General features: G+C 43.6%; 74 protein-coding genes, 7 tRNA genes and 1 rRNA gene. 59 read left to right on the forward strand and 23 right to left on the reverse strand.

Annotated features, from left to right (window positions below; translation table 11 throughout):
* The 17 genes from CVP04_RS12300 to CVP04_RS00085 form a co-directional block, all read left to right on the forward strand.
* Positions 1-1619 (forward strand): VENN motif pre-toxin domain-containing protein (locus CVP04_RS12300; RefSeq protein ID WP_207761596.1); only part of this gene is annotated, 1619 nt, incomplete at its 5' end.
* A 2-nt stretch (positions 1620-1621) separates the two neighbouring features.
* Positions 1622-2317: a hypothetical protein gene (locus CVP04_RS00010; RefSeq protein WP_100295483.1), complete on the forward strand. Its 696-nt coding sequence runs from the start codon at positions 1622-1624 to the stop codon at positions 2315-2317.
* Between the two features lie 47 nt (positions 2318-2364).
* The gene (locus CVP04_RS00015; RefSeq protein WP_100295484.1) at positions 2365-3396 is read left to right on the forward strand and encodes a hemagglutinin repeat-containing protein; all 1032 of its coding nucleotides are present in this window, start codon (positions 2365-2367) and stop codon (positions 3394-3396) included.
* 298 nt (positions 3397-3694) lie between these two features.
* Positions 3695-4867, forward strand: coding sequence for a lipid-A-disaccharide synthase (gene lpxB, locus CVP04_RS00020; RefSeq protein ID WP_100295485.1), 1173 nt, complete (start codon positions 3695-3697; stop codon positions 4865-4867).
* Complete coding sequence (rnhB, locus tag CVP04_RS00025; protein WP_100295486.1) at positions 4864-5457, forward strand: ribonuclease HII; 594 nt, start codon at positions 4864-4866, stop codon at positions 5455-5457. Before lpxB ends, rnhB begins: the two co-directional genes overlap by 4 nt.
* Before the next feature lie 42 nt (positions 5458-5499).
* Positions 5500-7365, forward strand: a complete 1866-nt coding sequence (locus tag CVP04_RS00030) for an SLC13 family permease (RefSeq protein WP_423738284.1) — start codon at positions 5500-5502, stop codon at positions 7363-7365.
* Between the two features lie 51 nt (positions 7366-7416).
* Positions 7417-7995, forward strand: coding sequence for a molybdopterin adenylyltransferase (gene mog / locus CVP04_RS00035; protein ID WP_100295487.1), 579 nt, complete (start codon positions 7417-7419; stop codon positions 7993-7995).
* A gap of 30 nt (positions 7996-8025) precedes the next feature.
* Entirely contained in the window at positions 8026-8364 is a 339-nt protein-coding gene (glnB, locus tag CVP04_RS00040) for a nitrogen regulatory protein P-II (protein ID WP_100295488.1), read from the forward strand.
* A 3-nt stretch (positions 8365-8367) separates the two neighbouring features.
* Positions 8368-9435 carry an AI-2E family transporter gene (locus CVP04_RS00045; protein WP_100295489.1) on the forward strand — a complete coding sequence of 356 codons (1068 nt, stop codon included), beginning with the start codon at positions 8368-8370 and terminating at the stop codon, positions 9433-9435.
* 173 nt (positions 9436-9608) lie between these two features.
* Positions 9609-10724, forward strand: coding sequence for a dual-specificity RNA methyltransferase RlmN (gene rlmN, locus CVP04_RS00050; protein WP_100295490.1), 1116 nt, complete (start codon positions 9609-9611; stop codon positions 10722-10724).
* 38 nt (positions 10725-10762) lie between these two features.
* Complete coding sequence (gene pilW / locus CVP04_RS00055; RefSeq protein WP_100295491.1) at positions 10763-11317, forward strand: type IV pilus biogenesis/stability protein PilW; 555 nt, start codon at positions 10763-10765, stop codon at positions 11315-11317.
* Positions 11318-11451: 134 nt separating this feature from the next.
* On the forward strand, positions 11452-12426 hold the full coding sequence (locus CVP04_RS00060) for a RodZ domain-containing protein (protein ID WP_100295492.1): 975 nt from the start codon (positions 11452-11454) through the stop codon (positions 12424-12426).
* A 5-nt stretch (positions 12427-12431) separates the two neighbouring features.
* A complete protein-coding gene (gene ispG, locus CVP04_RS00065) occupies positions 12432-13538 on the forward strand; it encodes a flavodoxin-dependent (E)-4-hydroxy-3-methylbut-2-enyl-diphosphate synthase (RefSeq protein WP_100295493.1) in 1107 nt (368 codons plus the stop codon).
* A 10-nt stretch (positions 13539-13548) separates the two neighbouring features.
* A complete protein-coding gene (hisS, locus tag CVP04_RS00070) occupies positions 13549-14829 on the forward strand; it encodes a histidine--tRNA ligase (protein ID WP_100295494.1) in 1281 nt (426 codons plus the stop codon).
* Positions 14830-14839: 10 nt separating this feature from the next.
* Entirely contained in the window at positions 14840-15454 is a 615-nt protein-coding gene (locus CVP04_RS00075) for a YfgM family protein (protein ID WP_100295495.1), read from the forward strand.
* 68 nt (positions 15455-15522) lie between these two features.
* Positions 15523-16968, forward strand: a complete 1446-nt coding sequence (locus CVP04_RS00080) for an NAD-dependent succinate-semialdehyde dehydrogenase (RefSeq protein ID WP_100295496.1) — start codon at positions 15523-15525, stop codon at positions 16966-16968.
* Positions 16953-17405: a methyltransferase family protein gene (locus CVP04_RS00085; RefSeq protein WP_100295497.1), complete on the forward strand. Its 453-nt coding sequence runs from the start codon at positions 16953-16955 to the stop codon at positions 17403-17405. The genes CVP04_RS00080 and CVP04_RS00085 overlap by 16 nt, the downstream gene beginning before the upstream one ends.
* Here the strand turns inward: CVP04_RS00085 and CVP04_RS00090 are convergent.
* The 6 genes from CVP04_RS00090 to CVP04_RS00115 all read right to left on the reverse strand — a co-directional run bounded on the left by CVP04_RS00090 (position 17402) and on the right by CVP04_RS00115 (position 24845).
* The gene (locus tag CVP04_RS00090) at positions 17402-18283 is read right to left on the reverse strand and encodes a DMT family transporter (protein WP_100295498.1); all 882 of its coding nucleotides are present in this window, start codon (positions 18281-18283) and stop codon (positions 17402-17404) included. The genes CVP04_RS00085 and CVP04_RS00090 overlap by 4 nt on opposite strands.
* Positions 18284-18341: 58 nt before the next feature.
* Positions 18342-19526, reverse strand: coding sequence for a mannonate dehydratase (gene uxuA / locus CVP04_RS00095; RefSeq protein ID WP_100295499.1), 1185 nt, complete (start codon positions 19524-19526; stop codon positions 18342-18344).
* Positions 19527-19871: 345 nt separating this feature from the next.
* Entirely contained in the window at positions 19872-20624 is a 753-nt protein-coding gene (locus CVP04_RS00100) for an FCD domain-containing protein (RefSeq protein ID WP_100295500.1), read from the reverse strand.
* Entirely contained in the window at positions 20621-23020 is a 2400-nt protein-coding gene (locus tag CVP04_RS00105) for a glycoside hydrolase family 31 protein (protein WP_100295501.1), read from the reverse strand. Before CVP04_RS00105 ends, CVP04_RS00100 begins: the two co-directional genes overlap by 4 nt.
* A gap of 18 nt (positions 23021-23038) precedes the next feature.
* Positions 23039-24340 (reverse strand): TRAP transporter large permease, encoded by a 1302-nt coding sequence (locus tag CVP04_RS00110; RefSeq protein WP_100295502.1) that lies wholly within the window; start codon positions 24338-24340, stop codon positions 23039-23041.
* A gap of 13 nt (positions 24341-24353) precedes the next feature.
* Complete coding sequence (locus tag CVP04_RS00115) at positions 24354-24845, reverse strand: TRAP transporter small permease (protein ID WP_100295503.1); 492 nt, start codon at positions 24843-24845, stop codon at positions 24354-24356.
* A gap of 288 nt (positions 24846-25133) precedes the next feature.
* Between CVP04_RS00115 and CVP04_RS00120 the strand changes: the two genes are divergently transcribed.
* The 5 genes from CVP04_RS00120 (at position 25134) to CVP04_RS00140 (ending at position 29986) form a co-directional block, all read left to right on the forward strand.
* Positions 25134-26066, forward strand: coding sequence for a TRAP transporter substrate-binding protein (locus tag CVP04_RS00120; protein ID WP_423738286.1), 933 nt, complete (start codon positions 25134-25136; stop codon positions 26064-26066).
* A gap of 62 nt (positions 26067-26128) precedes the next feature.
* On the forward strand, positions 26129-26974 hold the full coding sequence (locus CVP04_RS00125; RefSeq protein ID WP_100295505.1) for an SDR family oxidoreductase: 846 nt from the start codon (positions 26129-26131) through the stop codon (positions 26972-26974).
* 9 nt (positions 26975-26983) lie between these two features.
* A complete protein-coding gene (gene uxaC / locus CVP04_RS00130; RefSeq protein WP_100295506.1) occupies positions 26984-28387 on the forward strand; it encodes a glucuronate isomerase in 1404 nt (467 codons plus the stop codon).
* A gap of 9 nt (positions 28388-28396) precedes the next feature.
* Positions 28397-29335, forward strand: a complete 939-nt coding sequence (locus CVP04_RS00135) for a sugar kinase (RefSeq protein ID WP_100295507.1) — start codon at positions 28397-28399, stop codon at positions 29333-29335.
* A gap of 9 nt (positions 29336-29344) precedes the next feature.
* The gene (locus CVP04_RS00140) at positions 29345-29986 is read left to right on the forward strand and encodes a bifunctional 4-hydroxy-2-oxoglutarate aldolase/2-dehydro-3-deoxy-phosphogluconate aldolase (RefSeq protein ID WP_100295508.1); all 642 of its coding nucleotides are present in this window, start codon (positions 29345-29347) and stop codon (positions 29984-29986) included.
* Positions 29987-30052: 66 nt separating this feature from the next.
* On the opposite strand, the gene rimI is transcribed toward CVP04_RS00140, so the two are convergent.
* Positions 30053-30493, reverse strand: a complete 441-nt coding sequence (gene rimI, locus CVP04_RS00145; protein WP_100295509.1) for a ribosomal protein S18-alanine N-acetyltransferase — start codon at positions 30491-30493, stop codon at positions 30053-30055.
* 11 nt (positions 30494-30504) lie between these two features.
* A complete protein-coding gene (locus tag CVP04_RS00150) occupies positions 30505-30909 on the reverse strand; it encodes a DNA polymerase III subunit psi (protein ID WP_100295510.1) in 405 nt (134 codons plus the stop codon).
* Positions 30910-30972: 63 nt separating this feature from the next.
* On the opposite strand from CVP04_RS00150, the gene rsmC reads away from it, so the two are divergent.
* On the forward strand, positions 30973-31968 hold the full coding sequence (gene rsmC, locus CVP04_RS00155) for a 16S rRNA (guanine(1207)-N(2))-methyltransferase RsmC (protein ID WP_100295555.1): 996 nt from the start codon (positions 30973-30975) through the stop codon (positions 31966-31968).
* Between the two features lie 38 nt (positions 31969-32006).
* Here rsmC and fbpC read toward each other — a convergent pair whose 3' ends face one another.
* The 3 genes from fbpC to CVP04_RS00170 all read right to left on the reverse strand — a co-directional run bounded on the left by fbpC (position 32007) and on the right by CVP04_RS00170 (position 36304).
* A complete protein-coding gene (gene fbpC, locus CVP04_RS00160; protein WP_100295511.1) occupies positions 32007-33056 on the reverse strand; it encodes a ferric ABC transporter ATP-binding protein in 1050 nt (349 codons plus the stop codon).
* 92 nt (positions 33057-33148) lie between these two features.
* Positions 33149-35206: an ABC transporter permease gene (locus CVP04_RS00165; RefSeq protein ID WP_100295512.1), complete on the reverse strand. Its 2058-nt coding sequence runs from the start codon at positions 35204-35206 to the stop codon at positions 33149-33151.
* A gap of 57 nt (positions 35207-35263) precedes the next feature.
* Positions 35264-36304: an ABC transporter substrate-binding protein gene (locus CVP04_RS00170; protein WP_100295513.1), complete on the reverse strand. Its 1041-nt coding sequence runs from the start codon at positions 36302-36304 to the stop codon at positions 35264-35266.
* A 239-nt stretch (positions 36305-36543) separates the two neighbouring features.
* Here CVP04_RS00170 and udk point away from each other — a divergent pair, with 239 nt between their 5' ends.
* Genes udk through CVP04_RS00190 form a run of 4 tightly spaced genes read left to right on the forward strand, consistent with a single transcriptional unit; the run spans position 36544 to position 40363 of the window.
* The gene (gene udk, locus CVP04_RS00175) at positions 36544-37185 is read left to right on the forward strand and encodes a uridine kinase (RefSeq protein WP_100295514.1); all 642 of its coding nucleotides are present in this window, start codon (positions 36544-36546) and stop codon (positions 37183-37185) included.
* 9 nt (positions 37186-37194) lie between these two features.
* Complete coding sequence (dcd, locus tag CVP04_RS00180) at positions 37195-37779, forward strand: dCTP deaminase (protein WP_100295515.1); 585 nt, start codon at positions 37195-37197, stop codon at positions 37777-37779.
* A 1-nt stretch (position 37780) separates the two neighbouring features.
* The gene (locus tag CVP04_RS00185) at positions 37781-39112 is read left to right on the forward strand and encodes a hypothetical protein (RefSeq protein ID WP_100295516.1); all 1332 of its coding nucleotides are present in this window, start codon (positions 37781-37783) and stop codon (positions 39110-39112) included.
* Between the two features lie 60 nt (positions 39113-39172).
* Positions 39173-40363, forward strand: a complete 1191-nt coding sequence (locus CVP04_RS00190; RefSeq protein ID WP_100295517.1) for a sugar transporter — start codon at positions 39173-39175, stop codon at positions 40361-40363.
* 311 nt (positions 40364-40674) lie between these two features.
* On the opposite strand, the gene CVP04_RS00195 is transcribed toward CVP04_RS00190, so the two are convergent.
* Positions 40675-41988 (reverse strand): NCS2 family permease, encoded by a 1314-nt coding sequence (locus CVP04_RS00195; protein ID WP_100295518.1) that lies wholly within the window; start codon positions 41986-41988, stop codon positions 40675-40677.
* A gap of 226 nt (positions 41989-42214) precedes the next feature.
* Positions 42215-42400 carry a glycine zipper 2TM domain-containing protein gene (locus tag CVP04_RS00200; RefSeq protein WP_423738287.1) on the reverse strand — a complete coding sequence of 62 codons (186 nt, stop codon included), beginning with the start codon at positions 42398-42400 and terminating at the stop codon, positions 42215-42217.
* Between the two features lie 263 nt (positions 42401-42663).
* Between CVP04_RS00200 and galE the strand changes: the two genes are divergently transcribed.
* The 4 genes from galE (at position 42664) to adk (ending at position 46950) form a co-directional block, all read left to right on the forward strand.
* Entirely contained in the window at positions 42664-43680 is a 1017-nt protein-coding gene (galE, locus tag CVP04_RS00205) for a UDP-glucose 4-epimerase GalE (protein ID WP_100295520.1), read from the forward strand.
* A gap of 79 nt (positions 43681-43759) precedes the next feature.
* On the forward strand, positions 43760-45028 hold the full coding sequence (locus CVP04_RS00210) for an AmpG family muropeptide MFS transporter (RefSeq protein WP_100295521.1): 1269 nt from the start codon (positions 43760-43762) through the stop codon (positions 45026-45028).
* Positions 45029-45200: 172 nt separating this feature from the next.
* Positions 45201-46196: a bile acid:sodium symporter family protein gene (locus CVP04_RS00215; RefSeq protein ID WP_100295522.1), complete on the forward strand. Its 996-nt coding sequence runs from the start codon at positions 45201-45203 to the stop codon at positions 46194-46196.
* A gap of 109 nt (positions 46197-46305) precedes the next feature.
* Positions 46306-46950 (forward strand): adenylate kinase, encoded by a 645-nt coding sequence (adk, locus tag CVP04_RS00220; protein ID WP_100295523.1) that lies wholly within the window; start codon positions 46306-46308, stop codon positions 46948-46950.
* A gap of 71 nt (positions 46951-47021) precedes the next feature.
* Here the strand turns inward: adk and CVP04_RS00225 are convergent, their stop codons facing one another.
* Positions 47022-47840 (reverse strand): DNA ligase, encoded by an 819-nt coding sequence (locus tag CVP04_RS00225; protein WP_100295524.1) that lies wholly within the window; start codon positions 47838-47840, stop codon positions 47022-47024.
* Positions 47810-47989 carry a hypothetical protein gene (locus CVP04_RS12180; RefSeq protein WP_100295525.1) on the reverse strand — a complete coding sequence of 60 codons (180 nt, stop codon included), beginning with the start codon at positions 47987-47989 and terminating at the stop codon, positions 47810-47812. The genes CVP04_RS00225 and CVP04_RS12180 overlap by 31 nt, the downstream gene beginning before the upstream one ends.
* 66 nt (positions 47990-48055) lie before the next feature.
* Here CVP04_RS12180 and codB point away from each other — a divergent pair, with 66 nt between their 5' ends.
* The 3 genes from codB to CVP04_RS00245 all read left to right on the forward strand — a co-directional run bounded on the left by codB (position 48056) and on the right by CVP04_RS00245 (position 51841).
* Positions 48056-49273, forward strand: a complete 1218-nt coding sequence (gene codB / locus CVP04_RS00235) for a cytosine permease (RefSeq protein ID WP_100295526.1) — start codon at positions 48056-48058, stop codon at positions 49271-49273.
* Between the two features lie 9 nt (positions 49274-49282).
* A complete protein-coding gene (locus CVP04_RS00240; RefSeq protein ID WP_100295527.1) occupies positions 49283-50545 on the forward strand; it encodes a cytosine deaminase in 1263 nt (420 codons plus the stop codon).
* A 150-nt stretch (positions 50546-50695) separates the two neighbouring features.
* Complete coding sequence (locus CVP04_RS00245; RefSeq protein ID WP_100295528.1) at positions 50696-51841, forward strand: 5-methyltetrahydropteroyltriglutamate--homocysteine S-methyltransferase; 1146 nt, start codon at positions 50696-50698, stop codon at positions 51839-51841.
* Between the two features lie 49 nt (positions 51842-51890).
* Here CVP04_RS00245 and CVP04_RS00250 read toward each other — a convergent pair whose 3' ends face one another.
* From CVP04_RS00250 to cysT, 3 genes are read right to left on the reverse strand one after another with little or no spacing between them, the layout of a single operon-like run.
* A complete protein-coding gene (locus tag CVP04_RS00250) occupies positions 51891-52967 on the reverse strand; it encodes a sulfate/molybdate ABC transporter ATP-binding protein (RefSeq protein WP_100295529.1) in 1077 nt (358 codons plus the stop codon).
* A 12-nt stretch (positions 52968-52979) separates the two neighbouring features.
* Positions 52980-53837: a sulfate ABC transporter permease subunit CysW gene (gene cysW / locus CVP04_RS00255; RefSeq protein WP_100295530.1), complete on the reverse strand. Its 858-nt coding sequence runs from the start codon at positions 53835-53837 to the stop codon at positions 52980-52982.
* 10 nt (positions 53838-53847) lie between these two features.
* The gene (gene cysT, locus CVP04_RS00260) at positions 53848-54669 is read right to left on the reverse strand and encodes a sulfate ABC transporter permease subunit CysT (protein WP_100295531.1); all 822 of its coding nucleotides are present in this window, start codon (positions 54667-54669) and stop codon (positions 53848-53850) included.
* 255 nt (positions 54670-54924) lie between these two features.
* On the opposite strand from cysT, the gene CVP04_RS00265 reads away from it, so the two are divergent.
* From CVP04_RS00265 to CVP04_RS00335, 15 genes are all read left to right on the forward strand, one after another.
* Complete coding sequence (locus tag CVP04_RS00265; protein ID WP_100295532.1) at positions 54925-55950, forward strand: sulfate ABC transporter substrate-binding protein; 1026 nt, start codon at positions 54925-54927, stop codon at positions 55948-55950.
* Positions 55951-55971: 21 nt separating this feature from the next.
* The gene (gene cysG / locus CVP04_RS00270) at positions 55972-57405 is read left to right on the forward strand and encodes a siroheme synthase CysG (protein WP_100295533.1); all 1434 of its coding nucleotides are present in this window, start codon (positions 55972-55974) and stop codon (positions 57403-57405) included.
* A 48-nt stretch (positions 57406-57453) separates the two neighbouring features.
* Complete coding sequence (locus tag CVP04_RS00275; protein WP_100295534.1) at positions 57454-58185, forward strand: phosphoadenylyl-sulfate reductase; 732 nt, start codon at positions 57454-57456, stop codon at positions 58183-58185.
* 39 nt (positions 58186-58224) lie between these two features.
* A complete protein-coding gene (gene cysD / locus CVP04_RS00280; protein ID WP_100295535.1) occupies positions 58225-59151 on the forward strand; it encodes a sulfate adenylyltransferase subunit CysD in 927 nt (308 codons plus the stop codon).
* Between the two features lie 59 nt (positions 59152-59210).
* Entirely contained in the window at positions 59211-60503 is a 1293-nt protein-coding gene (locus CVP04_RS00285) for a sulfate adenylyltransferase subunit 1 (RefSeq protein WP_100295536.1), read from the forward strand.
* A 51-nt stretch (positions 60504-60554) separates the two neighbouring features.
* Entirely contained in the window at positions 60555-62351 is a 1797-nt protein-coding gene (locus CVP04_RS00290; protein WP_100295537.1) for an assimilatory sulfite reductase (NADPH) flavoprotein subunit, read from the forward strand.
* A gap of 87 nt (positions 62352-62438) precedes the next feature.
* Complete coding sequence (gene cysI, locus CVP04_RS00295) at positions 62439-64208, forward strand: assimilatory sulfite reductase (NADPH) hemoprotein subunit (RefSeq protein ID WP_100295538.1); 1770 nt, start codon at positions 62439-62441, stop codon at positions 64206-64208.
* Positions 64209-64466: 258 nt separating this feature from the next.
* Positions 64467-65270 (forward strand): glucosamine-6-phosphate deaminase, encoded by an 804-nt coding sequence (gene nagB, locus CVP04_RS00300; protein WP_100295539.1) that lies wholly within the window; start codon positions 64467-64469, stop codon positions 65268-65270.
* Between the two features lie 24 nt (positions 65271-65294).
* Positions 65295-66434: an N-acetylglucosamine-6-phosphate deacetylase gene (nagA, locus tag CVP04_RS00305; protein ID WP_100295540.1), complete on the forward strand. Its 1140-nt coding sequence runs from the start codon at positions 65295-65297 to the stop codon at positions 66432-66434.
* A gap of 120 nt (positions 66435-66554) precedes the next feature.
* Positions 66555-67778, forward strand: coding sequence for an ROK family transcriptional regulator (locus tag CVP04_RS00310; RefSeq protein ID WP_100295541.1), 1224 nt, complete (start codon positions 66555-66557; stop codon positions 67776-67778).
* 158 nt (positions 67779-67936) lie between these two features.
* Positions 67937-68013: transfer RNA gene (locus tag CVP04_RS00315), tRNA-Met, on the forward strand.
* A gap of 5 nt (positions 68014-68018) precedes the next feature.
* Positions 68019-68103, forward strand: a tRNA-Leu gene (locus CVP04_RS00320).
* 29 nt (positions 68104-68132) lie between these two features.
* Positions 68133-68207, forward strand: a tRNA-Gln gene (locus CVP04_RS00325).
* 47 nt (positions 68208-68254) lie between these two features.
* Positions 68255-68329 (forward strand) — tRNA-Gln (locus CVP04_RS00330).
* A gap of 293 nt (positions 68330-68622) precedes the next feature.
* Positions 68623-69888 (forward strand): NRAMP family divalent metal transporter, encoded by a 1266-nt coding sequence (locus CVP04_RS00335; protein WP_100295542.1) that lies wholly within the window; start codon positions 68623-68625, stop codon positions 69886-69888.
* A 69-nt stretch (positions 69889-69957) separates the two neighbouring features.
* On the opposite strand, the gene prlC is transcribed toward CVP04_RS00335, so the two are convergent.
* Positions 69958-71997 carry an oligopeptidase A gene (gene prlC, locus CVP04_RS00340; protein ID WP_100295543.1) on the reverse strand — a complete coding sequence of 680 codons (2040 nt, stop codon included), beginning with the start codon at positions 71995-71997 and terminating at the stop codon, positions 69958-69960.
* Between the two features lie 122 nt (positions 71998-72119).
* Between prlC and CVP04_RS00345 the strand changes: the two genes are divergently transcribed.
* The gene (locus CVP04_RS00345; RefSeq protein ID WP_100295544.1) at positions 72120-72482 is read left to right on the forward strand and encodes a YbaN family protein; all 363 of its coding nucleotides are present in this window, start codon (positions 72120-72122) and stop codon (positions 72480-72482) included.
* 140 nt (positions 72483-72622) lie between these two features.
* The gene (locus CVP04_RS00350; RefSeq protein WP_100295545.1) at positions 72623-74206 is read left to right on the forward strand and encodes a peptide ABC transporter substrate-binding protein; all 1584 of its coding nucleotides are present in this window, start codon (positions 72623-72625) and stop codon (positions 74204-74206) included.
* A gap of 20 nt (positions 74207-74226) precedes the next feature.
* On the opposite strand, the gene mrcB is transcribed toward CVP04_RS00350, so the two are convergent.
* The 3 genes from mrcB to erpA are packed head-to-tail and all read right to left on the reverse strand — an operon-like array spanning position 74227 to position 77345.
* Positions 74227-76608, reverse strand: coding sequence for a penicillin-binding protein 1B (gene mrcB / locus CVP04_RS00355; RefSeq protein ID WP_100295546.1), 2382 nt, complete (start codon positions 76606-76608; stop codon positions 74227-74229).
* Between the two features lie 15 nt (positions 76609-76623).
* A complete protein-coding gene (locus CVP04_RS00360; RefSeq protein ID WP_100295547.1) occupies positions 76624-76986 on the reverse strand; it encodes a YacL family protein in 363 nt (120 codons plus the stop codon).
* Positions 76987-77003: 17 nt separating this feature from the next.
* Positions 77004-77345 carry an iron-sulfur cluster insertion protein ErpA gene (gene erpA, locus CVP04_RS00365; protein ID WP_100295548.1) on the reverse strand — a complete coding sequence of 114 codons (342 nt, stop codon included), beginning with the start codon at positions 77343-77345 and terminating at the stop codon, positions 77004-77006.
* Between the two features lie 143 nt (positions 77346-77488).
* Between erpA and map the strand changes: the two genes are divergently transcribed.
* Both map and glnD read left to right on the forward strand, forming a co-directional pair.
* Positions 77489-78292, forward strand: a complete 804-nt coding sequence (gene map, locus CVP04_RS00370; protein ID WP_100295549.1) for a type I methionyl aminopeptidase — start codon at positions 77489-77491, stop codon at positions 78290-78292.
* A 78-nt stretch (positions 78293-78370) separates the two neighbouring features.
* A complete protein-coding gene (glnD, locus tag CVP04_RS00375; protein WP_100295550.1) occupies positions 78371-80956 on the forward strand; it encodes a bifunctional uridylyltransferase/uridylyl-removing protein GlnD in 2586 nt (861 codons plus the stop codon).
* Positions 80957-81046: 90 nt separating this feature from the next.
* Here glnD and hemL read toward each other — a convergent pair whose 3' ends face one another.
* Complete coding sequence (gene hemL / locus CVP04_RS00380) at positions 81047-82330, reverse strand: glutamate-1-semialdehyde 2,1-aminomutase (RefSeq protein ID WP_100295551.1); 1284 nt, start codon at positions 82328-82330, stop codon at positions 81047-81049.
* Between the two features lie 142 nt (positions 82331-82472).
* Between hemL and wecA the strand changes: the two genes are divergently transcribed.
* The 6 genes from wecA to CVP04_RS00410 all read left to right on the forward strand — a co-directional run bounded on the left by wecA (position 82473) and on the right by CVP04_RS00410 (position 86532).
* Positions 82473-83543 (forward strand): UDP-N-acetylglucosamine--undecaprenyl-phosphate N-acetylglucosaminephosphotransferase, encoded by a 1071-nt coding sequence (wecA, locus tag CVP04_RS00385; RefSeq protein ID WP_100295552.1) that lies wholly within the window; start codon positions 82473-82475, stop codon positions 83541-83543.
* Positions 83544-83559: 16 nt separating this feature from the next.
* On the forward strand, positions 83560-84351 hold the full coding sequence (locus tag CVP04_RS00390; RefSeq protein WP_100295553.1) for a chain-length determining protein: 792 nt from the start codon (positions 83560-83562) through the stop codon (positions 84349-84351).
* A gap of 176 nt (positions 84352-84527) precedes the next feature.
* A tRNA-Arg gene (locus CVP04_RS00395) sits at positions 84528-84604 on the forward strand.
* Between the two features lie 33 nt (positions 84605-84637).
* Positions 84638-84713 (forward strand) — tRNA-His (locus CVP04_RS00400).
* 24 nt (positions 84714-84737) lie between these two features.
* A tRNA-Pro gene (locus tag CVP04_RS00405) sits at positions 84738-84814 on the forward strand.
* 178 nt (positions 84815-84992) lie between these two features.
* Positions 84993-86532, forward strand: a 16S ribosomal RNA gene (locus CVP04_RS00410).
* Positions 86533-86597 lie beyond the last annotated feature (65 nt).

Raw genomic sequence — 86597 nt, forward strand, 5'->3', positions numbered from 1 at the left:
TTGATATTGATAAGATTAAGGAGCAACAAGAAACCGCAAAAATTGCCGGTGAGCTTGCTGCAACCTTTGCTGGCGATATTGCTAAACAACTCGAATGGGAAGACGGCAGTTCGAAGAAAATTGCCTTACATGCTGTCGCCGGCTTTTTAGCGGCTAAAGCGAGTGAGGGTAACGGCTTAGTCGGAGCGACTGCTGGTGCAACCTCGGAATGGATAAATACGGAAGTTGCAAATTATCTCACTCAACATTATCCGAATCTTTCGACAGAGGAACGTAATGCGATTCAACAAGCCAGTGCAATAGGCTTAGGGACATTGGTCGGTGCTGTTGTCGGTAAAAATAGCGATGACTTAAAACAGGGAGCATTGACGAGTTTTAATGCAGAGAAATTTAATCGGCAGTTGCATCCGACGGCAATCAGCTTAATCCGTGACAATGCCAAAGCGTTTGCACAAGAACAGGGGATAAGTGAAGAAGAGGCGAAACGCCTTTTAATGGAAGAAGCATTAAGAGGTGTATCTGATGATGCGGCACATCTGAATGAAAACCAAACGGCGCGAGCTTATCTCAACCAGCTGCAAAAAGAGGCGAATGACAGTAGTTTATTTGCGATTTTAGACCGCACTTCGGCAGAATATAAAAACAGTTTGATTTATGCAGACCATGTTAAATTGAATCAAGATATGTATAACTTGGTGAGTAAAAAAGGGAGTTATAATGCGGATACCACAGATTTAATTTTAAGGAGTGCCTTAGGCGAAGGTAAAAGTTATTACACGGCAGCGGGCAAATCGACGGCAACGCAGGTTTTTGCGGATGCGCAAGATAAAATGCGAGAGTATCAAGCGCAAGTGGAAAAACTGCTTAAGCAAGATGATGAAAAAGCCGATAAACAAGTGGTAGATTATATTAAACGAGCAAATGAGTTAAACAACAGCTTGTACAACAGCTACCCGAATGCGAATCACCTATATGATTTATCGGAAATATACGACATCAATCATCCTTATGGAAAAACTGCGATAGCAGGGATTGCGGAAGGGTATGGCGAAGGTGTTATCGGATTAGGCGCGAAGGGGCTTGTTGGGAAATATAATACGCCGATTGTGGGTGAAACGACTAACTATGGAAAAGCCAAATTCGTTTACCGATTTGATGATAATTTTGAATCAATAATAAATTCAAAAGGAAATCCGAAAGCACATCTTAATGAAAATGGAGATTTATTGCCGGCAAATATCAATGGTAAAGGGAGTATTGAAGCTCATATAAGAGGAGGAAATTCTAAATATTCGCCATATATTTCCTTTACGGATCCTGTGAATGCACAAGATCCTAAAAATTACGGAAAAAATAAAATAACCGTTGATATTAATCGATTAGAGAAAGATATTACTGACGGCAAACTTTCAGATACTGAGATCCTTCATCATGATTCATTAACTGAATATCTTAATAATAGATTAGAAGAGGCAAGGATTAGATATATAAGTAATCCGACACCTAATAATAAAGACAGATTAGAACGGTCCTGGCAAGATTTATCAAACTCCAAACGAGATGGTGAGTGTTTAATTAAAGGTTGCCTCCCTTCTAATTATATTATTAAGGAGAAATAAAAATGAATGTTAATGAAATTGATGACTTATTATATTCAATTCCTGAGCAAATAGACTACACTACAATTATTGATGAAGTCGATCTTGAAGATATTCCTAAGGAAAGAGTTAATAAATTAATAGATATTTTAAATAATTATTCTAACTATGAATTTTATCAGGTTTTTAAAGCTGGTGGATTATTATGTCATTGGGGGATTGAAGAAGGCTTTATATATATATCAAATTTATTACTTTCTTCAGGTCAAGAGTCAATAAGAAAGGAGTTTTTGGAAGGGTATGATTATAAATATATTTTAAGTGCTATTCAGGGGTATATTGTCTGTAAAATTCATACAGAAGAAGAATCTATAGCAAGAAATAAAATATATCCTTGTATTAAAGAGATAATTAATCTTGCTAAAACTAAATTTTTTAGTATTGCTGGATTTTATTACTTAATATTTGAACGATATAATGAATATGTTCCATTAATAGAAGATTACCTTGGTTATATTATTAAACACCCTCAGGAAAATTATTGGAATATCCATGATACTACAAAGTTATTGCTTAAAATGAAATCGAATGTTGTTGAAAAGATTTTTGAAGAAAATGGAAAGCAATTATCTGATTTTGGTTTAGAAGAGAATTCTAATTCTCCATCAAAAAAAGAAGAGAAAAAAGAAAAGGGATATTTTTGGTGGTTAAAATGGTAATTAGATATTGCAACAGAAAAAGATATTAAACGAAAGACAGAAATTGAATGTATACGACACAACACACCCGAATCGAGGCAAATGAAATCGACTTGATTGCGGGCAATCAGCTAGAAGCCGTCGGTATTGAAGCGGTGGCACAAGGCGATATGCGTTTAAGCGCCGATAACATCCATTTGAAAGCCGACACCAATGCCCGCCGTGAACATTATGTGGTCGAAACGAAAAAATCGGGTGTGTTCTCGGGCGGCGGATTGGGTATTACTATCGGTTCGCAACAAGGCAAACAAGCGCACCAACAAGCCGGTTGGACACAATCGGACGCACGGGCAACCTTGGGTAGTTTAAACGGCTCGGTGTCGATTGAGGCGAATAATCGCGTACAGCTTACCGGCACGGATGTGATTACGCCGAATAACTTGACGATTAAAGGGTACAGCATTGACATTGACGCCGGCAAAGACCGTATTGTGTCAACGGAAAGCCGTGAAGTTAAACAATCCGGTTTAACCCTTGCGCTGTCTTCACCGGTGACGGATATGGCACTTAAAGCGCAGCAAAGTTTAAAACGGGCGAATGAAGTAAAAAGCGACAAACTCAAATCCCTTTACCAACTAAAAGCTGCCCAAGAAGCGGCGCTTGCGGCACAATCCGTCGGACAAGTGGCGGAGACACTTTCGGCATTAACAAACAATACAATGCAACAAGGGGAAGTGCCGAACCCAAGCGTAAAATTGTCCCTCAGTGTCGGTGCGAGCAAATCCAGTCAACACAGCCACACGGAACAAGTGATTCATCGCGGCAGCGAGCTTACTGCTGGCAATTTGCAACTTAGCACCACGGAAGGGGATTTAACGGTAAAAGGCTCGAAACTGCAAGCCAATCACACCGCACTTTCCAGCGGCAATGATATTAACCTCCTTTCCGTCCAAAACGAATACCACAACCGCACGGACAGTAAAAACAGTGGCTGGAGTGCGGGTGTGTTTGTGGGTGCAAGCGGTATTGCCACAGTGGAAGAAAATGCTGGTTACATTATCTTGGGTTTGTTGGAATGCAATTTTATTTGCAGTGGATAAATTGAAATAGAGATCGTGAATGACGTGATTGAATTTTTGTGAGCAATGAGAAATTATATTTTCAGCGTATTGCAATCGGAGTATTTTTATTTGAAGTGATTTGCTAATATTAGCGAATTGGAGCAAATTCCTCACCATTATATTCGTTGTTATAATGAAAGGCGGATTCAACTGAGCTTAAAATTTGGGCTTTATAGATTATCGGTTTCAATATTCAAGTTAAATTATCTGTCCTGATTTTGGGAAGTAAAGCACTTTTTGGCAGATTAAGTGCGTTTTTTTTATAGAGAGAAATAATATGGAACAAATGGATTATTCACCGACCATCGCTATTGTCGCTGGTGAAGTTTCCGGCGATATTTTGGGTGCCGGTTTGATTCGCAGTTTGAAAATCAATTATCCGAATGCGCGTTTTATCGGCATCGCCGGTCAACAAATGTTGGCGGAAGGTTGCGAAACCTTGGTGGATATGGACGAAATTTCGGTAATGGGCTTGGCGGAAGTGGTGAAACATTTGCCGCGCTTATTGAAAATCCGTCGTTTGGTGATTAACCGAATGTTAGCGGAAAAACCGGATATCTTTATCGGTATCGACGCGCCGGATTTTAATCTGGATATTGAATTAAAATTGAAGCAAAACGGCATTAAAACGATTCATTATGTTAGTCCTTCCGTGTGGGCGTGGCGGCAAAAACGGATTCATAAAATCGCTGCGGCAACCGACTTGGTGTTAGCATTTTTGCCTTTCGAAAAAGCCTTTTATGATCGATTTAACGTGCCGTGCCGCTTTATCGGACACACAATGGCGGATGCGATTCCGTTAAAACCGAATCGCGTGGAAGCTTGTTCGGCACTGAATTTGGATCCGCAACAGCGTTATGTGGCGATTTTAGTCGGTAGCCGTGGTGCGGAAGTGGAATTTTTGACCGAACCGTTTTTACAAGCGGCAAAATTACTCAAAGAAAAGTATTCGGATGTGCAATTTTTAGTGCCGTTGATCAATGAAAAACGACGCCGACAATTCGAACATATTCGCGCCGAAGTGGCGCCCGATTTACCGCTAATCTTGTTAGACGGCAACGCACGGCAAGCAATGATCGCCGCGGATGCAACGCTTTTAGCCTCCGGCACGGCGGCATTGGAATGTATGTTGTGCAAATCGCCGATGGTGGTCGGTTATCGAATGAAACCGCTAACCTATTTCTTAGCCAAACGTTTAGTCAAAACCAAATATATTTCATTGCCGAATTTATTGGCGGACGAAATGCTCGTGCCGGAAATGATTCAAGAAGAATGTTCGGCGGAGAAATTGGCGGCGCAATTATCCCGTTATTTGGATCCGGAAAAAAGTGCGGTGCAATTTCGCCATAATTTAATTCAGTGCTTTACCGATTTGCATAAATCCATTCAATGCGATGCGGATAAACAAGCGGCATTGGCGGTGGTGGATTTATTGGAGAAAAAAGAATGACGACATTCGTTTACCCGAATTACGAACTAATTGCCGGCGTCGATGAAGTCGGGCGCGGACCTTTGGTCGGCGCGGTGGTGACGGCGGCGGTCATTCTCGATCCGAATAATCCCATCGAAGGCTTGGTGGACAGCAAAAAATTGTCGGAAAAAAAACGCCTCGCCTTGGCGCAAGAAATTAAGCAAAAAGCTTTAACGTGGAGTTTAGGACGCGCCGAGCCGGAAGAAATCGATCAATTAAATATTCTTCACGCTACAATGTTGGCAATGCAAAGAGCGGTCAAAAATTTAAAAATTTCACCGCACTTTGTGTTAATCGACGGCAATCGCATACCTGAGCTGCCGATGCCGGCGCAAGCGGTGGTGAAAGGCGATAGCCTTGTGGCGGAAATCAGCGCCGCGTCTATTCTCGCTAAAGTCGCCAGAGATCAGGAAATGGCGGAATTGGATCGCCTTTATCCGCAATACGGTTTTGCGCAACACAAGGGTTATCCGACCCAATTACATTTAGAACGTTTGGCGCAATTCGGCGTTTTGCCGCAGCATAGAAAGAGCTTTTCTCCTGTTAGAAATGCGCTAAAACAAGTATAATTAATATTCATTTGGAGTCGTCGCAACATAAAGGAGGTAAGCGTGAATTTATCGACATTTTGGCAACAAACAGTATTGGAAACCCCGTTATTTTGGGTGGTAACATTTCTGATTGTCGCGGTGATTTTATTCGTGCGCAATAAAATCCGGATGGATGTCGTGGCATTGTTGGTAATGCTTGCCTTTAGTTTGAGCGGTATTTTAACCGTCGATGAAGTGCTTGCCGGATTCAGTGATCCCAATATCGTTTTGATCGCGCTGTTATTCATTGTGGGAGAAGGATTGGTTCGCACCGGCGTGGCATATCAAGTCAGCGAATGGCTGATGAAAGTGGCGAAAAACAGCGAAACGCGCGTGTTGGTGCTGTTAATGTTAGCGGTCGCCGGATTGGGATCCTTTATGAGTTCGACCGGCGTGGTAGCGATTTTTATTCCGGTGGTGTTGGTGATTTGCCAACAAATGAATATTTCGCCGAAGCGCTTGATGATGCCGTTAAGTATCGCCGGATTAATCAGCGGGATGATGACCTTAATCGCCACTGCACCGAATCTTGTGGTGAATTCCGAATTGATTCGCACCACCGGCGAGCGCTTGAGTTTCTTCTCTTTTACGCCGATCGGCGTGGTAATTCTGGTGATGGGCATTTTATATATGCTGCTGACGCGTCGCTGGTTGGCGGTGTCGGATGATGAACAAAACCTACCGATAAACAAACATTCGATTCGTGATTTAATCGAAACTTATAAATTACAAGATCGCACCAAACGCTTTGTGGTGAAAGCCGGTTCGGATTTTATCGGTCAACCTTTGGAAGAATTGCATTTGCGTTCCAATTATGCCTTGAATGTATTGGCGATCGAACGTTGGAAACATTTCAGACCGATATTTCTCGCGTCCTCTTTAGGCAAAGCGGAAATTAAAGAAAAAGATATTTTATTGATTGATATTAGCAATCCGGAATTGGATCTCGCCGAATTTTGCCAAAAACACAATTTGGAACCGGCGGAATTGCGCGGTTATAACTTCAATCAGCAATCGAAATTAATGGGAATGGTGGAGGTCACGCCGATTCCCGACAGCGATTATCTCGGTCGCAGTGTCGCGGAAGTGCGTTTTCGCTCCCGCTACGGATTGAATGTGATCGGCATTAAGCGTAACAACGAAATTTTAACCGGCAATTTGGTAGAAGAACCGCTAAAAGCCGGGGATTTATTGTTGGTGATCGGCGCGTGGAAATTGATTCAAGATATGCGCAATAAAACCAAAAGTTTCTTTGTGTTGGATTATCCCGCCGAGATCGAACGTGCCGCACCGGCACAAAGCCAAGCACCGCACGCATTATTTTCTATTTTTACAATGGTTGCACTGATGGTGAGCGGAATCGTGCCGAATGTGGTCGCCGCCTTAATCGCTTGCTTATTATTGGCGAAATTCCGTTGTATCGACGCCAAAAGCGCTTACAGTTCGATCCATTGGTCAAGCCTGATTTTGATTATCGGAATGATGCCTTTTTCCATCGCATTACAAAAAACCGGCGGGATCGATTTAATCGTCAACTTTATGATTAGCACCGTCGGCGGAATGGGAAAACATTGGATTTTAATCAGCTTATTTATTTTATCCGCTGTGATCGGGCTGTTTATTTCCAACACGGCGACCGCGATTTTAATGGCACCTATTGCGATTTCAATGGCGCAGCACTTGAATTTATCCGCCGTGCCTTTTGCGATGACCGTTGCCGTCGCCGCCTCCGCTGCCTTTATGACGCCAATTTCTTCGCCGGTGAATACAATGGTGCTGGGACCGGCGAATTATAAATTCGGCGATTTCGTGAAAATCGGCGTGCCTTTCACGATTTTAGTGATGTTGGTGACAATATTTTTAGTGCCGGTACTTTTCCCGTTTTAAATAACATTGTAAAGTGAACCCTCATTCAACAAGGAACGGAGTAAAGCGTTTATGCAAACAAATTTAAAAATCGGCTTGGTCTCGGTGTCGGATCGCGCCTCACAGGGCGTGTATCAAGATCAAGGCATTCCCGAATTGCAGCAATGGTTGGCGCGCGCGTTAGCGGAGCCTTTTGAACTGGAGACGCGTTTAATTCCCGATGAACAATCTTTAATCGAACAAACCCTTTGCGAATTGGTGGATGTACATCATTGTCATTTGGTGTTAACCACCGGAGGAACCGGCCCGGCAAAACGCGATGTGACACCGGATGCGACTTTGGCGGTGGCGGATCGCGAAATGCCCGGTTTCGGCGAACAAATGCGCCAAGTCAGCTTGCATTTCGTGCCGACGGCGATTTTGTCCCGTCAAGTTGGTGTTATTCGCAAAAACAGTTTGATTTTAAACCTGCCCGGTCAACCGAAAGCGATTAAAGAAACCTTGGAAGGTGTGAAAGACGAAAACGGAAACGTGTTGGTGAAAGGTATTTTTGCCGCCGTGCCTTATTGTTTACAGCTGATTGACGGCATTTATATCGATACGCATCCCGATGTTATCGAAAGTTTCAGACCTAAATCCGCCAGACGATAAAAGTGCGGTCAAAATTGAAGGAAGATTAAAATGAAAAAAATCGAAGCGGTGATCAAACCCTTTAAATTGGATGATGTTAGAGAAAGTTTGTCCGACATCGGTATTACCGGAATGACCGTTACCGAAGTGCGCGGTTTCGGGCGCCAAAAAGGGCACACTGAACTTTATCGCGGCGCGGAATATATGGTGGATTTTTTACCGAAAGTTAAAATGGAAATTGTGATTCCCGATGAATTGTTAGATCAATGCATCGACGCCATTGTCGAAACCGCACAAACCGGCAAAATCGGCGACGGTAAAATCTTCGTGTATGATGTTGAACGCGTTATCCGCATTCGCACCGGCGAAGAAAACGAAGAAGCGATTTAGTTAATGGAAAAACATTCGACCTTAATCCGACTATTGGTCGGCATTGCGGCATTGGTGATTATTCTTGCCGGCATCAAATCGGCGAGCGAAATCGTCGTGCCGTTTTTGCTTTCCTTATTTATCGCGATTATTTGCTCGCCGATTATTAACTTTATGACCAAACGAAAAGTGCCGCATTGGCTGGCGATCACTTTGCTTTTCGTAATGATTCTAGTGATATTTTTCTTCTTGGCGGGCTTGATCAATAGCACGGCGAGAGAATTCACCCAATCCATCCCGCAATATAAAGTGCTGCTTTCTCAGCGCTTAAGCGATATTTTGGCGTTAGCGGCGAAATATAATCTGCCGTTTTCCGTATCGCGCGAGCAAATTATGGAACATTTTGATCCGAGCGTCTTGATGAATTTCGTTAGTCGTTTCGTGTTCAGTTTCTCCGGCGTAGTCACCAATGTTTTCGTGCTGTTTTTAGTGGTGATTTTTATGCTGTTGGAAGCGCCGAATGCAAAATATAAATTATCTTTAGCACTAAGCGCGGATAATCGCCTCGCGCAACACGAAATTTACATTGATCGCATTTTGCAAGGCGTGATCAGTTATTTAGGCGTGAAAACGATCATTAGCTTAATCACCGGTATTTTAATTTTTATTTTGCTCAAAATCGCCGCGGTGCAATATGCGATTTTATGGGCGACCTTGGTGTTTTTGTTTAATTACATTCCCAATATCGGCTCGATTATCGCCGCCGTGCCGATTATCGTTCAAGCCTTTTTGTTAAACGGATTTGCCACCGGTTTCGCCGTTTCCCTCGGCGTTATCGGCGTGAATATGGTGATGGGCAATATTGTCGAACCGAAAATGATGGGGCGTAAATTAGGGCTTTCCACCTTAGTGGTCTTTTTATCTTTGTTGTTTTGGGGCTGGCTGTTGGGAACGGTGGGAATGTTTCTTTCCGTGCCTTTGACAATGGTATTGAAAATCGCTTTGGAAGCGGATCCGCACACGATGAAATACGCCGTTTTATTGGGCGAAGTGGAACGATCTCACCAACAAACCGTCGCCGATAAAAAATAATCTCAAAAATCACCGCACTTTTTTGAGTTTTGCGATCAAAATCACAAAAAAGTGCGGTGGTTTTTTCTTTTGTTTTGCGGATTAACGCAAAATTGCTAGATTAATTGGCGTGAAATCAGTACAATCGCTGCCTATTTTTCAGCTTGCCGCAAGGTGTAATAACGAGGCACATTATGTCAAACAAAATTAATTTAATGAATTTAACCCGCCAACAAATGCGCGAATTTTTCAAAGAGTTGGGGGAAAAACCGTTTCGCGCCGATCAGTTGGTGAAATGGATCTATCATTTCGGCGAAGATAATTTCGACAATATGACCAATATTAACAAGCAGTTAAGAGAAAAACTCAAAGCGGTCGCCGAAATTAAAGCGCCGGAAGTGGCGGTGGAACAACGTTCGTCGGACGGCACGATCAAATGGGCGATGCAAGTGGGCGATCAACAAGTGGAGACCGTGTATATTCCCGAAGCGGATCGCGCCACGCTTTGCGTTTCGTCACAAGTGGGCTGCGCATTGGCGTGTACTTTTTGTTCTACCGCGCAACAAGGTTTTAATCGCAATTTAACCGTATCGGAGATTATCGGACAAGTTTGGCGCGCCTCGAAAATTATCGGCAATTTCGGTGTTACCGGCGTGCGCCCGATTACTAACGTGGTAATGATGGGAATGGGCGAACCTTTGCTGAATGTCGCTAACGTGGTACCGGCAATGGAAATTATGTTGGACGATTTTGCTTACGGCTTATCAAAACGCCGCGTGACCTTATCCACTTCGGGCGTGGTGCCTGCGTTGGATAAATTACACGAAATGATCGATGTTGCCTTGGCGATTTCACTGCACGCGCCGAATGACGAATTACGCGACGAAATCGTGCCGATCAATAAAAAATACAATATCAAAATGCTGATCGATTCGGTTAATCGTTATCTTAGCGTTTCTAATGCCAATCACGGCAAAGTGACGATCGAATATGTAATGTTGGATCATATTAACGACGGCATCGAACACGCGCATCAATTAGCGGAAGTGCTTAAAAATACGCCCTGTAAAATTAATTTGATTCCGTGGAACCCGTTCCCGCAAGCGCTTTATGCGAAAAGTTCGAACAGTCGAATCGATCGTTTCCAGAAAACGTTGATGGAATATGGTTTTACCGTGATTGTACGCAAAACGCGCGGTGACGATATTGATGCCGCCTGCGGGCAATTAGCCGGCGATGTGATTGATCGAACCAAGCGTACCGCGCAGAAAAAACGTTTTGGCGATGAGATCAGCACGGTGAAAATGTAACCTTTCAATCTTAACCGTTCAATAAAAGGAGAGTAAAAATGCAGCAATTAATCGGCAAAATATTATTGATTAGCGGAATAATTTTTTTCCTCTCCGCTTGCGTTTCCGGTTCTTCGACGAATTCGACGGATTTTGATCGCCGGCAAGCAGCGAAAGCGCGCGTCGAATTAGGCTTAGGTTATTTAAATCAAGGCGATACGGCGTTGGCGAAACTCAATTTGGATAAAGCCCTAAGTTATGCGCCCGATTATTATTTGGTGCATTCCGCGCTTGCGTATTTCTATCAGCGTCAAGGGGATACTCAACGGGCGCAAGAAGCATATTTGAGCGCAATTAAGGCAGATTCGCAACAAGGTGACGTATTGAATAATTACGGGGCATTTCTTTGCGCTCAAGGCGAATATTCCCAAGCTTATCAACAATTCCGGCAGGCACTGGACACGCCGAATTATTATAATCAAGCGGATACTTACGAAAATATGGCGCTTTGTGCTTCAGCAGAAAAAAACACCGCACTTTATCGCCAATATCTTGATTTATTAAGCAAACAAGCGCCGGAACGAGCGAGAGCGTTGGCAAAAATCGCCGAATAATTTTTTCCGGTTATCTTATTGTTTTTTTATCGGCTTTTTTGTTTTGCTGTTTTATAATAATGCCTTGCAAAACAAGCCTGACGACTTTAAACTTTAGCATTTACATTAACCTAAAATAAGAAACCCAAATCTCTATGACAACGCCAACAACTCACCAAGAACAAACCGAATTAAGCCTCGGCGAGCAATTTCGTCGAGCGCGCGAAGCGTTAAATCTTTCTTTGGAGGATGTGTCCGAACGTATTAATTTACGTCCTTCCATTTTACAACACCTTGAAAATAATGAATTTACGCACAAATCCATTCCGTCAACTTTTATGAAAGGTTATGTGCGTAATTATGCGAAATTTTTACGTTTGCCGGAAAGTGCGTGGGCGGGCGTAATTGCGTCGGTCAATGAAACCACGCATAACGATTTGGGTAAAAATGCGCGCGCGACTAAAGCGGTGAATCAATATTCTTCGCATAATCGCTGGGTCGGTTCTATTACCGCGCTTGTACTGTTGATTGTGGCGGGAATGACGGCGTTATGGTGGTGGGAAAATTACCAACAATCGAATGCCGAGCGTGACAGTTTAGTGCAAAGTTATGTGGAAAATACGGAAAACAATGTCTCGCCGGCAGTGGTGGAAACCATTGAAACGCCGGCTGTAGCCAATGATAATGCGCAAACGAGCGAAGTTGCACCGTTAACGGCGGAAAATGCCGTTAATTCGCCGATGCCTGAGACGGAAAATAATGCCGTACAAGAAGAAAACACGCCGTTAACATCCGCGCAAACCTTGCAAACGGAAATGGATAAAATTAACGGTACCAATACGGCGGAAGTCGCGCCGGATCAACAGGCGAGCGAAACTGCAGCAACATCTGCGGTTAGTGGGGATTTGCAAATTGAGATTACCGGCACGAATTGTTGGATCAGCGTAAAAGACGCCAATCGAAAAGTATTGGCACAAAAAGAATACAAACAAGGTGAAACCTTGAGTTTTAACCAAGGTGCGCCTTATTCCTTAATTATCGGTGCGCCGGGCAACGTCAAAATCACCTATAAAGGTGAAGTTTATCCGTTAAAAGTTGACGGGCGTGTTGCGAAATTTAAATTACAATAGAAATTATGTCAGCATTTAAACCAACGATTAAACGTCGCGAATCGACGAAAATTTATGTGGGAAACGTACCGATCGGCGGTGATGCGCCGATTGCCGTGCAATCAATGACCAATACGCGCACAACGGATGTTGAGGCGACGGTGGCGCAAATTAAAGCCTTAGAGCGCGTCGGTGCGGATATCGTGCGAGTTTCCGTGCCGACAATGGACGCGGCGGAGGCGTTTAAATTAATCAAACAACAGGTGAACGTGCCCTTGGTGGCGGATATTCACTTCGATTATCGAATCGCGCTTAAAGTGGCGGAATACGGTGTGGATTGTTTGCGTATTAACCCCGGTAATATCGGTCGGGAAGATCGCATTCGCGCCGTTGTGGATTGCGCAAAAGATAAAAATATTCCGATTCGTATCGGAGTTAACGCGGGTTCTTTAGAAAAAGATATTCAAGAAAAATTCGGCGAACCGACACCGAAGGCGTTATTGGAAAGCGCATTGCGTCACGTTGAAATTTTAGATCGTTTGAACTTCGATCAATTTAAAGTCAGCGTCAAAGCTTCGGATGTATTTTTAGCGGTAGAAAGCTATCGTTTACTTGCTAAAGCCATTAAACAACCTTTGCATTTGGGTATTACCGAAGCGGGAGGCGCCAGAGCGGGCGCAGTAAAATCGGCGATCGGCTTGGGAATGTTGCTTGCCGAAGGGATCGGCGATACTTTACGCGTTTCTTTGGCGGCGGATCCGGTGGAAGAAATCAAAGTGGGATTCGATATTTTAAAATCCCTGCGTATTCGTTCGCGCGGCATTAATTTTATCGCCTGCCCAACCTGTTCGCGCCAAGAATTTGACGTTATCGGCACGGTTAATGCCTTGGAGCAACGTTTAGAAGATATTATTACCCCGATGGACGTGTCGATTATCGGCTGCGTGGTAAACGGGCCGGGCGAAGCCTTGGTTTCCGATCTCGGCGTCACCGGCGGAAATAAAAAGAGCGGCTATTATTTAGACGGCGAAAGACAAAAAGAACGTTTTGATAATGATGATTTAGTCAATCAGTTAGAAGCGAAAATTCGGGCGAAAGTAGCACAACAAGACCCGAAAAACAGAATTATTTAAGGAAAATATCGTGGCAAAAACAATTCAAGCAATTCGCGGAATGAATGACTGTTTACCGACGGAAACTCCATTATGGCAATGGGTTGAAACGAAAGTGCGGTCGGTTTTGGCAAGTTATGGCTATGCGGAAATTCGTATGCCGGTGGTGGAAAGCACACCGTTATTTGCGCGCGCTATCGGTGAAGTGACCGATGTGGTGTCAAAAGAAATGTTTACTTTTGACGATCGCGATAACGAAAGTTTAACCTTGCGTCCGGAAGGCACGGCGGGTTGTGTGCGTGCAGGGATCGAGCACGGCTTGCTATATAACCAAGAACAGCGTTTATGGTATATGGGCCCGATGTTCCGCTATGAACGTCCGCAAAAAGGGCGTTATCGCCAGTTTCATCAAGTGGGCGTGGAAATTTTCGGCATTCCGAATCCGGAAATCGATGCGGAATTGATTATGCTAACCGCACGCTTATGGAAAGATTTAGGCATTTTCGAGCACGTTACTTTGCAGTTAAATTCAATCGGCTCCTTAGAGGCACGCCAAAATTATCGCACGGCGTTGGTGACATTCCTCGAACAGCACATTGATTTGATGAATGATGAAGAAAAAGAACGCTTGGTTAAAAATCCGTTACGCATTTTGGATACTAAAAATGAAGCGTTGCAACAAGTATTGAATGACGCACCGAAATTGTTGGATTATCTGGATGAAGAAAGTCGTCAACATTTTGCACAACTTTGCGGTTTGTTGGATGCCGTTGGTATTCGTTATGAAGTGAATCCGAAATTGGTTCGCGGCTTGGATTATTACAATAAAACGGTTTTCGAATGGGTCACTTCCGCATTGGGCGCACAAGGTACGGTTTGCGGCGGCGGACGTTACGACGGTTTGGTCGAGCAATTAGGCGGTCACGCAGCGTGCGGCGTCGGGTTTGCTATGGGCTTGGAACGTTTGGTATTATTAGTGCAAGAGGTTAATCGGCAGATTGTGTTGCCAAGAGCGGTGGATATTTATGTGGTTTACGCCGGTGAAAATACAACCTTGCCGGCATTCCGCCTTGCGGAAAAACTGCGCTCGGAACTACCGCACTTACGCACAATGACCCATTGCAGTGGCGGGAATTTCAAAAAACAATTTAAACGCGCGGATAAAAGCGGTGCCAAATTCGCCCTTGTTATCGGCGAAAGCGAAGCACAAAACCAACAAGTGGTGGTGAAAGATTTATTGGGCGGTAGCGAGCAACAAATCGTTGCATTAAACGAGGTTGTCGCTTACCTAACGCAAGCATTTAACGCATAAGGAAAATAAAATGGCTTATACCATTGAAGAAGAACAAGAACTGAACGAACTGAAAACTTGGTGGCAAGAAAATTACAAATCGATTATTGTGATTTTTATTCTTACCTTCGGCGGCGTGTTCGGCTGGCGTTATTGGCAAGATTATCAAGTAAGCAAAATGCAGCAAATCTCGGCGCAATATGATCAAGTGATTTATGCGGAGCAAAAAGATAGCGCCGAACAAAGCGCAAAATTGGATCAATTTGTTAGCGAGAATAAAAAAACCAGCTACGCGGTTTTTGCATTGTTAGACGGAGCAAAAGCGGCGGTGGATAAACAAGATTTTCCGGCGGCGGAAAAATTGTTAAAACAAGCTGTTGCCGAATCAAGCGACGATCTTTTATTATCGGCAAGTGCTTTACGTTTGGCGACCGTTCAATTTCAGCAACAGCAATTTGATCAAGCCTTAGAAAGCCTAAAACAAGTGAAAGTAGCGAGTTGGGAAGGACGCAAAAATTTATTGCACGGCGACATTTTACTGGCGAAAGGCGATAAAGCCGGCGCGAAAGCCAGCTTTGAGCAAGCACTTAAATCCGCCGATGCCTTGGAGCAATCATTGATTCAAGTCAGACTGAATAACCTATAACGCCTTAACGCCTTAAAGCCTTGTGATGATTCCAAGGCTTTAATTTTATTCGATTCGGAGTGAATTTTATGGATTTTCATCATTTACTCAAAACTCAAGCCTATATCAACGGCGAATTTATTTCCGCAAAAAATGACCGCACTTTTCCCGTTTATAATCCGACGACGCAAGAACTAATTTGTCGCGTAGCTTGTTGCGGCGCGGAAGATACCGATTTTGCCATTCAAGCCGCCAAAACTGCGCAAGCAAAATGGAAAACATATACCGCAAAAGAGCGGTCGAAAATTTTGCAGAAATGGTATGCCTTGATTATGCAAAACCAAGAGGCGTTGGCGTATTTATTAAGCCTTGAACAAGGCAAACCCTTGGCGGAAAGTCGCGGTGAAATTGCTTACGGCGCCGCGTTTATCGAATGGTTTGCGGAAGAAGGTAAACGTGCTTACGGTGAAATTATTCCGCAAGATCGTGCGGATCGTCGTTTATTGGTGATTAAACAACCGGTCGGCGTGGTGGCCGCGATTACACCGTGGAATTTTCCCAATGCGATGATCACGCGTAAAGCCGCGCCGGCATTGGCAAGCGGTTGTAGTATTATCGTGAAACCGGCACCGGAAACCCCGCTTTCCGCCTTGGCGCTCGCTGAATTGGCACACCAAGCCGGTATTCCTGCTGGTGTGTTTAACGTTCTGCCGACTGCGCAGGCGGAAGAAGTGGGCGAAGTGTTAACGGCAAGTCAAGATGTGCGTAAGTTGACTTTCACCGGCTCAACCAAGGTGGGCAAAATTTTAATGGCAAAATGTGCCGATACGGTGAAAAAACTCAGCCTTGAACTCGGCGGCAATGCGCCTTCGTTGATTTTTAACGATGCGGATTTGGATAATGCCGTGGATGCCGTGATTGCGTCAAAATTTCGTAACTCCGGACAAACCTGCATTTGTACCAATCGCATTTATGTACAATCAGGCATTTATCGCGCGTTTGCCGATAAATTAAAAGAAAAAGTGCGGTCGTTTATTGTCGGAAATTTTGACCAAGAAAACGTGCAAATCGGACCGTTAATTACGGAAAATGCCGTGCAGAAAATGGAACGTCATATTGCGGACGCGCTTGCTAAAGGCGCAAAACTTACTCTCGGCGGAAAGCGCCACGCCTTAGGCGGAACCTTTTTCGAACCGACGATTTTGGAAGATGTCAGCCAAGAAATGTTAGTCTGCCACGAAGAAACTTTCGCCCCGTTAGCGCCGTTAATTCCTTTTGACACGGAAGAACAAGCGATCACAATGGCAAACGATAGCCCGTTCGGACTCGCCGCTTATGTTTATACCCAAGATATAAGCCGCATTTGGCGCGTGAGCGAAGCCTTGGAAACCGGCTTGGTCGGCATTAACGAAGGCGTGATTTCCAACGAAGTCGCACCTTTCGGCGGCGTAAAACAATCGGGATTAGGGCGCGAAGGTTCTCGCCACGGCTTAGAAGAATTTTTAGAAATCAAATACTTATGTATGAAAGTATAAAACAGCCGAAAATTCCACCGCCCTTTTGGTTTATTGCCTGCGCAGCACTCGTTTATGCTACGCCGGCAATTATCCCTTTTACCGCTCCTTTATGGATAATCGCACCGTTCATCCTTTCGGCTTGCGGAATTGCCGCAATCAGCTTGTGGCAATTCCACGTCGTTAAAACGACAGTTCATCCCTTGCAATTAGAAAAAACATCGGTTTTAGTCACCAACGGCATTTATCGAATCAGCCGTAACCCGATGTACCTGAGTTTATTACTATTGCTAATTTCGTGGTGCCTTTATTTAGGCAGCCTTGGCGGATTACTCGGCGTGATTTTATTTGTCTTCATTATCAATGAATTACACATCAAACCGGAGGAAAAAGTATTAACCGAATATTTCGGTAATCAATATCGGGAATATCAACGAAAAGTGCGGCGGTGGGTTTAGGCTTTTTTTCTTTTTTTCCAAATTGCAGGTAAACGATAAATGATTAATGCACCTAAAATTAATACGCAACCTAGCCCTTTAATTGGACTGACTTCTTCATCAAAAATTAAAATACTTAACCACATTGCCCAAACCGGTTCGAGCAGCATAATAAATGCGCCGGTAGAAACGTTACAATATTTTTGACCGATGGTTTGTAATAACACTCTCCCGTTGGTGGCAATTAATACACTTAACGCAAACCAGCCCCAAATATGGCTAGAAATAGGGAATTGCCAAGTTTCGAATATAACGGAATAAAAGGTGCAACAAATTCCTACAATGCCCACTTGAATTGTTGTTAAAGCAAGCGGCGGTACGTTTTGAGCAAAACGGTTGTTTAGAATAAAATAGATTGCCGCCGTTATGGTCGAACAAAGGAAAATCATATTTCCTAAAGAAAAATGAAATTTTCCTTTACCGGAAGAAAGAAAATAGAGCCCCAATATTGCAACCGGCAAACAAATCCAAAAGATTTTTATCGGACGGATTTTAAAGATCATCCAATTTAATAGAGGCACAATCAGCATTGCCAAACTGATGATAAATGCACCTTCACCAAGATATCGGCTATAACTTAGCCCCATTACCCATAACAGCATATTTGCGGTAAAGGCGAGTCCGACCAAACTGCTTTGATAAAATTGCGTACCGGTTAAAGTTCTTAATTGACGAAATGCTAAAGGAATAAAAAGTAGGCAAGCAAGCGAAAAACGTAATCCTACAAATCCGACGGGCGGTAATTCGGTCATCGCGAATTTAGAAAAAAACCATCCCCAAGACGCCATTAACGCGACGATGAAGATGATCACTTCGCCTTGATATTTCTTTATATTCATAGATAAATTCGGATAGAAAAGATAGGCTTATCAAATAAGCCTATCTTAGATCATCTTTTTATTTTTCAAAAAAGACTTTTTTCAATGCCATCTCTAAGCCGCGAAATTCTGCCAATCCTTTTAAGCGTCCGATAGCGGAATAGCCGGGGTTAGTTTTCTTACGCAGATCATCAAGCATTTGATGCCCGTGATCAGGACGCATCGGAATCAAACGCAAATCACCGTTGGCTTTACGACGGTATTCTTCCGTTAATAAGGTTTTTGCCACATTAAACATATCGACATCGCCTTCTAAATGAGCCGCTTCGTGGAAACTAAGCGGATTATCTTCTCGGCAAGTGGAACGTAAATGCGCGAAATAAATACGATCGGAAAATTTTTCCGTCATTTTGACTAAATCATTATCGGAACGAACACCATAAGAGCCTGTACACATTGTGAAACCGTTCGCAGGAAGCGGCTCGGTTTCGATAAACCACTGCATATCTTCAATAGTTGAAACAACGCGTGGTAAACCAAGAATCGGGCGAGGAGGATCGTCAGGATGCACCGCCATTTTAATGCCGACTTCTTGCGCGACAGGTATTACTTCATTCAGAAAATAAGCTAAATGCGAACGAAATTTTTCCGCCGGAATGTCTCTATAACGATCTAATTGTGCTTGAAATTCATCTAAAGTATAACCTTCTTCCGCACCGGGAAGCCCTGCAATAATATTACTGGTGAGCTGCTTGATATCTTCCTCGGTCATTTTTTCAAAATAAACTCTAGCTTGCTCGCACTCTTCGGGTGTGTAGGATTCTTCCGCCTGAGGGCGTTTTAAGATATAAAGCTCAAATGCGGCAAAAGCGATTTGGTCAAAACGTAATGCTTTTGAACCGTCCGGCATTTGGTATGCCAAATCCGTTCTTGTCCAGTCTAAAACCGGCATAAAATTGTAACAAACCGTATCAATACCGCACTTCGCTAAATTGCGTAAGGTTTGTTTATAGTTTTCAATCCATTGCTTGTAATTACCCGTTTGCGTCTTAATCTCTTCGTGAACCGGAACACTCTCCACAACAGACCAAGTAAGCCCTGATTGCTCAATAATATCTTTGCGTTTTTGTATCTCTTCTATACGCCAAATCTGCCCGTTCGGAATATGATGTAAAGCCGTAACAATACCGGTTGCCCCCGCTTGTCGAATATCAGATAGTGATACGGGATCATTCGGCCCGTACCAGCGCCAGGTTTGTTCCATAATTTTGCTCCTTTTTGATTTAATTCGTTCAGTATTTATTTTCCATAATTTACCAATAATTGGAATGCCAAAAATCAAGAAATGTGATATATATCACGTTTTTATTTTGATTGGAATGCCAATATTGATAGAGAGTTCATTATATATAAATTAGAAAGAAGAACTATGAAAGTATTTGGTTCTTGTAAAAAAATGGAAAAGGCGCGTTAAAGATCTCATTCAATGATTATTTTGTGGATCTACTTATTCGTAATGATGAGGTTTATGATAATATTTAATTTAATAAAAAAGATCAAACTAATCTATTTAAAAGTAAGTTTGATCTTTTATATTGAAAAAGTCTAATTATACACCGACAAAAACCGGATTTACGTTAAATAAGAAACCATCAAAATTAGGGTCTTCAATATTCGATAGTTCAAAAAGCTTTTGTTTGACGTTTTCTAAATGTTGCCACATTGCTTTTTTGGCTAATGCGGGATCTTTCCGTTGAATCGCATTAAGAATATTTTCGTGATCTTTCAGCCAAAAAGAGCGGTATTTTTGATCGGCAATGTGCGAATGTAGCCCTTGCCACATTGAATTATTGCGGTATTTCCATAAATCCTTTTGAATTTGGATAAGAACCTCATTTTGAGTGATTTCCGCAATAGTTCTATGAAATTCTTCATCGGCGGCGTAATCAAGGCTATCTTGTACCAAGTCCATACGTTCGCGTTGTAGAATATCCCTTAATCTTAGAATGTCATTGCGCGATGCTTGAATTGCAGCAAACTCTGCGACACTACTTTCAAATAACTGTCTTGCCTGTAATAATTCGAAAGGTCCCACATCTTCATAGTCAAGGTTATTATTACTTTGATCTTGGCTTGGTAGATTTATTATATAAACTCCGGAACCTTTTCTTACGGAGACGAGATTTTCTAATTCAAGCATAATAATTGCTTCGCGGATAACCGTTCGGCTCACATTCATTCTATCTGCAAGATAGCGTTCCGGAGGGAGTCTATCTCCGATTTGATAGACTCCGTCTATTAATTCTTGCCGTAAAATTGCGCCTACTTTTTTGTAGGAACGCAATTCTATGTTTTCGGTCATAATTGCTCCTTATATGGAATATCGTCAAGTAAAATACTATCTCCATTATTTCGTGGTAATCCATTAACGATTAACGTTCTATTTTTCGATTCAGGTAATTTAATAACGAGTTCCTTATAACTTGGTTGCCATTCACCCATTTTAGAAATCGTTAATTCAATGGAGGTTTGTGTACAAGTTAAATAACATTTTAGTTCTAAATATTGTTTATTCAGATAGTTAAAAGTTTCACCGTCATCATCAAAAATAGCGGTACTTATTGTAGCATTTTCTTGTAAAGGATATAGCTGTAATATGCGAATATTATCTTTTTCATTGCAAATATGTGCAGTTCTTTCCGACATCGGAATAATTGAACCGGCTTTGATAAATAGCGGAATTTTATTCAATGGAGCATCAACTGTTATGGTTTGTCCACCTTGGAAATATTGATTGGTGTAGAAATCAAACCAGCCTGCATTATTTTGCGGTAAATAAACCTCCCGTGTTCGTTGTTTATCTTCAACGACAGAGGCGACTAAAATATCTTTACCTAATAAATAATCGTCACATTCGGCATAAGTATGAAGATCATTTTCGTGATCTAAGAATGTCGGACGTAACATCGGTTCTAAATTTTTGTGCGACTGCCATAGAATATTATAGAAATAAGGCATTAATTTATAACGCAATTTAATAGTATCTCTAATAATATCCGTGACTTCGGGATACATCCAAGGTTCATTCACGGTTTTATCATCATTCCAAGAATGAATAGTAAAACGCGGGTGCATTATTCCGTTTTGTACCCAGCGTACAAATAATTCCGGTTCAGGTTTATTACCTGAAAAACCGCCTACATCGTGACCCAGATTATATAGCCCCGATAAACTCATCCCTAACCCCATACGAATATTATATCTTAAGGTATTCCAGCTGGTTCTATTATCACCGGACCAAGTTTGCACATATCTGTTCATCCCCGGACAGCCGGAGCGAGAGATTAAATAAGGACGTAAGTGCGGTGTAAATTCTCGTTGTGCTTCATAGGATGATTTCATCATTAATAATGAGTGAAGCGGTCGAATTAATTTAATCGGAATGGCTTCGCCAAAACCATAACAACGCGCATTGGCATCCCAAATTTCGTATTCGTTGTTATCATTCCAAGTGGAATCAATACCGTATTCCAACAGTTGTTTTTTAACGTTATTTTTCCACCAATTAATTGTTTCCGGATTGGTAAAATCTAAATGCGAACCTTCATCATCCCAAAATACGGAACGTTCCGGAACATCCTGTTCTGAGTCTTGAATAAACAATCCCAATTCTTTAACTTCATTATATCTAGGATGATCTTGCAATAAACAAGGTTTAATATTGGCGGCTAATTTCATCCCGGCATTATGAAAATGTTCTGTCATTTTCTTCGGTTCAGGCACTTTAGTGTAGTTCCAGTTAAAGACATAACGTTTATCATTGATTGATGTATAGCCAGAAGATAATTGGAATGAATCGCAAGGAATATCGTGTTCTTGGCAAAGATCAACGAATTTTTTTAACTGCTCCTGCGCATCCGGTGCATCGGTATAGCTCATTGTCGAGCCGCTGTAACCCAGACTCCATTTTGGTGAAAATAACATTCCACCGGTAAGTGCAGTATATTTTTTGGTAACCTCTAAAACGCTAGGTCCATAAATGATGTAATAATCAAGATCACCATCTTCGGCGCGATAGCTTTTATATGCAACGTGATAATTATCCAATTCATTGCCTAAATCAAACCAACAAGAGGCTAAATTGTCGTAATAAATTCCATAACTGACATCATCGGTTTTCGTTATATAGAAAGGAATATGTTTATACAATGGATCGGTTGTTTCGGCATTATAGCCCATTGCATCAAGATTTCTCATTTCAAAGCGATGACCTTTAAGGTTTAAATTACCGGCTTTTTCGCCTAATCCGTAATAATCTTCATTAGGTTTTCGAATTAAAAAATGACTGACTTTTGTATTATCAAGTGCAAATAAATAAGCCCCTGTTTTTCTGTCTTGTGCTAAAGGCAACCAGCGATCATCTTTTTTGTAAAACCATTCCAAATATAGCGGATTGTGAACAATTACTTTCAGTAAATCGGTTGTTACTTCAATTCGATCTTGGGTTTGCACTAAATGATAAGCAGGCAGGCTGAAACCTTCGGTAGAAAAACGTTCCCGACCTTGCCATTGAATATCGGTTTGATTTGGTGTAATTGCCCAAGTGCGGTCTAATTTAAATTGATTATTTTTACTGAAGGCAACTCGAATAATATCATCTTCCAATATAAATAAATGAAGTAGGTATCCGTGATCACATTCGATATCGATTCGATTATTTTCTTCTTTCAAATAATTAGCAGATTTTAATGTTTTCATAAATTATTCCTTTTCTTATTAATATCCGAGTAATAATTGTGGTAACAATAAGCTTAATTGCGGCACATAAGTGATTAATAATAATGTGCAAATCAAGATAAAGTAGAACGGAAGTAGCGGTTTAATGACTTGGTCGATTTTAACACCGCCGACTGAGCAACCGACAAATAATGTACTTCCGACCGGTGGCGTACAAATACCGATTGATAAGTTAAATGTCATTAAAATACCGAAATGCACCGGATCCATTCCTAATTCTAAAGCGATAGGTAAGAAAATCGGGGTAAAGATTAGTAATGCCGGTGTCATATCCATAAATGTACCAATGATCAATAAAATCACATTGATAATTAATAAAATAATGATAGGGTTTTCTGAAATTGTTAATAGAGCGTCACTAATCATATAAGGAATATCTGCGTTTGCCATTGCCCAAGACATACCCATTGAGGTGCCGATTAATAAAAGAACGATTGATGTCGTAATCATTGCTTCCAGAATAATAGATGGAAGCTGTTTAATCGGAATTTCGCGATAAATACCGACTGATAGGATTAATGTATAAACAACGGCAATCGCAGAAGCCTCTGTTGCCGTAAATATACCGGCAATAATACCGCCGATAATAACGATAACGAGTCCTAAACTTGGTAAAGCATCTAATGTTTTTGAGGTGACTTCTTTGAAACTTGGTTTTGGTGAAACCGGATAACCGCGTTTTTTGGCAATAAATCCGGCAACTAACATAATCCCTAAGCCCATTAAAATTCCGGGAATATAGCCGGCAAGAAATAATGCACCGATAGATGTACCGCCTGAAATTAAGGAATAGACGATAAATGTATTGCTTGGTGGAATTAATAGTCCGGTCGGTGAAGAAGTAATATTAACAGCCGCAGAGAAAGCAGGGTCATAACCTTCTTTCTTTTGTAATGGTGCCATTGTGCTACCTACAGCCGCAGTTGCCGCTACCGCAGATCCGGAAATAGATCCGAACATCATATTTGCCAGTACATTAACGTGCGCTAATGAACCCGGTAAGCGTCCGCCTAATACTTTGGCAAATTCAACTAAGCGTAAGGCAATCCCGCCTCGATTCATAATATTACCTGCAAGGATGAAGAAAGGTATTGCAAGTAAAGAGAAACTATCTAATCCTGATGCCATTTTTTGCGAGATAACTGCAATAGCGGCATCAAACGGAATCGACATCATAATAGTCAGTAAAGAGGCGATACCGATAGCGAAAGAAATTGGTGTACCAATGGCGAGAAGAAGAAAAAAACTACCGCATAAAACAAGAATTGTTGACCATTCCATAATAATATTCTCCTTATTTATGGTGAATGAGTTTTTGAGATTGTTCAATAAGATCTCTGCATAAGAAGATCAACATAAATAATCCGCTTAAAGGAATTGCTAGGTAGATTAGTCCCATTTCTATACCAAGGACGGGAGATATTTGCCCTGCGCTCATTGTCTTTAATACTAACTGACCGCCTCCGTAACACATAATAATTAAAGTGAACAATAAGCCTATTATGGTGATCACTATTTGTAATAAATTATGTTTTTCCGGCGTTTTTTCTAATTTTGTTAATAGCAAGTCAATAGCCAAGTGCTTTTTTTGCCCTAATCCGTAAGCTGCACCGATTAAACCTACCCAAATAAATAAAAAACGAGCTAGTTCGTCTGTTACTGTACTCGGATCATTCAATACATAACGAGAGAATACTTGCCATACTACGCAGAGAACTAACGATGAACAGAGCACTACACAAAATATGGCAAGTGCTTTATCAATAAGAGATATAAAACGGGTCATTTTAACTCCTTAAAAATTAGCATTATGTTTTTTTGGTGTACCAAATATAGCGTAACTCATCTATCTATTTCAGATTATTTTATTGAAATTGTGATTTTTATCACAAATTTAATTTAATTTATTAGGATTGATATGTAAATTGGTTTAATATCTTTTCTGGCGGGGTATTTGGAAACTTGTTCTAATCTAGTTGTATACCAGTTTATCTTAACCACTTATGGAGAGGCTATTATGTCTATGCAGAAAAAGACACTTTCATTAATTATCGGCGGATTACTTGCTGCAACAATGTCAGTAACAGTATCAGCAAAAACAGTTTTAAAATTAAGCCATAATAATGATAAAACGCATCCGGTTCATATGTCTATGCAATATATGTCCGATGAGGTGAAGAAATTAACTGATGGTGAAGTTGTAATCCGAATTTATCCGAATAGCCAATTAGGTACGCAACGCGAGTCGATGGAATTATTGCAATCCGGTTCTTTAGATATGGCTAAATCTAATGCTAGCGAATTAGAAGCTTTTGAGCCGACTTATGCGGCATTCAACGTGCCATATTTATTTAAAAATTCGGATCACTACTATAAAGTTTTACAAGATGCTGATGTCGGTCAAAAGATTTTATCTAACTCTGCCGGTAAAGGGTTTATCGGATTGACTTATTATGATGCAGGGTCTCGGAGTTTCTATGCACAAAAACCGATTCGTACACCGGAAGATTTAAAAGGAATGAAAATTCGTGTGCAACCTAGTCCAAGTGCTTTAGAAATGATGAAATTGCTTGGTGCATCACCAACGCCTTTAGCTTTCGGTGAACTTTATACCGCACTTCAACAAGGTGTAGTCGATGGTGCGGAAAATAATCCGACCGCTTTAACATTAATGCGCCACGGAGAGGTAGCGAAGTTTTATAGTGAAGATGAACACACTATTATTCCGGATGTATTAGTAATCAGTGAAAAAACTTGGGCAAAACTTTCTCCCGAACAGCAAAAAGCACTTAAAGAAGCTGCCGACAAATCTATGATGTATCATAAAGATTTATGGATTGAAATGACGGCAAAAGAAGTGAAAGAAGCAAAAGAAAAATTGGGTGTTGAATTTGTTAAAGTTGAAAAACAACCTTTTATTGATGCGGTTAAACCAATGCACGATAAAGCGAAAGCTGATGCTGTGATTGGTTCGTATATTGAAAAAATTGATGCCTTAGGTAATTAATAACTCATCAGGATATAGCGTATTTCGCTATATCCTCATCTTTTTTATGTGGGAGATAAAAAATGAATTTTGTAAAAAATCATAATTTTAAAGATAAAGTTGTTGTTATTACGGGGGCCGGCGGTGTGTTATGTGCTTTTTTTGCTAAAGAAATCGCTAAAACAGGGGCAAAAGTCGCTCTATTAGATATTAATTTAGAAGCTGCAAATAAATATGCGCAAGAAATTGTTGCTGAAGGCTATGTTGCCAAAGCATATCAAACGAATGTGTTGGATTTAGATAGCATTCGAGCGACAAGAGATCTTATCACCCAAGATTTTGGCACTTGCGATATTCTCATTAATGGCGCGGGAGGAAACAATCCTAAAGCGACAACGGATAATGAATTTCACGAATTTTCATTACCGGAGAATACGAAATCTTTTTTTGACTTGGATAAATCCGGTATTGAATTCGTGTTTAACTTGAATTATTTGGGTACATTACTTCCTACGCAAGTTTTTGCTAAAGATATGATTGGTAAGAAAGGTGCAAATATTATCAATATTTCAAGTATGAATGCCTATACGCCATTAACTAAAATTCCGGCTTATTCGGGGGCGAAAGCGGCAATTAGTAATTTTACTCAATGGCTGGCGGTTTATTTTTCACGCGTTGGTATTCGTTGCAATGCCATTGCGCCGGGGTTTTTAGTCAGTAACCAAAATAGAGCATTGCTTTTTGATGCGGAAGGTAAACCGACGGCAAGAGCTAATAAAATTTTAACCAATACACCAATGGGGCGATTTGGTGAAGCAAGTGAATTGCTTGGCGGCATTCTATTTTTAATGGATGAACAATATTCTAGTTTTGTAAACGGTGTTGTGTTACCTATTGACGGTGGTTTCTCTGCCTATAGTGGTGTCTAGGAGGTAAATATGAAACCTTTTATGTGCGAAGATTTTTTATTGTCAAATGATATTTCCCGCGAACTTTATCATCAATATGCCAAAGAACAGCCTATTTTTGACTACCATTGTCATTTAAGCCCGAAAGACATTGCGGAAAATCGCCAATTTAATAACCTTACAGAGATTTGGCTGGAAGGCGACCATTATAAATGGCGTGCGTTACGTTCTGCCGGCGTTGAAGAGCATTTTATTACCGGCAAAGCCAGTGATTATGAAAAATATCAAGTTTGGGCAAAAACAGTTCCTTTGTGTATCGGTAATCCGATTTACCATTGGACGCATTTAGAATTGCGCCGTCCTTTTGGTATTCAAAATACCTTGTTTAATGAAAAAAGTGCGGTGGAAATTTGGCATAAATGTAATGAAATGTTGCAACAACCGGAATTTTCCGCACGCGGTATTATGCAGCAAATGAATGTGAAGTTAGTTGGAACCACGGATGATCCCATTGATGATTTAAGCTATCACGCCAAAATAGCACAAGATCCGGATTTTGATATTGCCGTCGTACCAAGTTGGCGACCGGACAAAATCTTCAAAATCGAATTAGTCGGTTTTAATGATTATATTGCCCAACTCGGTGCAGTAGCGGATGTTGAGATTCGTGATTTTGACAGTTTGAAAAAAGCGATTTTAAAACGTTTGGATCACTTTGATTTTTATGGTTGTAAATCTGCTGATCACGGTATTGAGATCCTTCGCTTTGCGCCAATTCCTGATGAAAAAGAATTGGATCGCATTTTATCTCAACGATTAAATAATCAACCGATTAGCGAACTACAAATTGCGCAATTTAGCACTGCAGTTTTAGTTTGGTTAGGTCAGGAATATCATAAACGACAATGGGTTATGCAAATGCACATCGGTGCATTACGCAATAACAATACCCGAATGTTTAAATTATTGGGTGCTGACAGCGGATTTGATTCGATTGGCGATCGTTTATTTGCAGAAAATTTATCTCGTTTATTGGACGCTATGGATCAAATGGATCAACTTCCAAAAACCATTTTGTATTGTTTGAATCCGCGAGATAACGAGATGATTGGCAGTATGATTGGCAATTTCCAAGGCGGCGGTATTGCAGGGAAAATCCAATTCGGTTCAGGCTGGTGGTTTAATGATCAAAAAGACGGTATGGAACGTCAGTTGCAGCAACTCTCACAATTAGGCTTGCTAAGTCAATTTGTCGGAATGTTGACGGATTCCCGCAGTTTTCTTTCTTATACCCGACACGAATATTTCCGTCGTATTTTATGTGAAATGTTCGGAAAATGGGTGGTTAACGGTGAAGTGCCTAATGACTTAGAATTGCTTGGTAATATGGTTAAAAATATTTGTTACCATAATGCGAAAGCCTATTTTAAATAAGGTTGAATTATGAAAAAACTAACCCTACTCGGCGAATGTATGATCGAACTGAACGGTGAACCGTTCGGGCAGATGTTGCAGACTTATGGCGGAGATACGTTAAATACCGCAACCTATCTTGCCAGAGTTAGCCGTCGTTCGGAAATTGATGTGCAATATGTTTCTGCGTTGGGAACGGATAAACTCAGTTTGGCGATGTTGGCGCATTGGCGGGCGGACGGAATTAATACGGATTTGGTTTTGTTAGATTCGCAGCGTCAGCCGGGGTTGTATTTGATTCAGTTGGATGCGCAAGGCGAGCGGACGTTTTTATATTGGCGTAATCAATCTGCTGCACGTTATTTGTTGCAACATTCGGATTTTCCGAAGGTCGCGGAAAAATTAGCCGAGGCGGATGCGTTGTATTTAAGCGGGATTTCTTTAGCTATTTTGCCGAAAAACGACCGCACTTTGTTACTCGAGTTGTTAAAACAATTACGCGCCAAAGGTATTGAGATTATTTTCGACAGTAATTATCGTCCTAAACTTTGGGAAAATGCGGCGGAGGCGCAATATTATTATGCCGAGTTGTTGAAGATGGTGGATGTGGCGTTAGTGACTTTTGACGACGAGCAGTTGCTTTGGGGCGATTTAAACGAACAAGCAAGTCTAGAACGCTTGGCAAGTTACGGCATCGGTAAAATTGTATTGAAACAAGGAAAGTGCGGTGCGATTTTGTGGCAAAACGGTAAGCAAGAGCCGGTTTCGACAATCGCAGTCGAAAATGTGGTGGATACCACTTCTGCCGGCGATGCCTTTAATGCCGGATTTTTACAAGGTTATTTAAGCGGTAAAGATTTAGTGACCTGCTGCCAACAAGGCAACCAATTAGCCGGTATTGTGATTCAGCATAAAGGCGCGATTATTCCTAAATCGGCGACAGCGCATTTGTTAGAAAAATTTAATTAAAGAAAAACAATGGCTTATACAACAGAACAGATTATCGAAAAATTACGCGATATTAAATTAGTGCCGGTGATTGCGTTGGATAATGCGAAAGATATTTTACCGTTGGCACAAACTTTGGCTGATAACGGTTTGCCGGTGGTGGAAATTACTTTCCGCTCCGCGGCAGCGGAGGAGGCGATTCGTTTGTTACGCCGGCATAATCCGGAAATTCTGATTGCGGCAGGAACGGTTTTAACCCAAGAACAAGTGGTTAAAGCCAAAAATGCCGGCGCGGATTTTGTGGTTACTCCGGGATTTAATCCGAGAATCGTGCAGCTTTGCCAAGACTTGAATTTCCCGATTACACCGGGCGTGAATAATCCTATGGCGATTGAGTCCGCGTTGGAAATGGGGTTGACCGCGGTGAAATTTTTTCCGGCGGAAGCAAGCGGCGGGGTAAAAATGATTAAGGCGTTGCTTGGGCCTTACGCTCAGCTACAAATTATGCCGACTGGCGGAATTAATTTGACGAATATTCGGGATTATCTTGCCGTGCCGAATATCGTGGCTTGCGGTGGATCTTGGTTTGTGGAGAAAAGCTTAATCAATGCGCAAAACTGGACGGAGATTGGACGTTTGGTGAAAGAAGCAGTGGAGTTGATTCAAGCTTAATAGATTATTTAAAGAACTTGTTAAAGTGCGGTAGAAAAATGAAATATTTTTCACCGCACTTTTCACTTATAAATACAGCGCCATTACCACGGCGTGTTCTCTGTCGCCGTCGGGGGTCGGGTAATAATTTTTACGAATATCCACTTCATTAAATCCTTGTTGTAGGTAAAGTTGTTGTGCGGTTCGGTTGGATTCTCTGACTTCCAGCCATAATGTCACGATGCCTTGTGCGCGGAGTTTTTCGATTAAGGCATTTAACAGCGCTTTGCCGAAACCTTGTCCTTGATAGTTCGGATCCACGGCGATATTAAATAATGTCGCCTCGTCCAGTACGGTTTGGCAAATGGCGAAAGCGAGGATTTTTCCGTTATTGTCACTCAGTTTGAGATTGAGATAACGTTCTCCGCAGTTATTTTTCAATGTGCCGAGCGACCAAGGTACAAGGTGTGCGGCTTGTTCTATCTCAAAAAGACGGTCGAAATCTTGTGGTTCAATAAGCGAAATCATTAGTATAAATCTTAACAATGTTGAATTTGTTGCCAAAGGGCGCGCTTGGCTTGCGGTGTTTGGGCAAAGGTTTGCCAATCGGGCGAATGCCATTGTGCGATCGCCTGTTTACACAAAGTTAAAGTGCGGTGAATTTTTTCTTCGTTATCACTGAGCAGCCAATAAAAAACAGGATGTTGAATATTCAATAAGGGCACAAAGTCAAAATCAATCTGTAAATAATCTTGCCGCGTCATTTCCAGACCGAACAAAATATCATCAAGCAATTTGTCGGCTTGCGCCGGCTTCTCACTAACAATAATTAAGCGAATACGGTTGTCAACCGGCGTGTTTACCGCACCTTTTAAAACGTCCGGACGGTTTAGTCGCCATTGGGTGATGCCCATTTCCTGCAAGAGTAGATCGCGTCTGTTCATAGCGTTGAGATTTTCCTTTATAATAGCGCTTAATTTTAACCAATAACGAATAGGATGAACAGCGTGATTTCTTTGGAAAGCCAAGTTCTTGAACGCCATTTGGATTTTTTTGTCGATCAATCCGTTTTATTTGCCGGCGGTATTAATGATGCCTTTCCGCAACAAATTCAAGGAAAAGCTCGCTCGGTGCAAGTGTGGTCGTGGTATTTTGATTATGCCGGCAAACGGCAAAGTGCGGTGGATTTTTCCGTCGAATGTGCCTTGCAAGCGGATTTAATCGTGTATTATTGGACGAAAAACAAGCAAGAAGTAGCGATGCAATTAATGCAATTATTGGCGCAAGGGGCGGAAAATCAGCAAATGTTGATTATCGGTGAAAATCGCTGCGGTGTGCGTTCGGTGGAAAATTTGCTTAAGCCTTATGGCGAAATTGCAAAAATCGATAGCGCCAGACGCTGCGGATTGTATCATTTTTCGTTAAAAAAACGACCGCACTTTGATTTGACAAGTTATTGGAAATCCTATCGAACCGAGGCGATTTCGCCATTGACGATTTGGAGTTTGCCGGGGGTGTTCAGCGCCAACGAGCTAGATACTGGCACGTCGTTATTGTTATCCACGTTAGATTCACCTTTGCAAGGCGATGTGTTGGATTTAGGCTGCGGCGCGGGTGTGATCGGCGCTTATGTGAAAATGCATAATCCGAAGGCAAATGTCACAATGTGCGATATTCACGCCTTGGCGTTGGCTTCTGCCGAGCGCACTTTGGCGGAAAATCATTTACAAGCAAAAGTGATCGCCAGCGATGTGTTTTCGCATATTGAGGGAAAGTTCGATGTAATTTTGTCCAATCCGCCGTTTCACGATGGCATTGACACCGCTTATCGCGCGGTGAGCGAATTGATTCGACAAGCGAAAGCGTATTTAAAAAACGGCGGCGAGTTGCGTATCGTCGCGAACGCATTTTTGCCTTATCCAGATTTGTTGGATCAGCATTTCGGTTCACATCGAGTGTTGGCGAAAACGGGAAAATTTAAGGTGTATTCGGTAAGAGCGTAAAAATGCGGTGATTTTTCACCGCACTTTTGCTTATCCGTTTATTCTTTTTTCAATAAGAACACGCCGTGTTCCGCCAAGTGAATATAGGCTTCGGTCAAATCCGGTATAAAGTTGTCCGGATTGGCGTTGATAAGCAAATCTTTTCCGCCCCATTCGGCGACGATTTCCCAATGATTGCCCATATAGACCGCACTTTTAATGCGGCAGCGTTGGCTCGGTTCGCCGTCGGTTTTTAAGGTGATGGCTTCCGGTCGAATGCCGACTAAACAATCGCCGTCCGGTAATCCGAATTGTTGCGTGTCAGGTAAGGTAAACGTATAACCGTTAACGGTTATGCGATTTTGTGCCAGTTGACCGTCGAAAATGCTACTTTCGCCCATAAAGTTTGCCAAGAACAGCGAGTTCGGGCGAAGGTATAATTCTTTCGCCGGCGCTTTTTGCATAATTTTTCCTTTGTGCATTACGATCACTTCGTCCGAAACGGCGAAAGCTTCCGTTTGATCGTGGGTCACATAAAGGGAAGTGATGCCTAAACGTTGTTGTAATTCACGAATTTTTTCACGCATTGAACGGCGAAGATTGGCATCCAAGTTACTGAGCGGTTCGTCAAAAAGTAGCACTTTCGGTTTCAGCACTAAGGCGCGCGCGAGGGCGACGCGTTGTTGTTGACCGCCTGAAATTTGATCCACATAACGATCTTCAAAACCGGCTAAATCAACCAATTCGAGCGCTTCTTTTACGCGCTGTTTACGTTCTTCTCCGCCGATGCCTTGCATTCTTAGCCCGTAGCCGACGTTATCGCCGATTGACATATGCGGGAAAAGGGCATAAGACTGGAAGACGATACAAATATCGCGGTTTTGAATGGAGGATTTGGTAACATCCTCGCCGTCGATAAAAATTTGTCCTGATGTCGGGCTTTCCAAACCTGCGACCAGACGTAGCACGGTGGTTTTGCCGCAACCGGACGGGCCTAATAAGGTTACCATTGTGCCGCGTTTAATGGTGAGATCCAAATTATCGATAACTACGGTTTTGCCGAAAGCTTTGGTGATATTTTTTAAAACTAAGAAATCAGTATTACTCATATTACTACCTATTGATTTTAATTCTGCGGTGCGCCTGATTTGCGCACCTTTATAATGTATTCTTGCGGCGAAATATGCCGCCGCACTGCGCGTTAGTTCATTTTTTTCGCTTTGGAACGAGAAATACGCGTATCGCCCACAATCCAGTCAAAGAACAGGATAATTGCCATCATTACCACGATTAAAATCGAGCCGTAGGCGATTGCAATGCCGTATTCGCCGTCTTCCACTCGGTTCAATATGTATGCGGTCGCCACACGCGTATCGGCGGTGACTAAGAAGATAATGGCGCTGACGGTGGTCATTGCGCGCACGAAACTGGTGACGAGCGCGGATAATAACGCCGGTTTTAATAATGGGAAAACAATATACCAAATAGTTTTGAACGAGCTGCCTTTTAAGGAAAGCGAGGCTTCGTCAAGGGATTTGTCAAGTTGCCCTAAACCCGCAATGGCGGCACGCATTCCGATCGGCAAATCACGCATTACCATTGAAATAATAATGATGATGCCCGTGCCGGTGATGTACATCGGCGCATTGTTAAAGGCGAGAATGTAAGACACCCCGGCAACTGTGCCCGGTACGGCGAAACATAACATTGTGAGAAATTCCAAACTTTTTTTACCTTGGAAATCTTTTCTGACCACAATGTAAGCGATAAGCAAGCCGAATAGAGCGGTGAGCGGTGCGGCGATACCGGCATAGATCATTGTGTTGATCAAAGACGGCCACGCACCGTCGCTTAAACCTTGTCCGAACAACATTGCATAGTTGCGTAAGGTTAAGGTGTAATCGACGCCCCAGTTGACAGTGAAACTGCCGTAGAAAATACTGCCGTAAAGTGCGAGGTTAAATATAATCCAAAAACCAAGCATTGCAATAATGGTAAATTTCAAGCCGTTAGGCAATTCTTGTACGTCGCCGCGATAGGATTTGCCGGATACGGTGACGTAAGAGCGGTTGCCGATCCATAAATATTGAATGATAAAAATGGCAAGGGAGAAAATTAACAACATTGATCCCAAAGTGCTGGCTGAGGCGTAATCTAATTGCGAACCGGCAATATAGAAGTAAATTTGCGTGGCGATTACATCGAAACTGCCGCCCAAGACCAACGGATTACTGAAGTCGGCTAGGGATTGGATAAAGACGATTAAAAACGAATTCGCCAATGCCGGACGTAACAGCGGAAAAATAATGTTATAGAACGTTTGGTAACGATTGGCGCGTAAGGTGTAAGACGCTTCTTCGATGGAGGGATGAATGGATTTTAACGCGCCGTCTAAAATCATAAATGAAATTGGGGCAAAGGCTAAAATCTGCGCAATGGCGATACCGGCAAAACCGTATAGCCAGTTGTGATTGGTAAAGCCTAAATAGGTATCCAAAAATTCCGTGACATAGCCGGAACGACCTAACATTAAAGTTACGCCTAAACCGACCACAAACGGCGGTGTGACAATCGGTAAAATGGAAAAGATTTTGCCGATAAAGGCGGTGCGACGCGCGATTCGCGTGGTGTAGAGCGCAAAGGCTAAACCGAAAATCGTGGAAATCAACCCGACAAAACCGGATAAAAACAAGGAATTGGTAATAACGCGTAAAATGTATTTTTGATTTAAGATACGAATGACTTGCTCTGGCGCAAAGGTGTCGCCGTCATAAAACATTGAAATAAAAATTGCGACGGTCGGATAAACGATAAAAAAGAAAATAATCAGAATAATACTGATAAGCGAGGCAAGAATAAATTTATCGCCTTGCATTATTTTCAACTTGGCGAGCGCCAAGGTAGCAAGTGCGGTTAAACTGACGATTAACATAATCATCGAATAACCCATACTGACTTTATAGATCGTAGCCGTTACAAACGCGAATAGCACCGTGAAAGCGACCAAATAAAGTTCGGCTTTCGCTTGTTTTTCAACGGATAACTTCAACATCGGGAAAAGTAAAAATCCGATTAACGGCAAAAACCATAGAATGGTTAAGTTAACAGACGACCAGCCCATTGCTGCCAAGAATTCATCGGCGGTACTGTCTAATAAACCGTAATCCAGCGCAGTGGACGGCAAAATTAAAAATGCAATAAATGCCAAAATGACCCAAAAAGTTGATCTGTGGGTCAAGGGTAATTTTGCGGAAATCATAATACCTCGCATAAAAAAGATAAGAATGTGGTGAAGCACCACATTCTTTTTTGATAATTATTTTGCTAATTTAACGTCATCGACCCATTTCGTAATCAAACGTTTACGTTCATCGGCGGCGCCGTATTTTTCAAAATCATAGTTAATCAGATTTAACGTCGTCGGATCGAATGCTGTTGGTGATTGCTCCGCCGTGGTGTTAGTCAGAATTTGGAAGGAACGACCTTTTTTCCACGCCAATTCTTGCCCTTCTTTAGAAAGCGCCCAGTCCACAAAGAGTTTAGCGTTTTCCATATTGCGTGCGCCTTTAATAATGCTCACTCCGCCGAGTTCATAACCGGTTCCTTCGCAAGGTACGATCATCTCGATCGGCGCACCTTGTTGTTTTTCCAAGGAATAATCGTGTAAGAAACCGATACCTACAGTGGTTTCGCCGCGTGCCGCATTGCGAGACGGTGTGATACCGGATTTCGTGTATTGCGAAATATTCGGGTGTAATTGTTTGAAATAATCGAAGGCTCCGTCTTCGCCCCAAAGTTGCACAAAGGTAGCGATCGCCGTATAAGCCGTACCGGAACTTTGCGGATCGGCGATTTGAATTTCACCTTTTAAGCGCGGATCCAATAAATCTTTCCAACATTTCGGCACTTCGGTAATGCCGAGTTTTTTCAAGCGTTCCGTATTTACGCCGAAACCTAAAATCCCCATATAAATGGCGGAACTGAGATTGCCTTTGATTTTCGCCGGATCTTGGAATCGTTCGACGACTTGATCAATGTTCGGCGAACGATAGGGTTCCAATAAACCCAATTCACCCGCTTGAGATTGCGGGTCGAAAGTACCGCCGTACCACACGTCGGCTTGCGGATTGTTTTTTTCCGCTTCGATTTTGGCGAAAGTGCTGCCGGAACCGTTACGAATAAAAGAGGTTTTTACATTATATTTCGCGCCGAAGGCTTGGGTTTCGGCTTCGCACATTTCGTTCGTCGCACTGCAATAGACCACCAATCTGCCTTGCGCGTTCGCTTGCGCCGTGACGAATAAACCGGCGGTTAAAAGTGCGGTCGAAATTGCCACGGAAATTTTGTTTAATTTCATAACGAATACTCCTTAACTTGTTATTGTTATTTTTTGCTTGCCAAAATGTGGCGTGATGTGATCAAATTTGTCGTTTTGATTGGGCGTATGCTACGCGAAAGCGAGAAAAAATAACGTGAGGCGAATCACATAATGGGAGATTATGTCTTTTTATTTCGTTCCGTTTGCTTAAATGATTATCAAATTTTATAAATTTTCTTTATAATTCGGGAAATAAATTTGTTGGTTAAATGTGAATTATGTCGGACAACTCTTGTATTATTATTGCGATTACCGGCGCATCGGCGTCAGGTAAAAGTTTAATCGCTTCCACCATTCATCGGGAGCTTTGCGAAGAACTGGGCTGCGAAGATATCGGAATTATTTCCGAGGACAGCTATTATAAAGATCAAAGCCACTTAGCCTTTGAACAACGTATTCAAACCAATTACGATCATCCCAATTCAATGGACAGAGATTTGCTGATCGACCAGCTACGCGCGCTGAAAAACGGCGAATCCGTGGATATTCCGGTGTATAGTTATACGGAACATACGCGCACCGAGCAAACCGTGCGTTTCCAACCGAAAAAAGTGATCATCTTAGAAGGCATTTTATTATTAACCGACGAACGCGTGCGACAAGAAGCCCATATTTCGGTATTTGTGGATACTCCGTTGGACATTTGTTTTATCCGCCGTTTACAGCGGGATATGGAAGAACGCGGTCGCTCGTTGCAATCCGTGATCGAACAATATCGCAAAACAGTACGCCCGATGTTTTTACAATTTATCGAACCGTCCAAGCAATATGCCGATATTATCGTGCCGCGCGGCGGGAAAAATCGTATTGCGATTAATCTGTTAAAAGCGCAAATTATGCATCTTTTAGGAAAAAATTAAGGACTGACGATGAGACTTTGTGACACCGATATTGAACGCTATTTAAACGACGGTATTATTTCGTTAACGCCGAGACCCTCCGATGACAAAATCAACGGTGCGACGATTGATGTGCGTTTGGGCAATTCTTTCCGCGTATTTCGCGAACATACCGCGCCTTATATCGATCTCAGCGGGCCGAAAGAAGAAGTTTCCGCGCAATTAGAAGCGGTAATGAGCGAAGAAATTTTAATTGACGACGGCGAAGCGTTTTTTTTGCATCCGGGCGAATTAGCATTGGCGACCACGTTGGAAGCGGTGCGTTTACCGGCGAATATTATCGGCTGGTTGGACGGGCGTTCTTCCTTGGCGCGCCTCGGCTTAATGGTGCACGTCACGGCGCATCGGATCGATCCGGGTTGGGACGGAAAAATCGTGTTGGAATTTTTTAATTCGGGCAAATTGCCTTTAGCTTTGCGTCCGAATATGGTGATCGGCGCCTTAAGTTTCGAAATTCTCAGCGGCGAAGCGGCGAGACCTTACAACCGTCGCCAAGACGCAAAATATAAAAATCAACAAAATGCGGTGGCAAGCCGTATCGACGAGGACAAATAATATGTGGAGAAGGATCGCGCTGCCGTGCGTATTATTTATTATTGCGATCTTCTCCGTTATTTATATCCAAGAAACGCGCTTGGAGCGACAATTCGTGCAAGCGTTGCAAAAACAAAACGTGCAATTCGAAGACGTTGACTTTCAGCTTTTCCCAATACCGAAAATTACGTTGCAAAATGCTTCTGCACAATTTGACAAAGAGCGGTCGTTTTTTTTCGAAAAAATTAATGTCGAATTAAGTCCTTTAGCTGCGTTTATCGGCAAAGTGCGTTTGGAGCAAATCGAACTGCAACGCGGCAAATTAACCAAGCCGAATTTTTCCGAGGTAAATTTAACGATAAAACCGACCGCACTTTATCTGAAGGATTTGCCCGATGTAGTGAAATATTTTCAAACCGGCTGTACCGGCGAAGTGGAAATGTCGGATAAATGGCGGTATTTCGTTGATTTCGAAGGAAAAGATAAATATCGAAATCATTTAAAAAGTAGCGGAGAAATCGCCTTTAACGGGCCGGATACGGAATTTAAAAATTTCTCGCTTAATTTAGATTTATATCAACCGTTATACGCGGACGATAAACAATTTTACTTTAAATTGGATCAAGGCATTCTTTCCACCCACAAAGACGGGCATAAAGTGTTGCTTTCTTATAATTTGCACATTAACGACGAATTATTTACCTATATTAACGCCTCTTTCATTCGTGAAGAAAAAGATTTATTGCTGTATTTGTTGAATAACAATAAAGCTTTTATCAAAATTAATTTGTTGTCTTTTTATGCGGATCGTTCGGGCTTGGTGCTAGTTTCCGGCAAGGATTTGGACGTGAATAAATGGCTGAATGCCTTAAAATTACCGCAAATTCTGAGCGGGAAGGTGGATTTTGATGCCGAATTAGCCTTTTTCGAACAGCGTATTAATCAAGGAAAAGCGCATTTTACCATTCAAAACGGTGAATTCAGCGGATTAAATATTCTCTCCATCGTGTCAAACCATTTGCCGATTAATTATGATCCGGCGCAACTGCAAAATGCCAACAGTGCTTTTGAACGATTGGAAGGCAAATTGCGTTGGGAACCGACGCGTTTGTGGATCGACGAGTTATTCGGCGAAGATAAACGAATTCGTTTATCCGGACGAGGAATTGTCGAATTACCCGATGTGACGTGCGATATTACGCTTGAACTTAAGGCGCAAGAAGAAAAATACCGTAAATTCGGTTTGCCGATTCGTTTTTTTGATCAATGTGCCGCACCGCAATACGAAATTTTATTAAACGGCAATTTGCGCGAGCAAATTCGGGATTTTCTGAAAGAAAAATTTCGTCGTTAACCGTGATCTTTTATTACCGAGTGGTACAATAACGTAGTTATTTCTCTCGGACTTCTCATTATGTTACCTCTAAAAATCGTGCGCCGGATTAAACTGTGGCGCGTTATTTGTTTGGCATTTTCCGCATTTATCTTTAATACAACGGAATTTATTCCCGTTGCCCTGTTATCTGATATTGCCGCGGGATTTCAAATGCCCGTTTCCGATGTGGGCTTGATGATTACCATTTATGCGTGGATCGTGTCCGTGCTTTCTTTGCCCTTTATGTTATTAACGGCGAAATTAGAGCGGCGAAGTTTATTAATCAAACTGTTCACTTTATTTATTTTGAGCCATATTTTGTCTGCGGTCGCGTGGAATTTCCAAGTGTTATTAATTTCGCGCATAGGTGTTGCCATCACTCATTCGATATTTTGGGCGATCACTGGATCTTTGGCAGTGCGCCTTGCGCCGAAAGATAAAAAAGCGCAAGCCTTGGGATTATTAGCAATGGGTAGCGCATTGGCGATGGTGCTGGGATTACCGTTAGGACGCATTATCGGGCAGGCGGCGGGCTGGCGGATAACTTTTGCCGTTATCGGTGTGATCGCCGCAGTGATTTTAATTTTTCTTTACCGATTATTACCGCACTTAGTCAGTAAAAACGCCGGTTCGTTAAGCAGCGTTCCGTTATTGTTTAAGCGCCCTCTGTTAGTCGGCTTGTATGTGATTACCATTTTCGCCGTTTCCGCCCATTTTACCGCATATAGTTATATCGAGCCTTTTATGATCCGTATTACCCGAATGGATCCGAGCGTAACGACGGCGGTATTATTGATTTTCGGTTTATCCGGTGTGGTGTCCAGTTTGTTGTTTACGCGCTATCATCGTTTCGGGCCGGCAAAATTCTTATTAACGGCAATGACTATTTTAACCTTATCGCTGTTCTTGTTATTCCTTTGTGGCACGCAAGGCTATGTAATGTTCGCTTTAGTTTTTGTTTGGGGCATTGGTATTGCGGCGATAGGGTTGAGTTTACAGGTTCGCGTCTTGCAACTGGCGCCCGATGCAACGGATGTGGCAATGGCGATTTTCTCAGGGATTTATAATATCGGCATCGGCGGCGGGGCGTTGCTCGGCAATCAAGTAATGCAACATTTGGGATTGAATTATATCGGCGTCATCGGCGGTATTGTCGCGTTGTTTTCGATGCTGATTTTTGTCGTCATTCATTTGCGCTATCGACATTTGCCGATAAAAGCAATTCAATAAATATAAAAAAGGCTAATTGCATCAAACAATTAGCCTTAGGCTGATGACAAACCTTTATAGCCATTTATCATCATTTTCTTTCTCCCCTTGTGGGAGAAGGTGCTCGCAGGGCGGATGAGGGGTAATAATTTATCGTCATTACAAAAATGTTATTTTGCTTCGCAAAATCCCCCTCATCCTGATTTTTGTTTCTGAACGAAACAAAAATCTGTCCTTCTCCCACAAGGGGAGAAGGGAGCGATTGCACTTTGTCAATAAAATAAGGCTAATTGAGTCAAATAATTAACCTTATTTTCTATCCGATTTTACGACTAAATCGCCCAACCGCCGAGATAGAACGCGACTAAGGCAATGGCAATCACAACGGTACCGATATTTAATTTTTTCACTTCGCCGCTGACTAAGCGACCGATAACCAAGGTAGCGAAACCTAACATAATACCGGTGACGATGTTAGCGGTTAAGACGATAAATACCGCACAAACCAAGCCGCTCATTGCGCCGACGAAGTCATTGAAATCCAATTTTGTCACGTTGCTTAGCATTAATAAACCGACGTACATTAATGCCGGCGCCGTGGCATAACCGGGAACCAAACCGGCTAAAGGTTGGAAGAATAACATCAATAAGAACAATACGCCGACGACAACCGCAGTAATACCGGTTTTACCACCTGCAGCCGTACCAGCCGCGGATTCGATATAAACCGCTGCCGGTGCCGTACCGAAAATACCGGAGAACAAGCTACTTACGGAGTCGGAAGTTAGGGCTTTGCCACCGTTGATGATTTGACCGTCTTTATCCAATAAATTCGCTTGACCGGCAACGGCGCGGATTGTACCTGTCGCATCAAAAACTGCGGTCATTACTAATGCGAATACCACCGGTAAAATTGCCGGTTGTAAGGCGCCGACCAAATCTAATTCTAAGAATAACGATTGTTCGCCGAATGTTGGCATTTTGAAAATTTCACCGCCGAATTTGACGTTAGGATCAAATACTAAACCGATCAACGTAATGGCGATAATGACCCATAAAATACCGCCTTTCACTTGCATTTTTTCCAAACCGATAATCGCCGCTAAACCGCATAATGCCATTAAAACAGGGAAGGATGCGAAATCGCCCAGTTTCACCGGCAAACCCGCTTGGTTTCCGACCACAATGCCGACACCGTTTGCTGCGATAAGCAATAAGAACAAACCGATCCCGATACCCGCACCGTGCGCAATACTTGCCGGAAGGTTGCGTAAAATCCACGAACGAATGCCGGTGGCGGAAATCAGTGTAAAGACCACCCCCATAAAGAACACCGCGCCCAAAGCGACAGGAATACTGACGTTTTGCCCTAATACCAAGCTAAACGCCGTAAATGCCGTTAACGAAATGGCACAACCGATCGCCATCGGTGCATTTGCCCATAATCCGATTAAAATCGAACCTAAACCGGAAACCAAACAGGTGGCGATAAACACGCTTTCTGCCGGGAAACCCGCCGCACTTAACATATTCGGCACGACGATAACGGAATAGACCATTGCTAAAAAGGTGGTTAAACCGGCAACCACTTCCTGACGAACTGTCGAACCTCGTTGGGTCAGTTCGAATTGACTTTCTAAAGACATAAGATACCTTCATCATAATTAAATAAAAATGCCGGTATTTTACCTGAAAGAATCAAATAGTAAACGTTTGCGTCGGATTTTATGCAATAAAAAAGATCCGATTAACGGATCTTAATATTAAGGGAAGATAATTTAGAATTTGTCGATCTTTTGAGGTTGATATTTAATCTAAATACATCGTCTTTTTTGTCCTCGCAGGGCGCTTATAAGGCGGCGAAAAACAAGACTATTTATTAATTTGACTGCCGATTAGCCCGCCTAATGCCGCACCGCCTAAGGTTGCACCGGTGGTTCCGCCGATAGCATTGCCCGCCACGCCGCCGATCGCCGCGCCGATTGCGGTGTTTTTCTGGGTTTTGGACATTTGTGCGCACGCGGCGAGAGAAAGGGCGACAAAGACGACCGAGATCATTTTCATTTTGCTTTTCATCAATAAAACTCCACTACATTGATTTGTTTAATCTTTTAACACCGAGCCTAACAAGAGTTAGACTTTATGACAATACCATATCTAAACGGTATTACCTTCTATGACCGCCCGCACAATAATAAGTTCGTTCTTTCTTTGTCGTGTAATTATATTTCGTTGATTCCGTAAGCAAGTTTGTTTTCCTTGAAAGCTGAAATCTTGCTATACTAAGCGGCAATTCGGTTCATTAACTTAGGAGAAATGAAATGGCGATTTTAGTAACCGGCGGTGCTGGATATATCGGCTCGCACACAGTAGTGGAATTGCTTAATGCGGGCAAAGAAGTTGTGGTTTTGGATAACTTATGCAATTCTTCGGAAAAATCTTTGGATCGCGTGACGCAAATCACCGGCAAACAAGTGAAATTCTACCAAGGCGACGTGTTAGATACGGCGCTATTACAGCAAATTTTTGCAGAAAATGACATTCAATCGGTGATTCATTTTGCCGGCTTGAAAGCCGTGGGCGAAAGCGTGAAAAAACCGGCGGAATATTATTTAAATAACGTCACGGGTTCCTTGGTTTTAGTGCAGGAAATGAAAAAAGCCGGCGTGCGTAATTTGGTTTTCAGTTCCTCCGCCACGGTTTACGGCGATCCGGAAATTATTCCGATTACGGAAAATTGCAAAGTCGGCAGTACGACCAATCCTTATGGCACGTCGAAATTAATGGTGGAACAAATTTTAACCGATATTGCCAAAGCCGAACCGCAATTCAGCTTTACTATTTTGCGTTATTTTAATCCGGTAGGTGCGCACGAAAGCGGCTTAATCGGCGAAGATCCGAACGGCATTCCGAACAATTTATTACCTTATATCAGCCAAGTAGCGATCGGCAAATTGCCGCAATTATCCGTATTCGGCAGCGATTATGCGACACACGACGGCACGGGCGTGCGCGATTATATTCACGTCGTGGATTTGGCTATCGGGCATTTAAAAGCCCTTGAACGTCACGAAAACGATGCCGGATTGCACATTTACAATTTAGGCACGGGCACGGGCTATTCCGTGTTGGATATGGTTAAGGCGTTCGAACAAGCCAATGACATTACCATTCCTTATCAGTTAACCGATCGCCGTCCGGGCGACATTGCCGTGTGTTATTCCGATCCGAGTTTGGCAGCGCAAGAATTAGGCTGGCGTGCGGAACGCGATTTAACGCAAATGATGAAAGATACTTGGAATTGGCAAAAAAATAATCCGAAAGGCTATCGCGATTAAGCCTCTTGTCTTACATATTAGCGCAATGATTTGCGCTAATATGTTATAAAAAACTCTCAAAAATGACCGCACTTTTAGAATGACCGACGCAAAACCGACTTTATTTTCTCAAATTTTCAGCCGTAGTATGCTGATTTGTATTTTTACCGGCTTTAGTTCCGGACTGCCTTTTTACATTATTATTTCCCTGTTGCCGATTTGGTTGCGTGCCGAAAAAGTGGATTTGGAAACCCTCGGTTATTTCACTATCGTCACCTTGCCGTTTTCGTGGAAATTCCTTTGGGCGCCGCTGTTGGATCGTTTTGTTCCGCCGTTTTTAGGCAGACGTCGCGGTTGGATGCTAATCACGCAATTATTGCTGATTATCTCTTTGAGTTTATTCGGCTTTTTAGAACCGCACGGACAATTCGGTTTGGCGATTATTGCTGCGATTGCTGCGCTGGTATCTTTTTTCTCCGCTAGCCAAGATATCGTGTTGGATGCCTATCGGCGGGAAATTTTATCCGATAACGAATTGGGATTAGGTAACTCCGTTCACGTTAACGCTTATCGCATCGCGGGCTTAGTACCGGGTTCGCTCGCTTTAATTTTGGCGGATTATATGAGTTGGCAATCGGTTTTTGTGATCACGGCGTTGTTTATGTTACCCGGTATTTTAATGACGCTGTTTTTAAGTAAAGAACCGCAAATTGCGCTCAATAAACACCGCACTTTAAAAGAAAACGTGATTGAACCTTTCAAAGAATTTTTTAATCGCAAAGGCGTTTGGTCTGCGTTGGGTATTTTAGCGTTTATTTTTCTGTATAAACTCGGCGACAGTATGGCGACGGCGTTGATTTCGCCTTTTTATCTCGATATGGGATTCAGTATGACGCAAATCGGCTTGGTGGTGAAAAACGCCTCGTTATGGCCGATGATTGTGGCGGGTATTGTCGGCGGCATTATTATGCTGAGAATCGGTATTAACCGCGCTTTGTGGCTATTCGGTGTCGTACAAATCGTGACGATTTTGGGCTTTGCGTGGTTGGCTCGATTAGGGCCGTTCGAACAAGTGGATAATTTCGCCTTGTTCGCGTTAACTTTGGTGGTTGCCGCCGAATATATCGGTATCGGATTGGGCACTTCCGCATTCGTCGCGTTTATGGCGCGCGAAACCAATCCGCTTTATACGGCGACGCAACTGGCATTATTCACCAGCTTATCCGCCTTGCCGCGCGCAACATTAAATACGCAAGCCGGCACATTAATTCAACATCTCGGTTATTATGATTATTTCTGGTTGTGCTTTTGGCTCGCCGTGCCGGGAATGTTATGTTTAATTTGGGTGGCGCCTTGGAATAAATCTTAACGCCCGCTTTTTTGCGTTTTATCAACAATTCGGTATTTTTAGGCTAGGCAATCGTTAAACTAAATTGACTTTCTATTCGCTTTGCGTAATTATTGCGCAAAATTTTATTATCGAACCGTCGAATTCGATAATATTCGGTTTTGTTTAAGTATGAAAATCTAGGGAAGCATTTATGTTATTTCTGAAGAAATTAAGCTATTTATTAGCAAAATTCACCGCACTTTTTATTATTTTGTTGGCGTGCGTCACGTTCTACAAACCCGAACTTTTTACTTGGGTAAAAGGCGATGCGCAAATTATCGTATTAAGCTTGATTATGCTATCTATGGGAATGACGCTCGGCGTACAAGATTACAAAATTCTTGCCCAGCGCCCGCTTGATATTTTAATCGGTACGGTGTTGCAATATACGGTAATGCCGTTTACGGCGATTGCGGTGGCGAAAGGTTTTGATCTCTCACCGGCACTCACCTTGGGATTGGTGTTGGTCGGCTCTTGTCCGGGGGGCGTGGCGTCGAATATTATGACCTTTTTATGCAAGGGCGATGTGGCATTTTCCGTCGGAATGACCACAGTTTCCACCTTACTTGCACCGGTAATGACGCCTTTATTGTTGAATTATATCGTCGGTCAAACCGTAGAAATGGACGGTTGGGCGATGTTTAAATTTATGCTGTTAGTAACCGTATTACCGGTTCTGGTCGGTTCGGTTTTGAATATCACTTTGCATCGTAAAAAATGGTTCCAAGATTTGCGCGAATTAATGCCCGGCGTGGCGGTGATCAACTTCGCGTTTATCGTCGGCGGCGTAGTGGCGCTTTACGGTAACTATTTCTTGCAATCGGGATTCATCGTATTGCTTTGTATCGTTTTCCATAATTTAATCGGTTATGCCTTGGGATATTTAGGTGGAAAATTATTCGGAATGAGTTTACCGAAGAAGAAAACCATTTCAATCGAAGTGGGCGTGCAAAATGCCGGATTGGCAACCGGATTAAGTATGAAATTTTTCCCGACCATACCGGAATCCGCCGTTGTTTGCGCAGTGGCTTGCGTATGGCATTCCGTTGCCGGCACGGTATATGCAAACTTCTTATTGTGGGTGGATAAATACCGCAAACAACCGGTCGAACCTTTATCGGAACAAGATTTAGTCGAAGAATCTTAATTTCCTGTTCGGCGTTCTGTGTGAAAGAACGCCGAATGCACATTTCGGACTTGAGTTTAAAGGCTAAGCGCGGTATCGTATAGCCGTTTTTTTATTTAACGAGGTGATTATGAAAATTATTTTATTGGGTGCGCCGGGCGCAGGAAAAGGAACCCAAGCACAATTTATTATGAACAAATTCGGTATTCCGCAAATCTCTACCGGAGATATGTTGCGCGCAGCGATTAAAGCCGGTTCCGAATTGGGACAACAAGCGAAAATTTTAATGGATGCGGGACAACTTGTGCCGGACGATTTGATTATTTCTTTGGTGAAAGAACGCGTCGCTCAAGCGGATTGCGCAAAAGGTTTCTTATTGGACGGTTTCCCGCGTACTATTCCGCAAGCGGATGCATTGAAAGCGGCGGGGATCGCTATCGATTATGTATTGGAATTTGATGTGCCGGATGAAGTGATCGTCGAACGAATGAGCGGTCGCCGCGTACACCAAGCTTCCGGTCGTACTTATCACGTTGTGTATAATCCGCCGAAAGTGGAAGGTAAAGACGACGTAACCGGCGAAGATTTGGTTATTCGTGCCGATGACAAACCGGAAACCGTTTTGGATCGCTTAAAAGTGTATCACAACACCACCAAACCGTTGGTGGATTACTACCAAGCGGAAGCAAAAGCGGGCAACACAAGTTATTTCCGTTTGGACGGTACGCAACGCGTGGAAGAAGTCAGCGCGGAATTAGATAAATTATTGGCATAATTCTGCCTAAACCGAAGGTTATACCCTGAATACCCTGAATACCCTGAATACCCTGTATTCGGGGTATTTTTTTAGTTTTCTTTTTTCCGCCAATAAGTGGCGAATTTCGGCAATCCGTTTTTATTGATCCCGCGATATTTATAGGTGATTGTCGAACCGATAGGCGGCGGATTCGTTCTATCGGAAAAATTAAAGCCCGATCCGATACGAAATACGCCGCGATGATTTTTACAGGTCAACGAACCCAACATATTTTCAAATTGTCCTTTGCCTTGATGATGCGCAATAACCTCACATTCTTCGTCAAGTGCGGTCTTTAATTTTAAAATTTGTGAACTGCGTTTGGTTTCGTAAGGCGCATTAGGATTGCGCAGCACAACGCCTTCGCCTTGTTGTGCTTCCACTTGGGCGAGAAATTGTCGAATATGTGCCGCGTTCCGAATAGGAATTTGTTCGATAATTCGAATATAAGGCGTGGGATGAATGTGCAAATAATCCTTTAACAGCGATAAGCGTTCGAATAAGTTTCCCGGTGCATTAGGCACATCGAACACATATAATTTCAAACTTTCCCAACCTTTATCTTTTTGCGATCGCACGATCGCAGAAATTTCTTCAAAGCGGTTGCGTTCGCTGAAAAGTTCGCCGTCAATGGCAAAAGGCGGGAAATCTTTAATAAAATAGCTCGGCGGCGTCAGGATATTATTTTGTCGCGTAAAAAGCTGCTGCCCGTCCCAATAACCGCGCACGCCATCCAATTTTTCGCTCATTACCCAATTTTTTACATCTTGATTGGTATAAGTGTCCAATAACATTAATTCCGGCGGTGCGGCTTTTAAGTGGCATAAGCCGATAAAACTCAGCCATAAAGCAAAGAATAAACGTCCCATTTTTCTTCCTCGTTATTCCGTTTTGTCCATAGGGTAACGAGGAAAAATTCATCGGAATAGGCGGTTTTGCCATTTTTACGATCCGTTACGCAAAAATAAAAAATAATGGCGCCAAAAGTGCGGTGAATTTTTCGGTTATTTTTACGCAAACGTTTTCTTTTTTGTGACGGGTGATTATAATGCAACGATTTTTTGATTTTTACAGGGGATAAAAAATGAGTCTGGATAACTTCAGTTTAAAACCGGTTCCGCAAGATCAGCGCAAAGGTGTTGTGGCGCTGACATTCGTAATGTTGGGATTAACCTTTTTCTCGGCGAGTATGTGGACGGGCGGTACCTTAGGTACCTCATTGAATTACAATGATTTTTGGTTTGCCGTCATTGTCGGAAACTTAATGTTGGGCGTTTACACCTCGTGCTTAGGTTATATCGGTGCGAAAACCGGTTTAACGACACATATTCTTGCGCGTTATTCCTTCGGGGTAAAAGGATCTTGGTTGCCGTCGTTATTATTGGGCGGCACGCAAGTGGGTTGGTTCGGCGTGGGCGTGGCAATGTTTGCCATTCCGGTCAACAAAGTTACCGGCATTGATGTAAATTGGCTGATTTTAGCCTCCGGCGCATTGATGACGATCACCGTCTTTTTCGGTATTTCCGCGCTCACGATTTTATCCTCCGTTGCGGTGCCGGCAATCGCGCTATTGGGTTCCTATTCCGTATATTTAGCCGTGACGGAAGCGGGCGGATTGGACGTATTAAAACAAATTTTACCGAGCGAACCGATGTCGTTGTCAATGGCGATTACTTTAGTGGTGGGATCATTTATTAGCGCAGGATCCTTAACCGCCGATTTCGTGCGTTTCGGGCGTGTGGCTAAGCAAGCCATCGTAATTAGTATGATCGCCTTCTTTTTGGGCAATACGTTAATGTTCGTGTTCGGCGCGGCGGGCGCGGCTGTAAAAGGAATGTCCGATATTTCCGACGTAATGATTGCGCAAGGCTTGATTTTGCCGGCGATTATCGTACTCGGCTTAAATATTTGGACGACTAACGACAACGCTTTGTATGCTTCAGGTTTAGGTTTTGCCAATATCACCGGATTAAGCAGCCGAATTTTATCCGTCATCAACGGGATTATCGGAACGCTATGCGCGTTATGGTTGTATAATAATTTCGTCGGCTGGTTGACGTTTTTGTCTTCCGCCATTCCGCCGGTGGGCGGGGTGATCATCGCCGATTATGTATTGCGCCGCAAAGCTTATGCAAACTTTGATGAAGCGAAATTCGTCACCATTAACTGGGCGGCGATTATTGCGGTGGCGATCGGTGTAATGTGCGGTAAGTTTTTACCGGGAATTATTCCGGTTAATGCGGTAATCGGCGGCGCACTTTCTTATGCTATTCTTAACTCTTTGATTTGCAAATTAAAATAAGGCGAAATAATGATTATTCAAAATGTACGTTTGCCGGCTAAAGACGGGCTTTGGCAAATTTCGATTAAAGACGGCAAATTCGAACGTATCGAGGCGCAAGATCACGCCGATCGCAGTTTGCCTTGCGATATTGATGCACAGGGCGGCATTGCTTATCCGCCTTTTGTCGAACCGCATATTCATTTGGATGCCACTCAAACGGCGGGACAACCGAATTGGAATCAATCGGGCACATTATTCGAGGGAATCGAACGCTGGGCGGAACGTAAAGCTTTGTTAAGCCACGAAGATGTTAAACAACGCGCGTGGAAAACCTTAAAATGGCAAATCGCCAACGGCGTGCAATATGTCAGAACCCACGTTGACGTGTCGGATCCGACGCTCACCGCGCTGAAAGCAATGCTTGAAGTGAAACAAGAAGTCAAACCTTGGGTGGATTTGCAAATCGTCGCATTTCCGCAAGAAGGGATTTTGTCTTATCCGAACGGCGAAACTTTATTAGAACAAGCGATGGAAATGGGCGCCGATGTGGTCGGCGGGATTCCGCATTTTGAATTTACCCGCGAATACGGCGTACAATCGATGCATATCGCTTTTGATATAGCGCGTAAATACGGCAAACAACTGGATATTCACTGCGATGAAATTGATGACGAGCAATCTCGTTTCGTCGAAACCGTCGCCGCCTTAGCACTGAAATACGAAATGGGCGATCAGGTGACGGCAAGTCATACCACGGCAATGCATTCCTATAACGGCGCTTATGCCTCGCGTTTGTTCCGTTTATTAAAAATGTCGGGCATTCATTTTGTGGCGAATCCGCTGGTGAATATTCATTTGCAAGGTCGCTTCGATACCTATCCGAAACGTCGTGGCATTACGCGCGTAAAAGAAATGTTGAAAAATAATATCAATGTTTGTTTCGGGCACGATGACGTGTTTGATCCTTGGTATCCGCTAGGTACCGCCAATATGTTGCAAGTGTTGCATATGGGTTTGCACGTTTGTCAGCTAATGGGATACGGACAAATTAACGACGGCTTAAAATTGGTGACGGAAAACAGCGCCAAAGCGCTAGGAATCAAAGATTACGGTATTCAAGTAGGAAACCGTGCCAATCTGATTATTTTACCGGCGGAAAGCGGATTCGATGCGGTGCGACGCCAAGTGCCGACGGCATATTCGATTCGCGACGGTAAGATTATCGCCGACACGCAACCGGCAACGACGCGAATTTATTTGGATCGTGAAGAAAACGTGTCTTATCGCTAAAAAAGTGCGGTGAAAATTCACCGCACTTTTGCGTAATCGGCGCAATGTTCAGATGAATGATTTTCATCGACGACACAAAATTTTTTCATCTTCTTCAGACAATAAATTTGTTAGAATCAATCACTTCCATAACAAAAGAGAAAAACAACAATGAGCAAATTATTTCCTAACGCACAACCTCGCACACAAGCACCTTATCGTTTTGACATCGTCGGCAGTTTTTTACGTCCGGAAAATTTAAAACACGCCCGCCAACAATGCGCGTGCGGTGATATTTCTTGCGCGGATTTAACTCGTGTGGAAGATGAAGAAATCGCCAAATTGGTCGAACATCAAAAAGCCGTCGGATTACACGCCGTAACGGACGGCGAATTCCGCCGCACTTTCTGGCATTTGGATTTCTTAGCCGCGTTGGACGGTGTGAAAGAAGTGGACGCGGAGAAATTCTCCGTGCAATTCAAACACGATAACGTACGCCCGAAAACCTTAAAAATCGTCGATAAAGTCGGTTTTTCCGATACGCATCCGTTTTTACAACATTATCGTTCGTTACAAGCGCTTTCCGGCGATTATCCGGTGAAATTCACCGTGCCGTCGCCGTCAATGTTGCATTTGATTTGCACTGTGCGCGAAACCCATTACGAACCGATTGCGCGTTATGCGGATAATAATCGTCAATTATTGGACGACATCGCTGACGCTTATAAAAGTGCGGTGCAAAAATTTTATGATTTAGGTTGCCGTAATTTGCAATTAGACGATACCAGCTGGGGAGAATTGTGTTCGGAAGAAAAACGTGCCGCCTATCAAGCGCGCGGATTTGATCTTGACCAATTAGCCGAAGATTACGTTTATATGGTCAATCGCGCCATTGAAGATCGTCCGGCGGATATGACTATCACAATGCACATCTGCCGCGGCAACTTCCGTTCCACTTGGTTCTCCTCCGGTGGTTATGAGCCGGTGGCGGAAACATTATTCGGCAACTGCCGTGTTGACGGTTTCTTCTTGGAATACGACAGCGATCGCTCCGGCGATTTCAAACCGCTACGTTTTATCAAAGATCAACAAGTCGTATTAGGTTTGGTGACATCAAAAAACGGCGAATTGGAAGATAAAAACGAAATCATCGCTCGTATTCAAGAAGCGGCGCAGTATGTGGACATCAACCAGCTTTGCTTAAGCCCGCAATGCGGTTTCGCTTCGACGGAAGAAGGCAATATCTTAACCGAAGAACAACAATGGAATAAGCTGAACTTTATTCGCGAAATCGCCGAAGAAGTTTGGGGAAAATAGGAATTCGACACATCGAAAAAAAGCGGGCGTTTTGCCCGCTTTTTCTTGTCTAAATATTCATTTGTTGGAATAAATTTAATTTATCCGGTACTAAATAAACTTGCTCGCCGATGCGGTATTGCGATTGCATATAGCTTTCTTTGGTGAGAATCACTTCGATCGGTTGTTCGCTTTGGCGGCTTTCGATTTCAATGCGCACGATAAACCCGATGGCGTTGATATGGGTGATGATGCCTGCGGCGAGGGCGTTGTCGGCGGCGCGCGATAAGGTTAATTCGTAAGGACGAATATAGGCGGTGGCGGATTGATTTTCCACCGGCACAGTGTGATTGGTATTCGGATCAATGCGATGAGAAAATTCGCCGACCACTAAATTTCCTTGATCGATATGCCCGTGGAACACGTTCACATCGCCGACAAATTGGGTGACGAACGGCGTTTGCGGCGAATGATAAATCTGTGTCGGTTCGTCGATTTGTTCGATTTGTCCTTTGTTCATTACCACAATGCGATCGGAAACATCCAAGGCTTCGTCTTGATCGTGGGTGACGAAAATGCTGGTGACATTCAATTCTTGGTGTAAATCGCGCAGCCAGCGACGCAATTCTTTACGCACTTGAGCATCCAAGGCACCGAAGGGTTCGTCCAATAACAGCACTTTCGGTTGAACGGCTAGGGAACGAGCCAGCGCTACCCGTTGGCGCTGTCCGCCGGAAAGTTGATTCGGATAGGCGTTAGCAAGCCAATCCAATTTCACCAGCTGCAAAAGTGCGGTCACTTTTTCGTGAATTTCTTCTTTACTCGGACGAAATTTACGCGGTTTCACTTGCAAACCGAAAGCCACGTTTTCAAACACCGTCATATTTTGGAACAATGCGTAATGTTGAAAAACAAAACCGACGCCGCGTTTATCGGCGGAAAGCGCGGTTACGTCGTTGTTTTCAAACAGAATTTTGCCGCTGTCGGCGAATTCCAAACCGGCGATAATGCGTAGCAACGTGGTTTTGCCGCAACCGCTCGGGCCTAATAACGCGGTTAACTGGTTTTGTTTGAACTGAACGTTAATCTCTTTTAATGCGTGAAACGCACCGAAATGTTTTTCCAGATTTTCGATTTGAATTGACATTGTTCTTTCCTTTTAAATTGCCGCCGGTGAAACTTCTTGTCGGTGTGAGGCGCGTTCGAGTTTTTTTCGTTGCATTTGTTCGACCAGGCTTTGGATCGCCAATGTGCCTAGCGCGAGCAATGCCAATAACGCGGCGCAGGAAAAGGCGGCGATAAATTGGTATTCGTTGTAGGTGATTTCCACATATAACGGAATGGTGTTGGTGAGTCCGCGAATATGACCGGACACTACGCTCACCGCGCCGAATTCGCCCATTGCGCGCGCGTTGCTTAAAATCACGCCGTAAATCAGCGGCCATTTGATTTTCGGTAAGGTCACGCGGGAAAAAATCGTCCAAGTGGAAGCGCCTAAAATCAGTGCGGCTTGTTCTTCGCTGTTGCCTTGGGCGCTCATCGACGGGATTAACGCTTTGATGATAAGCGGGAAAGTGACGAACAAGGTGACGATCACAATACTCGGCAAGGCGAAAATAATGCGAATTTGGTGTTCGAACAACCACGCACCGAATAATCCGTCCAAACCGAAAATTAATAAAAACATTAAGCCGACGACCACCGGCGAAATGGAAAACGGCAAATCCAAAAGTGCGGTTAAAAAACTCTTACCTTTGAATTGGAAATAAGCAATCGTCCACGCCATTACGATGCCGATGAAAAGATTGATTGGCAAAACGATTAACGCGACTTTTAAGGTCAACCAAATGGCGCTAAGCGCTTCTTCGTCGCGAATGGCGTTAAAAAATAGTTCTAAGCCTTGTTCAAGAGCATAGTAGAAAACCGTCAGCAACGGCAAAAGCAATACAAGAGTGAAAAAAGCGAGACCGATACCGATTAAAATCCATTGTTGCCAGCGAGAGGTTGTGTGTTTCATCGAAATTTCCTTATTTTATCGGGCTGATTTTTTTCGCTAACGACCATTGCAAGGCGTTAATCGCAATAATCAATAAAAAGGAAATGCATAACATTAATAACGCGACGACGGATGCGCCTTGGACATCATACAAATCCAATTTCGACATAATGATCAAAGGGGCGATTTCCGACACCAGCGGAACGTTTCCCGCAATAAAAATTACCGAGCCGTATTCGCCGAGAGAGCGTGCAAAGCCCATTCCCGCGCCGCCGACAAGCGCCGGTAATAGAATCGGTAAAATCACGCGGCGGAGGGTAGTGAATTTCGACGCCCCGAGAATATTCGCCGCTTCTTCGAAACTGCCGTCGAGATTTGCCAACACCGGCTGCACGGCGCGTACGATAAAAGGTAAACTGACGAAAATCAACGCGATACTGATTCCAATCGGCGTATAAGCGATTTGCAAGCCGAAACGCATTAAAAATTCGCCGATCAAGCCGTTCGGCGAATAAAGCGACGCCAAAGCGATCCCGGCGACGGCGGTGGGTAAGGCAAAGGGCAAATCAATCAACGCGTTTACGATTTTTTTACCGAAAAATTCATAACGCACCAAAATCCACGCCAAAAGAAAACCAAACACCACATTCACGACGGTAGCAAGCGCCGCCATTTTAAATGATAAATAAATGGACGCGAGCACGCGTTGACTGGTGACGATTTGCCAAATTTCCGCGCCTTTTAATTGGAGTGCGGTCAGAATTAATAAAATTAACGGCAACAGGATCACGGACGATAACCATAAGATCGTCACCAATAATCCTCGTTTAAAACCGGGCAATACAAAATGCATTTTTCTACCTTTCACTCATTTTGAAACTTGCATAAAAATAACCGCACTTTTTTCCGGACGCAAAGAACATAAAATTATTTGTTATGTCTTTTCGTTATATTTAACCGTTTGCGCATTGTTTTAATATTCAAAAAGATTATATGAAATGCTTTTTTGTTATTTTTATCTTGCGGGGTTTTGCTTTATAACTTACTCCACTTGATTCATTGCAGTGAATTGTTCGATTTAATTTACAGGATTTTTAAAGGAGGAAAAATGAAAAAAGCGCTTGTTTTTTCAGTGATTTTTCTTCTTTTAGGTAGCATATTCCAGCTTGGAAACAGCTCGGCGGCGAAAGATAAAAAAGTGTTACTTAATGTGTCTTATGACGTTATTCGAGATTTTTATAAAGCCTATAATCCGCTGTTTCGCGCACATTATAAAGCCGAATCCGGTGAAGAAGTAATGATCTCGCAATCGCACGGCGGCGCCAGTAAACAAGTGCTTTCCGTGGCGAACGGTTTGCCGGCGGATGTGGTGACGCTGACGCAAACCAATGATATCGACACCCTAGCGGCGCGCGGTTTGGTTTCGCCGAATTGGCGGGAACAATTTCCGAACGGTGCCGTGCCTTTCGGCTCGGTTATCGTGTTTTTGGTGAAGAAAGGCAATCCGAAAGGTATCTCGGATTGGGCGGATTTGGTGCGTGACGATGTATCGGTGATTTTTGCCAACCCGAAAACTTCGGCAAACGGACGTTTCGCTTATTTGGCGGCGCTTGCCTATGCGAAAAGACAATTCGGTCAAGCTGAACAAGAACAAGATTTTATGCGTAAGTTGCTGAAAAACGTGCCGATTTTAGAAACCGGCGCGCGCGGTGCGACGATTTCTTTTACTCAGCGTAATTTAGGCGATGTACTAATTACGCCGGAAAACGAAGCCGCGCTAGCGGCGCAAGCCTTGGGCGAAAACAGTTTTGAAGTGGTATATCCGCATTACACCGCTTATACGCCGGTGTTAGTTGCCGAGGTCAGTGCGAACACGGCGTTAAACCGCACGTCGCAACAGGCGAAAGCGTATTTAAATTATTTATGGAATGACGAAATTCAAGAATTAGCGGCGAAGAATCATTTTCGTCCGACCAATCAAGGAATGTTAGCCAAATATCGACATTATTTCCCCGAAGTGGAAAGTTTCGACGTGAATCGCGAATTCGGTTCTTGGCAACAAATCAATACGGAACATTTTGCGGATAACGGCTTATTCGACCGTTTATATATCGCCGCCAAAAGCGGGCGATAACCGCTGAAAAAAGGAGAAAGAATGAATTATTTTCCCGTTTTTGCAGATTTAACGAATCGTCCCGTGTTGGTTGTCGGCGGCGGTGAGATTGCGGCGCGTAAAATTCATTTGCTGTTGAAAGCAAACGCGCAAGTACGTATCGTCGCACAAAAATTGAATCCGTCTTTAACCGCACTTTGGCAACAAAACCGCCTGATTTGGCTTGCGAAAGAATTTAATGCCGAACAAGTGCGGTCGGTTTTTTTGGTGATTGCGGCGACCAACGACGCGCAGTTGAATCGACGCGTTTTTTTAGTGGCGGAACAGCAACAAAAATTGATTAATACCGTAGATGATCAAGCCTATTGCAGTTTTATTTTTCCGTCGATTATCGATCGCAATCCGATTCAAATCGCCGTATCCAGCGGCGGTGCAGCGCCGGTGTTAGCGCGTTTATTGCGGGAAAAGTTAGAAAGTTTATTGCCGCAGCATTTGGGCGCAATGGCGGAAATTTCCGGCAAGTGGCGTGCGGCGGTAAAAGAAAAATTGACCACCGTGACGGAACGTCGTCGTTTTTGGGAGCGTTTATTTAACGGTCGTTTCGCCCAATTATTGAAAAATCATTCGCCGGCACTTGCGGAACAGGAACTCGCGCAACAATTAGAACAAGATTACCAAGGCGGTAGCGTGTCCTTAGTGGGCGCAGGCCCGGGCGATCCCGGTCTATTGACATTAAAAGGACTACAAGAGATTCAACAAGCGGACATCGTATTGTACGACGCTTTGGTTTCCGATGAAATTCTCGAATTAGTACGCCGTGATGCCGAGTTAGTATTTGTGGGAAAACGTGCCGGCGGGCATTGCGTGTCGCAAGATCAAACCAATCAATTATTGGTGGACTATGCCAAACAGGGCAAACGCGTGGTGCGTTTAAAAGGCGGTGATCCTTTCGTTTTCGGACGTGGCGGCGAAGAATTGGAAATTTTGGCGGAGAATCAAGTGCCGTTTTCCGTTGTACCGGGCATTACGGCGGCAATCGGCGCAACCGCTTATGCCGGTATTCCGTTAACTCATCGCGATTATGCGCAAAGCGCGGTGTTTGTCACCGGACATCGCAAAGCGGATGCCGCGGACGAAACCGAATGGCGCAGCTTGGCGCAAAGCCGACAAACCTTAGTGATTTATATGGGGACGATTAAGGCGAGCGAAATTGCTCGACGTTTACAACAATACGGACGCGCGCCGAGCACACCGGTAGCGGTGGTTTCGCAGGGGACGCAATTAACGCAAAAAACGCAAATCGGTACGTTGGAAAATTTAGCGCAATTAGCGGCGCAAGCACCGACACCGGCGTTGATCGTTGTGGGCGAAGTAGTGGCGCTACACGATAAATTGGCGTGGTTCGGCGAAGATAAATTTGCGAAAAAACAACCGCACTTTACCGTGGATAGCTTGCGTATTGCCAAGGTGGCGTAATTTGTCGCCGGTAAAAGTAAAATTCTTAAAAATTTCTTGGAGTGAACAATGATTATTAAACCTAAATTGTGGGAAATTCCTCAACCGATCGATGAAATTTATGCGCGTTTGGCGGAAAAAGAACAAATCTTAGCGGAACGGATTCGCCAAATCGCCGCGCAGCATAACAATGCGAAATTCGCCAGCAGCTTGGCGGTGGAAGATATGGTGATCACCGACGCGATTGCAAAATCCGGTGAAAAATTAACGGTGTTTACTTTGGAAACCGGACGTTTAAATCCGGAAACGTTGGCGTTAATCGATGCGGTGAAAACGCGTTATCCCGATTTAGCCTTCGAATTATATTTCCCGCAAGCGGAAGCAGCACAGCGTTATGATCAAGAAAAAGGACGTAATGCTTTTTACGAAAGCGTGGAATTGCGTCGGGAATGTTGCTTTATTCGTAAAATCGAACCTTTAAATCGCGCGTTGGCGGAAGCGGATGCGTGGTTCACCGGTCAGCGCCGCGAACAATCGGTCACGCGCACCGAATTAGCCTTTCACGAACAAGACGGCGGACGCGGAATCGATAAATATAACCCGATTTTCGACTGGAGCGAGGCGGAAGTATGGGCATATATTTTGAAATATCAAATTCCGTACAACGACTTGTATAAACAAGGTTATCCGAGTATCGGTTGCGAACCTTGCACTCGTCCGGTGAAACAGGATGAAGATATTCGTGCCGGTCGTTGGTGGTGGGAAAACAAAGACAGTAAAGAATGCGGCTTGCATAAATAAGATTTTGACAAAATTAAACGGAAGAAGGGAACAAAGAGAATGACGGAACAAACCCAAATTCAAAACGGCCATTTAGATTGGCTGGAAGCGGAATCCATTCATATTATTCGTGAAGTGGTGGCGGAATGCGAAAATCCGGCGCTACTTTTTTCGGGCGGGAAAGACTCGGTGGTGCTATTAGCCTTGGCGCGTAAAGCCTTCCAATTAGGTAATCGCGAGGTGAAATTGCCGTTTCCTTTAGTGCATATTGACACAGGGCATAACTACCCTGAAGTGATTCAATTTCGCGACGAACAAGTGGCGAAGTTAAATGCGCGTTTAGTGGTGGGGCACGTTGAAGATTCCATCGCGCGCGGCACGGTGGTATTACGCAAAGAAACCGACAGCCGTAACGCGGCGCAAGCGGTGACATTATTGGAAACCATTGCGGAAAACGGTTTCGATGCCTTGATGGGCGGTGCGAGACGAGACGAAGAAAAAGCGCGCGCCAAAGAACGTATCTTCTCTTTCCGCGATGAATTCGGTCAATGGGATCCGAAGGCGCAACGCCCTGAATTATGGTCGCTTTATAATGCGAAATTACACAAAGGCGAAAATATGCGCGTGTTCCCGATTTCTAACTGGACGGAATTGGATATTTGGCAATATATCGCGCGTGAGAATCTCGAATTGCCGCCGATTTATTACACGCATAAACGCGAAGTAGTGCGCAGAAAAGGTTTGCTTGTTCCGGTCACGCCGTTAACACCGAAAGCGCCGCACGAACAAAGTGAAATCGTGGATGTGCGTTTCCGCACGGTGGGCGATATTAGCTGTACTTGTCCGGTCGCTAGCACGGCGGCGAACGCCCTTGAAATTATTCAAGAAACCGCGCTTGCCGATATTTCCGAACGCAGCGCCACCCGTTTAGACGACCAAGCCAGCGAAGCGGCAATGGAAAAACGTAAAAAAGAAGGTTATTTCTAATCGACGCGTGAAAACGGAAAGAAAATAAATCAGCATATCAGGAATCGGAGAAGAATATTATGACAACCCAACTTACCCCGCTGCGTTTTATTACCGCAGGTAGCGTTGATGACGGTAAAAGCACACTCATCGGGCGTTTATTATACGATAGCAAATCATTATTAACGGATCAGCTTAATGTGTTAAATCAAGCGAAAGATAAATCTAACAAAGAAGCGATCGATTTTTCACTATTAACCGACGGTTTAGAAGCCGAGCGCGAACAAGGTATCACGATCGATGTAGCCTATCGTTATTTCTCTACGGCAAAACGTAAATTTATTATTGCCGACACACCGGGACACGAACAATATACGCGTAATATGGTTACCGGCGCATCGACTGCTTCCGCTGCCATTGTGTTGGTGGATGCCTCACAGCTGGATTTCACTCGTCAACCGGTGGAATTATTGGCGCAAACCAAACGTCATTCGGCGATTTTACGTCATCTGAATTGCCCGCATATTATTGTTGCGGTGAATAAAATGGATTTATTGGATTACAGCGAAGAAAAATTCAATTTAATCAAAGCCGCTTACGGTGAACTTGCCGAGCATTTAGGTTTAAAAGATGTTCGTTTCGTGCCGGTTTCCGCCTTACTCGGCGATAATTTGGTATATAAAAGCGATAGTACGCCTTGGTATCAGGGCGAACCTTTATTGACGATTTTGGAAAATTTACCGAGTATTGAAGAAGAGCAAAGCGGTAGCGAAGATTTTTATTTTCCGGTTCAGTTGGTCATTCGCCAAGATGCGGATAAACAAGACGATTTTCGCGGTTATCAAGGACGCATTGAAGCCGGTGAAGTGCATATCGGTCAAAAAATTCGCATCGAACCTTCCGCATTAACGGCGAGCGTCACCGAAATTATTTCGCCGAAAGGTGAAGTCAAAAGCGCAAAACGCGGTGACGTGATTACGATTCGTTTGGATAAAGATATTGATATTTCGCGCGGCGATGTGTTTGTGGCGGAATATTCACCGTTGACACCAAGCAAACAAATACAAGCGACATTATGTTGGTTTGACGAGCGTGCGTTGAATCCGGCGCGTAAATATTTATTAAAACACGGCACGCAAACGGTATTCGCCAGAGTGAGCGAAGTGGAGCAAGTGTTGGATATTAAAACTTTATCCAATGCCACCGGCGAAGATCAAATCAAAATGAACGACATTGCGCAAGTGCGGTTAAATTTACAAAAACCGATCACGGCGACCACTTATGCGGAAAATTCGGCGGGCGGTGCGTTTATTTTAATTGACGAAGCGACTTATCACACCGTTGCCGCAGGAATGATTTTAGGCTTGGAATAACGCCTTGCGACGGCATAAAAACTAACGAATAGAATTGACCGGAAGTACACAATGACAAACACAACAACTTTTCCTTTAAACGCCGAAGCGGCGGCATTAGTTGAACAACTGGATAATCTGCAACTGGCGTGGTTATCCGGTTATTGTTGGGCGAAAGCAAAAGGCGTCGCGGCGGAAAATTTCGCCGTTGCCGCACAATCGACGGCACCGCAAGTCGCCGCGCCGTTAGCCGTCACCGTGTTATCCGTTTCGCAAACGGGTAATGCAAAAAGCGTTGCGGCGGATTTAGCCGAAGGTTTGAAACAAGCGGGCATTAATGTCACTTTGACTTCGGCAAGCCAATATAAAGCTAAAAATATTGCGGACGAACGCTTGTTATTATTGGTGACTTCGACCCAAGGCGAAGGCGAGCCGCCGGAAGAAGGCGTGGTGTTGTATAAATTCCTACACGGGAAAAAAGCGCCGAAATTGGATCAACTGGAGTTTGCCGTATTCGGCTTGGGCGATACCTCTTATCCGAATTTCTGCCAAGCAGGCAAAGATTTCGACCAACGTTTAGCGGAGTTGGGCGGAAAACGTTTGGCGGATCGCGTTGATGCGGATCTGGATTTTAAACCGACGGCGGAACAATGGATTGCCTCAATAGTGGAAACGGTGAAACAAAAAGCGGCGACGGCTACGGTTGCAACGCAAAGTGCGGTGGTTTCCGGCGCAGAAAATTCTCCGACGGAAAGTCGATATAATAAAGAAAATCCGTTTCCGGCAACTTTGCTAACCAATCAAAAAATTACCGCGCGCCAAGCGGAAAAAGATGTGCGTCATATCGAATTGGATCTTGCCGATTCCGGTTTAACCTATGAAGTCGGTGATGCCTTGGGCGTGTGGTTCGATAATGATCCGGAACTTGTGGCGGAAATTCTGGCTTCCCTCGGATTAAGCGGCGACGAAGAAGTGAATGCGCAAGGAAAAACGTTACCGATTCGCACCGCACTTTTATCCCATTTCGAATTAACTCAAGCCACACCGGTATTTGTGAAAGCTTATGCGGAATTGGCGAAAAAGAAAAAATTAACGACTTTAGTCGGCAATGCGCAAAAATTGGCGGATTATGTGGGTAGCACGCCGATTGCCGATGTATTAAAAGATTTTCCGGCAAAACTCGGTGCGCAACAATTTGTGGATTTACTGCGCCCGCTCACGCCGCGTTTGTATTCGATTTCTTCTGCTCAAGCAGAAGCGGGCGACGAAGTGCATTTAAGTGTCGGCGTGGTGCGTTTCGAACATAACGGCAAAACTCGTAGCGGTGCGGCATCAAGCTATTTGGCGGATCGCGTGGAAGAAGACGGCAAAGTGCGCGTATTTGTGGAGCGCAACCCGCATTTCCGCTTACCGCAAGATGCGAGCAAGCCGATTATTATGATCGGTTCCGGCACGGGAATCGCACCGTTCCGCGCCTTTGTTCAACAACGCGCGGCGGAAGGCGCGGAAGGGAAAAACTGGTTGATTTTCGGTAATCAACACTTCACCCAAGATTTCCTTTACCAAACGGAATGGCAGCAGTTTGCCAAGGATGGTTTCTTACACAAATATGATTTCGCGTGGTCGCGGGATCAGGCAGAAAAAGTATATGTTCAACATAAAATTCGTCAACAAGCCACCGCACTTTGGCAATGGTTGCAAGACGGCGCATATGTTTATGTGTGCGGTGATGCGGGTCGAATGGCGAAAGATGTGGAAAACGCCTTGTTGGATGTGATCGAACAAGAAGGCAAATTGACGCGCGACGATGCGGAAGAATATTTGAACGGCTTGCGCGAAGATAAACGTTATCAACGCGATGTGTATTAATTTCGGATTGGACGCTAAAGTGCGGTGATTTTTCGTTAAATTTTGCGAAAGCGCAGCTTAAAATACAATTATTGACGGAGTGAAAAAATGGCAGCAGAGGACAAAAAAACAAAATTGGATTGGCAAGATAAGCCGTTGGCGGATAACGAACGGTTAAAATCGCAAAGTAATTTTTTACGCGGCACGATTTTAGACGACTTGGCGGATCCTTTAACAGGCGGATTTAAAGGCGATAACTTCCAATTAATTCGTTTCCACGGAATGTACGAACAAGACGATCGCGATATTCGCGCGGAACGTTTGGAAGAAAAACTCGAACCTTTGAAGTTTATGTTGTTGCGTTGCCGTTTACCGGGCGGCATTATTCAGCCGTATCAATGGATTGAGATCGATAAATTCGCGCGTGAACATACCTATTATCAATCGATCCGTTTGACCAACCGTCAAACCTTCCAATATCACGGCGTACCGAAGGGCAAATTGCAACCGATGCACCGTTTATTGCACAGTATCGGCTTAGACAGTATCGCGACCGCGGCGGATATGAATCGTAACGTATTATGTACCTCCAATCCGATCGAAAGCGAATTGCACCAACAAGCCTATGAATTTGCGAAGAAAATTTCCGAGCATTTATTGCCTCGCTCGCGCGGTTATTTAGATGTGTGGATCGACGGAAAGAAAATCGAGAGTTCCGAAGATTTGTTAAAACAAGAAGACGAGCCGATTTTAGGTAAAACCTTCTTACCGCGTAAATTTAAAACCGCCGTTGCCATTCCGCCGTTAAACGATGTGGACGTTTACGGTAACGATATGAATTTTATCGCGATCCAAGACGAAAACGGACAACTTTGCGGCTTTAACGTGCTTGTGGGCGGCGGATTATCTTTCGAACACGGTAATCACAAAACCTATCCGAATATTTCGTTAGAATTAGGTTATGTACCATTAGACAAAACCCTTGCGGCGGCGGAAGCGGTTGTTACCACGCAGCGTGATTTCGGTAATCGCAGCGATCGTAAAAATGCCAGAACACGTTACACCATTCAAAATATGACCTTGGACGGTTTCCGCGCGGAAGTGGAAAAACGAATGGGCGTGAAATTCGAACCGATTCGACCGTTTAAATTTACCGAACGCGGCGACCGTATCGGTTGGGTGCACGGCATTGATAATAGATGGCATTTAACCTGTTTTATCGAAAGCGGACGCATTACCGATCAGCCGGAAAAACCGTTGATGACGGGAATGTTGGAAATCGCGAAAGTGCACAAAGGCGATTTCCGTATTACCGCGAACCAAAATATTATTATCGCGAATGTGGCGGAAGAAGATAAAGCGCAAATCGAATCCTTGGCGAAACAATACGGTTTGATTCGCCCTGAAGTCACCAAACAACGCGAATATTCGATGTCTTGCGTATCTTTCCCGACTTGCCCGTTGGCGATGGCGGAAGCGGAGCGCGTGTTGCCTGATTTTATCACCGAATTGGATAAATTGATGGCGAAACATCATTTATCCGACGACTATATTATTACCCGTATCACCGGTTGTCCGAACGGCTGCGGACGTGCAATGTTATCGGAAATCGGGTTGGTCGGTAAAGCCATCGGTCGTTATAATTTGCATATCGGCGGCGATCGCGAGGGCGTGCGTATTCCGCGACTTTATCGCGAAAATATTACCTTCGAGCAAATTCTTGCCGAATTGGACGAATTGATCGGTCGTTGGGCAAAAGAGCGGTCGGAAAATGAAGCGTTCGGTGATTTCGTGATTCGTGCCGGTATCATCAAGCCGGTGGTGAATTCGCCGGTGGATTTTTGGAATGCGGATCTAATCCCGACAGTCGCTGCGTAATTTTATCGTTAATGACGCCGCTTTGTGAGTGAAAAGCTTGCAAAGCGGCTTTTTTATTGCCTCTTTTCCTTCTTGCGAAAGCATTTCAACCAAAATTATTTTTCTTTGCAAATTAAACTCGGATTTTTTGTGATAAAAGTCACTATTTTTAATGAAAAATATAATTCGTCTTGTTTTTGGAGATAATCTTATTTTATAATGATAATAATGAAATTTTTCTTCATTTTATTGTAATGAATTTATCAATAGGAGAATAATATGCGCCTAATTCCTCTTAAAAATGCGGCTCAAGTCAGTAAATGGGCGGCTCGCCATATCGCCGAAAGAATCAATACCTTTGCTCCGACGGAAGATCGTCCTTTTGTTCTCGGCTTGCCGACAGGTGGTACGCCGTTGGAAACCTATCGCGAATTGATCAAATTATATCAAGCGGGCGAAGTCAGCTTTAAAAATGTGGTGACTTTTAATATGGACGAATATGTCGGCTTACCGAAAGATCATCCGGAAAGTTATCATTCGTTTATGTACAACAATTTCTTTAATCATATTGATATTCAAGAAAAAAATATTAATATTTTAGACGGCAATACGGATGATCACGATGAAGAATGCCGTCGTTATGAAGAAAAAATTAAATCTTACGGTAAAATCAATCTGTTTATGGGCGGAGTCGGCGTGGACGGGCATATTGCCTTTAACGAACCGGCATCTTCTTTGGCATCGCGTACTCGCATTAAAACCTTGACGGAAGATACCTTGATTGCCAATTCCCGTTTCTTTGATCACGATATTAATAAAGTGCCGAAATATGCGTTGACAATCGGCGTGGCGACATTATTGGATGCGGAAGAAGTGATGTTGTTAATTACCGGTCATAATAAAGCCTTGGCATTGCAAGCTTGCGTAGAGGGTAGCGTGAATCATTTCTGGACGGTCAGTGCATTGCAATTACATCGCCACGCAATAGTGGTGTGCGATGAACCGGCAACGCAAGAATTGAAAGTGAAAACGGTTAAATACTTTACCGAATTGGAAGCCAGAGCCATTCACAGCGTATTGTAAAATTTTCCATTACTCGGAGGAAAGATGAAATATGCGTTTAGTAATGCGGTAGTTTATACCGCGAAAGAGGTGTTATACGGACACGCCGTTGTGATTAACGGCGATAAAATTTCGGCGATCTTGCCGGAAGATGAGTTGCCGGCGGATTTAACCAAAATTGATTTGCAAGGGCATAATTTAACGGCGGGATTTATTGATTTGCAGCTCAACGGTTGCGGCGGAGTGATGTTTAATGAGGACACCACAGTCAAAACCCTTGAAATTATGCAAGAAACCAATTTGAAATCCGGTACTACAAGTTATTTGCCGACGTTTATCACTTCGCCTGACGAAGGGATGAAAAGTGCGGTCAAAGTTATGCGCGATTATTTGGCGAAATACCGAAATCAGGCGCTCGGTTTGCATTTGGAAGGGCCTTATCTAAGCGTAGAGAAAAAAGGTGTACACCGCGAAGAATTTATTCGCGAAATTTCGCCGGAAATGAAAACCTTTCTGTGCGATAACGCCGATGTCATTACCAAATTGACCTTAGCGGCGGAAAATCCGACGGCACGTTATATTCCCGATTTTGTAAACAGCGGCATTATTGTGTCTTTAGGACATTCCAATGCGAGCTATGAGGTTGCCAAACAAGCGATTGACAGCGGAATCGGCTTTGCGACGCATTTGCATAATGCAATGTCACCGGTAAGTTCCGGACGCGCAATGGGCGTGGTCGGCGCCGTATTGGACAGTGATATTTACGCCGGCATTATTGTGGACGGCTTACACGTTGATTTCGCCAATGTAAAAATCGCCAAAAAAATAAAAGGCGAGAAACTGTGTATGGTGACGGATGCCACGGCAGCGGCGGGGGCGAATATTGAATCCTTTGTGTTTGTCGGCAAAACCGTTTACGTACGTGACGGAAAATGTTATGACGCAAATGGCACCTTGGGCGGCGCGGCGGTAACAATGATCGAATCCATCGAAAATGCGGTGAAATATGTGGGCATTACGTTGGACGAAGCCTTGCGGATGTGTAATTATTATCCGGCGAAAGCAATCGGCGTCGAGGATAAATTAGGTTCCGTAGAAGTCGGAAAAATCGCGAATTTAACCGTATTCACCAATAGTTTCCGCGTGGTCGGAACAGCGGTTAACGGCGAATGGAAACCGAATTAAAGATAAACTAAAACGATTTTTTGAAAAGCAACCTTCGGGTTGCTTTTTTGTGCTATGAATTCGGCAAAATTCATTTTACAATAATCACTAGTTATCAGTTTTTGTTGTGGGGAATTTATAATGCGAGAGAATCATCAAATAGCGAATGTTGATTTTGTGAAACAAATGAATAGTGCGGTCGTTTATAAGCTTATTGATCAACAAGGTCCTATTTCCCGCATTCAAATTTCCGAACTCAGCCAATTAGCACCTGCCAGCGTCACTAAGATTACGCGCAATTTACTTGCCAGAGGATTAATCAAAGAAGTGGAGCAGCAGGAGTCCACTGGCGGACGTCGTGCCACGTCTATTGTGGCGGAGCGTAAGGCGTTTCGTGCCGTGTTAATTCGTTTGGGGCGCAAGCACGTCACTTTCGCCATAATGGATTTATCGGCAAAATTATTGCAAAAAGAAGTGTTGGATCTGCCGAATTATCAACGCGCCGATGAAATCGAACGATTTTTGTTCGAACATTTGGCGGTGTTTATTCAAACCAATCAAAAGCGTAAATCGGAGTTTATTGCGATCGGCATTACCGTGCCGGGTTTTGTGGAAAGCAAAACGAATCGTATCCAATATTTACCGCACTTGACCTTGGAGGAACCTTGGGATTTGGCGAATAAAATTGCCGAACGCTTTAATTTAGCCACATTTATCGGGCACGATGTCAGAAGTTTGGCATTGGCGGAACATTATTTCGGCGTCACCAAAGATTGTTACGATTCATTGCTGTTACGCATTCACCGCGGTGTCGGCGCGGGGATTGTGATTAATCACGAAGTTTTTTTAGGTTATAAAAACAATGTGGGCGAATTGGGACATATTCAGGTGGATCCGCTCGGCAAACGCTGTTTGTGCGGTAATGTCGGCTGTTTGGAAACCGTGGTTAGTAATTCCGCTATTGAAGATAAAATGCAAAAATTGTTGGAAGACGGTTATACCAGTAAATGGCTGTCTTTAGAAAGCCACGATATCGAGGCGATTTGTAAAGCCAGTAATAAGCAAGATGCCGTGGCGACGGAGCTTATCGAACACGTCGGCGTGCAAATCGGGCGAGTGTTGGCGATGAGCGTAAATATGTTTAATCCGGAAAAAATCGTGATTTCCGGCGAAATTACCCAAGCAAAAAACGTGTTGTTTGCTGCAATTCGTCGAACCTTAGAAAATCACGCTTTGCCGACTTTCGTCAAAACGACGCCGTTGGTGGCATCGGAGCTGCAAAACGAAGATGTAATCGGTGCATTCGCCTTGATTAAACGCGGTTTGTTAGACGGCAGTTTATTACAGCGATTATTGACGGAATAAAGTGCGGTGAATTTTTCGCACGGATTTGAAACAATTTGTATAATCTCTATGCGAACGAGTGACAAATTAAATATTTCTATAAAAAAAGAGTTGACGAAAAGGGGCAATATCCGCATAATACGCTCCGCAAAGCCGATGAGGTGAATGCAAATATTTATGGCTATGTAGCTCAGTTGGTTAGAGCACAACACTCATAATGTTGGGGTCACAGGTTCGAATCCCGTCATAGCCACCATATTTGCGGGACTGGCGAAATTGGTAGACGCACCGGATTTAGGTTCCGGCGCCGTGAGGTGTGTGGGTTCAAGTCCCTCGTCCCGCACCATTCATTAGCTTGCAGTCTTTTATAGTAGGTGGGGTATCGCCAAGCGGTAAGGCACCGGGTTTTGATCTCGGCATCCCTAGGTTCGAATCCTAGTACCCCAGCCATACTATCAAATAAATCTTCTTACTATCCAATCTAAGAAATTCTCAGTTGGGGTATCGCCAAGCGGTAAGGCACCGGGTTTTGATCTCGGCATCCCTAGGTTCGAATCCTAGTACCCCAGCCATATTTTTAATCTCAAACTTATTCTTTCATCAATTCTAATTTAATTTGTTATAAAAAATATTCTTTTTATTAACTGCTGCGAACATATTGTTATGCAGTAAGTTAGTCTTTTTATTTTTATTAAATTGAAGTTATTTTCTTTTTATTTCTTTATTTTTAGATTTTTATTCTGTTTTTTATTTGAATTTTAGGCTAAATAAAGGTTAATTATTTATTTTATTCTGTTTGAAATATTGAAAATATCCGTAGATAGATTACAATCTTTTTCCCTTTCTATTAAAAAACAGAAAAATTATGATTGAAAAACAACAAATCGAAAAATCCACTTGGGCGACGAAATTAAGCGCGTTAGGTCCGGGTATCTTAATGGCGTCGGCGGCGGTCGGCGGTTCGCATATTATTGCTTCGACACAAGCCGGCGCGATTTACGGCTGGCAACTGGCGATAATCATTATTCTTGCCAACTTGTTTAAATATCCTTTCTTCCGTTTCGGTGTGCAATATACGTTGGACAGTGGTAATACTTTGCTTGAAGGCTATCGCCAAAAAGGTCAGGTATATCTTTGGATCTTTTTCCTATTGAACGTTTTTGCCACCGTGATTAATACGGCGGCGGTCGGTTTGCTTTGTTCCGCCATTTTAACTTTTGTATTGCCGGTTCCCGTTCCGGTTTCTACATTAAGTTTAATCGTAATTGCCGTCAGTACAGGGATTTTATTATTCGGTCAATATCGACTTTTAGACGGTTTATCCAAACTTATTATGATCGCTTTAACCGTGACAACTGTTGCAGCTGTGGCGATTGCATTAACACGTAACGGCTTTCAAGGTGTTGCACCGGCGGATTATATTGCGCCAAGCCCTTGGAATTTAGCCGCATTAGCCTTTATTGTGGCTTTAATGGGCTGGATGCCGGCGCCGATTGAAATTTCTGCTATTAATTCAATGTGGGTGGTGGCGAAACGTCGTTTTTCTAAAGTTTCGTATCAAGACGGTATTTGGGATTTTAATGTCGGTTATATTGGCACGGCGATTTTGGCGATTGTTTTCTTGGCATTGGGCGCATTGGTGCAATACGGTTCCGGTGAAACCGTGCAAATGGTCGGCGGCAAATATATCGCGCAATTAATTAATATGTATGCTTCCACAATCGGCGAATGGGCGCGCGTATTAATCGCCTTTATCGCATTTATGTGTATGTTCGGCACAACAATTACTGTAATTGACGGTTATTCACGTACAAATGTGGAAAGCCTTCGTTTAATTTTAAAGAAACAAGAAAGCAGCCCGAAAATTTTAAATTTGGCTATTTTATTCGCCGCACTTTCAGGGTTAGCGATTATTTTCTATTTCAACAATGCCGTCGGACCAATGTTAAAATTCGCGATGATCGCTTCTTTCGTTTCTACACCGGTTTTTGCGTGGTTGAATTTATCTTTGGTGCTTAAAGGCGAACATCGAGTCAAAGGCGGATTGCTTTGGTTATCCGTTATCGGCTTGATTTATTTAACTTCATTCACCTTGTTGTTTATCGTTCATCAGGCGGGTTGGCTGAATTAATTAAAATTGATAAGAAAAATACCGCACTTTGGGTTTCAAAGTGCGGTATTTTTTTACGTCGTTTTTTGCTTAGTTGGCGATGCCTTTATGTCTTAACAAGGCATCTAATTGCGGCACTCTGCCTCTGAAACGTTTGAATAACGCCATCGGTTCTTCCGAGCCGCCTTGCGAGAGAATTTCTCGCAAGAAGGATTGTCCGGTTTGCGGATTAAAAATGCCTTCTTCTTCAAAACGCGAATAAGCATCCGCCGACAACACTTCCGCCCACAAATAACTGTAATAACCCGCCGCATAGCCGCCGGCAAAAATATGGCTGAAACTGTGCGGCGTTCTCGCCCAATCCACGCCTTTAATAACGGAAACCTGATCTTTCACCGCTTTAAGCGTTTCCAAAATCTGACCGGCTTTGTTACGTTCATAGGTGTGATGTAAACGGAAATCGAACAAACCGAATTCAAGCTGGCGCAACACGAACATCGCCGCTTGGAAATTTTTCGCTTTCAATAATTGCGTAAGTTTTTCTTTCGGCAATGGCTCACCGCTTTGATAATGACCGGAAATAAACGCCAAAGCTTCTTCTTCCCAACACCAGTTTTCTAAGAATTGGCTTGGTAACTCCACCGCATCCCAAGGTACGCCGTTAATTCCGGCGACATCCGGTACGTCGATTTCGGTCAACATATGATGAATACCGTGACCGAATTCGTGGAACAACGTGGTGACTTCATCGTGCGTAAATAATGCCGGTTGATCGCCTATCGGCGCATTGAAATTACAAGTTAAATAAGCGACCGGTTTTTGCAATGAACCGTCGGCATTGCGTTTTCTGCCGATGCAATCGTCCATCCACGCGCCGCCGCGTTTATTTTCACGCGCGTAAAGATCCAAATAAAAACTACCGCGAACCTCACCTTGTTGATCGATCAAATCGAAGAAACGCACGTCTTTATGCCAAGTATCCACATCAAAACGTTCTTGAGCGCGAATGTTGAAAATTCGTTTAACCAACTCGAATAAGCCGGAAATAACGCGATCTTCCGGAAAATACGGGCGAAGTTCTTCATCATTAATGGCATATAAATGTTGTTTTTGTTTTTCGCTGTAAAAACTAATATCCCACGGCTCAAGTGCGGTGAGATTAAAGTGCGTTTTACAAAATTCATATAATTCCGCCAGTTCGCGTTCGCCTTGGGCTTTCGAACGCGTCGCCAAATCCTCTAAAAAGTCCAAAACTTGCTGCGGTGTTTCCGCCATTTTTGTCGCGAGAGAAAGCTCGGTGTAAGTGTTGAAATCCAGCAATTCGGCAAGTTCGACGCGTAAGGCGAGAATTTCTTCCATCACTGCAGAATTGTCCCATTTCCCTGCATTCGGGCCTTGCTCCGATGCACGCGTTGCAAAAGCACGATACATTTCTTCGCGCAATGCGCGATTTTCGCAATAAGTCATTACCGGCAAATAGCTCGGAAATTCCAAGGTGAAACGATAACCGGACAATCCTTTGCTTTCGGCGGATTGTTTTGCCGCTTGCAGCGCGCTTTCCGGCAAACCTTTCAACAAATTTTCATCTTCAATGACTTTATCCCAACCCATTGTCGCATCCAACACATTATTGCTGAACTGAGAATTGAGTTCCGATAATCTTGCTGCAATTTCGCCGTAGCGCTTTTGTTTTTCTTTCGGCAACGAAATACCCGACAATTTGAAATCGCGCAAGGTGTTTTCAACGGCTTTTTTTTGCGCTTTGTCGTAGCCGGCGAATTCTGCGCTATTTTTCAGTTGTAAATAAGCGTTGTATAGTCCTTCGTGCTGACCGATCCAAGTGCTGTATTCCGATAATAACGGCAAGCAGGCTTGATAGGCTTCGCGTAATTCGGGGCTGTTTTTCACCGAATTTAAATGCCCGACGGGCGACCAAGCGCGATTTAAGCGTTCGCTGCTTTCATTTAAGGGTTCGATAAAGTTTTCCCAAGTTAAGTGCGGTTGTTTTAGCACGGATTCTACCGTGTCGCGACAGTCTTGAATTAATTGCTCGATTGCCGGTTGGATATGTTCAGGTTTGATTGCCGAAAAAGGCGGAAGATCGTGTTTTTCTAATAATGGATTCGTCATAAAAAAGCCTTATTTATCATTACAATTCGTCCTTTATATAAGGCGAAAAAAACGATAATTCAAGTTGCAAAAAGGAAAAAAATCAGCATAATTGAGAATTATTTCTATTTATCGAGGGCGAGATGAAAGCGGTTTACATTATATTAGGTTGCTTGTTTTTAGGGTTAGGCGTATTGGGTATTTTGCTGCCGATGCTGCCGGCGACACCTTTTTTATTACTGACATTATTTTTCTTTGCCAAGGGGGCGGATCGGTTACACCAATGGTTTTTACAAACGAAGTTGTATCATAACCATTTGAAATCCTTCAAAGAACAGCGCGCGCTCAGTCAAAAATCCAAATGTTGGATTTTAGGTTTTGCCACGTTAATGTTGTCTATCGGCTTTTATTTCACGCCGAGTTTGGTGGGAAAATGCGTGATTGTGTCCGTGTTATTGATTAAATATTTCGTCTTTTTCTTTGGCATCAAAACCTTGAAAGAATAGGGGCTGCGGCTAAAATTTTTTAGCAAGAAAGGAATTTTCGCCGACGACTTAAAAAATAGACGAAGATCGATAAGCCCTCATTGGTATTCATTCGACATTTTTGTATAATGCCGAAAATACCTCGTGATAGTTTTGATCTAATGTTTAATTCTTCTTTTACCTTCCCGTTTTTACGCAAAAGTGCGGTTATTTTTGGCGCGATTTTTATGTTGAACGCTTGCGATCAAAAGCAAAATGAGCCGATTTTGCCGCCGAATTCACCACCTGAAATAGCACAAACCGAGCCGCAGGAGACACAGGCCAAGCGTGATTTGTTGATACGCGGCGTATATGACGATGTGGTGATTAATCCATTAATGTTGCAACGAGAATCGCAGACAGCGTTTTTACGCGATATTTTAGAAGGCTTGGTGATTTACAATCCGCAAGGTGAAATTATTCCCGCCGTCGCGGAAAGTTGGCAAACCGAAGATAATAAAAATTGGGTGTTTATTTTGCGCGAGGAGGCGAAATGGTCGAACGGACAAGCGGTGACGGCGCAGGATTTTGTGAAAAGCTGGCGGCAACTGGCGCTTTCGAATAGTCCGCTGAAATCTTATTTATTATTTTTGAATTTAGCGAATGCGCGCGAAGTAATGACCTATCAACAGCCGGTGGAAAAATTGGGCGTGGAAGCTTTAAACGAGCGAATGTTGCATATTCGTTTGGATAAAGCAGTGCCGTATTTGCCGGCGATGTTGGCGCATCCCGCATTATTACCGCAATATTTTGCCGAACACGAAGGTTTTGTAACAAACGGCGCATATCGGATCCTCGGGCAAAAAGACGATTTGATTCATTTGGCAAAAAATGAATTTTATCGCGATAATTCAGCGATATTTTTTAATCGTGTGGATTACCAAAAAATTCTGCCGGATCAAGCGCTCGGCGAGATCGATCTGATTGAAAATCCGTCGCAACCCACCTTGCAAACGCTACATTTGCCGAAATTGTGCAGCTATTATTACGAATTTAATTTTAAGGATCCACAATTAGCTAAAAGTGCGGTGAGAAAAGCGTTAGTTTCGATGATTTCTACGCGTAGTTTGGTGCAAAGTGAGAAACCGTCGATGTTGGCGAGCAACCAATTATTACCGCAATCTATGCAACCGGAAGCGGAAGGCGGCTGGGAGCCTTCCGTGGTGGAGCAGTTGTTACAACAAAGCGGTATCAGCGAAACCGCACCGCTGCAGCTACGTTTAACCTTTGATCAAGAAAGTTTTCATTCCGCAATGGCGCAACGTTTAATTCAAATGTGGTCGCAGTCGGATATGATCAGAATTATCGCCGAACCGGTTTCCAGACAAGTTTTATTGGAAAAACGGGCGGCGGGCGATTTTCAGATTATTCGCTCCGGTTGGTGCGCGGATTATAATGATCCCTCCGCGTTTTTGATGAATTTTTATTCTGCCGGACCAGATAATAAAAGCGGTTATCATAATCGCGAGTTAGATCAATTATTGGAAAAAACCTTAGACACAATTTCTGCGCAAAATCGCACCGCACTTTATGCGCAAGCGGCGCGAATTTTGCAAAAAGATAATGTGGTGTTGCCGATTTTTCAATATACGACGCCGTTTTATCTAGCGCCTTCTTTAAGCGGCGTGGAGCCGAATAATAGCGGCGGCGTGATTTACAGCAAGGATTTGCGTCGTAACGAAACGGCAAAAACATCTCACCGATAACAGGGCGGAAAACCGACGGATTATTCCGCCGGTCTTGCTTCTTCCACCGGTGCGGCGGTTGGCGCCGCCGGTTTTAATATATCCCACACGCTTTCTTTACGCGTTTCGGTTGGTTGTGCCGCAGGTTTCGGTGTTTGAACTACCGGTGTGCAAAAAGCTTGATCTTTATTCGCCCAAACCGGAATGGTGCGAGAACTTGAACAATCCCAACTGCCGTAAGCGTTAATGCCGATCCATTTTATGGCGGATGGTTTTCGATATTTCAGTACGCTCGGTGTCGTGCGATGTAGATAATTTTGATAAACCTGCAACGCACCGCTGGCACCGGTCAATTTCGTTTCGCCGTTGTCATCGCGACCCAGCCAAACGGTGACGACGTGTTGCCCGTCAATTCCCACATACCAAGTATCGCGCGCGTCGTTGGTAGTGCCGGTTTTCCCCGCCAAACGTAAATGAGCGAAATCGTTTTGTAAACTGCGCGCCGTGCCGCGTTCCACCACTTGTTGCATCGCAAATAAGGTTTGGAATGCTGCTTCTTCCGGCACAACTTGTTCCGCTTCTTGCGGGCGTTGATAAATCATTTGACCTTGTTGGTTCGTAATGCTGTTAATCGTGGAGAGCGGGATACTGCGCCCTTCGTTGGCAATGGTTTGATATAATTTGGTCACTTCATAAGGTGAAATCGAATAAGCGCCCAACAACATTGACGGCACTTTCGGGATGGTGACTTTGTCCCAGCCCATCGCTTTTTGCGCTTCGATAACTTTACTTAAACCGACTTTCATTCCGATATTCACCGTCGGAATATTCAACGAACGCGCCAAGGCGTCCATTAACATCACCGAGCCGCTGTATTTACGATCGTAATTTCGCGGTTGCCACGGCGGGCTGCCTTTCACATTAATCGTAATCGGCTGATTTTGAATCGGCGTATTTAGGCGGAACTGTTCCGGATAGGAAAGTGCGGTCAAATAAACGGACGGTTTGACTAAAGAACCGATTTGACGGCGCGCGCTTAAGGCGCGGTTAAAACCGGCGTAATCCGTTTGCAAACCGCCGACCACGGCTTTTATCTCACCGTTTTCATAGTCGGCGATAACCATTGCGGATTCCAAATGCGGATTTTTGTGTTTTAGTTGCAATTCGGTGACCGCGTTAATTACCGCGCGCTCGGCGTAGTCTTGCTGTTTGGTGTCTAAGGTGGAGAAAATACGCGCGCCGGATAGCATATTGGCGCCGTTTTCGCCTAATTCTCGGCGTAATTCCGCTTGTAAGGTTTGCAAAAACGCCGGATATTTGCGGCTGATCCGCCCGCGATCTTGCACGCCGAGCGGACGTTTGCTTAACATTTCGTACAATTCGTCGCCGATGACTTTGTGTTCCAATAATAAACGTAATACCACATTGCGTCGTTCAAGGGCGTTATTTGGATTGCGCCACGGGTTATACAACGACGGGCCTTTTACCATTCCTACTAATAACGCGATCTGATCCAAATTAATTTCGCGAATGGAACGTCCGAAATAAAAATGGCTGGCAAGTTCGAATCCGTGGATTTGCGTATCGCCGTTTTGTCCCAAATAAATTTCGTTTAAATAGGTTTCCAAAATGCGATTTTTATCATAGCGCCAGTCTAAAATCAGTGCCATTAAGGCTTCGTTGATTTTTCGCGTGAATGATCGTTCGTTGGTGAGAAAGAGATTTTTAACTAATTGCTGGGTTAAGGTGCTGCCGCCTTGTACGCGATGACCGGCTTGAATATTGGCGATCAGCGCGCGCAAAATGCCGATCGGGCTAATGCCGTCGTGTTCGTAAAAACGGCGATCTTCGGTTAATAACAAGGCGTCGATTAATAAACGCGGATAATTTTGCAAAGAAATCGCAAGGCGTTCTTCTTTTTCCGATTGCAACATTGCGATTAATTTCGGCGCAAGGCGGAATTCTTCAATGGCTTTAACGTTAATTAAATCTTCGATGACGCTTAATTTATTTTCGTTAAAACGTAAACGAAATACCCGTTGCGCTTCCGCTTGATCCGGAAAAGGGAAGGCGCCGCGCAAAAGCACAATCGTATCATCTTCAATTTTAAAATCGCCCGGCGCGGCAATCATCGTGGTTTGGCGATAACCGTTTTCCAATAAAATTTGTTTAATTTGCTCCGCACTTTTGCCGTCGCTGAGGCGAATACTGTCGATTCGGCTGTAAACTTCGGCAGGGAGTTGCCAAATTTGCCCGTCCATTTTAGAACGAATTTGTCCGTCGAGATAAATACCGTAAAACGCAACATAGCATAAAACGGTAAATGCCAATTTGGCGATAAAGCGGGTAAAAGACGATTTTTTCGCCGTTGGTTGCGGCGGAAATTGTTCGTCAACTTGATTTTCTTGAGGTTCCGTTGTCATATTCGACCTTTTCGGCTAAGACTTAAATGCTAAATAAGACTGCAAAAAACGCTCGAAGTCTTCCAATCCGCAAAATGCAATACTTTCTTCATCATAATAGTGAAAGTCGTCTTCAAGCTCGGTTTCGTCATCGACGGCTAAATGATTGGCTTTGATCATCACTTCATCGGCGTTAATAAATAAGCTGTACTCACGCCCGATTTCGCAGATTTCCTCGGTAAAATGCGGCTTGCGCGCCGTTTGCAAATGAGAAAGTGCGGTCAAAATTAATTGCGGATTGTCGGACGCCTCGCTATTAAACCAATTCGCGACGGCTTCGTGTCCCATTGAACATTTTGCCGTGACGGCGCCCGCGTGTCCGGTGAAGCGAAAATCCATAATTCTATATTGAATGATTAAATGCTGAAGGACGAACCGCAACCGCAAGTGGTGCTGGCATTTGGGTTATTCACGATAAAACGCGAGCCTTCCAAACCTTCGGTGTAATCCACCGTGCCGCCGATCAAATATTGTAAACTCATCGGATCGATGACAAGCTGCACGCCGCCGTTTTCTACGGTTAAATCGCCTTCGTTGACTTTTTCGTCGAAGGTGAAACCGTATTGAAAGCCGCTGCAACCGCCGCCGGTGATATAAACGCGTAATTTAAGTTCGTTATTTTCTTCTTCGCTAATCAAGGCTTTGACTTTATTTGCCGCCGCATCCGTAAAAGTTAAAGGTACTGTCATTTCTGTCATAATTTTATTTATCCGTTATTTTGCCGTTCGAGTGAATTGGGCTATTATCCGATAACCGACCAATCCATTCAAGAATTATCAAGGATTTTTCACTTCAATAATGTTATAATCGAACGAAATTTTAGTTTTACGGAGAAAGAATAATGGCGATTCCATTAAGAAACGAAGCGGAGATAATTAAGTTGCGCGAAGCCTGTAAATTGGCTTCCGACGTGTTGGTGATGATCGAACCCTATGTAAAAGCCGGCGTGACGACGGGCGAATTGGATCAAATTTGTCACGACTATATGGTCAATGTGCAAAAAACGATTCCCGCCTGTTTGGGCTATCACGGTTTTCCGAAAGCGACTTGCATTTCCATTAACGAAGTGGTGTGCCACGGTATTCCGAGCGCGGATAAAGTATTGAAAGACGGCGATATTGTAAACATTGATATTACGGTGATCAAAGACGGCTATTTCGGCGATAATTCGAAAATGTACATTGTGGGGCAAACCAATATTCGCAGCCAAAAATTGGTGGAAGCCGCACAAGAAGCGCTTTATGTGGGATTACGCACGGTTAAACCGGGTATTCGATTGAACGAAATCGGTAAAGCGGTGCAAAAATATACCGAAAGCCAAGGTTTTAGCGTGGTGCGCGAATATTGCGGACACGGGATCGGCACGGAGTTTCATTGCGATCCGCAAGTGTTGCATTATTATGCCGATGACGGCGGAGTGATTTTAAAAGAAGGAATGGTGTTTACCATTGAACCGATGATCAACGCCGGTAAACGCGAAGTGCGCTTAATGGGCGACGGTTGGACGGTGAAAACCAAAGATCGCAGCCATTCCGCCCAATATGAGCACCAAATCGTGGTAACCTCGACGGGATGCGAGGTGATGACCATTCGTGAGGAAGAAGAAAAAGCCGGACGAATTGCTCGGATAATGAATAACTTATAATCGATTTTAAGGCGCTTTCGGCGCCTTAATTTGTTTTGAACAGACGTTGATATTGCAGATAAATAAGAAGGATTTTCAATGATTCAGTATATTCGAGTTGCTGAACCGACACCGGCGTCGATTAAATTACAAAAAAATCAACTGAAACAAGCGGAAGCAGAAGGATTTGCACAAACGTCCGTTTACGATTTATTGACGGTACGCACCCGATTTTGCGATGATTTGTTAATACATTTATGGCAGCATTTCGGCTTGGATCAAAATCCATTATTCAGCTTGATCGCCGTGGGCGGATACGGACGGGAAGAAATGTTCCCTTTATCGGATTTGGATTTTTTGATCTTAACCGATACGCCGCCGGATGCGGAAGCTGAGGATAAAATTCGACAATTCGTGCAATTTTTATGGGATTGCGGATTTGACGTCGGTCATTCCGTGCGCACCTTGGCGCAATGCGAAGAAGAAGGAATGCGCGACATCAGTATCGCCACCAATTTGTTAGAAAGTCGTTATTTATGCGGCGACATAAAATCCTTCGGAAAATTGACCGCACTTTTGCAAAGCGAACGGTTTTGGTCGCTCAATGACTTTTTTAACGCCAAAATTCAAGAAAAAGCCGAGCGTTATCAACGTTATAACAACACCGGATATAATTTGGAACCGGATATAAAATACAGTCCGGGCGGATTGCGCGATTTACATTTATTATATTGGCTTGCATTGCGTCACACCGGCGCGAAAAATTTAGACGCGATTTTGCAAACCGGATTTATTTATCCGGAAGAATACCGATTACTGCAAGAAAGCCAAGAATTCTTATTCAAAGTGCGGTTCGCTTTGCACTTGATTCTGCGCCGTTATGACAACCGTTTATTGTTCGATCGGCAACTGAAAGTCAGCGAATTATTGGGGTATCAAGGCGAAGGCAATCAAGCAGTCGAAAAAATGATGAAGGCATTTTTTCAAGCGTTACAATCCATTTCTTCGCTCGCTAATATTTTGACCAAACATTATCGCGAACATTTTTTAACTGTTACCGATGTGGATTCGATTGTTCGTTTGGATGAAAATTTCAGCTTAGTGAATAACGAAATTTATTTAACCCAAGGCGATTGTTTCTTGCACCAACCGGACAGCATTTTAGATTTATTTTTCCATTTAACCGCCCAACCGACGGCGGAAATTCATTCCGCTACCTTGCGTAAATTGCATTTAGTTCTGAAAAATTTCCAAGGTTATCTGTGCGATATTCCGAGCGCGCGCGAGAAATTTTTGCGCTTACTTTCTCAGCCGAACGCCGTGCGACGCGCTTTTGTGCCGATGCATCAATATGGCGTGTTGAGTATTTATTTGCCGCAATGGAAGGGGATTGAAGGCTTGATGCAATTCGATTTATTCCATAGCTATACGGTGGACGAACATACCTTGCGCGTAATGTTAAAACTGGAAAGTTTTTTACAACCTGAAAGTTTACCGGCACACCCGATTTGCGCGGCGATTTTTCCGCAGTTATCCGACCGCACTTTAGTGTATTTAGCGGCGCTGTTCCACGATATTGCGAAAGGTCGCGGCGGCGATCACGCAGAACTCGGCGCGCAGGATATTCGTCGTTTTGCCGAAATTCACGGCTTCGATTATTCTCAAGCGGAAACAATGGCGTGGCTGGTGGAAAAACATTTGTTGATGTCAGTCACGGCGCAGCGGCGCGATATTCACGATCCTAACGTGGTGATGACGTTTGCGGCGGAAGTGCGCGATCAAGTGCGGTTGGATTTTTTAACTTGTTTAACGGTGGCGGATATTTGCGCGACGAACGAAACCTTGTGGAACAGTTGGAAACGATCGTTGTTGGCAACTTTATATCAATATACGGAGTTACAATTCCGTCAGGGAATGAATCATTTATTGGATAACCACAAAAAAATCGCCGAACACCGCGAACAGGCGTTGAATTTGTTGCAACGGGAATATCCGTTGTTGGACAAAAAAGACATTTTGCGCTTGTGGAAACGTTGTCCGGACGACTATTTTCTGCGTAACACGCCGAAACAAATTGCGTGGCATACGCAATTATTATCGGAATCGGACGACGATGTGCTGGTGAAAATCAGTAACCGTTTTTCACTGGGCGGCACGGAAGTGTTTATTTATTGTAAAGACCAAGCGAATTTATTTAATAAAGTGGTGAGCGCCATCGGGGCAAAACAATTCAGTATTCACGACGCACAAATTATCACCAGTTCGGACGGTTATGTGTTCGACAGTTTTATTGTGACGGAATTAAACGGCGAATTGGCGAAATTCGAGCGTCGGCGTTCTCTTGAAGAAGGATTGACGCAGGCGTTGCGTTCGGACAAATTACCCGAATTGAATTTAAGCAAAAACCGTCAGCTACAACATTTCCAAGTGAAAACCGATGTGCGTTTTTTAAATACGGAAAAAACCGATCAAACGGAAATGGAATTGTTCGCGTTGGATAAAGCGGGCTTATTGGCGGAAGTCGGGCGAATTTTTTCCGGTTTGGAATTGAATTTGTTAAATGCGAAAATTACCACGATCGGCGAAAAAGCGGAGGACTTTTTTATTTTGACCAATAAAAACGGCACTGCACTAGATGAAGCGGAGCGGGCGAGTCTGAAACAAAATTTATTGGATTATCTGTAAAATTCGGCAAAAAAGTACCGCACTTTGATTTGCTGATAAATAAAGAGGGCGTGGAAATAATCCGCGCCCTCAAAAATTTCGGCGTCGCCGTTATTTTAAGGCGGCAAAGGCAATGTCTGCAGCGGCTAAAGTGCGGTCGATATCTTCGTCGTTATGGGCTAAAGACATAAAGCCCGCCTCGAATGCGGACGGCGCGAGATAAACGCCTTGTTCCAGCATTTTGTGGAAGAAAATTTTGAATTTTTCCACATCGCATTGCATTGCTTGTTGATAAGAGCTTACTTCCGCCTGATCGGTAAAGAATAAACCGAACATTCCGCCGACGTAGTTCACCACAAAAGGAACTTGGTGTTTTTGCGCTAAGGTTTTAAGTCCTTCGGCAAGTTTTTGTGTGAGGCAGGCAAGTTTTTGCTCGTTTCCGGCTTTTTTCAATTCGTTCAAACAAGCTAATCCCGCCGACATTGCAATCGGATTGCCGGATAACGTGCCCGCTTGATAGACCGGGCCGGTAGGGGCAATGTATTGCATAATTTCTTTTTTCCCACCGAACGCACCGACCGGCATTCCGCCGCCGATGACTTTTCCTAAGGTGGTTAAATCCGGTGTTACGCCATAATAATGTTGCGCACCGCCGAGTGCGACGCGGAAACCGGTCATTACTTCGTCAATAATGAAAACAGTGCTGTATTGATTACAAAGTTCGCGTAATCCTGCTAAGAAAGCGGGTTTCGGCGGAATGCAATTCATATTGCCGGCGACCGGTTCGATGATCAAACAAGCAATATCGTTCGGATATTGTTCGAAAGCCTCTTTGACCGATTGTAAGTTATTGTATTCGCAGGTCAGCGTATGTTTGGCGAAATCTTCCGGTACGCCCGGCGAACTCGGTTGACCCAAGGTTAATGCGCCGGAACCCGCTTTGACTAACAGGCTGTCGGAATGACCGTGATAACAACCCTCGAATTTAATGATTTTGTCTCGTTTGGTATAACCGCGCGCCAAGCGAATTGCCGACATTGTGGCTTCGGTACCGGAACTGACCATTCTGACCATTTCAATCGACGGAACCAATTCGCAGACTAATTCCGCCAAATCGATTTCTAAAGGCGTCGGAGCGCCGAAACTTAAGCCTTTTTGTGCGGTGTTTAACACGGCGTCTAAAATAGCCGGATGATTATGACCTAAAATCATCGGCCCCCACGAACCGACGTAATCGATATATTGTTTTCCGTCCGTATCGAAAATATAAGCGCCTTGCGCGCGTTCAATAAATACGGGCGTTCCGCCGACGCCTTTAAATGCTCGAACCGGTGAATTGACACCGCCCGGAATAATTTGTTGCGAGCGCGAAAAGAGGGTTTCGGAATTTGTCATTGCTTATCCTTTTATCTAGGTTATTTATCGAATTATGCGCGTATTGTACTGTAAAACTCGGTAAATTTATAAAAATATTTATGTAGCGATTTTTCTTTATGATATGCTGTGCACCACAGATTTTTATCCAATTTTAATAGCTATGCTACTCAGTTTATTCGTGACATTTTTAGGTGCGTTGGTAACGTTATTTGTAATGCGACCTATTGCGCAAAAAATCGGTTTGGTCGATAAACCGAATTATCGTAAACGCCACCAAGGTGCGATTCCGCTTATCGGCGGTATTTCTTTATTTATGGGCAATCTTTGTTTCTATTTGTTGGAATGGGATCAAATGCGCCTTCCCGGTCTTTATTTGTTCAGTATTTTCGTGTTGTTAATGATCGGCATCTTGGATGACCGTTTTGATATCAGCCCGTTTTTACGCGCCGGAATTCAGGCGTTTTTGGCGATTTTAATGATCGATATGGGCAATATTTATCTCGATCATTTAGGGCAAATTTTAGGTCCGTTTCAATTAACCTTAGGTTCAATCGGCTTGATGATCACGGTGTTCGCGACCATTGCGGTGATTAACGCCTTTAATATGATTGATGGCATCGACGGCTTGTTAGGCGGATTGTCAAGCGTGGCGTTTATCGCGATCGGTATTTTGCTGGTAATGGATAATCAAATGGATTTAGCCTATTGGAGTTTCGCGTTAATTATCGCTATTTTGCCGTATTTTATGATGAATTTAGGTATTCCGTTAGGACCGAAGTTTAAAGTATTTATGGGCGATGCCGGCAGTACTTTAATTGGCTTCACGATTATTTGGATCCTGCTTTTGAGTACGCAAGGCAAGGGACATCCGATGAATCCGATTACTGCATTGTGGATTATTGCGATTCCGGTGGTGGATATGATTGCGATTATTTATCGTCGCGTCAGAAAAGGAAAAAGCCCGTTTCGTCCGGATCGCTTACACGTTCATCATTTAATGATGCGGGCGGGATTAACCTCTCGACAAGCATTCTTATTGATTACCTTTATGGCGGCGTTATGCGCCGGTTTCGGTATTCTCGGTGAAGTGTTTTATATTAACGAATGGATAATGTTTATCGCATTTATTTTACTGTTTTTTGTCTATTCGTTTTCGATCGCCAGAGCGTGGCGCATCACCCGTTGGGTTCGCCGAATGAAACGTCGCGCAAAACGTTTAAAACAAGCTTAATTTTATTGAGGTATTTATGTCATATCAGCAACATCGTGGTAAACAATTTTTTATTGTGCTTATTTTGACCGCACTTTTTGCTTTAGGCGGTTATGGTGCAAGTTATTTTTCTAAACAGTTTTGGCGAGCGGAGGCGGAAATCGTTGCGCCAACGACTAACGAATTAGGCAATTATTATTCTTTATTTTCGATATATCAACTGATTAGCGGAGAAAAGGCAGCCGCATCTGAATCATCGAAACGGGTTTTTCACGAATTTCAACGCCAGTTAGCGGCGTATGATAATATCAGCGGATTTTGGCAGAATAGCGCACTTTATAAACAACAAGTGACGGGAAATACGCAAAATGATGGAATGTTATTAGATGAGTTAGTTCGTCGAGTGTCTTTTAGTCGAGAAACGCCAGAAAGTGCGGCGAAAATAAGCCTTGAATCGGATAACCCGAAACAAGCGGTCGAGTTATTGCTAGGGTTAATGGAATACACCAATTATGTGACAAGAAGTGTGGTATATAACGAATTGATTGCGCAGTGGAAAGATTTATTCAATCAAGTTAATAGTGCGACGCAATTAAAATCCGGACAACAGGCGGATGCGCAAGATTGGCAAGGTAAATTAAATATGATGAAATCAGTTAGTGCGTTGGATAATAATTTGATTGCCTATCGCTATATGAAAAAACCGATGCTGCCAATTTATGCTACTTATCCGGATCGTTATTTATGGGCGGTGATTGGCGGTGCTGGCGGATTGGTGTTCGGATTACTTCTTATTTTGTTATTTCCATCAAAACGAAAAGAAAGCTAAAAGGTAAATCAAGAAAATGTGCAATGCATTTCTTGTCGGAATTCTAAAAAATAATCGGCTTTATTCTAAATAATAAACAAATTGCACAAAAAACTGTCTTGTAAATAAAAAAATAAAAAAAATACTAGACAAGTGATTTGTAAACTCTTAATATACGCCCCGCAACGACGCAATGAGCACTCGTAGCTCAGCTGGATAGAGCGTTGGCCTCCGGAGCCAAAGGTCGCAGGTTCAAATCCTGTCGAGTGTGCCAGAGCAATGTTAGATCCAGGTCGTTAATTTTATGGTGGCTATAGCTCAGTTGGTAGAGCCCCGGATTGTGATTCCGGTTGTCGTGGGTTCAAGTCCCATTAGCCACCCCAAATTTCTATTATTAGAATAGATGTCGGCGAGTAGCGCAGCTTGGTAGCGCAACTGGTTTGGGACCAGTGGGTCGTAGGTTCAAATCCTATCTCGCCGACCACTTTATTTTGTTCTTTAACAATTTATCAGACAATCTGTGTGGGCACTTGTTGATAGACTTTGTTTGAAAAAAATTTTAATTTTGAAGTCTTAATAGGTGCTAACTTAGAAATTCATTATTCATTTACTTAAGTAAATCGAAGCGATTTTTTTGTCAGCAGTATTGAGCGATTGAACTTGAATTGAAGAGTTTGATCATGGCTCAGATTGAACGCTGGCGGCAGGCTTAACACATGCAAGTCGAACGGTAGCAGGAGAAAGCTTGCTTTCTTGCTGACGAGTGGCGGACGGGTGAGTAATGCTTGGGAATCTGGCTTATGGAGGGGGATAACTACGGGAAACTGTAGCTAATACCGCGTAATATCTTCGGATTAAAGACTGGGAACTTCGGTCCAGTTGCCATAAGATGAGCCCAAGTGGGATTAGGTAGTTGGTGGGGTAAAGGCCTACCAAGCCTGCGATCTCTAGCTGGTCTGAGAGGATGGCCAGCCACACTGGAACTGAGACACGGTCCAGACTCCTACGGGAGGCAGCAGTGGGGAATATTGCACAATGGGGGGAACCCTGATGCAGCCATGCCGCGTGAATGAAGAAGGCCTTCGGGTTGTAAAGTTCTTTCGGTGATGAGGAAGGGTGGTGTTTTAATAGAGCATCATATTGACGTTAGTCACAGAAGAAGCACCGGCTAACTCCGTGCCAGCAGCCGCGGTAATACGGAGGGTGCGAGCGTTAATCGGAATAACTGGGCGTAAAGGGCACGCAGGCGGTTGTTTAAGTGAGATGTGAAAGCCCCGAGCTTAACTTGGGAATTGCATTTCAGACTGGACGACTAGAGTACTTTAGGGAGGGGTAGAATTCCATGTGTAGCGGTGAAATGCGTAGAGATGTGGAGGAATACCGAAGGCGAAGGCAGCCCCTTGGGAATGTACTGACGCTCATGTGCGAAAGCGTGGGGAGCAAACAGGATTAGATACCCTGGTAGTCCACGCTGTAAACGCTGTCGATTTGGGGATTGGGCTTTGAGCTTGGTGCCCGTAGTTAACGTGATAAATCGACCGCCTGGGGAGTACGGCCGCAAGGTTAAAACTCAAATGAATTGACGGGGGCCCGCACAAGCGGTGGAGCATGTGGTTTAATTCGATGCAACGCGAAGAACCTTACCTACTCTTGACATCCATGGAATCTTGTAGAGATACGAGAGTGCCTTCGGGAACCATGAGACAGGTGCTGCATGGCTGTCGTCAGCTCGTGTTGTGAAATGTTGGGTTAAGTCCCGCAACGAGCGCAACCCTTATCCTTTGTTGCCAGCGATTCGGTCGGGAACTCAAAGGAGACTGCCGGTGATAAACCGGAGGAAGGTGGGGATGACGTCAAGTCATCATGGCCCTTACGAGTAGGGCTACACACGTGCTACAATGGTGCATACAGAGGGCGGCGAAGCAGTAATGCGGAGCGAATCTCAGAAAGTGCATCTAAGTCCGGATTGGCGTCTGCAACTCGACGCCATGAAGTCGGAATCGCTAGTAATCGCAAATCAGAATGTTGCGGTGAATACGTTCCCGGGCCTTGTACACACCGCCCGTCACACCATGGGAGTGGGTTGTACCAGAAGTAGATAGCTTAACCGCAAGGGGGGCGTTTACCACGGTATGATTCATGACTGGGGTGAAGTCGTAACAAGGTAACCGTAGGGGAACCTGCGGTTGGATCACCTCCTTACCAAGAAACGAAGATACGACAGCGAGTGTTCACACAGATTGGCTGATAGGTTGTAGACAAGAAAA

The sequence above is a fragment of the Caviibacterium pharyngocola genome (assembly GCF_002795405.1).
Classification (GTDB): Bacteria; Pseudomonadota; Gammaproteobacteria; order Enterobacterales; family Pasteurellaceae; genus Caviibacterium; species Caviibacterium pharyngocola.

Coding starts and splice junctions, on each gene's coding strand:
- CVP04_RS00125 (WP_100295505.1), top strand. CDS start 26,129: ATGAATTTTGTAAAAAATCATAATTTTAAAGATAAAGTTGTTGTTATT.
- cysD (WP_100295535.1), top strand. CDS start 58,225: ATGACGGAACAAACCCAAATTCAAAACGGCCATTTAGATTGGCTGGAA.
- CVP04_RS00060 (WP_100295492.1), top strand. CDS start 11,452: ATGACAACGCCAACAACTCACCAAGAACAAACCGAATTAAGCCTCGGC.
- CVP04_RS00225 (WP_100295524.1), bottom strand. CDS start 47,840: ATGGGACGTTTATTCTTTGCTTTATGGCTGAGTTTTATCGGCTTATGC.
- CVP04_RS00140 (WP_100295508.1), top strand. CDS start 29,345: ATGGCTTATACAACAGAACAGATTATCGAAAAATTACGCGATATTAAA.
- CVP04_RS00350 (WP_100295545.1), top strand. CDS start 72,623: ATGTTTAATTCTTCTTTTACCTTCCCGTTTTTACGCAAAAGTGCGGTT.
- CVP04_RS00015 (WP_100295484.1), top strand. CDS start 2,365: ATGTATACGACACAACACACCCGAATCGAGGCAAATGAAATCGACTTG.
- erpA (WP_100295548.1), bottom strand. CDS start 77,345: ATGACAGAAATGACAGTACCTTTAACTTTTACGGATGCGGCGGCAAAT.
- uxuA (WP_100295499.1), bottom strand. CDS start 19,526: ATGGAACAAACCTGGCGCTGGTACGGGCCGAATGATCCCGTATCACTA.
- CVP04_RS00105 (WP_100295501.1), bottom strand. CDS start 23,020: ATGAAAACATTAAAATCTGCTAATTATTTGAAAGAAGAAAATAATCGA.
- CVP04_RS00210 (WP_100295521.1), top strand. CDS start 43,760: ATGACCGACGCAAAACCGACTTTATTTTCTCAAATTTTCAGCCGTAGT.
- mrcB (WP_100295546.1), bottom strand. CDS start 76,608: ATGACAACGGAACCTCAAGAAAATCAAGTTGACGAACAATTTCCGCCG.
- CVP04_RS00360 (WP_100295547.1), bottom strand. CDS start 76,986: ATGGATTTTCGCTTCACCGGACACGCGGGCGCCGTCACGGCAAAATGT.
- adk (WP_100295523.1), top strand. CDS start 46,306: ATGAAAATTATTTTATTGGGTGCGCCGGGCGCAGGAAAAGGAACCCAA.
- lpxB (WP_100295485.1), top strand. CDS start 3,695: ATGGAACAAATGGATTATTCACCGACCATCGCTATTGTCGCTGGTGAA.
- CVP04_RS00245 (WP_100295528.1), top strand. CDS start 50,696: ATGAGCAAATTATTTCCTAACGCACAACCTCGCACACAAGCACCTTAT.
- CVP04_RS00150 (WP_100295510.1), bottom strand. CDS start 30,909: ATGAACAGACGCGATCTACTCTTGCAGGAAATGGGCATCACCCAATGG.
- dcd (WP_100295515.1), top strand. CDS start 37,195: ATGAGACTTTGTGACACCGATATTGAACGCTATTTAAACGACGGTATT.
- CVP04_RS00290 (WP_100295537.1), top strand. CDS start 60,555: ATGACAAACACAACAACTTTTCCTTTAAACGCCGAAGCGGCGGCATTA.
- cysI (WP_100295538.1), top strand. CDS start 62,439: ATGGCAGCAGAGGACAAAAAAACAAAATTGGATTGGCAAGATAAGCCG.
- CVP04_RS00275 (WP_100295534.1), top strand. CDS start 57,454: ATGATTATTAAACCTAAATTGTGGGAAATTCCTCAACCGATCGATGAA.
- cysG (WP_100295533.1), top strand. CDS start 55,972: ATGAATTATTTTCCCGTTTTTGCAGATTTAACGAATCGTCCCGTGTTG.
- codB (WP_100295526.1), top strand. CDS start 48,056: ATGAGTCTGGATAACTTCAGTTTAAAACCGGTTCCGCAAGATCAGCGC.
- galE (WP_100295520.1), top strand. CDS start 42,664: ATGGCGATTTTAGTAACCGGCGGTGCTGGATATATCGGCTCGCACACA.
- CVP04_RS00345 (WP_100295544.1), top strand. CDS start 72,120: ATGAAAGCGGTTTACATTATATTAGGTTGCTTGTTTTTAGGGTTAGGC.
- CVP04_RS00215 (WP_100295522.1), top strand. CDS start 45,201: ATGTTATTTCTGAAGAAATTAAGCTATTTATTAGCAAAATTCACCGCA.
- CVP04_RS00390 (WP_100295553.1), top strand. CDS start 83,560: ATGTCATATCAGCAACATCGTGGTAAACAATTTTTTATTGTGCTTATT.
- nagA (WP_100295540.1), top strand. CDS start 65,295: ATGAAATATGCGTTTAGTAATGCGGTAGTTTATACCGCGAAAGAGGTG.
- nagB (WP_100295539.1), top strand. CDS start 64,467: ATGCGCCTAATTCCTCTTAAAAATGCGGCTCAAGTCAGTAAATGGGCG.
- CVP04_RS00100 (WP_100295500.1), bottom strand. CDS start 20,624: ATGACCGAAAACATAGAATTGCGTTCCTACAAAAAAGTAGGCGCAATT.
- CVP04_RS00085 (WP_100295497.1), top strand. CDS start 16,953: ATGTATGAAAGTATAAAACAGCCGAAAATTCCACCGCCCTTTTGGTTT.
- map (WP_100295549.1), top strand. CDS start 77,489: ATGGCGATTCCATTAAGAAACGAAGCGGAGATAATTAAGTTGCGCGAA.
- CVP04_RS00190 (WP_100295517.1), top strand. CDS start 39,173: ATGTTACCTCTAAAAATCGTGCGCCGGATTAAACTGTGGCGCGTTATT.
- prlC (WP_100295543.1), bottom strand. CDS start 71,997: ATGACGAATCCATTATTAGAAAAACACGATCTTCCGCCTTTTTCGGCA.
- CVP04_RS00250 (WP_100295529.1), bottom strand. CDS start 52,967: ATGTCAATTCAAATCGAAAATCTGGAAAAACATTTCGGTGCGTTTCAC.
- CVP04_RS00200 (WP_423738287.1), bottom strand. CDS start 42,400: ATGATCTCGGTCGTCTTTGTCGCCCTTTCTCTCGCCGCGTGCGCACAA.
- ispG (WP_100295493.1), top strand. CDS start 12,432: ATGTCAGCATTTAAACCAACGATTAAACGTCGCGAATCGACGAAAATT.
- CVP04_RS00240 (WP_100295527.1), top strand. CDS start 49,283: ATGATTATTCAAAATGTACGTTTGCCGGCTAAAGACGGGCTTTGGCAA.
- CVP04_RS00170 (WP_100295513.1), bottom strand. CDS start 36,304: ATGAAATTAAACAAAATTTCCGTGGCAATTTCGACCGCACTTTTAACC.
- udk (WP_100295514.1), top strand. CDS start 36,544: ATGTCGGACAACTCTTGTATTATTATTGCGATTACCGGCGCATCGGCG.
- pilW (WP_100295491.1), top strand. CDS start 10,763: ATGCAGCAATTAATCGGCAAAATATTATTGATTAGCGGAATAATTTTT.
- CVP04_RS00045 (WP_100295489.1), top strand. CDS start 8,368: ATGGAAAAACATTCGACCTTAATCCGACTATTGGTCGGCATTGCGGCA.
- CVP04_RS00075 (WP_100295495.1), top strand. CDS start 14,840: ATGGCTTATACCATTGAAGAAGAACAAGAACTGAACGAACTGAAAACT.
- CVP04_RS00185 (WP_100295516.1), top strand. CDS start 37,781: ATGTGGAGAAGGATCGCGCTGCCGTGCGTATTATTTATTATTGCGATC.
- CVP04_RS00120 (WP_423738286.1), top strand. CDS start 25,134: ATGTCAGTAACAGTATCAGCAAAAACAGTTTTAAAATTAAGCCATAAT.
- CVP04_RS00135 (WP_100295507.1), top strand. CDS start 28,397: ATGAAAAAACTAACCCTACTCGGCGAATGTATGATCGAACTGAACGGT.
- CVP04_RS00195 (WP_100295518.1), bottom strand. CDS start 41,988: ATGTCTTTAGAAAGTCAATTCGAACTGACCCAACGAGGTTCGACAGTT.
- rlmN (WP_100295490.1), top strand. CDS start 9,609: ATGTCAAACAAAATTAATTTAATGAATTTAACCCGCCAACAAATGCGC.
- CVP04_RS00090 (WP_100295498.1), bottom strand. CDS start 18,283: ATGAATATAAAGAAATATCAAGGCGAAGTGATCATCTTCATCGTCGCG.
- fbpC (WP_100295511.1), bottom strand. CDS start 33,056: ATGAGTAATACTGATTTCTTAGTTTTAAAAAATATCACCAAAGCTTTC.
- cysW (WP_100295530.1), bottom strand. CDS start 53,837: ATGAAACACACAACCTCTCGCTGGCAACAATGGATTTTAATCGGTATC.
- uxaC (WP_100295506.1), top strand. CDS start 26,984: ATGAAACCTTTTATGTGCGAAGATTTTTTATTGTCAAATGATATTTCC.
- CVP04_RS00010 (WP_100295483.1), top strand. CDS start 1,622: ATGAATGTTAATGAAATTGATGACTTATTATATTCAATTCCTGAGCAA.
- CVP04_RS00265 (WP_100295532.1), top strand. CDS start 54,925: ATGAAAAAAGCGCTTGTTTTTTCAGTGATTTTTCTTCTTTTAGGTAGC.
- CVP04_RS00310 (WP_100295541.1), top strand. CDS start 66,555: ATGCGAGAGAATCATCAAATAGCGAATGTTGATTTTGTGAAACAAATG.
- glnB (WP_100295488.1), top strand. CDS start 8,026: ATGAAAAAAATCGAAGCGGTGATCAAACCCTTTAAATTGGATGATGTT.
- rnhB (WP_100295486.1), top strand. CDS start 4,864: ATGACGACATTCGTTTACCCGAATTACGAACTAATTGCCGGCGTCGAT.
- hemL (WP_100295551.1), bottom strand. CDS start 82,330: ATGACAAATTCCGAAACCCTCTTTTCGCGCTCGCAACAAATTATTCCG.
- CVP04_RS00080 (WP_100295496.1), top strand. CDS start 15,523: ATGGATTTTCATCATTTACTCAAAACTCAAGCCTATATCAACGGCGAA.
- wecA (WP_100295552.1), top strand. CDS start 82,473: ATGCTACTCAGTTTATTCGTGACATTTTTAGGTGCGTTGGTAACGTTA.
- CVP04_RS00115 (WP_100295503.1), bottom strand. CDS start 24,845: ATGACCCGTTTTATATCTCTTATTGATAAAGCACTTGCCATATTTTGT.
- mog (WP_100295487.1), top strand. CDS start 7,417: ATGCAAACAAATTTAAAAATCGGCTTGGTCTCGGTGTCGGATCGCGCC.
- CVP04_RS00110 (WP_100295502.1), bottom strand. CDS start 24,340: ATGGAATGGTCAACAATTCTTGTTTTATGCGGTAGTTTTTTTCTTCTT.
- CVP04_RS00165 (WP_100295512.1), bottom strand. CDS start 35,206: ATGATTTCCGCAAAATTACCCTTGACCCACAGATCAACTTTTTGGGTC.
- CVP04_RS00335 (WP_100295542.1), top strand. CDS start 68,623: ATGATTGAAAAACAACAAATCGAAAAATCCACTTGGGCGACGAAATTA.
- cysT (WP_100295531.1), bottom strand. CDS start 54,669: ATGCATTTTGTATTGCCCGGTTTTAAACGAGGATTATTGGTGACGATC.
- rimI (WP_100295509.1), bottom strand. CDS start 30,493: ATGATTTCGCTTATTGAACCACAAGATTTCGACCGTCTTTTTGAGATA.
- glnD (WP_100295550.1), top strand. CDS start 78,371: ATGATTCAGTATATTCGAGTTGCTGAACCGACACCGGCGTCGATTAAA.
- CVP04_RS00285 (WP_100295536.1), top strand. CDS start 59,211: ATGACAACCCAACTTACCCCGCTGCGTTTTATTACCGCAGGTAGCGTT.